The 115343-nt window shown below is 52.6% G+C and carries 100 protein-coding genes and 1 riboswitch (1 of these 101 only partly in view); of the genes, 65 read left to right on the top strand and 35 right to left on the bottom strand.

Translation table 11 applies throughout. From position 1 onward, the window contains the following. Positions 1 to 162, bottom strand: partial view of an Ig-like domain-containing protein gene (locus tag KVT34_RS04585; protein WP_217556936.1) — the start only. 1203 nt of this gene lie to the left of the window's left edge; only the first 162 of its 1365 coding nucleotides appear in the window; its start codon is at positions 160 to 162; its stop codon lies beyond the left edge, outside the window. 361 nt (positions 163 to 523) lie between these two features. Here KVT34_RS04585 and KVT34_RS04590 point away from each other — a divergent pair, with 361 nt between their 5' ends. The 3 genes from KVT34_RS04590 to KVT34_RS04600 all read left to right on the top strand — a co-directional run bounded on the left by KVT34_RS04590 (position 524) and on the right by KVT34_RS04600 (position 3581). Next, the gene (locus tag KVT34_RS04590; protein WP_217556939.1) at positions 524 to 2080 is read left to right on the top strand and encodes an ABC-F family ATP-binding cassette domain-containing protein; all 1557 of its coding nucleotides are present in this window, start codon (positions 524 to 526) and stop codon (positions 2078 to 2080) included. Positions 2081 to 2256: 176 nt separating this feature from the next. Then, a complete protein-coding gene (locus KVT34_RS04595) occupies positions 2257 to 3051 on the top strand; it encodes a helix-turn-helix transcriptional regulator (protein WP_217556941.1) in 795 nt (264 codons plus the stop codon). A gap of 110 nt (positions 3052 to 3161) precedes the next feature. After that, complete coding sequence (locus tag KVT34_RS04600; protein ID WP_217556943.1) at positions 3162 to 3581, top strand: VOC family protein; 420 nt, start codon at positions 3162 to 3164, stop codon at positions 3579 to 3581. Between the two features lie 151 nt (positions 3582 to 3732). Here KVT34_RS04600 and KVT34_RS04605 read toward each other — a convergent pair whose 3' ends face one another. Beyond that, entirely contained in the window at positions 3733 to 4551 is an 819-nt protein-coding gene (locus KVT34_RS04605; RefSeq protein ID WP_217556945.1) for an SPL family radical SAM protein, read from the bottom strand. 72 nt (positions 4552 to 4623) lie between these two features. After that, positions 4624 to 5223: a bifunctional transcriptional activator/DNA repair enzyme AdaA gene (locus tag KVT34_RS04610; RefSeq protein WP_217556947.1), complete on the bottom strand. Its 600-nt coding sequence runs from the start codon at positions 5221 to 5223 to the stop codon at positions 4624 to 4626. Positions 5224 to 5461: 238 nt separating this feature from the next. Between KVT34_RS04610 and KVT34_RS04615 the strand changes: the two genes are divergently transcribed. The 3 genes from KVT34_RS04615 to pdaA all read left to right on the top strand — a co-directional run bounded on the left by KVT34_RS04615 (position 5462) and on the right by pdaA (position 7868). Continuing rightward, the gene (locus KVT34_RS04615; RefSeq protein ID WP_217556949.1) at positions 5462 to 5878 is read left to right on the top strand and encodes a VOC family protein; all 417 of its coding nucleotides are present in this window, start codon (positions 5462 to 5464) and stop codon (positions 5876 to 5878) included. Between the two features lie 202 nt (positions 5879 to 6080). Then, entirely contained in the window at positions 6081 to 6917 is an 837-nt protein-coding gene (ypfJ, locus tag KVT34_RS04620; protein ID WP_217556951.1) for a KPN_02809 family neutral zinc metallopeptidase, read from the top strand. A 165-nt stretch (positions 6918 to 7082) separates the two neighbouring features. Further along, a complete protein-coding gene (pdaA, locus tag KVT34_RS04625; protein WP_217556954.1) occupies positions 7083 to 7868 on the top strand; it encodes a delta-lactam-biosynthetic de-N-acetylase in 786 nt (261 codons plus the stop codon). A 110-nt stretch (positions 7869 to 7978) separates the two neighbouring features. Here pdaA and KVT34_RS04630 read toward each other — a convergent pair whose 3' ends face one another. Continuing rightward, positions 7979 to 9022, bottom strand: coding sequence for a stalk domain-containing protein (locus tag KVT34_RS04630; RefSeq protein ID WP_254634613.1), 1044 nt, complete (start codon positions 9020 to 9022; stop codon positions 7979 to 7981). Positions 9023 to 9357: 335 nt separating this feature from the next. Between KVT34_RS04630 and KVT34_RS04635 the strand changes: the two genes are divergently transcribed. Next, positions 9358 to 10098, top strand: a complete 741-nt coding sequence (locus KVT34_RS04635; protein WP_217556959.1) for an SDR family NAD(P)-dependent oxidoreductase — start codon at positions 9358 to 9360, stop codon at positions 10096 to 10098. A gap of 54 nt (positions 10099 to 10152) precedes the next feature. On the opposite strand, the gene KVT34_RS04640 is transcribed toward KVT34_RS04635, so the two are convergent. From KVT34_RS04640 to KVT34_RS04655, 4 genes are all read right to left on the bottom strand, one after another. Continuing rightward, a complete protein-coding gene (locus tag KVT34_RS04640; protein WP_217556961.1) occupies positions 10153 to 11754 on the bottom strand; it encodes an oleate hydratase in 1602 nt (533 codons plus the stop codon). 105 nt (positions 11755 to 11859) lie between these two features. Next, positions 11860 to 13074, bottom strand: coding sequence for a staphylopine family metallophore export MFS transporter CntE (cntE, locus tag KVT34_RS04645; protein ID WP_217556963.1), 1215 nt, complete (start codon positions 13072 to 13074; stop codon positions 11860 to 11862). Then, entirely contained in the window at positions 13067 to 14167 is a 1101-nt protein-coding gene (locus KVT34_RS04650) for a PLP-dependent cysteine synthase family protein (RefSeq protein ID WP_217556965.1), read from the bottom strand. The genes cntE and KVT34_RS04650 overlap by 8 nt, the downstream gene beginning before the upstream one ends. Positions 14168 to 14194: 27 nt before the next feature. After that, positions 14195 to 14746 (bottom strand): PepSY-associated TM helix domain-containing protein, encoded by a 552-nt coding sequence (locus KVT34_RS04655; protein WP_217556967.1) that lies wholly within the window; start codon positions 14744 to 14746, stop codon positions 14195 to 14197. Positions 14747 to 14998: 252 nt separating this feature from the next. Here KVT34_RS04655 and KVT34_RS04660 point away from each other — a divergent pair, with 252 nt between their 5' ends. Both KVT34_RS04660 and KVT34_RS04665 read left to right on the top strand, forming a co-directional pair. Next, complete coding sequence (locus KVT34_RS04660) at positions 14999 to 16015, top strand: peptidyl-prolyl cis-trans isomerase (RefSeq protein ID WP_217556969.1); 1017 nt, start codon at positions 14999 to 15001, stop codon at positions 16013 to 16015. A gap of 107 nt (positions 16016 to 16122) precedes the next feature. Beyond that, positions 16123 to 18282, top strand: a complete 2160-nt coding sequence (locus tag KVT34_RS04665; RefSeq protein WP_217556971.1) for a CBM96 family carbohydrate-binding protein — start codon at positions 16123 to 16125, stop codon at positions 18280 to 18282. 131 nt (positions 18283 to 18413) lie between these two features. Here KVT34_RS04665 and KVT34_RS04670 read toward each other — a convergent pair whose 3' ends face one another. Together KVT34_RS04670 and KVT34_RS04675 are read right to left on the bottom strand one after the other, a co-directional pair. Beyond that, positions 18414 to 18950 carry a GNAT family N-acetyltransferase gene (locus KVT34_RS04670; RefSeq protein WP_217557286.1) on the bottom strand — a complete coding sequence of 179 codons (537 nt, stop codon included), beginning with the start codon at positions 18948 to 18950 and terminating at the stop codon, positions 18414 to 18416. A gap of 155 nt (positions 18951 to 19105) precedes the next feature. Further along, complete coding sequence (locus KVT34_RS04675) at positions 19106 to 19819, bottom strand: 2OG-Fe(II) oxygenase (protein ID WP_217556973.1); 714 nt, start codon at positions 19817 to 19819, stop codon at positions 19106 to 19108. A 494-nt stretch (positions 19820 to 20313) separates the two neighbouring features. Between KVT34_RS04675 and KVT34_RS04680 the strand changes: the two genes are divergently transcribed. The 11 genes from KVT34_RS04680 (at position 20314) to KVT34_RS04730 (ending at position 35735) form a co-directional block, all read left to right on the top strand. Further along, on the top strand, positions 20314 to 21351 hold the full coding sequence (locus KVT34_RS04680) for an EamA family transporter (protein ID WP_217556975.1): 1038 nt from the start codon (positions 20314 to 20316) through the stop codon (positions 21349 to 21351). Positions 21352 to 21538: 187 nt separating this feature from the next. Further along, positions 21539 to 23857, top strand: a complete 2319-nt coding sequence (locus tag KVT34_RS04685) for a helix-turn-helix domain-containing protein (protein WP_217556977.1) — start codon at positions 21539 to 21541, stop codon at positions 23855 to 23857. Between the two features lie 205 nt (positions 23858 to 24062). Beyond that, on the top strand, positions 24063 to 25688 hold the full coding sequence (locus KVT34_RS04690) for an extracellular solute-binding protein (protein WP_217556979.1): 1626 nt from the start codon (positions 24063 to 24065) through the stop codon (positions 25686 to 25688). Positions 25689 to 25784: 96 nt separating this feature from the next. Continuing rightward, positions 25785 to 26741 carry an ABC transporter permease gene (locus KVT34_RS04695; RefSeq protein WP_217556981.1) on the top strand — a complete coding sequence of 319 codons (957 nt, stop codon included), beginning with the start codon at positions 25785 to 25787 and terminating at the stop codon, positions 26739 to 26741. A gap of 18 nt (positions 26742 to 26759) precedes the next feature. Beyond that, a complete protein-coding gene (locus KVT34_RS04700) occupies positions 26760 to 27635 on the top strand; it encodes a carbohydrate ABC transporter permease (RefSeq protein ID WP_217556983.1) in 876 nt (291 codons plus the stop codon). A gap of 12 nt (positions 27636 to 27647) precedes the next feature. Beyond that, positions 27648 to 29909 carry a glycosyl hydrolase family 95 catalytic domain-containing protein gene (locus tag KVT34_RS04705; protein WP_217556985.1) on the top strand — a complete coding sequence of 754 codons (2262 nt, stop codon included), beginning with the start codon at positions 27648 to 27650 and terminating at the stop codon, positions 29907 to 29909. A gap of 2 nt (positions 29910 to 29911) precedes the next feature. Next, a complete protein-coding gene (locus KVT34_RS04710) occupies positions 29912 to 30562 on the top strand; it encodes an SGNH/GDSL hydrolase family protein (protein ID WP_217556988.1) in 651 nt (216 codons plus the stop codon). Positions 30563 to 30743: 181 nt separating this feature from the next. Continuing rightward, positions 30744 to 32624: a chondroitinase-B domain-containing protein gene (locus KVT34_RS04715; protein ID WP_254634528.1), complete on the top strand. Its 1881-nt coding sequence runs from the start codon at positions 30744 to 30746 to the stop codon at positions 32622 to 32624. A gap of 238 nt (positions 32625 to 32862) precedes the next feature. Beyond that, positions 32863 to 33459 carry a TetR/AcrR family transcriptional regulator gene (locus tag KVT34_RS04720; RefSeq protein ID WP_217556990.1) on the top strand — a complete coding sequence of 199 codons (597 nt, stop codon included), beginning with the start codon at positions 32863 to 32865 and terminating at the stop codon, positions 33457 to 33459. Between the two features lie 155 nt (positions 33460 to 33614). Next, positions 33615 to 34814, top strand: coding sequence for an MFS transporter (locus tag KVT34_RS04725; RefSeq protein WP_217556992.1), 1200 nt, complete (start codon positions 33615 to 33617; stop codon positions 34812 to 34814). A 54-nt stretch (positions 34815 to 34868) separates the two neighbouring features. Further along, entirely contained in the window at positions 34869 to 35735 is an 867-nt protein-coding gene (locus tag KVT34_RS04730; protein ID WP_217556994.1) for a proline iminopeptidase-family hydrolase, read from the top strand. A 73-nt stretch (positions 35736 to 35808) separates the two neighbouring features. On the opposite strand, the gene KVT34_RS04735 is transcribed toward KVT34_RS04730, so the two are convergent. After that, positions 35809 to 36573 carry an SDR family oxidoreductase gene (locus tag KVT34_RS04735; RefSeq protein ID WP_217556996.1) on the bottom strand — a complete coding sequence of 255 codons (765 nt, stop codon included), beginning with the start codon at positions 36571 to 36573 and terminating at the stop codon, positions 35809 to 35811. A gap of 138 nt (positions 36574 to 36711) precedes the next feature. On the opposite strand from KVT34_RS04735, the gene KVT34_RS04740 reads away from it, so the two are divergent. From KVT34_RS04740 to KVT34_RS04750, 3 genes are all read left to right on the top strand, one after another. Further along, on the top strand, positions 36712 to 37152 hold the full coding sequence (locus KVT34_RS04740) for an Lrp/AsnC family transcriptional regulator (RefSeq protein WP_217556998.1): 441 nt from the start codon (positions 36712 to 36714) through the stop codon (positions 37150 to 37152). Positions 37153 to 37307: 155 nt separating this feature from the next. Further along, positions 37308 to 38306 carry a helix-turn-helix transcriptional regulator gene (locus KVT34_RS04745; RefSeq protein ID WP_217557000.1) on the top strand — a complete coding sequence of 333 codons (999 nt, stop codon included), beginning with the start codon at positions 37308 to 37310 and terminating at the stop codon, positions 38304 to 38306. Between the two features lie 196 nt (positions 38307 to 38502). After that, on the top strand, positions 38503 to 39948 hold the full coding sequence (locus tag KVT34_RS04750) for an MFS transporter (RefSeq protein ID WP_309244062.1): 1446 nt from the start codon (positions 38503 to 38505) through the stop codon (positions 39946 to 39948). A gap of 96 nt (positions 39949 to 40044) precedes the next feature. Here the strand turns inward: KVT34_RS04750 and KVT34_RS04755 are convergent, their stop codons facing one another. From KVT34_RS04755 to KVT34_RS04775, 5 genes are all read right to left on the bottom strand, one after another. Then, positions 40045 to 41499 carry an esterase-like activity of phytase family protein gene (locus KVT34_RS04755; protein ID WP_217557001.1) on the bottom strand — a complete coding sequence of 485 codons (1455 nt, stop codon included), beginning with the start codon at positions 41497 to 41499 and terminating at the stop codon, positions 40045 to 40047. Between the two features lie 366 nt (positions 41500 to 41865). Next, positions 41866 to 43059 (bottom strand): MFS transporter, encoded by a 1194-nt coding sequence (locus tag KVT34_RS04760; protein ID WP_217557003.1) that lies wholly within the window; start codon positions 43057 to 43059, stop codon positions 41866 to 41868. A gap of 161 nt (positions 43060 to 43220) precedes the next feature. Next, complete coding sequence (locus KVT34_RS04765; RefSeq protein ID WP_217557006.1) at positions 43221 to 43487, bottom strand: ArsR/SmtB family transcription factor; 267 nt, start codon at positions 43485 to 43487, stop codon at positions 43221 to 43223. A gap of 210 nt (positions 43488 to 43697) precedes the next feature. After that, positions 43698 to 45260, bottom strand: a complete 1563-nt coding sequence (locus KVT34_RS04770; RefSeq protein ID WP_217557008.1) for a glycosyl hydrolase family 18 protein — start codon at positions 45258 to 45260, stop codon at positions 43698 to 43700. A 397-nt stretch (positions 45261 to 45657) separates the two neighbouring features. Next, positions 45658 to 46170, bottom strand: a complete 513-nt coding sequence (locus KVT34_RS04775; RefSeq protein ID WP_217557010.1) for a DUF3231 family protein — start codon at positions 46168 to 46170, stop codon at positions 45658 to 45660. A gap of 257 nt (positions 46171 to 46427) precedes the next feature. Here KVT34_RS04775 and KVT34_RS04780 point away from each other — a divergent pair, with 257 nt between their 5' ends. Then, positions 46428 to 47324, top strand: a complete 897-nt coding sequence (locus KVT34_RS04780; protein WP_254634530.1) for a CPBP family intramembrane glutamic endopeptidase — start codon at positions 46428 to 46430, stop codon at positions 47322 to 47324. A gap of 130 nt (positions 47325 to 47454) precedes the next feature. Here KVT34_RS04780 and KVT34_RS04785 read toward each other — a convergent pair whose 3' ends face one another. Then, a complete protein-coding gene (locus KVT34_RS04785; protein ID WP_217557012.1) occupies positions 47455 to 48030 on the bottom strand; it encodes an NAD(P)H oxidoreductase in 576 nt (191 codons plus the stop codon). Between the two features lie 390 nt (positions 48031 to 48420). On the opposite strand from KVT34_RS04785, the gene KVT34_RS04790 reads away from it, so the two are divergent. Next, positions 48421 to 48759, top strand: coding sequence for a winged helix-turn-helix transcriptional regulator (locus tag KVT34_RS04790; protein WP_217557014.1), 339 nt, complete (start codon positions 48421 to 48423; stop codon positions 48757 to 48759). Positions 48760 to 48868: 109 nt separating this feature from the next. Here KVT34_RS04790 and KVT34_RS04795 read toward each other — a convergent pair whose 3' ends face one another. Further along, on the bottom strand, positions 48869 to 53254 hold the full coding sequence (locus KVT34_RS04795; RefSeq protein ID WP_217557015.1) for a family 10 glycosylhydrolase: 4386 nt from the start codon (positions 53252 to 53254) through the stop codon (positions 48869 to 48871). A 235-nt stretch (positions 53255 to 53489) separates the two neighbouring features. Here KVT34_RS04795 and KVT34_RS04800 point away from each other — a divergent pair, with 235 nt between their 5' ends. Further along, the gene (locus tag KVT34_RS04800; RefSeq protein WP_217557016.1) at positions 53490 to 53903 is read left to right on the top strand and encodes a VOC family protein; all 414 of its coding nucleotides are present in this window, start codon (positions 53490 to 53492) and stop codon (positions 53901 to 53903) included. A gap of 287 nt (positions 53904 to 54190) precedes the next feature. Here the strand turns inward: KVT34_RS04800 and KVT34_RS04805 are convergent, their stop codons facing one another. The 3 genes from KVT34_RS04805 to KVT34_RS04815 all read right to left on the bottom strand — a co-directional run bounded on the left by KVT34_RS04805 (position 54191) and on the right by KVT34_RS04815 (position 56292). Further along, on the bottom strand, positions 54191 to 54715 hold the full coding sequence (locus KVT34_RS04805; RefSeq protein ID WP_217557018.1) for a GNAT family N-acetyltransferase: 525 nt from the start codon (positions 54713 to 54715) through the stop codon (positions 54191 to 54193). Between the two features lie 182 nt (positions 54716 to 54897). Then, the gene (locus tag KVT34_RS04810) at positions 54898 to 55770 is read right to left on the bottom strand and encodes an S-layer homology domain-containing protein (RefSeq protein ID WP_217557020.1); all 873 of its coding nucleotides are present in this window, start codon (positions 55768 to 55770) and stop codon (positions 54898 to 54900) included. An 84-nt stretch (positions 55771 to 55854) separates the two neighbouring features. Continuing rightward, complete coding sequence (locus KVT34_RS04815; protein ID WP_217557021.1) at positions 55855 to 56292, bottom strand: GreA/GreB family elongation factor; 438 nt, start codon at positions 56290 to 56292, stop codon at positions 55855 to 55857. Between the two features lie 222 nt (positions 56293 to 56514). Here KVT34_RS04815 and KVT34_RS04820 point away from each other — a divergent pair, with 222 nt between their 5' ends. The 21 genes from KVT34_RS04820 to KVT34_RS04920 all read left to right on the top strand — a co-directional run bounded on the left by KVT34_RS04820 (position 56515) and on the right by KVT34_RS04920 (position 78254). Continuing rightward, positions 56515 to 57864 carry a sensor histidine kinase gene (locus KVT34_RS04820; RefSeq protein WP_217557022.1) on the top strand — a complete coding sequence of 450 codons (1350 nt, stop codon included), beginning with the start codon at positions 56515 to 56517 and terminating at the stop codon, positions 57862 to 57864. Continuing rightward, a complete protein-coding gene (locus KVT34_RS04825) occupies positions 57851 to 58489 on the top strand; it encodes a response regulator transcription factor (protein ID WP_217557023.1) in 639 nt (212 codons plus the stop codon). Before KVT34_RS04820 ends, KVT34_RS04825 begins: the two co-directional genes overlap by 14 nt. Before the next feature lie 159 nt (positions 58490 to 58648). Continuing rightward, the gene (locus tag KVT34_RS04830) at positions 58649 to 59131 is read left to right on the top strand and encodes a thiol-disulfide oxidoreductase DCC family protein (protein ID WP_217557024.1); all 483 of its coding nucleotides are present in this window, start codon (positions 58649 to 58651) and stop codon (positions 59129 to 59131) included. A 3-nt stretch (positions 59132 to 59134) separates the two neighbouring features. Then, positions 59135 to 60091 carry a DoxX-like family protein gene (locus tag KVT34_RS04835; RefSeq protein ID WP_217557025.1) on the top strand — a complete coding sequence of 319 codons (957 nt, stop codon included), beginning with the start codon at positions 59135 to 59137 and terminating at the stop codon, positions 60089 to 60091. Continuing rightward, the gene (locus tag KVT34_RS04840) at positions 60064 to 60741 is read left to right on the top strand and encodes a DUF4166 domain-containing protein (RefSeq protein ID WP_217557026.1); all 678 of its coding nucleotides are present in this window, start codon (positions 60064 to 60066) and stop codon (positions 60739 to 60741) included. The genes KVT34_RS04835 and KVT34_RS04840 overlap by 28 nt, the downstream gene beginning before the upstream one ends. Before the next feature lie 291 nt (positions 60742 to 61032). Next, complete coding sequence (locus KVT34_RS04845; RefSeq protein WP_217557027.1) at positions 61033 to 61566, top strand: DoxX family membrane protein; 534 nt, start codon at positions 61033 to 61035, stop codon at positions 61564 to 61566. A gap of 396 nt (positions 61567 to 61962) precedes the next feature. Next, complete coding sequence (locus KVT34_RS04850) at positions 61963 to 62814, top strand: 2-oxo acid dehydrogenase subunit E2 (RefSeq protein WP_217557028.1); 852 nt, start codon at positions 61963 to 61965, stop codon at positions 62812 to 62814. Between the two features lie 156 nt (positions 62815 to 62970). Continuing rightward, the gene (locus tag KVT34_RS04855) at positions 62971 to 63591 is read left to right on the top strand and encodes a LuxR C-terminal-related transcriptional regulator (RefSeq protein WP_217557031.1); all 621 of its coding nucleotides are present in this window, start codon (positions 62971 to 62973) and stop codon (positions 63589 to 63591) included. Positions 63592 to 63848: 257 nt separating this feature from the next. Next, positions 63849 to 65408 carry an amino acid adenylation domain-containing protein gene (locus tag KVT34_RS04860; protein ID WP_217557033.1) on the top strand — a complete coding sequence of 520 codons (1560 nt, stop codon included), beginning with the start codon at positions 63849 to 63851 and terminating at the stop codon, positions 65406 to 65408. Positions 65409 to 65422: 14 nt separating this feature from the next. Then, the gene (locus KVT34_RS04865; protein WP_217557035.1) at positions 65423 to 65683 is read left to right on the top strand and encodes an acyl carrier protein; all 261 of its coding nucleotides are present in this window, start codon (positions 65423 to 65425) and stop codon (positions 65681 to 65683) included. A 13-nt stretch (positions 65684 to 65696) separates the two neighbouring features. Further along, entirely contained in the window at positions 65697 to 66863 is a 1167-nt protein-coding gene (locus KVT34_RS04870) for a cytochrome P450 (RefSeq protein ID WP_217557037.1), read from the top strand. A gap of 34 nt (positions 66864 to 66897) precedes the next feature. Continuing rightward, the gene (locus KVT34_RS04875; protein ID WP_217557039.1) at positions 66898 to 67818 is read left to right on the top strand and encodes a 3-oxoacyl-ACP synthase; all 921 of its coding nucleotides are present in this window, start codon (positions 66898 to 66900) and stop codon (positions 67816 to 67818) included. 13 nt (positions 67819 to 67831) lie between these two features. Beyond that, positions 67832 to 69013: an aminotransferase class III-fold pyridoxal phosphate-dependent enzyme gene (locus KVT34_RS04880; RefSeq protein WP_217557041.1), complete on the top strand. Its 1182-nt coding sequence runs from the start codon at positions 67832 to 67834 to the stop codon at positions 69011 to 69013. 21 nt (positions 69014 to 69034) lie between these two features. Continuing rightward, a complete protein-coding gene (locus KVT34_RS04885) occupies positions 69035 to 69721 on the top strand; it encodes an RraA family protein (RefSeq protein WP_217557043.1) in 687 nt (228 codons plus the stop codon). A gap of 62 nt (positions 69722 to 69783) precedes the next feature. Continuing rightward, the gene (locus tag KVT34_RS04890) at positions 69784 to 71544 is read left to right on the top strand and encodes a thiamine pyrophosphate-binding protein (protein WP_217557045.1); all 1761 of its coding nucleotides are present in this window, start codon (positions 69784 to 69786) and stop codon (positions 71542 to 71544) included. A 32-nt stretch (positions 71545 to 71576) separates the two neighbouring features. Beyond that, positions 71577 to 72395: a methyltransferase domain-containing protein gene (locus tag KVT34_RS04895; protein ID WP_217557047.1), complete on the top strand. Its 819-nt coding sequence runs from the start codon at positions 71577 to 71579 to the stop codon at positions 72393 to 72395. A gap of 81 nt (positions 72396 to 72476) precedes the next feature. Further along, positions 72477 to 74099, top strand: coding sequence for a citramalate synthase (gene cimA, locus KVT34_RS04900; RefSeq protein ID WP_217557050.1), 1623 nt, complete (start codon positions 72477 to 72479; stop codon positions 74097 to 74099). A gap of 35 nt (positions 74100 to 74134) precedes the next feature. Then, the gene (locus tag KVT34_RS04905; protein WP_217557052.1) at positions 74135 to 75394 is read left to right on the top strand and encodes an MFS transporter; all 1260 of its coding nucleotides are present in this window, start codon (positions 74135 to 74137) and stop codon (positions 75392 to 75394) included. 51 nt (positions 75395 to 75445) lie between these two features. Further along, the gene (locus tag KVT34_RS04910) at positions 75446 to 76867 is read left to right on the top strand and encodes an FAD-dependent oxidoreductase (RefSeq protein WP_217557054.1); all 1422 of its coding nucleotides are present in this window, start codon (positions 75446 to 75448) and stop codon (positions 76865 to 76867) included. Positions 76868 to 76927: 60 nt separating this feature from the next. Next, positions 76928 to 77230: a Dabb family protein gene (locus KVT34_RS04915; RefSeq protein WP_217557056.1), complete on the top strand. Its 303-nt coding sequence runs from the start codon at positions 76928 to 76930 to the stop codon at positions 77228 to 77230. Positions 77231 to 77489: 259 nt separating this feature from the next. Beyond that, complete coding sequence (locus KVT34_RS04920) at positions 77490 to 78254, top strand: hypothetical protein (RefSeq protein WP_217557057.1); 765 nt, start codon at positions 77490 to 77492, stop codon at positions 78252 to 78254. A 21-nt stretch (positions 78255 to 78275) separates the two neighbouring features. On the opposite strand, the gene KVT34_RS04925 is transcribed toward KVT34_RS04920, so the two are convergent. From KVT34_RS04925 to KVT34_RS04965, 9 genes are all read right to left on the bottom strand, one after another. Then, on the bottom strand, positions 78276 to 78884 hold the full coding sequence (locus KVT34_RS04925) for a flavin reductase family protein (protein WP_217557059.1): 609 nt from the start codon (positions 78882 to 78884) through the stop codon (positions 78276 to 78278). A gap of 78 nt (positions 78885 to 78962) precedes the next feature. Beyond that, entirely contained in the window at positions 78963 to 79655 is a 693-nt protein-coding gene (locus KVT34_RS04930; RefSeq protein WP_217557061.1) for an ArsR/SmtB family transcription factor, read from the bottom strand. Positions 79656 to 80033: 378 nt separating this feature from the next. Beyond that, positions 80034 to 80528: a GNAT family N-acetyltransferase gene (locus KVT34_RS04935; RefSeq protein ID WP_217557063.1), complete on the bottom strand. Its 495-nt coding sequence runs from the start codon at positions 80526 to 80528 to the stop codon at positions 80034 to 80036. 133 nt (positions 80529 to 80661) lie between these two features. Next, the gene (locus tag KVT34_RS04940) at positions 80662 to 81753 is read right to left on the bottom strand and encodes a GerAB/ArcD/ProY family transporter (RefSeq protein ID WP_217557065.1); all 1092 of its coding nucleotides are present in this window, start codon (positions 81751 to 81753) and stop codon (positions 80662 to 80664) included. 32 nt (positions 81754 to 81785) lie between these two features. After that, positions 81786 to 81977 (bottom strand): hypothetical protein, encoded by a 192-nt coding sequence (locus tag KVT34_RS04945; RefSeq protein WP_217557066.1) that lies wholly within the window; start codon positions 81975 to 81977, stop codon positions 81786 to 81788. 44 nt (positions 81978 to 82021) lie between these two features. Continuing rightward, complete coding sequence (locus tag KVT34_RS04950) at positions 82022 to 83170, bottom strand: Ger(x)C family spore germination protein (RefSeq protein ID WP_217557067.1); 1149 nt, start codon at positions 83168 to 83170, stop codon at positions 82022 to 82024. Between the two features lies 1 nt (position 83171). Next, a complete protein-coding gene (locus KVT34_RS04955) occupies positions 83172 to 84617 on the bottom strand; it encodes a spore germination protein (RefSeq protein ID WP_217557068.1) in 1446 nt (481 codons plus the stop codon). A 220-nt stretch (positions 84618 to 84837) separates the two neighbouring features. Continuing rightward, positions 84838 to 85281: a carboxymuconolactone decarboxylase family protein gene (locus KVT34_RS04960; RefSeq protein WP_217557069.1), complete on the bottom strand. Its 444-nt coding sequence runs from the start codon at positions 85279 to 85281 to the stop codon at positions 84838 to 84840. Between the two features lie 115 nt (positions 85282 to 85396). Beyond that, positions 85397 to 86263, bottom strand: coding sequence for an RNA polymerase sigma-70 factor (locus KVT34_RS04965; protein WP_217557070.1), 867 nt, complete (start codon positions 86261 to 86263; stop codon positions 85397 to 85399). Positions 86264 to 86499: 236 nt separating this feature from the next. Between KVT34_RS04965 and KVT34_RS04970 the strand changes: the two genes are divergently transcribed. Further along, positions 86500 to 88665, top strand: a complete 2166-nt coding sequence (locus KVT34_RS04970; RefSeq protein WP_217557071.1) for a heavy metal translocating P-type ATPase — start codon at positions 86500 to 86502, stop codon at positions 88663 to 88665. Between the two features lie 147 nt (positions 88666 to 88812). Next, the gene (locus KVT34_RS04975; RefSeq protein WP_217557075.1) at positions 88813 to 89178 is read left to right on the top strand and encodes an ArsR/SmtB family transcription factor; all 366 of its coding nucleotides are present in this window, start codon (positions 88813 to 88815) and stop codon (positions 89176 to 89178) included. A 12-nt stretch (positions 89179 to 89190) separates the two neighbouring features. Here KVT34_RS04975 and KVT34_RS04980 read toward each other — a convergent pair whose 3' ends face one another. After that, positions 89191 to 90348 (bottom strand): sensor histidine kinase, encoded by a 1158-nt coding sequence (locus tag KVT34_RS04980; RefSeq protein ID WP_254634531.1) that lies wholly within the window; start codon positions 90346 to 90348, stop codon positions 89191 to 89193. Between the two features lie 292 nt (positions 90349 to 90640). On the opposite strand from KVT34_RS04980, the gene KVT34_RS04985 reads away from it, so the two are divergent. From KVT34_RS04985 to KVT34_RS05005, 5 genes are all read left to right on the top strand, one after another. After that, positions 90641 to 91288 carry a hypothetical protein gene (locus tag KVT34_RS04985; RefSeq protein ID WP_309244063.1) on the top strand — a complete coding sequence of 216 codons (648 nt, stop codon included), beginning with the start codon at positions 90641 to 90643 and terminating at the stop codon, positions 91286 to 91288. Then, positions 91285 to 92070: an arylamine N-acetyltransferase family protein gene (locus tag KVT34_RS04990; protein WP_217557078.1), complete on the top strand. Its 786-nt coding sequence runs from the start codon at positions 91285 to 91287 to the stop codon at positions 92068 to 92070. Before KVT34_RS04985 ends, KVT34_RS04990 begins: the two co-directional genes overlap by 4 nt. 50 nt (positions 92071 to 92120) lie before the next feature. Then, a riboswitch (cobalamin riboswitch) is annotated at positions 92121 to 92314 on the top strand. 183 nt (positions 92315 to 92497) lie between these two features. Continuing rightward, complete coding sequence (gene metE, locus KVT34_RS04995; protein ID WP_217557080.1) at positions 92498 to 94795, top strand: 5-methyltetrahydropteroyltriglutamate--homocysteine S-methyltransferase; 2298 nt, start codon at positions 92498 to 92500, stop codon at positions 94793 to 94795. A 212-nt stretch (positions 94796 to 95007) separates the two neighbouring features. Next, positions 95008 to 95250 carry a YolD-like family protein gene (locus KVT34_RS05000; protein WP_009673767.1) on the top strand — a complete coding sequence of 81 codons (243 nt, stop codon included), beginning with the start codon at positions 95008 to 95010 and terminating at the stop codon, positions 95248 to 95250. A gap of 109 nt (positions 95251 to 95359) precedes the next feature. After that, the gene (locus KVT34_RS05005) at positions 95360 to 96907 is read left to right on the top strand and encodes an FAD-dependent oxidoreductase (protein ID WP_217557082.1); all 1548 of its coding nucleotides are present in this window, start codon (positions 95360 to 95362) and stop codon (positions 96905 to 96907) included. A 91-nt stretch (positions 96908 to 96998) separates the two neighbouring features. Here KVT34_RS05005 and KVT34_RS05010 read toward each other — a convergent pair whose 3' ends face one another. The 3 genes from KVT34_RS05010 to KVT34_RS05020 all read right to left on the bottom strand — a co-directional run bounded on the left by KVT34_RS05010 (position 96999) and on the right by KVT34_RS05020 (position 101051). Further along, positions 96999 to 98219: a GNAT family N-acetyltransferase gene (locus KVT34_RS05010; RefSeq protein ID WP_217557084.1), complete on the bottom strand. Its 1221-nt coding sequence runs from the start codon at positions 98217 to 98219 to the stop codon at positions 96999 to 97001. Between the two features lie 418 nt (positions 98220 to 98637). Then, positions 98638 to 100212, bottom strand: a complete 1575-nt coding sequence (locus KVT34_RS05015; protein ID WP_217557086.1) for an FAD-dependent oxidoreductase — start codon at positions 100210 to 100212, stop codon at positions 98638 to 98640. 5 nt (positions 100213 to 100217) lie between these two features. Next, positions 100218 to 101051 carry a sugar phosphate isomerase/epimerase family protein gene (locus KVT34_RS05020; RefSeq protein ID WP_217557089.1) on the bottom strand — a complete coding sequence of 278 codons (834 nt, stop codon included), beginning with the start codon at positions 101049 to 101051 and terminating at the stop codon, positions 100218 to 100220. A gap of 247 nt (positions 101052 to 101298) precedes the next feature. On the opposite strand from KVT34_RS05020, the gene KVT34_RS05025 reads away from it, so the two are divergent. The 11 genes from KVT34_RS05025 to KVT34_RS31695 all read left to right on the top strand — a co-directional run bounded on the left by KVT34_RS05025 (position 101299) and on the right by KVT34_RS31695 (position 114230). Beyond that, the gene (locus KVT34_RS05025) at positions 101299 to 101385 is read left to right on the top strand and encodes a YjcZ family sporulation protein (protein ID WP_129112568.1); all 87 of its coding nucleotides are present in this window, start codon (positions 101299 to 101301) and stop codon (positions 101383 to 101385) included. A gap of 204 nt (positions 101386 to 101589) precedes the next feature. After that, positions 101590 to 103719 (top strand): catalase, encoded by a 2130-nt coding sequence (locus tag KVT34_RS05030; protein ID WP_217557091.1) that lies wholly within the window; start codon positions 101590 to 101592, stop codon positions 103717 to 103719. A gap of 183 nt (positions 103720 to 103902) precedes the next feature. Then, positions 103903 to 104637 (top strand): MBL fold metallo-hydrolase, encoded by a 735-nt coding sequence (locus KVT34_RS05035; protein WP_217557095.1) that lies wholly within the window; start codon positions 103903 to 103905, stop codon positions 104635 to 104637. A gap of 1 nt (position 104638) precedes the next feature. Then, a complete protein-coding gene (locus KVT34_RS05040) occupies positions 104639 to 105241 on the top strand; it encodes a TetR/AcrR family transcriptional regulator (protein WP_217557097.1) in 603 nt (200 codons plus the stop codon). 303 nt (positions 105242 to 105544) lie between these two features. Then, complete coding sequence (locus tag KVT34_RS05045) at positions 105545 to 107959, top strand: glycosyl hydrolase family 18 protein (RefSeq protein WP_217557099.1); 2415 nt, start codon at positions 105545 to 105547, stop codon at positions 107957 to 107959. Between the two features lie 254 nt (positions 107960 to 108213). Next, the gene (locus tag KVT34_RS05050) at positions 108214 to 108945 is read left to right on the top strand and encodes a phosphonate ABC transporter ATP-binding protein (protein ID WP_217557102.1); all 732 of its coding nucleotides are present in this window, start codon (positions 108214 to 108216) and stop codon (positions 108943 to 108945) included. Positions 108946 to 109059: 114 nt separating this feature from the next. Then, the gene (gene ilvD / locus KVT34_RS05055; RefSeq protein WP_042225998.1) at positions 109060 to 110745 is read left to right on the top strand and encodes a dihydroxy-acid dehydratase; all 1686 of its coding nucleotides are present in this window, start codon (positions 109060 to 109062) and stop codon (positions 110743 to 110745) included. Between the two features lie 186 nt (positions 110746 to 110931). Further along, positions 110932 to 111516: an RNA polymerase sigma factor gene (locus KVT34_RS05060; RefSeq protein ID WP_217557104.1), complete on the top strand. Its 585-nt coding sequence runs from the start codon at positions 110932 to 110934 to the stop codon at positions 111514 to 111516. Beyond that, the gene (locus KVT34_RS05065) at positions 111485 to 113119 is read left to right on the top strand and encodes a DUF4179 domain-containing protein (protein WP_217557106.1); all 1635 of its coding nucleotides are present in this window, start codon (positions 111485 to 111487) and stop codon (positions 113117 to 113119) included. Before KVT34_RS05060 ends, KVT34_RS05065 begins: the two co-directional genes overlap by 32 nt. A 198-nt stretch (positions 113120 to 113317) precedes the next feature. Next, positions 113318 to 114049, top strand: coding sequence for an acetamidase/formamidase family protein (locus KVT34_RS05070; protein ID WP_254634532.1), 732 nt, complete (start codon positions 113318 to 113320; stop codon positions 114047 to 114049). A 37-nt stretch (positions 114050 to 114086) separates the two neighbouring features. Next, positions 114087 to 114230, top strand: coding sequence for a hypothetical protein (locus KVT34_RS31695; RefSeq protein ID WP_254634533.1), 144 nt, complete (start codon positions 114087 to 114089; stop codon positions 114228 to 114230). 114 nt (positions 114231 to 114344) lie between these two features. On the opposite strand, the gene KVT34_RS05075 is transcribed toward KVT34_RS31695, so the two are convergent. Continuing rightward, the gene (locus KVT34_RS05075; RefSeq protein ID WP_217557108.1) at positions 114345 to 115214 is read right to left on the bottom strand and encodes an AraC family transcriptional regulator; all 870 of its coding nucleotides are present in this window, start codon (positions 115212 to 115214) and stop codon (positions 114345 to 114347) included. Positions 115215 to 115343: the final 129 nt, after the last annotated feature.

A 115343-nucleotide genomic window follows, 5' to 3' on the forward strand; every position in this document is an offset into this window, starting at 1 on the left:
GCGCCGGGACTTGAAATCGGCCGGGGAGGTTAATTCACCTCCCTTTACGACAGGCGGCGCTGCCGCAGGCGGTACCGACGCGGACGCTTCCGCTTGTCCGGCAAGCCCGCTTAATAGGGCCGAGCCTGCGATAGCGAGTGACAAAAACCATTTTTTCAACATGTGTTTCTTCCTCACCTTCTCCATAAAATTACCGCGCAGGCGGTTATATGTAAGCGCAGAACGCTTCATATCGGAAGACTATATCAGTCGGGTATAAACTGCCGTGCAGCAATAACATCCGGAGAAAGGAAGAGGGAGAATGATAGAATCAAAATATGTGCCAATATTTACCAAGATTCTAGCACGCGTCATTTTTAACTGTCAATAAAATCCATCTCGTACTTTAGCCTTATTTTTAAAAATCCGCCGATACGTCAAACTTTGAAAGAAAACGGCTTTTTTTCAATCGTGCATTGAGTTGTCCACCCCGTAACGCTTATAATAAAGCGAGTAAAAAGTTTATAAGAAAAGGTGTCTATTCATGAGCATATTAAACGTAGAACGACTGAGCCACGGTTTTGGAGACCGCGCGATCTTTAACGACGTATCTTTCCGCCTCCTGAAAGGCGAACATATCGGACTCATCGGTGCCAACGGAGAAGGTAAGTCTACCTTCATGAACATTATTACGGGCAAGCTCCAGCCGGATGACGGCAAAGTGGAATGGTCGAAACGGATGCGGGTCGGGTATTTGGATCAGCATGCGGTTCTCAACAAAGGCATGACTATCCGCGATGTTCTTAAAGGAGCTTTTCAATATCTGTTCGACATGGAACAGGAAATGAACGGCATGTATGAGAAAATGGGGGATGTCACTCCGGAAGAGCTGGAGCAGCTGCTTGAAGACGTCGGCACGATCCAGGATACGCTAACCAATCAGGATTTTTATATGATCGACGCCAAAATCGAAGAAACCGCCCGCGGCCTCGGCCTTACGGATATCGGGCTTGACAAGGACGTCAACGACCTCAGCGGCGGTCAGCGGACGAAGGTTCTGCTGGCGAAGCTGCTTCTGGAGAAGCCGGATATCCTTCTCCTTGACGAGCCTACCAACTATCTGGATGAGCAGCATATCGAATGGCTGAAACGCTATTTGCAGGAGTACGAGAATGCCTTTATTCTGATTTCGCACGACATTCCGTTCCTGAACAGCGTCATTAACCTGATTTATCATATGGAAAACCAGGAGTTAAACCGCTACGTAGGCGACTATGATCACTTTAAGCAAGTCTATGAAATGAAAAAACAGCAGCTGGAATCGGCTTATAAGCGCCAGCAGCAGGAAATCGCGGACCTGAAAGACTTCGTGGCCCGTAACAAAGCGAGCGTCGCCACTCGGAATATGGCCATGTCCCGGCAAAAGAAACTCGACAAAATGGACGTAATCGAGCTGGCCAAAGAGAAACCGAAACCGCAGTTTAACTTTAAAGAGGGCCGAACGTCAGGTAAACTGATTTTCGAAACGAAAGACCTGGTCATCGGTTATGAAGAGCCGCTGTCCAGACCGCTCAATCTCCGCATGGAGCGCGGTCAGAAAATCGCTCTGGTCGGTGCCAACGGAATCGGTAAAACGACCCTGCTGCGCAGCATTCTCGGAGAAATACCCGCATTGTCAGGGTCCGTGCAGCTCGGCGAGAACCTCAGCATCGGGTACTTCGAACAGGAAATGAAAGAGGCCAACTACAACACGTGCATCGATGAAATATGGAAAGAGTTTCCTTCCTACACTCAGTTTGAAGTGCGTGCCGCTCTGGCGAAATGCGGTTTGACGACCAAGCATATCGAGAGCAAAATCACGGTGCTAAGCGGCGGAGAGAAAGCCAAAGTTCGTCTCTGCAAGCTGATCAACAACGAAACCAACCTGCTTGTATTCGACGAGCCGACCAACCACTTGGACGTGGATGCGAAGGAAGAATTAGCCCGCGCGCTCAAAGCTTACAAAGGCAGCATCCTGCTCATTTCCCACGAACCCGAATTTTATCGTGAAGTTGTTACGGAAACCTGGAACTGCGAATCCTGGACGACGAAAGTGTTCTAATCGTCCCGGCCAGGTTACATGTACTCAGAAAAGTCCTGCCAAGCAATTGCTGCGGCAGGCTTTTTTTGTGAAGAAAAAAAGGGGAACAAACATTCGATCTTAATGTTTTGTTCGCACAAAGCCCAGGAGGAATGTGGTAAAATGGGGGAGCAAAGAATACAAGGAAGGTGAATCGTTTGACTGACCGGTATTCCGAAATCGATGAGGTTATTTTGTACATTCAGAGAAACATTTACGAGCCTCTCTCGCTTAACCAACTGGCCGCTTACGCCGCCTACAGCCCTTACCACTTTACAAGACTTTTCAAAGAAAAAATCGGACTTACTCCTCAATACTACGTTTCTTCGCTTCGTCTTCAGAAAGCCAAAGACCTGCTGCTGCGCACGAATTTGAGCATCCGTGACATCGGCCTTGAAATCGGCCAGCAAAGTCTCGGTACCTTCACAACAAGATTTACCGAAAAAGTCGGGATGACCCCATCGGAATTCCGGAATTCCACATTTTTAGCGGACAGCCACTTTCACTCCCTTAAGAAGCTGGATGACTGGTCGATGCCCGAAACGGCCGCACTTCCTTTCGGAAATATCGAAGGGATTGTACAAGCCGCGATACCGTTCGAAGGCGTCGTTCTCATCGGACTGTTCGCCAAACCGATTCCGGAAGGGCTGCCGTTATACGGCACACTGCTCTCTTCACTCGGAAGTTTCCGCATTCCGGGCGTTAAGCCGGGCACCTATTACCTGATGGCAACCTCCGTTTCCTGGGGGACGAAGGCGGTTGATTTTCTTCTGCCGGAAGCGACGCTGCGTACCCGTTCGAGGGAACCGATCGTCGTTGAACCGGGAATTCCCGTACCGCAGCAGCTCGTTACCCTGCACGTTCCGCGTTATGACGATCCGCCGATTTTGATCTCACTGCCGGTTCTTATGAATAATTTCCTCACGCGAACCACTCCTCCAGGCAGCCGGTAATCGGACGGTGCTCCACCCGCAACACCGCAATTTATAAGAAATCCCCGGTTTCAATCGATGCTAAACTTGTTCATAGGAACTCCTACTAACTTTCGAGAGGATGTTGATGAATGGCTAAACATACGACTTATATTATTTCCGAGGATGCGCGGGCCCAAGCTGAATTTTACATACAGGCGCTGGGTGGAGAGATTACGTCCGTGACCACGTACGGAGAGGTGCCGGGCGCGAATGAAGAAGAGCTGAAAGACAAAGTCATCAACCTGAGCCTGGTCGCGGCCGGAGTTACTTTTCTGATGTCGGATTCGATGTTCGAATCGTTGAATCCGGGCAACGTCGTAAGTCTCTGTCTCGAATTCCCCACCGAAGAAGAAGCTCACACGGCTTTTGACAAGCTCTCGCAAGGCGGGATTGTAAAGCATCCGTTGGAGCCTGCTTTTTGGGGAGCTTTATTCGGACAGTTTGAGGATAAATACGGCATCTCTTGGATGATCACGTCCGACACATCGGCTTGCAGAGAATCCCAGTAAATCAAGCCTGCGCTAGCCGGTTACATAGCGACTTGCGATAGCAATTTTGCTGCCCCGATAAATCTCCCCTATGACAAAAAAAGCAAAAATCCGTATATCCGCGGATTTTTGCCTCCATTCATTGCCTGCATTCACTTAACGGGTACAGAACCTAAGGTTCGAAACCTTTCTGGCTTATAAAAATCTGATTCTCGGCAAACACTCTCTTCAAGCGTTCGACCATAAACCGATAAGCATGAGGATGATACCAATCTTCCATTCCTAACTCCTTATAGGGTGTTTCCAAGTTCAAACTCCGCGTACGTCTTCCGCCGCTGCCGTCCCCCATAAAATAATCGTCAACGCAAACCCGGTTCACAACCGATTTTAACAGCTCTGGAAATGCCTCACTGCTTGGCAGGAGAGGAGCAATGGCAGCTTGTGCGGGTATTCCGGCAGCTTTTAACGCTTTAAGAGTCTTTAAGCGTGCTTGTATAGGCGGCGCCGCCGGGGAGAACCGCTTTCTTATCTCGTCCAGGTCCGTTTCTACCGTCATGCTGACACGGACCCGGTTTTTCAATTGAAGCAGCAGATCCAAGTCCCGCTCTACCAAAGGGCTCCTTGTTTGGAGGAGCACGAAATCGGGTGGATCTTCCGTCATCACTTCGAGAAGCGACCGGGTGACTCTTTCTTTGTATTCAATCGGCTGATACGGATCCGTACTTGAGGACATAAAGATAGTGACGGGACCTTTGCTTTTCGCACGGCGAAGCTCTTTGCGGAAAAGTTCGGCCGCTTCTTTCTTGATATCCACCCAGGTTCCCCATTCGGCTCCGCGGAAAGTGGAGACAGGCATTTTTCTTACATAACAATAGGAACAGCCGAAGGAGCAGCCGGTGTAAGGATTTAATGAATGGGTATAACCGGCAAGAAACCCTGTTCCTTTATTCAGCAGTGTTTTAGGCATTGTATACCCGTATTCCAGTTTCATAGTCGCTCCGTTCTTCTATTGTGTCCGACTTGATTTAAAACGGGGTATTGCATCCGTTTTCGCCGAAGATACTCAGTGTTCGATCGTCCGGCTCAAGCTTCGGGACTGCCGATAGCCTGCGGGTGTATAACCGGTTTTCTTTTTAAACAGCGTAATGAAATAGGAGGTGTTCGGAATACCGACTTTGGAACCGATGTCGGACACCGAGAGATCCGAATTTCCGAGCAGACTCTTGGCATTCTCGATGCGAATGTGCTGAAGGTATTCCAGTGGAGTCATTCCTTTAATTCGCTTGAACGTACGCTGCAGATGATAAGGACTGCCATGGCAAATTTCCGAGAAAGTTCTGAGCGTCAACGGTTGTTTGTAGTGGTTGTCCGCGTAACGGGCGATTTGCTCGATCCAGTCGTCTTCGGGAAGGCGCTTTCCGGTCGGTTTACATCTTTTGCACGGACGGAATTGGGCCCGCAGGGCTTGTTCGGCATCTTGGAATATACAGGTGTTTTCCGGCTTGGGTGCTTTGGATTTGCAGGAGGGACGGCAAAAAATGCCGGTTGTTTTCACTCCGTAAAAAAAGACGCCGTCGTAAGAAGAATCATTGCTGATAATGGCCTGCCATTTATCGGCTGAGGGACTATCCCATTTCGCCGCTTTCCGAAACCGCTCTGACATAGCTGGAAACACCTCCTTTTACCTCCCCATTATACCTCTAAAGTGAACGTATGTGCGTATATAGGAATGAGACAGCAACATATCGCTAAACACATTTATTACGCAGAACCTGTTATACATAACTTTACTAACTAAAAGCGCAATTTAAGAGAAATGCTCCCGGGAAGCTCATGCTACAATAAAAGCAACCGGAAGACTTTTTCGGAAAACATAATAGATGACGTGGAGGTATTTCTAGATGGCAACTAAAGCGGATAAAATTTTTGTGAACTTACCGGTTAAAAATCTGGACAAATCGGTACAATTTTTCACGGCGCTCGGCTTTGAATTCAATGCCCAATTTACAGACGAGAAAGCAACCTGCATGGTTGTCAGCGATAGCATTTATGTGATGCTTCTGGTTGAAGATTTCTTCAAAACGTTTACGAATAAGGAGATTGCCGATACGGAAAAAAGTGCCGAAGTCATTATGGCCTTATCTGCGGACAGCAAAGAGCAGGTGGACGAGATTGTGAACAACGCGCTGCATGCAGGAGGAAGTCCTTTGAATGATAAGGTGGACCATGGCTTTATGTATACGTGGAGCTTCCGGGATATCGACGGACATCATTGGGAGTTTATCTATATGAATGAGAGTGCGGCTGCCCAGGGGTAAGGTGCCGATTCGGGAAATAAAGGAAATAGGGTTTCTAAAGAAAGAGCCGCGGTAAGCGCGGTTCTTTTTGTTTGGCTGGAAAGGGTTGGATTTTGAATCGCAAGCCAAACCTTCACAAAGTTTCTGACTTTACAAATCGGGTATATACCCATATAAAATGATTCATTCTAACTTGTTTGTATACACCAGGGGAGGACAAGCGATGAAGTGGCAGGGAAGAAGAGGAAGTTCAAACGTGGAAGACCGGAGGGGAGTCGGCGGTAAAACGCTCGTCGGAGGAGGGATCGGCGGGATCATTATCGTGCTCCTTATGACTCTGCTTGGCGGAAACCCCGGCGATTTGCTAAGTGATTTGACGGGAGCGGGCTCCGGATCAAACACGCCTTACGAGGAAACGCAGCAGGAGAAAGAGCTTTCGCAGTTTGTCTCGGTTGTCCTGGCTGACACGGAAGACGTATGGACCGCCCAGTTTAAGGAGCGGGGCCTGGTTTATGAGAAGCCGACGCTTGTTTTGTATACGGACCAGGTGCAATCCGCCTGCGGAACGGCGGGTTCGTCAACGGGACCGTTTTATTGTCCGGGCGATCGCAAGCTATACATCGATCTAAGCTTCTATAACGAGCTTAAGCAGGAGTTTAAAGCGCCGGGGGACTTTGCCATGGCCTACGTAATCGCTCATGAAGTCGGACATCATGTGCAGACACTGCTCGGGACATCCGACAAGATTATGCCGCTGCGCCAAAAGATGAGTGAAGCGGAATTCAATAAGTATCTGGTCCGATTTGAACTCCAGGCCGATTATTTTGCCGGCGTCTGGGCGCATCATGCCAAGGGGATGGATGTGCTTGAAGAAGGGGATCTGGAGGAAGCGTTAACGGCCGCCAGTGCGGTCGGGGATGATACGATTCAGAAAAGAGCGCGCGGCTACGTGGTCCCCGAAAGCTTTACGCACGGCACCTCCGAACAAAGAAAATCCTGGTTCAGCAAAGGCTATCACTCGGGAAGAATAGAGGACGGAGATACTTTTTCGAGCAAGTGAAATAAGAAAAATATCCACAATCAATCAAATAAAAGGAAATATCCGTCATCCGTCGGAACTTTTTATTTTTAAGATCCACAAAGTTCCAAAGAACGGAATCGCATGAATCCCTCCGATTAGAGACATATTACCAATGCATCAAAGATATGAAATCGGAGGCGAATCATGAAAAAGGTCACGATCGTTTTTGCTTTATTGACAATTCTCATCACGGTTTTTCCTTTAGATACCTTGGCGGCGGATGGAGGGAATAAGCCGTATCACTTCGGATTCAAAAAGAGCAAACAAGGTAAGCCTGCCTCCATTGATGAAGAAGGATTCAAGAGTATTTTGGAGAAACATGATGCGGTTTTTCTAGGGGATACCGGCAAAAAAGAACTTTATCTAACTTTCGATAACGGGTATGAAAACGGGTATACGCCCAAAATACTCGATGTATTAAAAGCGAAGCAAGTGCCCGCGGCTTTTTTCCTAACCGGTCATTATGTCGAGGATAAGCCCGAATTGGTTAAACGAATGACGGCAGAAGGTCATCTTATCGGAAACCATTCCTGGAGTCATCCGGACATGTCCCAAATCTCCGACGAGAAAATAAAGACCGAGCTGGACCGGGTCAAAAATGCCGTCGTCAATCTGACCGGGGTGCAGACGATGTCTTTTATGCGCCCGCCCCGCGGAATTTTCAGCGACCGGGTGTTAGAGGTCAGCAAACAACACGGCTACATCAACGTATTTTGGTCGATTGCTTATAAAGACTGGGACGTCAAAGATCAAAAGGGCTGGAAATATGCCTACGATAAAGTGGTTGCCCAGCTTCATCCGGGCGCGGTCATTCTGCTGCACTCCATTTCAAAGGACAATACGGATGCCTTGGACAAAATTATTGATGAAGCAAGAAAGCAGGGTTATGAGTTCAAGAGTCTGGACAGTTTAAACAAAAAAACGGAATGAAATCGTGAAATCGGAGGGTTCACTCAGTTGACGAAAAACCAGGCAGCGTTCCGCTGCCCGGTTTTTCGTTGTTCTGAAGCCGGAAGCAGGCCCTTAAAGGAGGCATATTCTTACGGATTCGTAATAACCACCGTTTGGGACGAAGGTTCCCACTTTACATCGGCACCGAGTGCTTCGCTGATGAACCGAACCGGAACCATCGTGTGTTCGTTCACGAGCTGCGCAGGCACTTCTAGTACTTTGCTCGCGCCGTTAACGGTGGCACTTTTAGTTCCGATTTTCAAATAGATCGTGGTGCCGCCTTTTTGGGCTGTAACGGATTGTTCTTTCTCGTTCCATATGATGTTTGCGCCGAACTTTTCAAAAATAGCTCTTAACGGCACCAACGTGTTGCCTTCTACGATTACCGGAGGCTGCTCGAACTGCTGTTTTTGACCGTCGATGGTTACCTGTATCTCATCAGGCCTCTTAGTAATCGATTCGAAGTCGAATACATCGGGAGTAATCTGCGGTGACACTTTTATAGCGCTAACGACGGTTTCAAAACCGCTTTCGGACGGTTTAGCCGCCCGTTCTTTAAGCAGCATGCCGGTTTCCGTATCAAACCATTGTTCTCTGGCCGGCGTAATTACCGGCGTAGATATCTCAGCACCCGCTTGATCGGTAAACTTGAGAACTGTTTTCTTGCTTTTACCGGAAAGGTGGTAAGCTTGTCGGCCTAAAATGGTTTCTTCTCCTTGATAAGCGGGATCTTCCGTATCCGTCAGGAGTGTTTCAAGGCGTATTTTAGAAAGTTTAGAGTAGCTGTTAAATTCCGTGCCATTCAGTTTGATCTTGCTTGTTTTGTTTCCTTCGGCCATATAAGAAAGACCGTCGTCTCCGTTAACGATCAGGGTGTTCAGCGTTTTTCCGGCCGCATCATAGCTGGTTTCCAGCCTGTACCGGGCATTCGGAGCATCCTCCCATGACTTGTACCAGACCATGCTGCTTTTTCCGCCATCGAAATTAGTGATTTCTTTCCATTCCACGTAAACGGGGCCCAGAGCCTTTTCCCTGATTTCTTTTGTCACTTGTTCCAGTGTTAGTGCGTGGGGAGCAGATTCTTTTGATGCTGCTCCCGCATTAAAGGGAAGTGCCGCGGCAAGGACCAACATCCCCAATCCGGCAGAAATCCATTTCCTGTTTTTTAACATAATCGTGTATCAATCCTTTCAATTTTATCTTCATAAACATAGTCGATCCGGAGGAGACTTGGGTTCAATTTATTTTCAGCTCACAAGTCGGTATTAAATGTAAACCGGTATCTGAGAGCGCTCGTAGCAGGAAAGCCTAGGCTGTAACCGGGCAGGCTGAACGACTGCATTCCCTGGATAGCAATCATACGGATTCATATAGAGACACTTCGTTCAGACAAAATGTCTTAGTTTATGTAGACAGCTTGAAGATGAGATTCTCTGATCCAAACAAGATGAAGAAGGAGAGAGCGCATATGAAAGGGAAAGTCGCTATTATAACAGGTTCCAGCCGGGGAATCGGTGCCGCAGCAGCGAAGCTGCTTGCCGGACGCGGAGCCAAAGTCATCGTCAATTACGCAAGCAATGCTTCGGCTGCGGAGAATGTCGTTGCTTCCATACGGGAAAACGGAGGAGAAGCTGCGGCTTTGCAAGCGGATGCCCGCAGTGCGGAGCAGATGAACGGGCTCGTGTCGGAAACGGCATCCCGCTTCGGGACGGTAGACATTCTGGTCCACAACGCCGGTATGAATTTTGTCCAGAAGTCCTTCGAAGATATGTCCTGGGAGGAGTTTATCCAGAAGACGAACGATGAGCTTCAAGCCGCTTTCGTCTCAACCAAAGCCGTACTGCCTTTTATGAAAAAGCAGAAGTCGGGGAAGCTCGTTTATGTGTCCAGTGGACTCGGCAATCATGCGGCTCCGCTGTTCATCTCGCACGGCACCTCCAAGGGAGCCTTAAACAGCTTTGTCCGGTATATTGCCCAAGAGTTCGGCGGCGCAGGCATCACCGCGAATATCGTCTCGCCCGGTATGGTGGATACGGATGCGACCGCGTCGATACCGGAAGCGTTCAAACAGCAGCAAGCGGGGCGTTTACCCCTCGGAAGGATCGGTCAGCCTGCGGATATCGCGCGGGCGATCGCATTTTACGTCAGCGAAGACAGCTCTTACTTGACAGGCACTTACCTGCCGGTCAGCGGGGGCGGAGAAATGTAGCGGCATCCCCCAAAAAAAGCCCCCGCCGGTTCGGCGGGAGCTTCTCGGAGCGGGCTATCTGACCATGGTCACCAACGAATCGAATAGCACCTTTGCATGATGGTTCCCGTGGTACATCCCGGGAATCTTTTTGTCGATGTCGAGCAGTTTATAGACAGCCGTTTGAGCCGTTCGGACGGAATATTCCACTGTGAACACGACATCATCCGGTATTTCGGTAAATTGGCCGATAAAAGCGAAATTTCCCGAGCCGTCCGGCACGACTTGCGGACGGTCCCCCGCTTCGCGCGGCATGAACTGGCTCGTGATGAACGGCATCATGCAGGGAATGCAAATGGAGCTTTCCAGCATTTCCGGCAGTTTTTCCGCCAGTTTCAGATGGGACAACAGCTCCGTTAAAATTTCCTCGCCCGTACATTCGGACATTTTCTTCGGTACGAAATCGCCCGGTTTGTCCGGGAAGAGGCCGTAACCCCAGAATACCTGCACATCTTCCGGCTGATTGCGGAAATGCGGTTGGTGCGCAAGCACGACGGACATCAGCCAGCTGGAGTCCTTGAAGGTCACAAGCGCGCCAGTACCCGCTTTGTTGCCGGAGAAGTTTTCCATGAAGTTGAAAAACATCGGGTTCTTACAGGTGACCGTAAAGGATGCCCATTTGGACTCGGGGATATGATCGTCGAAAGCGGATGGATTGCCGGAACCCGGCAGTTTTGCCGCAATCTTTTCCCACAGTCCGAACGAAGGTCCTTTTCCGCCAAGCTCCGGTGCGGAGGTCATCGAACCGAGATCCGAGCTTTCCGTCATGGAGCCGTTCGTAAAGAACACGAGATCGTCCGGGTTTATCTCAATCGAGCCGGTATTCCCGTCTTTAACGACCTGTATGCGGTCCGCCACCACTGAGCTTTTTCCCGTGGGGTCCGGCTTGAAATCCAGATCGGTTACGCGCGTATTGCTCTCGTACCGGACGCCCTGGCTTTCCAGCCACCGCTGGATCGGAAGCACGATCGAATCAAATTGATTATAGGGCGTGCGGGCGACACCGGCCAGGGTATGGATACGGGGAAACTCATGCATAAACCGGATCATGTATCTTTTGAACTCCACCAGGCTGTGCCAAGGCTGAAAAGCGAACATTGTTGCCCACATAAACCAGAAATTCGTTTCAAAAAATTCGGGTTCGAACCATTCGTTAATTTTTTGCCTGCCGAGATGCTCTTCCGATGTGACAAGCAGTTTACCGATATCCAGACGGTCTTTATTGGAAAAGAGCATATGCTCGACGTCGACGATATTCCGGTCTTTATCCACGAGGCGTGCCTGTGCATGGGTCGGATATTTCTCCGTAAAGGCGTAGATGTCGTCTTTGACGGACTTGCCGGGCGAATCGATCGAAGGAATGGAATCCAGAAGCTCCCACGTGCATTCGTAAGTCGGTTCGTTCAGCATCCGCCCTCCCCGGATCACATAGCCTTGCTGGCCGTCACCGCTTCCGTCCAAAGATCCGCCGTTTACCGGACGGTCTTCCAAGATATGAATCCGTTCGCCGGCCCAGCCGCCGTCCCGGATCAGAAATACGGCTCCAGCCAGGGAAGCGATGCCGCCTCCTATGAAATAAGCGTGGTTATTTGTCTTTTTATGCGTATTCACTCTCATCAGCTCCTCTCCCTAATTACTTGGACACAGGGCGGAGAGGAATAAACTAGACAATTTTCGGGTTTTGTCGTACGCGATAAGCCGGAGCCGGAATAACAGCAGAGTTTACAATCTGGCTGCCGTCTGGTTCTTTCCGTTTTCCGTGCGCCGCACGCGGAATCCTAAGCCCGCAAATCCTGCGAGCAAACAAAGCGCGCCTCCCGTTATAAACATGACCGGAAACGAGAAGGAAGAAGCGACAGGTCCCATGGCCAAAGCCCCCAGCGAAAATCCGAGATCGGCGGCCCCGATAAACAGACCGATCAGCAGCCCCCGCGCAAAATGCGGAACGGAGAAGGACACATAGGTCAACAGCGCCGGATACAGCAGAGCGAATGCGATGCCGTTAAAAACAGCCGCAGCCGCCAGCACGGCGGGTGACAGGCTGGTTCCCAGAATCAATGAGCCGAGGCTAGCCAAAGCGAGAGCAGGGAACAGAATCCGGCCGGGAAAGCTCCCGTCGGAAGGAATATACTTCCGGCCCGCAAACCGGGTCAGGACCAGCACAAGTGTCTGAATGAGAAAATAAAGCTCGGCAAATTTCAGGCCTTGTTTCTCCAGATACAAGGGAAGAAAGGTGAAAATGGCTCCGTTGGCGACCGAGGCAAGAAGCATAACAGCGGAAGAGAGAAGCAGCGTCCGGCTTTTCCATACGCCTTTCCGGGAAAGAGGACCCGCCGCTGCCGGATCATCCGGAATTTCTGCCGGGGGTGCAGCGGCTGACGGCTTCATTTGCCTGGAAAGTGACAGACCGAACAGGAATATGCCCAAACTCATCATAAACAACGAACCGAAAATCCAGATCATCGGCAGCCAGTCTTTCAGAAGCAGTGCGATGGTAGGCCCGAATGTCGAGGGGATCATGGTCGCGAGGGAATAAAGGGACAAGCCCTGTGCCCTCATTTTCTCGGAAAGCAGGTCCATCGTGATAATCTCCATGGCCGTGGAAAAGAAAGCCGCTACGATGCCTTGAACGGCTCGGACCAGCCCGAAAAGCCACAGGTTTGGAATGAAATAGCCCGCTAAAGAAACGGTAAAAAGAAGCAGCGCGAGCACAAATACTTTCCGGGTCCCGTAGCGGTCGATAACGGTTCCGGCAATGGGTCGGCAGATCATGGAGGCGAACATCGTCGTCCCCATGATAAGACCGATTTCCATTTCGCCGGCGCCGGCCGTGATGGCATAGAAGGGAAGAATCATCAGCACCATGTAGACAATGCAGTAAAACAGAATTGTAACCGCATACACTTGCAGAGACCGGAAGGAATACGGATTATCCATGCCGGAACAGCTCCCTTGAGATCAGTCGGCTGGGGGAATCGAGCTGTTCGGCCAGCTGGGGTTTGTAGTTGGCCGTTTCGGCGGGATTTCTGCTGTAGGGAGGCAGCTCGCGGACGCGTACCTTCATTTCCTGAAGTCCGATATCCGTCAAAATTCCGCGTTCCTGCAGCCAGTCGTCATTATAGATGGTCGGCAGGTAACGTTCTCCGTTGTCGGAGGCGACGCAAACGATCCGTTTTCCCCTTCCCATGAGCTGCGCCAGCTTCCAGGCGGCGACCATGCCGGCTCCCGTTGAACCGCCGCCCAATATTCCTTCGTGCTTGGCAAGCACGCGGCACATGAGGAACGCATCCTCGTCCGGAACTTTGTAAATTTCGTCGATGCGCCGCAAATCGTCCACATTGGTCGGTGTCCAGCTCAGTCCCATGCCGGGCAGAAGATAAGCGTGCGCCTTGCCGCCGAAAATGGTCGAACCGACCGCATCGACCGCAATCACTTTCACATGCGGGGCGTATTCCTTGATGTAACGCGAAAGGCCTCCGATCTGACCGCCTGTGCTGACAGTGACGATAACGGCATCAATCCCGTGACCGCTTTGATCCATTAGCTCTTTCGCCGTCTGAACATAATGAGCTTCCCCGTTCCACGGGTTGAAACACTGATCCGGCCGGAACGAGCCGGGAATTTCCCGGTGCAGCTTGTTGGCCAGCGCAATCCGCGTCTTGTGGTAGGACCCGCTGTCGTCCTGTTCGGTGACCACGATAACCTCCGCGCCGTACGCTTTCATCATGGCCAGATTGACGGGCGTCGTTTTCGGGTCAACCAGCACGATGACGCGATACCCTTTGGCCGCGCCGATCATGGCCAGCGAGATGCCGAAATTACCCGAAGACGATTCGATAAGCGTGCCGCCGGGACGGAGCCAGCCTCTTCTTTCCGCCTCCTCGATAATGTAAAGCGCGGGACGATCCTTGATACTTCCGCCGGGATTGGTACGCTCCATTTTCAAATAAATTTCCGAATCCGCCGACTCGACAAGACGGTTTAACCGTATAAGAGGGGAATTGCCGATCGTATCGAGAATCGTAGACATTATCTATACCTCCTCCAAAGTTGAGATCTAGCCTGCGGCTTCCGCCTTTTTACGTTTGTTTTTGCGTATCGACCCCGCTTTCAGAACACGAATGGAAAGGACAATGCCGGTGGCGGTCAGAAACATAATGGAAATGGCCGCGATATCGACGAACCACGTAATATCTTTGCCGTACAGCTCGCCGAAGTGGAGATCCCGGACGAAATTGTTGACATTGTTTACTTCCTTGCGAATCACATTCCCGTTTAGGTCGATGACAAAGAGGGTCTGATCGTCGTCGCGCAGCCGGACTTTGTAATCTCCCGCCGTTCCGTGATGACCGTCTCCCAGCGTATGGTTCATGACGAGCCGGGCCTGCGAGAGATCAAAAGCGCCGGATTGGCTCGCTTTCAAAACGGCTTCGGCCACATTCAATGGCTGCTGACCGGAGCTCGAAGCCGCGGGGGCTTCGTAGGTTTGTACCTGCTTGTTGAAACCCATGGAGCTTGTGTGGACCAGAAGAATGCCTGTTAGCGCTTCCACAAAAATAAATATTGACGCGATCAACCCTACCCACAAATGATATTTACGTGTTTTCATGAATGTTTTTCTTCCTCCTCTTTTGTATATGCGGAATTCCGTAAACCAATTATATCCATGAATGTGAAAATTAACATGACTCAACTGGGCTATATGGGAGTGGATATTTTGCCGAAATATCGGATTATGTGGAGAAAAAAGTCAAAATCATGCACGTTTTCGGATCAAAAAGTCAATGGAGTTCCTGGCAAACCGACTCCGTCTTTTTTAAGATAAGGAAAACAAAGCCGAACCTTGAATGGAGGGAGTCGGATGGGCACCAAAAGAAAGCAAGCGATGAAACGGGACGGGAAGAAAAACCGGTTCGCCCGAATCATCGTCGTGTCGGCGCTTATTGTAACGGCGGCAGCCGCAGCGGCAGGTTATACGCGTTATAAATCCTCATCCGTAACGGAATACACTGTCGTCGCATCTATCGGTAATGAGCCTATCCAATACGGCGAATTTACACTCGTCCGGGACATGCTGAGAAGCACGGTGAAGCCGGAAGAATTGAACGCGAAGACGCTTCAACGGGTGAAGGAGCTGAAGACCGAGCAGCTGTGGGCGAAGGAAAAAGGACTCACCGCGGGCGGACTCGATTTCGGTGAATTCGAGAAGCGCTGGCGGCAGGAGAATGCCAGACGGAAATCCGCTGCCGATCGCGGCGAGCCGGTTTACGGTCCGGTCGCTTACGATGCCGCCGGATATTACCGCTACGAGCAGTCGAACTTGCAGCTCCGGCTGAAAGAAGCGCTGGCCGGGCAAGATTTTGCCGCCGGCGACGCCGAACTGCAGGCCGCGTACGAACGCATGAAGGACGTCCGGTTCAAACGTCCGTCCAAAATCCGCCTGCAGCTCCTTTCGGCGGAAAACAGCGCAAGCGGTGCCGAGAAGCTGAGCAGGGCGGCGGACAGGCTGAAGGCGGGAGAAGCCTTCGAAAGCCTGGCCGGACAGACTGACAGCGGTCTCACGGCGGAAGCGCGCTGGTTCGAACCGGCGGACCGCAAAGCCGACGGGGAGAGGTATCCGGCGCTGCTGCAAGAGGCGGAGGGGCTTCAGATCGGCCAGTTGAGCGGCGTGATCGGGGAGGGAGAGCGGCTGTACATCGTCCGCTACGCGGAACGGGGAAAGGCGGAATACGAGCCGTTCGAAGACGTGAAAGAACGTGTCCGGATTCTTTATACGGATGAGCGATATGCCGCGGAACTGGCTTCGCGTCTGGCCCGGACGGAAATCATCGGCTTAAAGCCGCTGGAATCGGAAGGGACAGTCAACGTAACAGAGTAAAAAGGCTGCACAGGAAAGTCAAAATTTTGCCTATGGCGGGGGGAGGAATATTTTGTAAAGTAATGGAGCGAGGCTCTCGCACATTACGAAAAAGGAGGCAAGTCATCGTGCAGAAAATTTCCAGCAGAATCAGTGCCTGGACGGCAGCCGTTTTATTCCTATCGCTTTTTGTAAACGTTTTCTACGGTGTGGAGCCTGCTCACGCGGCCGGTACGGCTTACTACGTGGATTCAGCCGCCGGAAACGATGCCAACAGCGGCACCTCCCAGGCGCAGGCCTGGAAGACGTTAGCCAAAGTGAACGCGACGACATTTCAGCCGGGCGATCAGATTTTGTTCAAATCCGGCGGTGTCTGGAACGGCCAGCTTTGGCCCAAAGGTTCCGGTACGGACGGCAGTCCGATTGTTATCGACAAGTACGGAACCGGGAGCAAACCGGTTATAAACGGTGGCGGTAGCAATTTTAACCAGACCGTTTACAACAGTTCGAAAACGTACAATACCGGAACCGTGTTTCTCCGCAACCAGGAATATTGGGAAATCAACAATCTGGAAGTAACGAACGATGACAATTTTTCCATCGAGAACAATGACTCCGCGGCACTCCGGGCAGGGATTTTCGTCGTCATCGACGCCAACGAAAGCGACCGGGTTTACAATCACATTTACATCCGCAATAATGACGTTCACGATGTTGACGGAAGCAACAATGCGGGACAGAAGGAAAACGGCGGCATTATTACGGTTATTCAGGGAACGGCGGCTACGTCCACCCGCACCTACGCCAGATTCAACGATCTCCGGATCGAAAACAACTCCATCCGCAAAGTGGACCGCGTCGGAATCCGGGCGGCGGCCCACAGCAATTATGTGAACGACGACAGCTTCAGCACGACGAGCACACGCACGTATGGCAACTGGAATACGAACGTCTATATCGGCCACAACAATCTGGAGGATGTCGGCGGAGACAGCATCATTCTGCGGGATACGGACGGGGCTCTCGTCGAATATAACGTGGCCAACCGTTTCGGTACGCGTGTCGCCTCCACCAATGCGATTGCCGCCATCTGGCTGGCCGTCGCCAAAAACACCGTCCTGCAGTATAACGAGGCGTTCGGCGGACCGGCGTCCAATCAGGACGGATGCGCATGGGACTTCGATTTGTATCTGGAAAATACGACCTACCAGTACAATTACAGTCACGATAATCCGATGGGACATGTGCTGATGATGGGCACGAACAAGAACGATGTGATGCGCTATCATATCAGCCAGAATGAAGGCAATATCATCCGTCATTTCAATGCGAACGAGGCGACTCCGGCTTCGATCTACAACAATGTCTTCTACTATAACGGCGCTACGCACAAGGTAATCGGGGGCAACGATGCCACCAAAACCGGCTACCAGTTTACGAACAATATTTTCTACAACGCGAATCCGTCCGTCACGACCAATTGGGGAACCGCGGCCAACTGGGGCCAGACCACTTTCAGCAACAATATCTTCTATGAAGCCAGCGGAACCCATTCGGCGAATGAACCCGCCGACCCCGCCAAACGGACTGCCGACCCGACGTTTACGAATCCGGGAGGCGCAGGCACCGGCCTGGCAACGGCGGCAGCTTACCGCCTGAAAGCCGGTTCTCCGGCGCTAAACGCCGGCAAGCTTATCGCGAATAACGGCGGCAAAGATTATTTCGGCGGAGCCGTTTCCGCAACAGCCGCGCCGAATATCGGCGCTTACAACGGCGCCGGCGTTCCGGCAACGCCCCCGGCAGGTGTCAAAGCGCCGATAGCCGACGCATACGTGCTCGACGGTTCCGGCGCTGGGGTCAATTACGGGACAGCCCCGACGCTGTACGTCAAAGACGGTACGGCCGCGGGCTACACCCGGAAGGCTTACCTCAAGTTCGACGTCAGCGGTCTGACCGCCGTGAATTCCGCCAAGCTTCGCCTGTTCGGCGGCAACACGCAGGACGCTTCGAACGTCCAAGTCAAAGTGTCGGGAGCGGCGGCGGACGGCTGGACGGAGACGGGGCTCACCTGGAACAACGCGCCTGCCGCCGACACGGGTGCCTTATCCACCATCCAGGTCGGCTCGACGCTGACGTACTATGAACTGGATGTCACGTCTTTCGTCAAGGACCAGCTTTCCGACGGCATTGTCACGCTGATCGTGGAAGGAGTGTCCGACCAAGACCGTACGATCCAGTTCAACAGCCGGGAGAATCCCGCTAACAAGCCCGAACTGGTCGTGAATTAGCCGCAGGCTTACGGACCGAAGCTAATGTAGGCTGCCGGAATGCTTCAAGAAACGCGAGTAAGGCGAAAAACGTCAAAAAAGACTGCCGCGAATGTGCGGCAGTCTTTGCTGCGTGACCGGGCCGGAGCAAGTCAGTCTTCCCGGCTTCTCGTATACAGATTTAAAGGCGGTGAAGAAGGGCCGGAATCGGCGTCTTCCTCGCTGCTAAGCGTGCCTGCGAATGTAAAACGCAGCTTCTGCAAGACTTTAATCGAATTGACGTTTTCAGGCTCGACTTTAGCTTCGATGAGGTTCATTCCAAGTTCGCCGAACGCATAAGCAAGCAGGCATCCGATTGCCTCGGGCGCATAGCCTTTTCCCCAGAAAGCAGAGTCCAGGTCATAGCCGATTTCCGCTTTGCGCTGTCCGTAATCGAGTTCATTGAACCCGCAGGAACCTATGATGGCATTCGATTCCTTCTCGATGACCGCATAGCGGACAGCCTTGTTTTCCAGGGCCAGTCCGTTCAGAAAGGCGATCATATCCGCTGCCTGTTTAGCCTCCGTAAACGGGTCGATATTCATAAATTTCGTTACGTCGGGAGAAGACCAGATCTCAAAGAGACGGGGGGCATCCGCTTCCGTCAAGGTCCGCAGTAGGAGTCTTCCCGATTCCAGGTTGTCTTTCATCAATAACTCTACCTCCAGTTTTATTTATCTTCGGCGGGTTAAAGTATTGATATCTGCGCATAGTTCAGTCCTTCCTCTATGTAGATTTATCCAGTATACCTCAATGCTGGGCTTTCTGCACGTGTCGAACTTAAAGGCCCGGAATAGACAAACTGTTACTCGGCATCGTGAAAAACAAGTCCCAGACTGTAGCGTGTGCCTGTCGTTACTGTGCTTACGCCATGCCGGAGCGTAGTCTTGTAGTACCCCCTGGAGCCTAACACCGGACGATGGGTCGTCGGGAAAATCAGCCCCTCGCCGCGCTCCAGCGTAAGTACATGTCCTCTGCTCTGCGCACGAGGCCGCTGTTCCACCAGCAGAAATTCTCCGCCCGTGTAATCCTGCTCACGCTGATTCAGCGCAAACACGACCTGGAAGGGGAAGAACACGCTTCCGTATACATCCTGATGCAGGCAGTTGTAGCCTCCGGCTTCATACTTGAGGATGAGCGGGGTCGGGCGTGTTTGTTCCTCCCGGCGGCACTGTTCCAAAAACCCGGCTAGCGAGTCCGGATACGAGGTCTCTTTGTCCAGCCGCTTCAACCAGGAGTTTGCGATGTCCGCCAGCGGCGGATAAAACGCTTCGCGCATCTCCCGAATCACATCCGGAAGGGGCGCGCGATAGTATTTGTACTCGCCGAGCCCGAAACGGTACCGGGCCATGTTGATCGTGCTGCGGTAAAGCCGCTCTTCTCCGTAACCGCCGATAAGCTCTTCGCATTGCGAGGATTCGAGCATAGGAGGGAGCTTCGCATATCCGTGCTCGTCCAAAGACAGCCGGATCGAATCCCAGTCCAGACCGGCGATCCGACAGGCGATATTATCCGGCATGTTCGATCCCTCCTTCGGTGCAAAAGCCGTCGTTTCCGATTGCATCCCAATCTGAACGAAGGACGGTCCCTGTATATCCAGGCTTCAGGGGTGAATCGTGCAGCGAAACGGAAACTTCATTTCGTAATGGCCTAATTGCCCGGTAAAAGACTGAGCCGCTGGAATAGTTCATGGCGTAAAATCCTCTCTTTCGGTTATTAAAAGGGTCGGTAATCGGGCTTTCTGAACAAAGTATACCTCTGTCCAGTCATTTACGTACCCGTTCCCGAATGAAACCGCAAGATAACGAAATTCGGACACAGTGAGCGAATTGCTGCGGAAAACGACTTGGCATCCTGGGGAAATCAAATGCCGGTGTAACCCGGACGCAGCAGCGTGCAGAAAAAGCTTACGCGGAACCGGGTATACAGCCGGCGGTATTAAAGGCTATTATGACTATACAGATGATAGACATTACAAACATGACGGATTGCACGGAGCGGAGGAAACGAACGATGTGGTTTATGTATGCTTCACTTGCCGCGGTCTCTTTCGGACTGCGGGGTATTTTGTATCAATGGACTTCCCAGCGGCGCACCGACCGGAATGTGCTGTTATTCGGCGTTTATTTGTCCGGCGCTTTGATCTCGTTTGCCGTTAATTTGTTTGTTAACCAGGCATGGACTTTCGGCGTGTGGTTCGGGATTCCTATGGGGCTTTTCTCCTTTATTGCGAACGCGTCGATGTATAAAGGCTATTCGGTCGGGCGAGCCTCTCTGATCGCACTGTTTACGGGTCTGCCGCCGGTGGTCGTGGCGACTCTTGCGTATTTCCTGTGGGGAGAAGCACTTGGCATCATGCAGCTGGCCGGTTTTTGCATCGTCATTCTCGGCCTGCTCGTCATCCGGTATTCGCATGATCTGAAGCTGGGGCAGCTGCAGGGAATCCAGTGGGGCCTGCTGACGATGCTGTTCTTCGGCTTTACGGATTTATCATCCAAACAGGCGACCTTATCGGCTGCAAATACGCTGCCTGTATTAACCGTCATGTACGGTACAGGCACGATCCTATTCGCATGCATGTATCTGCTGTCCAGGCTGAAGGTTCCGGCGGAGACGGGTCAAAAAATCGTGGCTTCCGAGACGGCGAGCGTCAGCATGAACGACCGGGAGCCCGGCTGCGGGCCCGACGTGCAGCACGCTCAGATTTCACGGCACTCCGAAGGGGACAAGGCTCTTCACGGAAGCGAAGACGATGTCCGGACGCACCCTGTTACGGGCGGCACGGACAATCCGGCATCCCCTCAGTGGTCGATGAAACGGACCGTACTCTGGGGGATGACCGTCGGCATCACGAACCTGGCCGGGATGCTGTTCATCATCCCCGCATTCCGGGGAGGCGTGACGGGGATCGTATCCGCCATCAGCGCGATGAGCGTCGTGCTGGTTCTGCTGTACGCGCAGTTCTACCTCAAAGAAAAAATTTCCGGGAGGGAAGCATGCGGCATGCTTCTGGCTTTGGCCGGTGTTCTCGTGGTAAGGCTGGCGTCATGACGCGGCACTGCCGCACGTAAACGAAACGGAGATAGCATGCAGCCAGTCTGTTCCGCCGAGAACACTGGCTTTTTTTATGCACCTTTACAAAAAAATCATAAAAGAAGCATGACCCGCGTTCATGTTCCCGGTTCTCCTTTTCGGTATAATATTCAATAAAGCGTTTACATCACGAGATGATGGGGGAGTGTACAGCCTGAAGAGAATATCATTTAACCGGCGCAGCGTTATTGTAACCTGGCTCATTTCCTACATAACCGTGCTGCTTGTTCCCGTTCTGATCAACGGTGTGATTTATATGGTGACGTGGAATGTGGTCGAAACGGAAGTCAACCGGTCCAATGAGGCCGTGATCAAGCAGATGGAGCAGGCGATCGACAATCATTTGAAAGGCATCGAAAGGCTTAGCGTCGAAATGGCGCTTAACAAGCGGCTTGCGGGGTTTATCCATGCGGGCAGCCCTCTGACGGACGACGACCACTATGAGCTGATCGGCATTGCGGGTGATCTGGGCGTATATAAGGTAGCCAACGATTTTATCGATCAGATTTATATCTATTACAAAAATAGCGATACGGTCATATCATCCCGCGAGCGCACGGATAGCCGTGCCTTGTATGAGACTTTACGCGAAAACGAAAACACGGACTACGACGAATGGAAATCTTTTTTCGATAAAAGATTTATCCAGGAGTATGCGCCGGTGACGCTTACGGAGAACGGCAGCAAAACCGGCGCCGTCCTGTACGCCAAATCGGTTATTTTGGACAATCCGGATCTTCCCGGCGGTGTCATTCTTTTTGTGATCAAGGAATCTAAGCTTCTGGCGAATCTCGCGCCGGTCCATAATGCCTCCGTAGCCGTGCTGGACGAGAAAAACCGGCTGCTGGCTTCCTCCGGCACCGCCCAAAAGACCGATTATCCGGCCTACGGGGAGCTCTCCGGCAAGAGCGGGCTCGTTTACAAAAAATCGGCCGGAAGGAATCTGGCCGTCTCCTACACCACATCCGAACAGACCGGCTGGAAGTACGTGTCGATGATGCCGGCGGAGATTTTTGACGAGAAGATGGAGCATATGTCGGTTCTTATTTTTGTGAATTTGTTTTTGAGCCTCTTGATCGGGGGGATTTTGACGTTCCTTTTCCTAAAAAAGAATTACAGCCCCATTCATGGTCTGATCCGTAATCTCTCTACCAAGTCGGGTCTGGCGTTCGAAGAAGGGTCCAATGAATACGGCTTCGTCCAGAAGGCGTTAAACAACGCTTTTGCCGAGAAGGAGAACGTCAGCCGGCGGTTGATGCAGCATCGGGATGCGATCCGGTCCCACTTTCTGCAGGGGCTTCTCAAAGGCAGGCTCGATCCCAATGTGCCGGTTCATGAATCCTTGGCCGCTCACGATATCGGATTTCCGTATGAGCACTATGCCGTCCTGCTCTTCCGGATCGATCAATTCGGAAAGTGGGACGAGCCCGGCAGTGGCGACGCCCAAAAAATCCGGCAGATTCATTTCCTTCTGATGAACGTGGCGGAAGAAGCGGCGGTAGCCGGAAGATGCAGTGCGGTCGCTACCGGGATAGACGACATGCAGGCCTGCATACTGAATATCAGTCCGGAAGCCGACGAAGGAGAGATCCGGCGGCTCGCTCAGCAGGTGCAAGCGTTTCTGCTGGACCATTTTCAGGTCCGGTTGACGATCGCGATCAGCGGCGTTCATGCGGGTCTCGCGACCGTTCCCCTCGCTTATCAAGAAGCGCTGACCGCGATGGAATACCGCATCGTTATGGGCAGCGGTGAAGTGATCGCCTACGGGGATCTTCCCGGGGGAGACGAATTCGGGGAGGCGGCTTTCTATTCCTTTCCGATGCATGTGGAGCAGCAGTTGATCAACTTCGTGAAAGCGGGGGATTTCGGGCAGGCGAATGCGCTCGTGGAACAAGTTATTGAGCACAATGTGGTACAGAAGACGCTTTCCGTGCCTCTCAGCCGCTGTCTGCTGTTCGATCTGGTCGGGACCCTGCTCAAAGCGCTCGATGAAATCGGACTGCCGGGCAAACGGGAGCTGATCCGCGAACTGAATCCGGCCGAACGGCTGGCGGGCTCGGAGACGCTTCAGGAAATGACGGCCGGTATGCGGGAGGTGCTGTCGCGCGTATGCGGATTTATCCAGGAAAGCCGAAAACCGGAGCACGATCAGCTCAGCCGGCAGGTAGCGGAGTATGTGCGGCAGAATTACAGCTCGGAAAACCTGAATATTAGCATGATCGGAGAAGCGTTCGGTCTCACGCCTTCTTATTTGTCCAAGCAGTTTAAAGCTCAGACGGGTGAAGCGCTGCTGGACGTGATCCAGAAGGTCCGACTTGCGGAAGCTAAGAAACTTCTGTCGCAATCGAGTGACCCGATCATTGAAATTGCCCGGAAAGTCGGCTATTCCGATATCAATACCTTCAACCGGATTTTCAAAAAATTCGAAGGCGTCACACCGGGTAAGTACAAAGAAATCCTGTAAAAGCCGCTGCGTGCGGTTTTTACGCTTTTGTATGTTTTTTACAGACGGATTGCGGTTTTTACAGGCTTCCGGACACCCCGGATTTCGGCAAATTGATGGGCCATTCCGGTTTTTGAAGATATCTTTTGGAGGCAGCGGCAGGTCATACTGACACTGAGATGTGCGACGCAGCCGTGCATCCGTGATTTTGAAGAGGAGGGTTTGCATGGTCAGACATGCGGGAAGAAAAAACAGCCGTTCGGGCGTCATCGTCGTTTTGGCAGCTTCGGTTATGCTCGCGGCTTGTTCGGCCGGTGGAAGAGGAGGGAAGGAAGAGAAAGAATCGGCGGTGGCTTCGGAACCCGGCAAATACCCGGTTCGTGCGGAAGAAACGCTAACTTCGTGGGAACCGATGGACACGAACCTTTCCGCGTTCGTAACGAATCTGGCGGACTCGCCGTTCGGCAAACAGCTGGAGAAAGAAACGGGCATCAAAGTGAAATACACGCACCCGGCGGACGGTCAGTCCAAAGACCAGTTCAATCTCTTGATCGCGTCCAACAATTTGCCCGATGTGATCGAGTACAACTGGAGCGGCGGAAACGGGTCGTACCCGGGCGGACCGGAGAAAGCCATCGCCGATAAGGTGATCATTCCGCTCAATCCGTATATCGACAAGTACGCGCCCAACTTGAAAAAGCTGCTCGAACAGGACAAAGAACTGGACAAAATGATCAAAACGGACAGCGGTAATTATTACGTATTTCCGATGATCCGCCCGGAGAACGGACTCGTGTTCCGGGGACCCATGATCCGTAAGGACTGGCTGGACGAATTAAAATTGGACGTTCCGGTAACGATCGACGACTGGTACACCGTTTTGAAAGCGTTTAAAGAGCGCAAAGGGGCGACCTCGCCGTTTTCCGCCTTATACCAGAACGAGTTTAACATCCAGGACGCTTTTATCGGCGCCTACAAAACGGCAAACCGGTACTATATCGACGATGGGGGAAAAGTCAGATACGGGCCGATCGATCCTCAATTCAAAGAGGCGCTGACGCTTCTGCGCAAGTGGTATGCGGAGGGGCTGATCGATAAAGATTTCGCCCTCAATACGGATTCCAAATCACTGGATACGAAAATGCTGAACGACAGCACGGGTGCCACGGTTCATCTCCTGAGCGGCGGAATGGGGAGATGGATGGATACGGGAAAGAAGAAGAACCCGAATTTTCAGCTCGTCGCCGCTCCTTATCCGACGCTGACCAAAGGCGAGCGCCCGTTCATCGGCCAGCGGGATTTCAAGTATAATCCGGCTGCCAGCAAAGCGGTTTCGGATGCCTCCAAAAATCCGGAACTGGCCGTGAGGTGGCTGGATTACGCGTACGGCGAGAAGGGCAGTCTGCTTTTTAACTTCGGGACGGAAGGCGACAGCTATACCCTGAACAACGGCACGCCCGCATTTACCGATAAAATCGCAAAAGACGGGAAATACACCCTTCAGCAAATGATTTCCCAATATACGAAACCGAACGGTCCTTACCTCGGGGACAGCCGGAAAAACTTCAATACATTCAAGCAGCAGGACGAAGCCCTGAAAATATGGGCCGAGACCGATGCGGCGAAGCATGTGATGCCGCAGTTTATTACGCCGTCCGTAGAGGAGAGCAAAGAAATCGCCAAGCTGAACACGGCAATTACGAGTTACAAGGAAGAAATGTTTATCAAATTCGTGATGGGAAAAGAGCCTTTGGATAAATTCGACGACTACGTAAAGCGGATCAAGGAGATGGGGATCGATAAAGTGACGAAGATTTACCAGGATGCCTTCGACCGCTACAACAAGCGCTGATAACATGCTTTGCGGCAGCCCGGCAATCGGATTTTACGGTGTGAACAAGGACGCCTCACGGCCCGGAGCTGCCGATACGAACGGAGGAATTGTGTTATGGCTGCCTTAAATCAGGAAGCTCTGCCGTACCCGGCCGCAAAAAAACGGACCCGGACCGGCCTTCTGCTCGATATCCGCAAAAACAAACTTTTGTATGTGATGCTGCTGCCCGTACTGCTTTACTATGTCGTCTTTCACTATGCTCCCATGTACGGCGCGATTATCGCTTTTAAAGATTTCTCGCCGAGGCTGGGCATCTGGGGAAGCGAATGGGTCGGATTCGCCCATTTCGAGACCTTTTTCTCCGGCGCTTATTTCTGGAGAACGATCAAGAATACGATTCTGATCAGCTTGAACGAACTTGTCTTCGGGTTTCCGGCGCCGATCATTTTAGCCCTGCTGCTGAACGAAGTGCGGAACTCGGTCTTTAAACGGACGGTTCAGACCGTGACTTACATGCCTTATTTTATTTCCCTCGTCGTGATCTGCGGCATCATCAAAGATTTTACGGCGAGCAGCGGCGTAATTAACGATATCATCGCTTTCTTCGGCGGCGAGCGCTTGACGCTTCTGCTGGAACCGGAGTGGTTTCGTACCATCTACGTGTCCTCGGGCATCTGGCAGCATATCGGATGGGGGACCATCATCTATTTGGCCGCCTTAACCGGCATTGATCAGGAACAATACGAAGCGGCCAAAATGGATGGCGCGGGGCGCTGGAAGCAGATGCTGAACGTTACGCTGCCCGGGCTGATGCCGACCATCATTATCCTGCTGATTCTGGAGCTGGGCCGTATGATGAACGTCGGTTTCGAAAAGATCATCCTGCTCTACAATCCGAGTACGTTCGATACCGCAGACGTCGTGTCTTCCTATGTGTATCGTGTGGGGCTGCAGGAGTTTAATTACAGCTTCAGCTCCGCGGTCGGTCTATTCAACTCCGCCGTGAACTTCACGCTGCTTCTCGGTTCCAACTGGATCAGCCGGAAGCTGAACAGCACGAGTCTCTGGTAGGAAAGGAAGGAATCCCTAGTGAACAAACGGAGTTTCTCCGAACGGGCGTTTGACGGTTTTAATCTGCTTGTACTTACGCTGCTCATGATCGTAACGATCTATCCCCTCGTGTACGTTGTGTTCGCCTCGCTCAGCGATGCGGGAGGTCTTCTTTCGCACAAAGGGTTTTTGTGGAAGCCGGTCGGTTTCTCGCTGGACGCCTACGCGAACGTTTTCCGCAATCCCATGATTCTGAAAGGCTACGGCAACACGTTTTTCGTGGTCGTCGTGGGACTTGCGTTCAACATTTTGCTGACTTCGCTCGGCGCTTATGCACTGTCCCGTAAAAGTCTCGCTTACCGCAAACGGATTATGCTGTTCGTCGTGTTCACGATGTTTTTCAGCGGCGGGCTTATCCCTTTTTATTTGACGGTCAAAGGGGTGGGGCTTGCGAACACGCTGTGGGCGCTTATTATTCCGACGGCGGTTAACACGTTTAATCTGATTCTGATGAAAACGGCTTTCGAGGGCATCCCGGATGCTCTGGAGGAATCGGCCAAAATCGACGGGGCGAATGATTTCGTCATTTTGTTCCGGATTGTCCTGCCGCTCTCACTTCCGGTTCTTGCCGTCATGCTGCTCTATTATGGCGTCGGCCATTGGAACTCGTGGTTTAACGCCCTTATCTTCCTGCAGGAAAGATCCATGTTTCCTTTGCAGCTCATTTTACGGGAAATTCTTCTTCAGGGGGAAGCAAACGCCAATTTGGGCGCATCCGAAGGCGATGTGGCTATGCTTACCGTCACGCTAAAATACGCAACCATTATCGTCGCAACGGTGCCGATTCTGCTTGTTTATCCGTTTTTGCAGAAATATTTCGTTAAAGGGGCTCTGATCGGCGCGATAAAAGGATAGGAGGAAAGCTTCATGAAGCCATCCGCAACGGACAGCCTGAGGCTGGATCTCGATTGGCAGGCATTTATGGCGGAGCATGATATGGAATGGGTCGTGAAACCGACGAGTTGGAATGAAGGCGCTTACATCGGAAATGGAACGATCGGAGCGATGGTCTACGGGGCGGAACCTGCGAAAAAACGGCGGACGCTCCGGTTTGTTATGGGCCGCACGGATGTGACGGCAACCCTTCCGGATCGGGGAGATTTTAAACCCCGTGTGCCGATCGGCGAAATGAACCTGGGGCTGGCGGGTCTGATTTATAATCCCACACGGCTGAGGGTGGATTTGTGGAACGCCGAGCTTCGGGGCTTGCTGACCACGACATGCGGTGAAGTGCGTATCCGGGCGCTTGTGCATGCCGAAGAACCGGTCATGGCGATAGAACTGGAAGCTTCGGAGGAGGAAAGGGAGGCACGCCTGGAATGGGTGCCTCACTCCGAAGTGGACGATGTGCTCAAGTTTGCCGACGGAATCAACGTGAATCAGTACATCCCGCTGGCCGTACACGAGACGTCCCGGGAAGATGGAGTGAATTTTGCTATCCAGCGTTTCGCGGAAGGGGAAAAATGCGGGGAAGGGTGCGTCACCGCCTGGAAAGTCACGGAATTGCCTGAAGGACGGAGAGTCGCCTTCGTCTCCGTCCAGAATAGCTGCACCGAAGAGGCGCGAAAGAACGCGGGGGAAGCCGTCCGGAAAGCGGCGTCCGCCGATTTCGGCGAATGGGTGTCCGCTCACCGCAGGTGGTGGCACGGCTACTACCGCCAAAGCTTTCTTTCCATCCCCGACCGGCGCCTGGAAAGTTTCTACTGGATTCAGATGTATAAACTGGCTTCGGCGGCAAGGGCGGACAGCGTCCTGCTGGATAATCAGGGTCCCTGGCTTGCGCCGACTCCCTGGGCCGGCAACTGGTTCAACATGAACGTCCAAATGAGTTATTCCCCGGTGTACGCTTCCAACCGTCTCGCGATTGGAGAGTCGATGGTCCAGGCGGTAGCGGACAACAGAGAGCACCTGAGGGAAAATGTTCCGCAGCCGTACCGCCATGATTCGGCGGGCCTTGGAAGAAGCGGCAGCTTTGACCTCCGCAGCGAGACAGGCGAGGAAATCGGGAATCTGACCTGGCTCTGCCACTGTCTGTGGCGGCAGTACCGGTATTCCATGGACGACGGGCTGCTGCGGGATGTCCTGTATCCCGTGCTGCGCGAAAGCGTTAATTACTACTTGCATCTGCTTCACGCGGGCGAGGACGGGAAGCTGCATCTGCCTCCGTCGATCTCGCCGGAATACGGCTCGTTCAAACGGCTGACCGTCAGCGACTGCCATTACGACCTCGCGCTCCTCCGGTGGGGATGCGAGACGCTGCTTGCCGCAGACGCACGGCTCGATAGCGGCGATCCCCTTGCCGGAAGGTGGCGGGAAGTGCTGGACAATCTGACGCCGCTGCCGGTGGACGAGAGCGGCTATATGGTCGGCCGAGGAGTCCCTCTTGCCTTCGGACACAGGCACTTCAGCCATCTGCTGGCGGTTTTTCCGCTGCACCTGGTCAGCCCGGACCGGGAAGAGGATCGGGAATTGATCGCCCGTTCCCTCCGGCACTGGCTGGACAGCGAAGGCGACCTGCGCGGCTTCAGCTTTACGGGGGCGGCTTCGATCGCCGCCACGCTCGGTTGGGGGGACGCGGCCCTGCGCCTGCTTCATACGCTTCTCGGCCTTATCAAGCCGAATACGATGTACAAAGAAGCCGGGCCCGTCATCGAGACCCCTCTTGCCGGGGCCGAATCGCTGCACGATATGCTGCTGCAAAGCTGGGGCGGCACGATCCGGATCTTCCCCGCGGTGCCGGAAGAGTGGCGGGAAGCCGCCTTCCACGACCTGCGGGCCGAGGGCGCCTTCCTCATCAGCGCCGTCCGCCGCGCCGGAGCCACGTCTTTCGTGAGGGTCAAGAGCCTGGCGGGCGAGCCTTGCGAAATCCGGACGGGCTGGACCGGCGCGATTCACTGGCGGCTGGCCGGTGAGGCCGCGTGTCATGTCGTGCAGGTGGCGGACAGCCGGGAGTCAATCACGCTTCCGCTGAATGCGGGCGATGAAGCGATTCTTTATCCGGCGGGGGAAGAACCCGAGCTGCGGATCGGGTCCGCTTCGGGGAAAACAGGACCCGTCCGGTATTTCGGAGGTTCGAAGCCTTGGCGGCTGCACGGATTTCCGTTCCGCAATCTGTTAGAGGAGGATTGAACATGAAGGAGCACAAGGATAGGATGATCGGAAAGGGAGAACTTCTTCTTTTTCAAGGAGACAGCATTACGGATACCGGCAGAAACCGCGAAAATCATGCGGACCTGGGGAAAGGGTATGTTCAGATGCTAGCAGGTTGGTTCGGCGCCTCTTGTCCCGGAAGCGGGGTGACTTTTCTCAACAAGGGGATAAGCGGAAACCGCGTCAAAGATTTGCAAAACCGCTGGGAGCAGGACTGCATTGCTTTGAAGCCGGATTGGGTCACCATTTGTATCGGGATCAACGATTGCTGGAGAAGGTATGACCGCAATGACCCCACGTCCCTGGAGACGTTTGAAGAGGGATACCGGCAGCTTCTGACGCGCACGACGGAAGAGACGGAAGCCCGGATCGTGCTGATGGAGCCCTTCGTCCTTCCCGTACGAGAAGACCGCAAAACGTGGCGGGAAGACCTCGATCCGAAAATCCATGCCGTACGGGAGCTGGCCCGGGAGTTCGGAGCCCTTCTGGTTCCCCTCGACGGCTTGTTTGCCCGCGCTTCCACGGAAGCGCCGGCGACCTACTGGGCTCCGGATGGGGTACACCCGTCGGCTGCCGGCCACGGACTGATAGCCAGGGCGTGGCTGGACACGATAAAGGTACAGTTTGTTTAGGTTTGTTTAGAGAAGAAAGCCGATATTCGGGATTTTGAGGAGTCTTTTCGCGATTTGAAGATAGCTTTTACGGAGCAAGTACGGTATACAGGAAGTAGAGTGCGCACTCTGCAACCCGTTTCATGTAAAGGAGAAAGGAACTGCAAGCAGGCGCTGAAAAATACGTTCAAAAGGATGTGCTATGATGATCGCCGGTAATCGTACCTTCTCGCTCATTTTGTCTCTATGTCTGCTTCTTATGCTAATTCCCTCTCAGGGCTATGCGGCGAATGCTAAATTTTCCGTACCCGCTTCCGCCGTAACGGCGAGTAAACATGACGGCAACTTGCCGGCTAACACGGTGGACGGCAACCTGTCGACCCGCTGGTCCGCAAACGGTGACGGCGAGTGGATCCGCTTCGATCTCGGGTCACTCCGCAAAATCGCTTATATCAAAGCTGCTTTCCTGAACGGCGACACGAGAACATCGACTTTCGATATTCAGACTTCGGCGGACGACGTTACGTATACGAATGTGAAAACAAATGTGACGAGCAGCCTGAGCGCACAGCTTCAGACATTTGATTTCGCGGACGTATCCTCGGTGCGTTACGTGAAGCTTGTCGGGCACGGTAACTCCGTCAATTTGTGGAACAGCTACACGGAAGTCGAAATTTATGGGGAAGACGGCAGCCAAGGGGAAATCCCCGTGTCCACTTCGGAAGGACTGGCAGCGGCTCTGAAAACCGCAAGCGCCGGACAGACGATTGTGCTGGCGGACGGCAATTACACGGTTAGCGGGAATAATTCGTCGATTTTAATTGAAAATAGAAACGGAACAGAGGCAAACCCCATTACGATCAAAGCCGCAAACCGGGGAAAGGCGGTCATTACAGGCCCGACCACTTTCGAAGTTAAAAAATCCTCTTACGTTACAATCGAGGGCTTGAAGTTTGCCAATTCGGCCGACAAGGGCGTCTTATTGAACGGCTCCCATCATATCCGGCTGACGCGGAACCAGTTTGCCTTACCTGCACGGGGCGTGGACACTATTTGGCTTCAGGTAAGCGGGGCGAACAGCCATCATAACCAGATCGACCGCAACGATTTCGGCAACAAAACGGACACTAATCCTCTCATCGCTTATGAAGGGGACGGCCAGGGGAACATTTCCCAGTATGATGTGATCGAACACAATTATTTTCACGATGTAGGTCCATGGGTCGACAACGGCAAAGAAACGATCCGGCTGGGCTTGTCCAAAATTTCGCTTTCCGACGGATTCAACAAAATCCAGTATAATCTGTTTGAAAATACAGACGGCGAACCGGAAATCGTTTCCGTGAAAAGCAGCAACAATACCGTTCGCTACAATACGTTCAAAACGTCCAAGGGCGGACTCACTTCGAGACATGGCCATAACAACAGTTTCTACGGGAACTTCTTTCTCGGCGACGGAGTAAAATCGGAACAGGCGGGCATCCGCATTTACGGGAACGACCATAAGATTTATAACAATTACATGGAAAATCTGACGGAAAGCGCGATTATTCTCGACAACGGCAAATACGACGGCGGAACGGGCGGTTATCCTTCGAATCCGAGTGAAGACGATCTGAAGGCTCAATGGAGAATTTACCGAGCCCAGGTCGTCAACAACACGATCGTCAACAGCACGACCGGTATTGTAGTCGGTTCGGGCAAAGCGTTCACTCCGGTAGACAGCAGAGTAGCCAATAATATCGTGAAAAACAGCTCGGGCATTCTCTATAACGAGGCGGCGGCGACCAATACGGTATTCGAAGGCAACATCGGCTTCGGAGGGACCGTGACAAACAAAGGCAGAACGTCCGCCGAGATCTGGAATAAAAATCCGCTGCTGACGGTCGTGCAGGGGCTGCAGAAATTATCGGCTTCCAGCCCGGCGATCAATTATGCGAAAGGCTCTTATCCTTTTGTCCAGGAGGATATGGACGGGGAAACCCGCTCGGTTAACGATGCCGGGGCCGATGAGCGTTCGAACGCGTCAAGCTTTACGAATCATCCGCTGACTCAAGCGGAAGTAGGTCCGGATGCTCCCTGACTTTTAAGGGAAAAAGAAGGCTTCGCTATCCGCATTTGCTAAGGTGTATAACGGAGGAGCCGGCACGGATTGTGCCGGTTTTTTCTATGGATTGAAACGAAAGCGAAGAATAAAAAATTTGCCTTAATCGGCTGTTTTTGATAAGATACAGAACGAACGTTCAGTATTATTGTCCTGTGAACACGACCGGCAGGTACGGATGCCGTCAGACCATCCACGAAGGAGTGAAGCGGAGCGGATGAATAAAAAGCAGATGCAAAGCGAACAGACAAAAAAACGGGTTGCGGATGCTGCCAAGACCTTGTTCGTCCAGAAGGGATACAAATCCACTTCTATCGAAGATATCGTGGAGGCCACGGGCAGCAGCAAAGGAAACATTTATTATCATTTCAAAAGCAAAGAAGGCTTATTTCTTTATCTGGTCGACGAATGGGAACGCGAATGGGAAGAAAAGTGGATGGAAAAAGAATCGCTTTACAAAACAACGACCGAGAAGCTCTTAGGGATGGCGGAACAGATGGTTATCGAAGATTTGAACCATCCCCTGACCAAAGCGGCTGACGAGTTTTTTAATAACGAAGAGAAAACGAACGACGTGGAAGATCGGATTGCGGAGCTGATGAACCGGCATTTAAAGTTCAACCAAGTACTGATTCAGCAGGGGATCGACAGCGGTGAATTCAAAGGCGCCGATGTGGAGCCTCTTGCGGTGATACTGGAAAGTCTGATTATGGGACTGAGCCAGATGTCGCGGAAATTGTCCACGACGGAAGCATTGAAGCTGTACCGGCTGGCTTTCGGCGTCTTCCTGCACGGAGTAGCACAACCGAGCTGATAGGGCGGACAGCCGGTGACAGATGAAGAAATTTTCGATTTGGCGCTTTAGCGTCTTTTATCTTACGCCCTCATACTGAACGAACGTTCGGTATATGAAATGAAGGGGGACCCCGGATAGACTAAATAGACAGATTTACGGAGGAGGGGATGGAAGTGGAGTTGCTTCTTAAAAACCGAGGAGCCGTACTGCTTCTCATGCTTAATATTTTTCTCGTGTTCACGGGGATCGGACTCGTTATTCCGATCATGCCGACTTACATGGATGAACTTCATTTAAACGGCAGCATTATGGGCTTCCTCGTGGCCGCGTTTTCGCTGACCCAGCTTATTTTCTCGCCGCTCGCGGGCAGGCTTTCCGACTCGCTGGGCCGGAAGAAAATGATCGTAGCCGGTATGGTGATCTTCACCGTATCCGAGCTGCTGTTCGGCGTCGTGAGTTCGCCCGTTCTGCTTTTCGCTTCCAGAATGCTCGGAGGGATAGGTGCGGCGCTGATCATGCCTTCGATTATGGCTTACATAGCCGATGTCACCACGACCGCGGAACGGGCCAAAGGAATGGGATTTATCAACGCCGCGATCACGACAGGCTTCATCATCGGCCCGGGCATCGGCGGCTATATCGCGGAATTCGGCATACGTGCGCCTTTCTACGCGGCTGCGGCCGTCGGCGCTGTCGCCGCGGTTGTCACGCTGTTTATTCTGCCCGAATCGAAGCCGGTGGAACCGCCCGTCAAAGCCGAAGCGGCTCCCGCGCAGAAGCAGAGCTTTATGGCTCAGATGCTGAGTTCGTTCCGGGAACCGTATTTTATCAGCCTGATCATCGTATTCGTGATGTCTTTCGGCCTGGCGAATTACGAGACGATTTTCGGACTTTTCGTGGATCATAAATTCGGATTTACACCTAAAGATATCGCGTTTATCATTACGTTCGGCTCTATTTCCGGAGCTGTCGTGCAGGTCACGATATTCGGCTGGATTTTGAATCGTTTCGGGGAAAGAACCGTCATATCGGTCTGTCTCGCTATGGCCGGTCTGTTCGTTTTGCTGACTCTGTTCGTCCATCAGTACTGGATGATTGTCGTCGTGACGTTTATCGTATTTTTGTCGATCGATATTTTGCGTCCGGCGATCGGAACTCAAATGTCTAAAATGGCGAACGAGCACCAGGGATATGTAGCGGGCCTGAATTCGGCTTATACCAGTCTCGGAAATATTACGGGTCCGATCGTGGCCGGCGTTCTTTTCGACCGGAACTTGAATTATCCGTATGTGTCGGCGGCTCTGGTCTTGTTTCTATGCTTCGCCTTGTCTTTGCGGGCGGGCAGAAGAGGATCGGAACCCGGCATTTCGTAAAGCGGCGGAAACCTTTATACTGTAAAGATGAAAAGAAAGCGGGAGGCATGCACGATGCGGCATACAGAAGGTTATATCGAGGTACCCGGCGGTAAAGTGTGGTACAGCTCGGCGGGAGAAGGCGGCGGGACGCCCCTGCTCGTTCTTCACGGCGGACCCGGCAATACGCACGACCCGCTCAAAGCGGCTCTCCATGTGCTGGGAGACCAGCGGCCGGTTATTTTCTACGATCAGCTCGGCGGAGGGAAGTCGGACAGACCCGAAGATGCCTCCTTATGGCGCACGGAACGGTTTATCGAAGAACTGGCCTGTGTGAGAGAAGCTCTCGGCCTGAATGAAGTTCATATACTCGGGCATTCCTGGGGCACGATGCTCGCGGCCTCCTATTTGATCGAGCGCAAGCCAACCGGCGTGAGAAGCGTCATTTTCTCCAGTCCCTGCCTGAGTGCGGCACGCTGGAAAGAAGACGCGGAGCGGTTCCTGGCCGAATTGCCGGATGAAGTCCAAGCGGTCATCGCGCGCAGCGAGGAGCAGGGCACAACGAATTCGGATGAGTATCGGAATGCGATGAAGGAATATTACAAACGGCATGTATGCCGGATCGATCCGCTGCCTGCGGTTATGCTGGAAAGCCGGGGCAAGGCTAATAAGGACATTTACATGTCCATGTGGGGGCCTTCCGAGTTTTGCCCGACCGGCAGTCTGAAAACATACGACGTGACACCGCGGCTTCATGAAATTAACGTGCCGTCGCTGTTCCTATGCGGCCGGTATGACGAAGCGGCTCCGGAGTCTACGTTTTACTATCACTCGCTTGTCCCGCAGTCGGATTTTCAAGTGCTGGAAAACAGCTCCCATGTGGGATATCTGGAAGAGCCGGATGAGTATGTCCGTATCGTACGCGGCTTTTTAACTTCATAAGCAGACTGGAAAAAAGACAGACTTTCTTAAAAAGGAAGTCTGTCTTTTTAGCGGATAAGCCGCTGTCCGGTTCTTAGAGGCGGATTCCGCCGGATACATCGAGAATCTGGGCGGTGACCCACCGGCTATCCTCCGATGCCAGGAAGGCCGCCGCATCCGCGATATCGCCGACTTGTCCGAGCCGGCCCAGGGCCGTCATGCCGACCGCGTATTCCCGGACCGACGGATCGCTCAGGATCTCCGCATTAATATCAGTTTCCGTGTAACCGGGCAGGATGGTGTTCACGGTAATACCTCTTTCACCGAGCTGCTTCGCCAGCGGCAGAGTCATGGTGTTTAAAGCGCCTTTGGTCAGTCCGTAGGCAATGGAAGCAGGGAACGCGATGCGGGTTTCGGCGGAGGAAATATTCACGATCCGTCCTCCGGTGCGCAGCCGGGGCAGTGCTTTCTGAATAATGAAAAACGGGGCCTTGATGTTGACCGCGATCAGCTCGTCAAACTGTTTCTCGGTCGTTGTTTCGATGGATCCTTGTGTGCCGATTCCGGCATTGTTGACGAGAATATCGAGGGATGTGCTGCCCGTATGCTTGATAGAGAGCGTGTCCAACTGCTCGAATAACCGTTCCACGCCCTGCATGGAGCCCAGATCGGCCTGCACGCTAAAAGCTCTTCCGCCGGATTCCGTAATTTCGGCAACGGTCTGCTCCGCCGCCTTCTTGTCCCGGCCGTAATGAACGGCTACCCAAGCACCGTCATGGGCCAATCTCTTGGCGATCGCCTTTCCGATTCCGCGGCTCGCTCCGGTGACGAGAGCCGTTTTTTCGCGCAAATTTTGCATGCCAATCATCCTTTCCGGTTCTATACCATTAATTATATGGAAATCCGGGAGTGGAGACAGGTATAATTAAAGGGGTTCATGCCGAATCACTTTCTGTTTTATAAGCAAAACCGCTAAAACGCTTTAGGAGGATTGTGGATGAGAGAAACGGCAAAGCCCGACGATACCGACCGCAAAATCATGAACTTACTGCATACGAACGCGCGCATGCCGGTTGCCGAAATCGGCCGCCACATCTCCATGACCCAGCCCGCCGTGAGAGAACGCATCCACAAGCTCGAAGAGCAGGGGATTATTACCGCCTACAAAGCCAAATTCGATCCCGGTAAATTAGACCGGGGCATACAGGCATTTATGCTGTTTAAAACCGTCAAATGCCGGGAGTTTGTTCGTTATTGCGAATCTTCCCCGGAGGTTGCCGAGCTGTACCGGATAAGCGGGGAGTTCAATTATATGCTGAAAACGAGGAGTGAATCGATGGAATCGCTTGCCGAGTTCCAGGACGCGATGATGGTTTTCGGAGTATCGAATACGCTGATGATCATGCACGCTCACGTGGAGGATAAAAGTCCGTTTTGACCGGAGATACGAGCTTTCGAAAAGCGAAACGGCAAAAGCGGCGGCAAGAGCTGCCGGACAGGCTGTGGCGACTGGCTTTATTCGTTCAGTTAAGTGCTGCCCGATAGAATAGAATGCAGCTATTTTCCAGATTAATTAGGCAAGAAGGTGTCGAATTGACTTTAGATATCGTTAATAGCGAGGTACACAGCCTTTTCGATCAATTTACGGATCTGATTCAAGGACAATCCCGGCACCGGGCATGGGAGCAGCATATTACGATTCCGCACGGGATTGGACAAGGAAACATCCTCAGGACGCGAATCCGTCCCGGCATGGAAATCGTGATCACAGACGTGACTTATGCGCAGGATATGAAGCTGCGTATTCAGGAGGCTTGTCCGTTGTTTGAGCTAAGTTACTGCCTGAGCGGCGATATTTATTGCGCGTGGGGCGGGAAGGAAAGCTATACGAATCATTGGACGGGCAACGTGCTGTTTTTCGAGAATGAATTGGTATATGAAGAGAAGAAGGCGGGTGTCCGCAATCAGTTGGTGGAAATCCGCTTATCTCCGCAGGAACTGTTTCATTATGCGGCTGATTTTACCGAGAAACAGAGGATGGAATCCTGGCTGCAGCGCTATAAGGGCAACATCGATAAATACCCGAATACGCCGGAAATCCATCGCTGTGTGTCGGATATGCTGAACGGCTCTTACGATGGAGCGATGAAAAGGCTGTATATGGAGAGTAAAGCGATGGAATTGGTTGCTTTGTTCGGGGAAGTAGAAGGTTATGAAGTAGAGGTTAGAAAACCGTTTTTGAACCGTGACGATCTGGCGAAGCTGGATCAAGTCAGGGAACTCGTGATTCGTCATTTCGAACAGCCGTTATCGATCCGTGAGCTGGCGAGAAAGGTCGGACTCAACGAATTCAAGCTGAAGAAAGGTTTTCGGGAACGTTTTGGCATGACTGTATTTGAACTGGTACGCAAGCAGAGGATGGAAAAGGCGCTTTATTGTATGGAAGTGCGGAGGATGAACGTCGGGGAAACGGCGGTATCCGTTGGCTACAGCAATTTCAGCAATTTCGCGGCAGCCTTCCACAAAATGTATGGATATAATCCGAGTGAATATCTTAAGATGTTATCCCATCGGGATGCAGAAACAGAATAGATCAGTTTAACCGTTTAAAAAGGATTTCGGACATAGTGATCATGTTCGATATCCTTTTTTTGTTCCTCAAACTCCCTTTGTAGGGCGAGAAAATACCTTTACAGGTAGAACACCGTTTCATTTATCGCTGATAATAAGGATCAATTGACCATGCGGGTTCGCTTCATTTGTTGCTGGTGGAAAGGAGGGATGAACCGTGAAAGATCTAACAACTGACTGTACAAGGGAATCCGGTGGGGCACCGCATGCCGATCCGCGACGTTGGATGGCTTTAGTCCTGATTTTGCTGCCGACGCTTCTTATTTCGCTGAACAATTACATGATGCAGGTAGCGCTTCCGATGATACAGACGAGCGTCCATGCCGGCTTTGCCGAAGCGCAGCTTATTTTTTCGGGATATTCGTTAGGGCTTGCCGTTGCTTTGATTTTAGGCGGAAAACTGGGTGACTTATATGGCCGAAAACGAATGTTACGGATCGGGGTTTCGGGGTTTACTTGTATGTGCCTGTTCGGCGGTTTGGTATCGGACCCGACTTTACTCATTGTCATTCGCATCCTCCAGGGTTTATCGGCAGCGATGATCCAACCGCAGGTTTTGTCCATTATGCAAAGCATCTTCCTCCCGAGAGAAAAAGGGCTGGTTTTTGCCATCTATGGGGCCGTCATCGGCATAGGGTTTACCCTTGGCCTGATTTTGGGCGGTTTTTTGGTGGACGGGAACCTGTTCGGCCTTAGCTGGAGGATTGTTTTTCTGGTTAATGTGCCTTTTGGGCTGCTTGTGATGATAGGGCTGCCGGTCGTTCCCGAATCACGCGGACATTCCGAACCGAGTATCGACTGGATAGGCATTGTTCTTGTTATGTCCGGATTGTTTTTGCTCATTTATCCGTTAACGATCGGGCAAAAACAAGGATGGCCGGTATGGATCTGGGGATGCTTGCTTGTATCGTTGGTGCTTCTGCTCCTATTCGTGCTTCTGCAGAAACGAAGAGAAGAGACGGGACGCGTGCCGTTGATGAAGCTTTCCATGTTCAAAATAGGTTCATTCCGGATCGGAATCATCACGGAGGTAGTTGTCTATCTCAGTATGTTCTCTTTTTTCTTCGTATTAAATTACTATTTGCAGGCGGGACTACAATTCGATCTTAAATCGACCAGCCTGGTTTTTTTGCCGATTGGCACGGGATGTTTCGCCACTTCTTTAATGTCGGCGTGGTTGGTGAAAAGATGGGGAGTTGCGGTGTTAAAAACAGGGATGCTCACGATGGGAGCAAGTTTATTTATGCTGATTGGGTCTCTGCAAGCCGATGCCGTGCATTTCTTTCATTTTCAAAACGTATTGATTCTGTCGGTATACGGCCTGGGTCTGGGTATGGCCACCACACCGCTTGCCAATACGATCTTGAATCGCGTGCCGGCGGCATCGGCCGGAACCGGCTCGGGGCTGTTTACGACCTTTATGTATTTGGCGAACGCTTTGGGTGTAGCAGGGATCGGCATTTTGTTTTCCTCTGTCCTGAATGTGCCCCTTGGCGAAGCCGGCCTGGAAGATTACATCAGAGCTTTTTCCGTTACAACCGCAGCGAGCGGAGTACTGGCTTTTGCCGCTTGTGCATGCATCAGTATGTTAAAAAAGGAGTGATATGACTGACGGGAGTAACATGCTTGAAGGTTACCGATTATAAACATAAAACCCGGCGGACCGAGGTCCTGACCGGGTTTGCTGTTTTTGCGCGTTTTACTTAATGGTATAAGGAAGCTTGAATGTCCAGAGCTCGGTGCCGTTTTCCGGAGAGCTGCTGTCGACGCCGAAATCGTTGTCGTTCACGATAACAAGCGTATTGCCGTTCACGAGAGAAACGCCTTCGACTTTCTCATACGGGTATTTGAAAGGAACCAGATCGAGCAGTGTCCGTTTGGTAGGAGGAAGGATCTTTTGGTCCTTCAGCTCGGCCGGGGACATTTGCTCCAGTGTTTTACCGGCTGTTTTGGTATCGTCGTATTTGCCGAGAATGTTTGTCGCGTTGGACAGGTCGATGGAATAGATGCGCTTAAGCTGCGCTTTGTCTCCCGCATTTTTATCGCGCTCGTCAATAAGCAGCGTATTTTCATCCACGACCACGAGGTCGGAAATGACGATGTCCGCTTGCTTCAAGCCTTTAAAAGCTTTAGCGTCTTCCGCGAGATAAGCGAATTCGGCTACCGGCTCCAGCGTTTGCAGATTAAATTTGATGATACGCAGTTGACGCGAATTGTCGGATTCCTTGTTCGGGCTGCGCAGCGGGCTCTGCATTGCCATGAACATGTAACGGCCGTCCGGTGTGATGCCTACCGCTTCGGCACCGCGGTTTTGGCGGAGCTTGTTGTAGACGGCCGGCAGTGTTTCACGGGCCGGCACAAGCGGTGTGGAAACTTGAGCGGCCCAGCCTTTGGGCACAATGCGCTCGATCAGGGTGCCGTCCCGTTTTACATGCACGAGGGAAGGGCCGTACTCGTCCGATATCCAGAACGTATCGTCTTTAGGGTTGTAGGCCAGTCCTTCAACGTCGAGACCGTACGGATCGTAAGCGAGTTCTTTCTCGGCTTTGGCGTCGAAAGGCGCTTCGTCCCGGCCTTTGATGTTCGGCAAACCGCTGATGTTGGCTTTGCCCGTTGCCGGATTGATACCGCTCAATTTAAGCGGGAATTGGTCGAGAATGTTGATTTGACCGTCTTTAATTTCGATTTTGTAAATGGTCGGGGTATAATCGGCGAGCGGGAACGTGCGGACCATGGTTCCTTTTACTTCAACTTCTCCGTTCGGACCGCGGTCCGCCGTTGTATAGAATACATTGTCGGGATCGCCCGGCAGGTGGGTCAGCGAGGAGCCGATGCCCATTTTGACGCCTTCTGCAAGATCCGGAGCATTCAGTTTGTATTTGCCTGTCAGTGTAGGCTTGTCCGTCAGAGAGACACGGCTGCGGAACTCGTCCCAATCGACGTATTTGCCGGTCGCTTCGCTGATTGCGCGAAAAGGCAAATACAGGCTGCCGTCGATGTTTACGGCCGGAACGGACGGGGCAACGGTTTCCCCGTTGTTGGTGTAGGTGACCGAGTCCGCCGTAGAGCCTTTCAGATCCGCGGCAAAAGCGGAGCCGGTTCCGGATACGAGCGTAAGTGCTGCCGATGCGGCGATAAGCCAATTCTTTTTCATTTTTGCAGATCCCCTTCATAGGTCGGATAGTATGTATGCGTTACTAAACCTGACTATAACAGGCGATTGTTAACGTTAAGTAAGTCTATATTTGAGATTTTGTAAAGGCGAAGCAGGCGGCAGGATAAAGCAGCATATTCTCATGGGAAAAGTAGGCGGGGAAGAAAGCTTGCGGCCGTTCGGACCCAGTGCCCAAGATGCGAGGACGAGTACGGGAATCATAGGCCGGAGGGTGGTTATTGCAGGGCACCGCACATGAATGATTGGCACATAAAAAAAAGCTACCCCGGCCGGGATAGCTTCTCGCTTGTATTCCGCACCGCGCGAAGCTCCCAGCGCGCGGTGCTCGGCGTCACATGACGGTGGTCAGGCATTCAGGCTTGCCGGATGCTCTCTCTCCGGTTTGTGTCTTTCGGCAGCGGAAAGCTTGAAAGAGACGAAGTTAATGGCGAGTGCCGCCGCGACCCCGGCCGCTCCGATCCATGTCACGGCATTCAGGGAGATGCTTCCGACGATAATACCGCCGATTCCGGCACCGGCCGCCATGGCAAGCTGCATCACGGAACTGTTCAGGCTGAGCATAATTCCGGATGATTGAGGTGCCATCGTGACGAGATTGTACTGTTGGGTTGGGCCGGAAGACCAGGCGGCAAACGACCACAAAATCAGCACGGCAAATACGACGACAGGGGAGTGGGCGGCCAGCGTCAGCAGAAGAAGAGTGATGACGTGCAGTGTCATGCCGGACATAAGCGTGCGGTACACTCCCCATTTATCCGCGCTGTAGCCGCCAAATTTGGAACCGGCGAGGCTGGCGATGCCGAATGCGAGCAGTGCGGCGCTCAGCATTTTTTCGTTCATGCCGGTAATGGTCAGCAGATAAGGGGAGATATAGGTGTACGCGATGGAATAGCCCCCCAGCCAAAAGAAACTTACCGATAAAGCCAGAAGGATTCTGGGTTGTTTAAGAAGAGCCATCTGCTCGCGCAAAGGAACGGGAGCGTCACCTTCCGTTTTCGGAATGGTGACGGACAAGATGAACATCGCCAGCAGGCCGAGCGCGCCGATTCCGGCGAAAATCGTTTTCCAGTCGTATGTCGCCGCAACAAGCCTTCCAAGCGGAACGCCCACGATGAGAGAAGCGGTAAAGCCCGTAATGACGGTCGCAATCGCGCTCGCCTGCTTACCGGAGGGCGCAATTTTGGCTGCTACGGTCAAAGAGGTTACGACAACCACCCCCGCGCCGAGCGCCATCAGAACACGGGCGCCTACAAAAGCGGCAAAACCCGGCAGGATAAATGCGAGCACGTTCGCGACGACAAAAAGTCCGAGTGAATAGATCAGTAATTTGCGCCGTTCCCAGCGTGCGGTCCAAGCGACCAGAAAGGGCGTCCCCAGTCCGTAAACGAGCGAAAAAACGGTAATGAGCTGTCCTGCGGCAACCAGGGAGATGTCGAGACTGGCAGAGATTTTATCCAGAATTCCGGCAATGATGTACTCGGACGTTCCCACCAGAAAGCCGATCAGGGCAAGCATGTAGATTTTCCATGTTTTAAACATGTTGTCATCCTCTTTTCTTGATAGTATTCTATTTCTAGAAATATAGAAATAAAAAGGGCAGCGGCGTTAAAAGCTGTTTAGGCAAGTAAGCGTTTCATACGGAACTTTAAAAGTACGTATTTTTGATATTTCTAGTTATATCGAAATATAGAGCAAAAAAATTATTCGATCAAATAAGGCGCAAATTTTTTGACCGTTTCTTCATTTAAGCTGTAATAAATGTAGGTCCCTTTTTTCTGGGAATGAAGCAATCCGCAGTCTGATAATTGTTTCAAATGGTGAGACAACGTGGAAAGAGCGATGGATTCCAAGCGGCTCTCGAGATCCGCGGGACAGAGATTGCTTTCCTTGGTCAAAATTTGAACGATTTTATAGCGGGTATGCTCACCCAGTGCCCTGTGTACTTTAACCGCTTGATTGGTTTCCATACTTTCTACACCCTTTTTCTTCCGGCCTTATACGCTGCCTGCCGCTATTCTTATTTCTAAACTTTTCGAAATAACTATACCATGCCTTCATTCAAAAGTAAACGCCTTATGATCCAATTATTGAACGATTTTGAACAACAAAAATAAAAAGCTGCCCGCGTCCAAGAAGGACGCCGGGACAGCTTTTCTATTCCGGAGCGGAACAAAGGTTTATTTCAATGCCGTATAGATGGCATCCAGAAGGTCTCCGCCCAGGTTTTGACCATATTCCCAGAACATGATGCCGCCCAGGTTGTTGCTTTTGAGATAGTTGACTTTCTGAGTCAGAGACTCCGCGTCATCGTAGCTCAGCATGCTGCTGCCCTTAGTAAGGTAAGGAGCTTTGGCAACGTCGTCCCATTGGCGAGTCCAGCCGTTTTTGTTGATGTAGCTGGCTTTGAGCTCGTCATACGTGTAATCTCCGGCACCGTGGGAGTAGAAAGCTCCGCCGATTACGATTTTTTCGGATGGAACGCCGCGTCCCTTGTAAAGCTTCACCGCATTGTCCACGCTGTAGCTGGAGTTCAGAGAAGACGTGTACAGGTTCGTGTGGTGGGTGTTGGCGCCGACCTGCATGTCGTAGGTCATAATGTTGATGAAGGTAAAGTAAGGGTGTACGCTTCCGAGGTCAATTCCTTGCACACCGTACTCGGAAGCGCCCATAGCCGCTGTAATTTCATACTTTTTGTTACCGGTACGGCCGTCGGCCGCGCTGCCGGCATCGAGAACTTCACGAAGCTTTTTCAGGAAAAGGGTGTAGTTTTGTTTGTCCGCCGTTGTCGGATACTCCCAGTCCAGATCGATTCCGTCGAGTTTGTTGGCACGGATATACTGCAGGGCGCTGTTAGCGAAAGCCGTACGGTTCGCATCCGTGGAAGCCGCGCTCGTGAAACCGTCGGAACGGCCCCAGCCGCCTACGGAAATCAGAACCTTCAAATCGGGATTTTTTTGTTTCAGCGTGACCAGTTGAGCGATTTGCGAAGTATCTCCGCCGCTGACGCCGTTATTGGCGACATCCGCAAATGCATAGAAGATGTGCGTCAATTTGTTGGCGGGAACCGTGTTCACGGCCGGGAAGTGCCAGGAAGCAACGTAAGCGCCGTTGATTTTGGACAGCGGCGTCGTACCGCCTCCGTCCGAAGACGTAGTCACCGCAAGAACATTGCTGGCTGCGGACAAGTTGCCGGCTGCATCTTTCGCTTTAACGCTGAAAGAGTATGCCGTATTGGCTGCCAGGCCGGTTACCGTAGCGGTTGTGCCGGTTACCGAGACAGATAGCGCGGAACCGTTGTAAACGTTGTAGCCGGTTACGCCGACATTATCCGTGGAAGCATTCCACGAAAGGGTAACGCTTGTGGAAGTTTTGCTGGTCAAGGCCAGTCCGGAAGGAGCAGTCGGAGCCGTTGTATCCGGCGTGCCGCCGCCCGTGCAGTCGCTGATGTATTTCCAGCTGCCCCATGTATTTGTCTGGGAAGGCGTTTCGCCCTGTGTCCACCATTTCGCTTCGAATACTTTCCCGTTGTAGGAAACTTTTTGTCCACCCGTATAGACTTTGGTAGAATCCCAGGCCGCATCCGTACAAGCGGCAGCCGCAGCCGAGACATTTGCAGCCGCGGAAGCATGCCCGGTATTCAACCCAAGGAAAGGTAGCAGAGAAACTAGCAGGGATACGATCAGCAGAACACGGAAAAGAACCTGCTTGGGAGATTGAGAGCGGATAGATTGCCAATTCATTACATATAGCCTCCTTTAATGATTAAATTTGATACCGCTTACATTATTTCTTTTCGCGTCTTCACCTCCCTTTGTTAAGACTCCCGGCCCTTGTTTCAAGCAAATAAAAGGCTAGCCCGACTTCAAGAATCCGCGAAAAACGAATGTGTATCCCGTCATGCGGAAGCGGGAGTCATCTATTCTTGTAAAGTTTGCTGCTGCAAGTCTATGAATCCGCTTGCTCTCCTATTATCGTTTAAACTTTTTACCAGAAAAAGGGGTATTTTTTTATTATCAGGGAGAAATTTTCTCTTTTTTGACATTTTTCGCCTGTGATAAGGAAAGAGAGTGTAGGAGTAACATAACGTGGAGAAACAAAAAAATCCTGCCGGGAGGCAGGACAGATAGCAATTCGAGCTTATTCGGATTCGGGACGTTTCAGTTGCAGCGGGGGAGGGACGAGCCATCCCTTTTCCTTGTTGAGCTCCAAAATTCGGGTTCCCAAGGCGGCTTTGGTCAGATGATATTTGGCGAACAAAGCGCCGATATCTTCCCGGATAGCTTGTCCCATAACCTGGCTGCAAGCAACCAGACCGATTGAAGTATCCGCGGCCAGCTTGGCGGCAATTTCCGGATCCGTGAAACGGGCACCCGGCGGGATTTCTTCCAGTTTAACGGAAGGCCGTTCCGGCAGAGCGGGAGCAGGAGGGATTCCGTTATCGGTTAGTAATGTATCACATTCTTTGATCTCAAGCTTTGCCTGATCGATTAGATCGTCCAGTATGTTTTTGAGGTCCTTATCGCCGGCATGATTTAAATACGCCTGGTAACAGGAGACGGAACCTTTAGCTGCCATGGAAAACTGCCACACACTGTTAATTTCTCCGAAGTGCATCGGTTCTTCTTTCGGATTGCCGCTTAAAATACCCATACGTTTCGCTCCTTATTTGCATATTTTTACTAATCTAATATACCCATTAGCGGCGCAATCATGTAAGGAATGACAAACCGGAGAAAAGCAGATGTGCATAGAGGAGTCAAAGAAACGGGAAAGTCGGCTATTTTCGGTGGAATGTCGAATAAATGGGTATTTTTCGATCACATAATTCTTTTCATCCTACTATATATAGAAGGTCTGGAGCGAAAGGTAGAAAGACATCGAGCCAAGTTAAGAGAGGAGAATGTGTTATGAATCCTTCACTAGAAACGCGGCGACACAGCCGCGCATCCGCGGGCTTTATCCGGGATACGAAAGGAAGAATTCACTTGGTCTGGCGCATCTTGCTCGGCTGGCTGTCGTTCGTCGTCGCATTGGGAGTAGCCGTCGCCGTAACCTTAGCCGCGCAAAACTACGGATTCCCGGTTTTGGCCCAACAAATTATTCTTGCGGTCGTGACTACGGGGATTGCCGTGCCGCTCATTTACTTGTTGAGACGCTATGCCGACAACCGGCCTTGGAGCGGATTGGGATTGAGCCCTCTTCCGTCGGGATTCCGGTATTTGCTGCTGGGCGCAGGCTTTCTAATCGCGCTGATGGGCATTGCTCTGCTCGCGGGAACGCTGGCGGGCTGGATCCGGGTGGTAGATGTTCACTTGCCTGTGGAGACCTTGCTCGTCATTTTGATTAACATTCCGATCGCTTTTTTCTACGAAGCGTTTCCGGAAGAAGTAACGTTCCGTGGCTATCTATACGGCAACCTGAGCGAGCGATTCAACAGATGGCTGGCACTGCTGTTTCAGCTTATTCTCTTTGTGCTTGCTCCTGTCGCTCTGACAGCCGCCCTGGTTGCCACCGGAGTAGGTACCTGGGATCTGATTACGATCGACTATGTCGTTAGTTTGCTTGCCTTCGGTACCGCGCTTCAATTGTGCCGGATCTTTACAGGAAATTTGTGGATGTGTATCGGATTTCATCTGGCTTGGCTGGAAATGGTCCGTTTTGTGATTGTTCCTTCGGACAATGCCCTTATTGAAGTGGAGTATTTGTCGCCTTACGGAAGTTACCTGGTATCGCTCGGTTCTGTAACGATCGGTATTCTTGTGCTGCTGTACTGGACGTACCGGAACAGAAACCGTCTGAAGTAGATTCGAAAATAGGCTTGCCCCCTTTTGTTGAGGCGGAAGTAAGCGGGACGGAAGGAATTGGAAAAAGCGGCGCATACACCCCGTAAGAGGGAATGTGCCGCTTTTTTTTGCCGGGAAAAAATCCCCACCCTTATTCGCGCCCGTAATGAAGTCCGTGTTCGTAAGCCTGCTGAAGCAAGTCCTGAATATGGTCCGGATTGGAGCTTAACGTATCATACAGAAATTCAACTTTGGAAGTTGGAATTCCAACATATTCCGCCAAGCCGACATTGAGCTGATGGTTGATCATCTGGTCGTAGTCTCTTTTTGCCAATTGCTCGGGCGTAGCGGCAGCAAGGCTTAGCCACAATACTTTCCGATGATGCAGCTTTTGGGGTCCATAGGCGAATCCGTGGTTCCATACGCGTTCGATGTATCCTTTCAGCATGGCCGGCAAGCCGTACCACCAGAGCGGGAAAATGTAAGCCAGCCCGTCGTGTCGTTTCATGCGTTCTATTTCGTCCATCACTTCAGCGGAATACTGTTTGCCGCTGTCCGTCCAGTCCGGCTCATCCGGTTCGTTTAGGACGGGATTGAACCCGATGCGGTAAAGATCCAGCACTTCCGTTTCATGGCCTGCATCCTGAAGGCCGCGTGTGAAGCGGTCGGTAACCGCCATGGTCAAGGAATCGGTTCTCGGATGGGCAACAACCGTCAATACTTTCATTTCTTTCCCTCCTCAGTAAGAAATAGGCGTACGCCGAATGGTTTGAAAGGATTCCGGGCATTCCGTTCAAGGAGACCGCCCGTACCGCTTGTCATCCATATTTTCAAAGGTATGTAGTATTCTTTCCTTTTATCGGGTACAAGGGAATTATGCATCGTGAGATAGGGAATGGGAAGTACGCACTTTTTCGTCACATTGCTACCAAAAAGTATCTTAGGCACCAATAGGTGCGTGTAAATTCGCTTCGCAGCCGGGCTTTTTACGGGCTTTGGGCCTTAGCGGAGCCGGGTTCACATTTTAGACAAATACTGGTTAATATCAACGAGGTAGGTTAAAATGGGCGTAAGAACCGAACGATAGAATCGGACAAATAAGGATGTGCAGCAACCGATGCCCGCAAAACCCAAAAATAAAAGCATGTACAATATTCCGGTGGAAGCGACCTTGGATGTGATCGGAGGAAAGTGGAAAACCGTTATTTTGTACTGCTTGATCGAAGGCCCCAAAAGAACGAGCGAGTTGAAAAAAGATATACCGGACATCACCCAGAAAATGTTGACCCAGCAGCTTAAAGAGCTGGTGGAAGACGAAATTATCACCAGGACCGTATATAATCAGGTTCCGCCTAAAGTGGTGTACGAACTTAGTCCGCTTGGCCGGTCGTTAGAATCGATTCTGGATCTAATGTGCGACTGGGGTGACCAGTATATCAAGGGGTATATCAAGTAAGACAAGCGGTACAAGAAAAACGCAGTTATACCATAGATCATAAAACAAGCTGGCCCGGTCTTAACCGGTGCCAGCTTGTTTTGTCGTGAACACGGATGCGAAGAGCCGTTTATTTCAAAAGGTTGTAAACCGCTTGTGCGCTTTCCGCACGGGTAAGGACGGCTTGAGGCGCGAATTTGTTTCCTTCGCGTCCGTTCAGCAGTCCGGCGGCAACAGCTTTCGCGACATCGCCTTTGGCCCATTCACGGATGCTTCCGGCATCCGTGAAAGAGACAGGGGGCGATTCGGCGGACAGCTTTCCGTGCTTCGCTTCGTAAGCGCGGATCAACATCGCCGCCATCTGCTCGCGGGTAACCGTTCCGCCGGGCTCAAACAGCGAATCCGTCATGCCGGTTACGATTCCCGCATCAAATGCTGCGGCGACTTCTCCGGCAAACCAGTCTCCTGCTTTTACGTCAGAAAAGGGGGAGGCTGCTTTTGCAGGCAGTCCCAGAGAGCGAACCAGCAGGGCGGCGAATTCGGCCCGGGTCACCTGACGCTGGGGACTGAAGAGGTCCTCGGTAACACCGGTTACAATCAACTTGCGGCTCAGCTCGCTGATTGCCGGATACGCCCAATGACCGGCATTTGCATCCTGGAACGATTTGCTCACCTCAAGCAGGCCGTAAGTACTGAAATGGCCGATACTCGCCATGATCGTTCCGCTGCCGGACGGTTTCTGATCGGCGATATACTGGAGCGTTCCGTCTCCGGCTAAGTGGTAGAGCCCCGTGCGGCTCAGGTCGCTTCCTCCCGCTGAATGAAACGAGATCTCAAGCGGAGCGGAGAAGCGGTCCATCACCGCTGCAGTCTTGCCTCCGGCCCGGACTTCCATCCGGAAGTCGTACAATCCCCGGGGGCGGATTTCAGCGCCCAGCTTATTTTTAGCGGCTTGAACCAAAGCTTGCAGTTGACCTCCTTCGACCGGCTCCGCTTTGAAAACGAGCTTCGCACCTGTATCGGCGCTCAAATTCTGCCACTGCCGGATCACCGGATTCGGTATCGTTATGCTCACATTGGCAAACCGAAGAAGCAGCGGGCGGCTATTGCCAATTATCGTGCCGGTGTCAGCAGGCAGATGAACTTCGCGGATGCCGGCTGGAACGGATACGGTAACTTTGCCGTCCGTTTCCTTAAAATCCGTGGGTTCTATGGCTTGAACCCCGTCACCCGGTGTTGGCGTAGGCGTGGGCACGGACGGATTTGTCGGTCCTGATCCGCCAACCGGTCCGGTACCGCCGGAGCCGGAACCGTCGGAGCCCGTAGAAGTCTGTGCGGTTGCCGAAAGGGTCGTACCACGGCTTTCCAAGCTGCTTCCGCGTTCGAGAGCCGTTATGACATACGTGTAAGTCGTACCGGCCTTAACGGTATTGTCAACCACAGTTTGAACCCCTGCCGGTCCGGCTTTTACCTGTTTCCAGATATGAACAGGATTCGACGTGTCGGGTGCGCCAGAGCCGGCAGATCTGTAAATCACATAGGTGCCCGCCGTGCTGCCCGCCTCGTTTTGAATATTCAGCTTGATGCCGCTTCCTTCGGCAGCGGCCGTTACGTCCGGGGCGGCCGGAAGCGACTTGGAAAGCCAGCTCATTTCCGGCATGAGGGAAGGGTATTTATACAAATCGGTTTTTAAGCGGTCCTGAAAACCGAGTTTATTTTCCAGAACCTGCACGGCGGAGAAGAACATACTTCCTTTAACGTCCGCGAAGTTCCGGTTGAATAAGATTTGGTTCGGCAGCTGGTCCGGATCCAGCCAGTTCGGATCGTCGGCTCCGATCTTATGAACGCCGTGGCCGGCATAGAGCAGGACATGTTTCCCCTCTACCTGCCGTTTCCACCAGTCGATAAGCTTATCGTAGGCAGCGGGACTGTAATTGATGTTCCAATAAAGCTGCGGCGTGATGTAGTCGATCCATTGCTCATCCACCCATTTCTTGCTGTTCGCATAGATCGCCGAGTAGCTTTCCAATCCGTTCGTTTCTGAACCTGCCGGATCGTTCGCTTTGTTTCTCCAGATCCCGAACGGGCTAATCCCGAACTGGACATAAGATTTGGATTTCTTGATCTCGGCGGAGAGCTGCCGGATCAGGGAGTCTACGTTGCTGCGGCGCCAATCCTCAATGCTCATGCCTGACCCGTAGGCCGCATATTCCGCGGCATCGGGATAATCCACGCCGGTTACAGGATACGGGTAGAAATAGTCGTCAAAATGTACCGCATCGATATCGTAGTTGTTCACCACTTCCATGATGCTGTCGATAATATACCGCTTGACTTCCGGATTGCCCGGATTATAGCCGAGCTTGCCTCCGTAAGACACGACCCAGTCGGGGTGCCTTACCGCGGGATTCGACTCAGCCAGTTTGCTTTTATCCGTATCGTTGCTGATGCGGTAAGGGTTGAACCAGGCATGAAGCTCCATATTCCGTTTATGAGCTTCCTGTATGGCGAAGGCAAGAGGATCGTAACCCGGGTCTTTGCCTTGAGTTCCCGTCAGCCAGGCTGACCATGGATTTAATGCGGAACGATAGAACGCGTCCGAAGTGGGACGAACCTGATAAATCACCGTATTGATTCCGGTGGCTTCGAGCTCGTCAAGCAAATGGATCAGCTGACGCTTCTGCTGCTCGGCATCGTAGGTTCCTTTAACGGGCCAGTCGATATTTTCGACGGTCGCAATCCAGGCTGCTCTCATTTCATGTTTGGGAGCGCCGGTTTCTTTGTTAACGACCAGTGAGTAAGTGTCCGTTTTGCCGTGTAGCGAGGCACTGATGGTCGTGACACCTATCGATTTGGCCGTGAGTGTTCCGCCTGCGTCGATCTCGGCTACAGCGGGATTGCTGCTTGTATAAGTCACGCCGCTTGTCACTGCAGCCGGTGGCTGGGGAACGTCAAGCAGCGTATAAGTGGCAAGTACTTTAGCTTGTCGCACGGCTCCGATATTCATTGATTTCATATCGGTTAGCCGGATTTTAGTCAGAACCGGAACGGGGTCGATAACCGTTACGGGAATTACCGCCTGCCGGCCTGCGAAAGTAACGGTCACCGAAGCGGAACCGGGTGCTTTTGCCACAATCTTCCCATCAACCGATATTTCGGCTACAGCAGGGTTGGAACATACAAACCGGGTTTCTTTCGTGACTTCGAGAGAATCGGCGCTATTGGCATAAACTGCGAAAACTTTGGGAGTGCCGGTCCGGCCGGCTTCCAACAGATCCGGTGCGAATGCCTGGATGCCCAGCACCTGCGGTTCGTCAACCGTGACGTTCACTTCAAATGCGGCAGGCTGGCTATCGGAATAGAGGGCGGCGATAACCGCATTTCCGGCTTTCAGCGCGCTTACCCGGCCACTGCCGTCAACGACGGCCACATCCGGATTGCTGCTGTAAAAACGAACTCCGCTTTCAACTTTTTGAGGCGAAGTGCTGTTGGCTTTGGTCATATAGACCTCTGCGGTTTTGCTCTGACCTGTTTTCATCGGAGTCAGTCCGGTCAGGTCGAGTCCCGTTATCTCGGTGTCGGAATAAATGGCGCTCAACCGGTCGTAATAAAGAACACCGGCGTTTTTGTTCGTATCTTTCGTTTCGACCAGATAAAGGTCCATAAATTTGAAAGGACCTGGCTGTGAGGAAGGAATCTCTGCGGTTACGTAACGCCATCCTTTCCAGTTAAAACCGGTGCTGCTAGTAAAATCTACGGTAAAAGAAACGCCGGCCTGATTTCTGAGCCTGGCGCGCAGCCAATGACTGCTTTCGTCCCCGTAAACCCAGACGCCTATTTTCTTAGGTGTGCCTTCGATCGGTTTGTCGAGAGCTCCCGTATCGGGATTGCGGAGACTGACGAATGCGGCGGATGTGCCCGCGGTTCCTCTCATATCATAAGCAAATTTAAGGGAGCGGCTGCCGTAAAGCACGGGTTCGGGCCTTTCCGCCAAACTGATGGAACTTTTCGTTCCCGCCGCACCCGCGGTTCCCGCGCTCAACAGCGCTTTACCGTTATTAACGGTTTCAAAATCCTCAATTACGGCTGTCGCTTTACTTCCGACCATTACGAGCGCTTGGGTGCTTAACCCGCCGTAAGTGGCAGTTACGTAACCGGCCTTGAATCCGCCGCCGCCCGCCGCTGCCGTCAGCACGCCGTTCGAATCAATTGTGCCGATGGCGCTGTCGGCGGACCAACTGACATCGCTCGCCTGCAGAGGAACTGCACTTCCGTTGGCATCGTAGGCATATACGGCAAACTGCTGCAAGGAGGAAGGAGTAACGGTTACGGGATTGGGAGTCAGGGCCAATGAATGATAGACACCGTTGGTGACGCTGGTTGCTGAACCGGCAGGGAGAGAAGAAGACGGAGTAGAGTAAGCGCTTGCAGAAATAGAAGGAAATAAGCCGAGCAAGAGTGCGAAGGCCAGAAATAATGAGAGAATGGGACGATAGCCCCTAAATGTGCGATCCAATAAAATATCACTCCTTCTCTGATTTTAAAAGGGTCAGCTTTTGGAAATGCTCAATCTGTACGAGCATTCAGAATGTAGGACGAGACCTCCTTCCTGCTTTGGCAATCAGCTCTATTATAGAAAAACATATTTGGAGAATCAATCCATTTTATTTTTCTTGTGTGATGATTCTGTATAGTTAGTTCGATGAAGATGGAAGGAAGCCGTATAATAACTATCCCAAGGAGTGGTTGGAATGAGTCAAGTCAAGCCGTCAGCGGTAACACCTTTCCTGACCTTTACAGGGCAGGCGGAAGAAGCTATGAACCTGTACACTTCGGTATTCGAAAACTCCGAAATCATCCGGATTACGCGGTATGGCCCGGGTGAACACGGAGAGGAGGGAAGCGTCATGCAGGCGTCGTTTTCCTTAAACGGGCAAGCCTTCATGTGCATAGACAGTAGTGTGAAACACGATTGGACGTTTACCCCCGCTATTTCGTTACACTCTTTTTTCGAGACAGAGGAAGAAATTCGGCGGGTATACGAAGAGCTGTCCAGGGAAGGACAAATTTTAATGCCTTTGGCTTCTTATCCGTTCAGTAAAATGTTCGGCTGGATTAGCGATCGTTACGGAGTCACTTGGCAGCTGCAGTTGGCCGGCAGTTGAGAAAGGAAGGAAACTGTCGCTGCTATCCTCATTAAACGCAGCGAATTAAGCCGAAAGCGGCTGGAATCCGGTTATTTCCAAGGCCCGTAGAAAGCCTTGGAAGAACCGCAGATTACGGAGCGCTTCAAAAAGTCGAAGCGAAAATCAGGGGAGTCCCGAGATACCGAATGGAATCCATGCACCGATGTTTATGTGAACTAGGAATCCATTATTCGAGGTTTACGGAAGTATGTATGGGGAAAACGGAGAGAGGATAGGAAGCAAATATACACAATAAGTTCTCCTGACTATCCGGGAAATTCAAGTCTCCATTCATTCGACTTCATCCAGGAACCTTTGGGAAATTCCACTTCCGTTTCTCCCGCGAGAGAGAATCCGAGCTTCCTGCAAATGGCGTTCGAGGGGAAGTTGGACACACCGGGGAACGCATAAACGATCGCGTTGGGCACATCGTCTCGCAGGATGTCCAGCATAGCCGAAGTTGCGGTCATGGCAATACCGTGTCCTTGAAACTCGGGCAGTACGCCCCAACCCACTTCAAAAACGTCCTGGTCTCTCCATTGCTGCGCCCAGTAGCCTACGTTGCCTACAGCTTCGTCTCCGAATAGAATCGTAAACATGCGTACCCTGCCCGGTACGGCTTTCATGTATCTCTGATGCCTGGAAGCTACAGCTTCTTCCGATTCGGGGCCTCCGAGATGGGCCCACATTTCTGCCGTATTCATCCGCTTGAGCAGAGTAAGGTCGTTTTCGGACCAGGGACGGACCGAAACTTCCAAGCTCGCCGGTTTGCCGGAATGGGGTGCGTTCATGATTAGCGATACCTCCGTTATTTACTAGTATCTCCATTTTAGAACAAATGTTCTTGTTTTTCAAGCGTTATTTATTTTCAAACCTTGCAATAAACGCTTGCCATATAGGGCTGAGAGACTTATTGCCAAATGCGGGTAAGAAAAAAGCGCCGCTTCCCTTAACCGGAGGCGGCGCCTGTTTGTCAATTCGCTTGGATTTCCACTTTATAGTTGCTCGAAAGATAGGTTTCCGTTTTCGATGTCCATAGGACTTGAGGATACATTTTACCCGGTTCCGGAGAAGTCAGCTTGTAATGGATTTTCGCGTGTCCGCTGTCGTTCATCTCGATGTTCGTAATCGCGATGCCGTATCCGGGACTGGGCTGTTCTCTGCGGGTGAGTATGATTTTGTTGATGTCCGCGTTTACCTTTTCGATCGTAAAGCTTACTTCTTGATTTTCTTGATTGTCCGTCTGTTCCTTATGACGGTCGGTAAATTCAATCGCTTTGGCGATCATGCCAGCCGCTTCCATCCGAGTAATGCGGTCCTGCGGATGGAACAAGTTTTTGTCGTCGAGCGTGGCAACCTTCATAAGCAGCAGGTTCTGAATGCTGCCTTGATACAAAGGGGTCATCTGGTCTTCGTCCGCGACCGGGATATACATTTTGATCAGCGGATAGTCTCCGGTCGCCCGGATTCCCTTGTAGAGAAGCTGTGCAAACTGTTCCCGGGTCAGCTCGGCCGACGGGTCTGCCGCAAGGTTGACGGGGAGTCCGTTTTTTGCGGCGATTTCAAGCGATTCGGCATACCAGGGCGCGTTCGGGTTTTGCAAAGTTCCGTCCGCTGCTTTTAACTGGAGTGCCTTGACGATCAAATGTACGCCCTGGACGGACGTCAGTTTGCCCTGGGGCGCAAATTTGTCCTCCGACACGCCCTGAATCACTCCTTTGCTCTGCAAAGACGTGACAACGGCGGCATCCGCGCCTTGAACGTCGGAGAATGCCGAAGCGGAAGAAGCAGCCAGCAGGGAACATCCTAGTGTCAGTGCTGCAATCATGTTCTTTTTATTTTTCATCGTGTAGTTCACCTCAGCCTTACTGACGGAAAAAATTTCTAGAAGGTTGCTTGTTTCAAACCGCTGATACGAAATGTATACCGTTTAAACGTCTCCGGCGTTCATATACCGGATATCTTCAATCCGCACACTGCATTCTCCGGACGGTGTCTGGATTGTAAACGTCTGTTCCCGCGTTCCCAGCAGAAGATGGCTTCCGATAGGGGATAAGAAAGAAATCCGGTTGCTGGAAGGGTCCGTTTTGGAAGGGAAAACGATCGAATACGTATCCGACTCGTTATCATCCAAGTAGCGGATCTGAACCTTGCTGCCGATAAGCACCTTGGAATGCAGAAGCTCCTCGCTAAATTCGCTGATCAGATCGGTGAGAGCTTCGGAATATTCCTGAAGCCGCTCTTCGGTATAGGTTCGCGATTTAGTCGGGGAGGGGAAATATAGCTCCAGGAACTGATGCAGTTCCTCGTCGAAATAGACGAGCTGGTTGATAAGCTGATGCCGGGAACCCGTCAGACTAAGGTTCATAGTAGATTCCTCCTTCCATCCCCAAATCCGCGCCGGTAATGCCGGTCAGCCTTTCTTTCCAGTTTGTCGTCATAGGGGTGTGCCTCCTTATGTAAAAATAAGACTCCCGGTAGGAGCCCTTCCTTCTATACTATCAGAATTTTCCGTAAAAGCTATCCATGATCGGATTTCCTTGGGGGAATATGGTAGGATAAACGTAACTGCTTCCATAAAGGTGATCCTATGCTTTATTATTTTCTGGCTCTCTCGCTGGCATCGCTTATTCTCCTCATTCCACATCTTCATAAGGAGACGAACCGGTGGGCGGCGTTTTTTCTTTTCAGCGCTTCCATAGGCGGATTGACCGGGTCGCTCCGGCAAAAAGGCTTAACGGAACTCGCTTACGCATCGGAATTTATCAATCATACCCTGACGCCTTACGGTGTGCTTGTCTTTAGTCTCGTTTACTCCGGTGTTTTGGAAAACAGGCCGCGGTCCCTGCGGACGGCCAAAGGACTGCTGCTTCTGCCTGCTGCGGCCATGCTGATCTACACAGTCTCGCGGGACGCGTTTGCCATCCATTACGGTCCGCTGCTTTTATGGACGGCTCCTTATTATTTGGGCGCCTGTTCGCTGCTCGTCCTTTCTCTCCGCAGAGAAGGGAATCCCGTCCGCAAAAGAAACCGGCTTATCACTACGCTGATCATCGTACCCACCCTGCTTGGCGTACTGCTGTTTATTAACGTGGCGCGGGTGTTCTCGCCGGAATTCGACTTTTTCAGCTATGTTTCCGTCTTTATGATTTATTCGTTCGCGGTGGCGCTGCTCTGCGTTTTTGTATACGGCGTATTGGGCATCCGGCTCCGGTTTGAAAGGGACTCCCTTGACACGACCATGCAGGCGGTCACATCCGGTACGACGCTGCTCAACCATTCGATCAAAAACGAGCTCGGCAAAATAGCGCTCAGCACGGTGAATTTGCAGGGAAGTCTGAACGAAAAAGACGAGGAAGCGAAGGAACATCTGCGGATTATCGCAGCCGCCTCCGATCACATGCTCGAAATGGTAGGCCGCATTCATAACCGGACGAAGGAGATTGCGCTTAAGGAACAGCCGGTCCCTTTCGATGAACTGGCTGTGGAAGTTGTCCGCCGGCACGGACAGTTGTTTACGCGGCAGGGGATTGCGGTTCAAACCGTCTTCGACTGGCGTCCGGTTGTCCGGTTCGATCCTGTGCATCTGACGGAGGTCATCGGCAATTTGCTCGGCAATGCGGCCGAGGCGATGCCGGATGGCGGAACGCTTACCGTGACGCTTGCGTCGGCCCGTCATGGCGCGGTGCTGAGCGTCGCCGATACGGGAGCCGGAATTCCTTCCGACCGGCTGTCGCGCGTGTTTGAGCCGTTTTATACGACTAAGAAAAAAGCGGCCAATTACGGACTCGGTTTGTCGTACGTGTACAACGTGATGCAGAAATCCGGAGGCTCGGTGGAGATTTCCAGCAAACCGGGAGCCGGAACGTGCGTGCGTCTTTATTTTCCGCGCAACAAAATTGTTCAACTAAACGGAGAGAAGCCCGATGGAACTAATTAAAGTGTTGCTGGTGGAGGATGATCCCGATTGGATCAAAGCGATGACTTCCTATTTAAATAAGGAAGACGATCTTCTCGTCGTCGGCGCGGCCGTTCATCCCGATGAGGCGGTCAGTATGGCGGCGAAACTTGATTTCGACGTAGTTCTGATGGATATTCAGTTGACCGACCGCGGACTTGACGGCATCTATACCGCCGTGGAAATACTGGAGCTGCGCCCGGCCAAAATCATTATGCTGACTTCCATGTCGGACGAGCATGTGATGACGGAAGCTTTTACTGCGGGGGCCGTCAATTATATTGAAAAAACGAGGTTCCGTGAAGTGCCGCACGCCATACGAAGCGCCTATCGCCATCCCGCCGCCATGGATGCTCTGCTGAAGGAGTTTTCCCGGTTGAAAAGGGAGGAGCAGCTCAAAAAGCTGACGACCGCGGAACGGGAAGTATATGAGCTGATCGAAGAAGGCTACACGCAGTCCCAGATCGAGAAAAAGCTCGTGAAGGCGGAGAGCACGCTGAAAAACCAGGTGAACAAAATGCTTAAAAAGCTGGGAGTCAAAAGCAGCAAAGAAGCCGTGGAAAAAGTACGTCGCCGGGGGATTTCGCGGCATAAACAGTCGGACTGAGCACATCGACCGAAGCGAAGGAAGATAAGAGGTTCTATGATTTGTAGAACCTCTTTTTGCCGCGTTCTAAATAAGTTAGAACTGAGCAAAAACGCAGTTCTGCCCTATACTGGCGTTAAGGCAGCGAAAAATAGAAAACAGATGCCGGGGAGAGGGATTATGGAGAGACGAAAGAAGGCCTGTCAAAAAGATTCCGTCATCCTCCTGATCGACGGATCCTGTATCTTGTGTCACGGGATCACCCGGTTCGTAATCCGCAGGGACCCCTCGCGACGGTTCCGGTTCGCCGCCATCCAGTCGGAGGCAGGCAGCCGCCTCCTGAAAACGCAGGGGCTCGCGGCCGGCGACCCGGATACGTTCGTGCTGATCCAGGACGGCCGGGCTTATACGAAGTCCGCGGCGGCTCTGCGTGTGTTCCGCTCTATGCCGGGGTTCTGGCCGGTTCTGGGCTTGGCCGCGATCGTACCCGTTTCGGTAAGAGACCGGGTTTACGCTTGGATTGCGCGGGGCCGCTACCGGTGGTTCGGACGGAGGGAGAACTGCCTTCTTCCCGATTTGGACATCCGGAAGAGATTTATAGACGAAGGGCGGGAAACGGACGGGCTGGAATCGGAAGACCGTCCGGACGCGAAGGAGGAGTAAAGAATGGCGGCCAAACCGATCTATGTGGAGCTAGACATTCAAACGGACATGGAAACGCTGTGGAAAGCGACTCAGACTCCGGAACTGCATCAGCAGTGGGATCTGCGCTTTACGGAGATCACCTACCTGCCCCGAAGCGGGGATAGAGAACCGCAGCGGTTTCATTACCGGACAAGAATCGGCTTCGGCATGAATATCGCGGGAACGGGCGAGACGAAAGCCAAAACGAATTTGCTGACCGGGGAACGCATTTCGGGCTTGAAGTTCGGCTCCCCCCAGCGGATCTCGCTGATCCGCAGCGGGAGCGGATACTGGAAGTATGCGCCCAAAGGCGGCAGTGTGACGTTCGCGACACGCTATACGTACGACACACGCTTCGGAGCGGCGGGACGCTTGTTCGACCGGTGCTTGTTCCGCCCGCTTTTCGGCTATGCGACTGCTTGGAGTTTTGATATGCTCCGCATCTGGCTGGAAAAAGGAATTCCGCCTTCGGTCAGCATCCAGCGCGCCCTGATGCACTATTTCAGTGCGGGACTACTCGCACTGCTGTGGGTGTATCAGGGACTGGTGCCGAAGCTCCTTTTCCCCGGGGGAGGCGAGCTGGCCGTCCTTCAGGCGGTCGGGTGGTTCCCCGGAGGCGAAAAGCCTGCACTCGCCCTGCTTGGCGCGGGCGAGATCGGCATCGGCCTGCTTGCGGCGGCGGCACACAGACAGGCGGGCGCATACATCGTGCAGGCGGCGCTGCTGCTGTTGCTGCCCGCAATCGCCCTCGCCCGGAGCCCCCAGCTCCTGCAGGCGCCGTTTAATCCGCTGACCCTTAGCGGAGCGATGGCCGGCTTGTGCCTGCTGGCGTTCTGGTCGAGGCGGGAATTGCCGCGAGCGGGAAGATGCTTGCGCAAGCCGCGCGGCGGCGGGAAGGAGGAGGCGCCGAAATGGCATCCATATACGAGCGGGCGCTAGGGGAGGAATTCGGCAGGCTGCATCCCCGTATCCGGGAGAGGTTCGGCTTCGGCAGCGAAGACGGCGTTGCTTCCATTGGCGAAGGCGTGATGCACCGCATCTGGGCAAGCAAATGGACGACTCTTCCGCTGCTGATCGGCACCTCGCGGCACATCATGTTTCCGGAGAGCGGCACGGAAATTCCTTTCACCATCGAAAATTACGCCTACCGGGACGGCTACGGCCGGGAGACGGTAACCTGGAACCGGCACTTCACGTTCAGGTCCAAGGTCCGGCATTTCGACGCCACGATGATCTACAGCGGTCGGCGCCGGCGTATCGTCGATTACTTGGGAAACAAGCAGCATCTCGCTGTAGATCTGGAACTTGAGGCGGCTCCCAATGGAGGTATCCGCATTCGGTCGGGGGATCAGCGGTTTTATGAAGGCTGGCTCCAGTTTCCTTTTCCCGCAAGCTTAACGGGGACGGCCGAAGTATGCGAGTGGTTCGATGACGCCGAAGACGCTTATAAAATTTCCGTACATGTGAGCAATCCCCTCTTCGGTTCGGTCTTCGGCTATCAAGGAACGTTCCGGGCGCAGCTTGTCCCTTGCGGAAGAACCGATATTCCGGATCATGCAAAACCTCTGCGGGAAGAGCTTCGGGAGTGAGGACAGTTTCATTAAATTTCCCCCGGCTGATGCGGGGCTTTTTTTTATTTCATCCTGAATTGACGGGATTTGTGCTTCACACTCCATGTAAAATTCTAAAAAATCCATTAGTTAATGGCAAAAAATAAATTGATAGCGTTTTAAAAATCAAGTACAATAAAGGCGTCATTTACCATTACATGGAAAGGAGGGTATCTATATCCAGTATTGATCGGTTGGAAGGAGATTTTCGCCAAAATTCAGCTCTGACATGTTCATGCAGGGCCATACCAAAAGGAGATGATTGTTTTGATGAATTGGTTAAGAAATAATGGTTACGCTTCGGGTGTGCTGCTGTTGCTTCGTCTGTATATAGGGTGGAAGTGGGCAAGTGCGGGGTGGGGCAAAATTACGGGAGGCTTCGATGCAAGCGGTTTTATGAAGGGTGCCATCGCGAAACCGGTGACGGATAAAGCGACTAATGAGCTTCTGTATCCGACCTACCACGCTTTTCTGGAAAATGTGGCGCTGCCGGGAGTCAAAGCGTTTAACATGCTGGTTCCATGGGGAGAATTCCTGGTCGGTCTCGGCCTGATACTTGGCGGTCTGACGGCCGTAGCGGCCACGTTCGGATTGCTGATGAACTTTATGTACATGTTTGCGGGAACGGTGAGCTCGAATCCGTGGATGATCCTGCTCGGGTTTTTCGTAGCTGCCGCAGGGGCAAACGCAGGAAGATTCGGTCTTGACTATTATCTGCTTCCGTATTTAGCTTCTAAGGCGGGCCGGAAGAGAAAAGCGGTTGTTTTCGACAAGGATAACAAGCCGGCTTTTGAACACGGTTAAATCTTTACGTTTTATGCAAGTTTACAAACGGGTCTATTAGCCTTGCCTTTGTGGCAGGGCTCTTTTTTTCTGTCTAGGATCGGAATGGCCCACCTTAGAATGTGCGTCCTGTAACAAGAATAGGACTTATTTAATACTTATTCCTATATTGTATCATATATTCTCCGAATTACCAGTTGTATCCAATTGAATCGCTGCCTAGATAGATGTTTTCTTTTATCGGGAGAAAATTGGCGGTTTTTGTCGGATATATGGAGACTTTGTGGATGCTTGCGAATCAATTGACAGGCTGTAAACGTGTGGGGTACAATTTTTAAACAATAAAAGGCATTCGTAACCATTAATGGAAGGATAGGTATGCGGTTACTACAAAAAAGAAAGGCGGCTGTCCCGGTTATGAGTTTGGAAAAGGAGCGGGAGCAAATGGAGAAAGGCGAGACAAGCCATACGGAATCGAAAGAAAAGCCTGTTCACGTTAGAAGCACCGGCATCCATCTGTCGGACAATCCTCCGACCCCGTTTGGTCAAGCGGAAGCGGAGACAGTCGGCGAGGCGGAGGATTTTATCAAAGTCACGCCCGTCCGTCACACGATAGCCATGCGCACGCTGCAAAGCGTCCGGGAAATTCCCCACGCCTTGACGTCGATCGAGACGGATGTAACGGATCTGGTTAAGCTCCGGACGAAGCTTAAAGATGAATTTATGCGCCGGGAAGGCGTTAATTTAACTTATCTGGCTTTTTTTATTCAAGCGGTCGTATCGGCCATCAAGGATTATCCCGTCATGAACTCCGTGTGGGCCGTCGATAAAATCATCATGAAGCGAAATGTTCACATTTCCCTGCTTATAGGGACGGAAGATTCCGTCCTTGCCCCCGTTATCAAATTCGCGGACCAGAAGAGCGTTTCGGGGATCGCTCTGGAAATCGCAAGCCTCACGCAGAAAGCGCGGACGGGCCGCCTCACTCTGGACGATATGCAGGACGGAACGTTCACGATCAACAACACGGGCGCATTCGGTTCCATCCTTTCCTCTCCGACCATCAATTATCCCCAGGCAGCCATTCTGACGATCGAATCGATTGTAAAAAGACCCCGGGTCGTCGACGAAATGATTGCCGTCCGTTCCATGGCAAATCTCTGCCTCTCCAGCGATAACCGGATCCTCGAAGGCCGTGTGACCGGCCAATTCCTGCATAGAGTTAAGGAAAATCTGGAGGCTTTCCATCCGGAGAGCCAAATCTATTGAGACTCTTGTCTTCCTGTCCGTATGCTCACTACACTCCCGGATCATGCCGTCCACGATACTCCACAAGACAAGGAGTTGATCCGCTATGTCCTTAGACGGATGCAGAACAAGAGGATGGAACGGTTTAAAAATAAGAATCAAAACGGAGAATGTGTGATGAGAGAGAAAAACAAGCCAATTCATGTCTTCATTGTGGACAACAGTTGCGGGAAAAATCCCGCGATTGCGGACTATCTCAGCCAGTCCGATCAGTTTCAGATTGCCGGAATCGACATGGAAATGAAATCGGCGTCTTTTACTCACTTGGGCGTGCTGCCCGAACCGTTCGTTGTCGTTATGCTTATGAGCGATTCGCCGCATTGTGATATTTTATGGATCAAGAAAATGAAAAAAACTTACGCGGATCTGCGGATCATCGTACTTTCCGAATACAATTACGTCCTGTTTTTCCATACGCTTATGGAAGCGGGAGTCAACAATATTCTGAATATGGATACGAAACCGGAACAGGTGGCACAAGTGATCGAGTGCACGCTGGACGGGCATTTCTTCCTGCCGTATTCTTTCTATCATTTGTTAAATCATATCTCGTCGGTATTCACGGAAGTGGAAATCCAGACGCTGGAGCTCATTGCCCTCGACTATACCAACGCCCAGATGGCCAAGGAACTGAACGTGACGATACGGACGGTAGAGAGCCGGCTGACCAAAATATACGACAAGCTGGAAGTGTCTTCGCGCAGAGGCGCCGTAAAGAAAATTATGCAAATGAAGTGAGCGAAAAGGTTCCCCGCCGGGCTTATCCGGTGCAGGGAGCCTTTTTTTGACGGGAACAAAACCACATTTTTTATGTGGGTGACCACATTTTAATTTCGGTAGGGGTAGTGATACTTTAAGGACAGCAATCCCTCTGAATACCCCGACTAAACGCGCAAAGGATGTGACGGGACAACGGCAAAAAGCCATGCGAAAACTTATCGCTTTCGTTCAGCTGATGAATAGGCACACGAACTTGACGCTAAGTGGAGGTCTGTATGTATCGTTCTGACGAACCTAAATTTCTGCATGATTATTTCTTGAAATTTGCCGAGAAAACCCCGGAATCCTTAGCTATTATTCACCATTCCGAGAAGTGGACGTACGCCACTCTGGCCGATAAATCCCGTGCTTATGCGGAACGGCTGAAAATTGCCGGTCTGCATACCGGAGACCGGGTCGTACTCGAACTCGACCCGTCTGCGGAAGCGATTGCCGTAATGATTGCGTGCTCGATCCGGGGATTCGTGTTCATTCCCTTGAATCCGGACACTCCTCAGGAGCGGCTCGAATCCATCCTAACGCGCACGGGTGCCAGGCTGCATATTCAAAAAGGCCGCACCCGGAAGCTTTCGCCGCAAGTGGAAGCAAGGCAGGCTTACCTCGATGAAGGTCATCTGCTTGTGCCGGAAGTAAGCGAAGCTGCGGACAATGTTTCAACCGATTCCAAACTGCTGGATACGAATCTCGTTTATCTTATTTTTACCTCGGGCACGACGGGGCAGCCGAAGGGCATCATGATGACGCACCGGGCGGTGGTGTCTTATTTCGACGGGATGAACGCCCAGTGCGCGCTGCCGCAGAACACGCGGGTCGGATCGGTGTCGTCCCTGCAGTTCGATTTCAGCCTGGTGGATATGGGGCTGGCATTCGGCACCGGGGGAACCCTCGTCATCGTTCCTCGTTCGCTCATTTTCCAGCCCAGACGGTTTCTGGAGCACCTGCATCAGCAGCGGGTGGACCTAATGAGCGGCGTTCCTTCCATCTGGAAAAATGTCCTCGCACATGAGCGGCAGCCTGTCGAAGACATTCATCTTCATTCAATCCTCTATGGAGGCGAGTACTGCTCGGCGCGAGATCTTCGCAAACTGCAGTCTCTATTCGGCTTGAAGCGGATTATTAACTGTTTCGGGCAATCGGAATCCATTGCGTGCTCGTTTAAGGATTTATCCCTTCCGCTCCCTGACACCGAAGCGATCTCCGTCGGCTCGGGGATGCACAACACCGAAATGCTGCTCGTCGATGAATCGGGCAAAATCATTCGCGAGCCGGGAATTACCGGTGAAATTTACCTGCGTGGAGCTTGTCTTTTCTCAGGCTACTGGCTGGAGGAAGAATTGACGAGCAGCCGGCTGGTCCCTCATCCGGAAACGCCCTGCACGGGAGAGAAAGTGTTCAAAACCGGCGACCTGGCGTACATGGACGAGAACGGCGAATTTTATTATGTCAGCCGGACCGATAACCAGGTCAAAATTATGGGCTACCGGGTCGAATTGGAGGAGGTAGAGAGAAGACTTCTTTCCCATCCGAAGGTCGACGGCGTATGCCTGATTGTAAACGAGGGGAACAAAACGGAGCTTCACGCTTTTATGGTCCTGACAGATCAGGAAAACACCCAAACCGCACAGCAGCAGCTGCGGGCTTATTGCGCGGAAATGCTGCCGTCCTACATGATTCCTTCGCGTTTCAGCTTCCTCAAAGAATTCCCTCTCAATACAAACGGCAAAGTCGACCGGAAGGCGCTAAAAGGAATGCAGATTCCAACCCTAACCCGTTAAGGAGATGATGGATAGTGACTAAAGAAGACGTGTATGCAAAATTTGTGGAGCATATCCAAAAAACGAATCAGGCGGAAGACCTGCAGATCGACGAGAACGATAATCTGCTGGAGCACGGTTATATCGACTCCTTGTCGATGGTGGATATGATTGTGTTTTTGGAGGAACAGGTCGGACGCGAAATCGTGATCGAAGATTATGATATCCGCAAATTTTATACGCTGAAATCGATTTACGAAACCTTCTTCCAAGATCACCTGGTTTCCTCCAATTGAGGATGGTGATCCTATGAGAAGCGAAGCGACTCCTCTCGTCATTGATTACATGTCCACCGAGTTCCGGCAGGATCCCTGGCCGCTGTATACCGCTTTAAGACAGGAGGAGCCGATTCACTGGTCGGAAAAACAGCAGTGCTACTTTCTCAGCAGGTTCAAACATATCAAGCAGATCCTGCTCGATACGGAAAACTTTACCGTCGAGCATCCGTTCCGTACGACCCGCCATCTGTTCGGCTCCACGATCATTGATATGGACGGCAAGAAGCACAGCGAAAGACGTCCGATCATGAGCAACCAGTTCAAGCCCAGCGCGATGCAAAAAGGGATGGAAGACGCCGTGAGGCAAGTCATCAAGCGGATTGTGGACGGAATTCCTTCGGGCCGGGAGGTCGATTTCATCCAAGATGTGGCGATTCCCATTCCGATGACCATCATCATGGAGGCAATCGGTCTGCCGGCTGAGGATGCCATGTGGGTCTATCACAAGATGCGGCCGATTATTCTCCATTTGGATAATCCCAAAAGCCACTTTCAGGCTGCCCTTGAAGCGAGCGATGAATTGTACGCTTACATCGAGAATTTCGTGCGTGGCGGTACTTCCCGGGGCATGATCGCCCATTTCCGGGCGGCTGTGGAGAAGGGGCAGTGGACCCAGGAAGATATGAACCGGCACATTCTGCTTCTGCTGTCCGCCGGTTCCGAGACGACGGCCTGCTCCATCGCCAATATCATGGCCATTCTGCTGGACAAACCGGAAGAGCTGGCGCGCGTGATGGAGGATAGCGAGTATCTGAAGTCCGCCGTTCAGGAGAGCCTGCGCTGGCAGCCTCCTCTTCATACGACGACCCGGATATGCAAAAAAGATTATGAGCTGGACGGGGTTGTTATCCCGAAAGGGAAGTTTGTTATCCTTCTTCTGGCCAGCGCCAACCGGGACGAAGAGATGTACGAGAATCCGGGGCAGTGGATTCCTTCCCGCAAGGAAAAAGCGAATTTATCGTTCTCGATGGGCTCTCACAATTGTCTCGGGTTTAACTTGGCGAAGCTGGAGCTTGAGGAAACGTTCCTGCAGCTGTTCAACCGGTTCAGCGGAATAAAGCTTGCCCAAAGCGAGCGCCCTGTCATTCAAGGACAAACTTTCCGTATACCGCAGAAGCTTCTGCTTACCTTTTCGTAAAGCGGAATGCGATAGAGAAGAAACGAGGTTAGCTATGGTCGGAATCAGTCATGTGCATTATGTGTTAGGCGATTACAAACCTTTGACGGAAATCCCGGAGATGGATACCTCCAAAGAAAATTTAGCCAAATTCCGGATCAACGGGATCCGTCAATACTGCGGGTCCGATAAGACCATGTACCAGCTCGCGCTGGAGACGGCCACGGCTACTCTGGAAAAAAGCGGATTGGACAAAAGTTCGATCGGCGCCGTTTTCTTCGCTACCGGCAATCATCACTGCAAGGAGCTGCACGAGGAGGATTTCGCCGGGCGGCTTCTAGACGAGCTGGGACTTGGCAGCGCGTTTTTTTACGGGGTATTCATGCAGTATTGCGCGAGCGTTGCGGCAGCCCTTCAACTGGCCGCGCAGTTTGCGGAAGCGAACGGCACGAACGTCCTGCTCGTGAGCGCGGATAAAATCCTCGATTACGGACCTATCGTGCGCATCATCCCCGGCGTGATCGGCCTGCACAGCGACGGTGCCGTTTCCTGCATCGTGACGGACCGGAATCCTCAGTTTACGATGACTCCTTTTCAGACGCTTCAGGATTCTTCTTCATGGCGGCTGATGTACGGACAGGAGAAGAAAGGGCTGCAGGACAGTTTTCTTACGAATTCACGTCTTGTCATCTCACGGGTTCTCGAAGCGAACAACCTGTCGAAAGAGAGCATTCATCATGTGGTGACGAACAATTTTAATTTCACGATTTCCAAAAACCTTTCGGTGTATTGGGAAATTCCGTACGAGAAATTTTTCAGCCTGAACATCCCGAGAACGGCTCATTGTCCGGCCGGAGACGTGTTTATTAATCTTCTGGATATGAAGACGGCTGGAATTATTTCCAAGGGAGATTCCATCCTGACGTTCTTTCCGGCTCCCCATTCGTGGATGGGAACGCTTTTGACTAAAAATTGAAGGAGCTGAGCCTATGACGTTGAGCGTTTTTGATGAAAAGTCAATTTATGGTGCGGATTATTATCTGGCCGGTTCCAAGAACGAATTTCTGATCCTGGAAGACCGCGAAGGAAGACGGAAGCATTATATCGACTGCATGAGCGCCTACGCATCGGTGAATTTCGGTCACTGCAACCCGGATATCGCTCCGTTCCGCGAGCTGCGCTCGGATATTGCGGCCTGCTTTTATCCGAAAGAAGCGGAGCAGTATGCACAGTGGCTTCTCGGCAAACTCAAGGCTCCCGGCTACGAGCTCCTGTTTCAGGTCGGCGGCAGCATGGCCGTGTCAACGGCTCTTTCCATTGGACAACGCGTGAGAGAAGGCAAAATCGCTTATCTCAAAGGCTCTTTCCACGGACTGGGCCTTGATGCGCTTGCCGTTACGAATGTGCACAAAAATTTTGCCTTGCAGCAAACGTCCCTGTTAGGCGAGCTTGAAAAACACTGCATCGAAATCGAGCCGGGACAGACGGATATACCGTGGGAGACGATTTCGACCTTTATTTACGAGCCGGTACAGGGAGCCAACGGCTACATCCCCCTTCCCGAGAAGTGGCTGACCGATACGGCCGCCGAAGCCAGACGGCATGGCGTGGTCGTCGTTTCCGATGAGATCCAGTGCGGCTTTTACCGTCATGGCCACCTCAGCGTGTCCTGCCATCTCGGAATAGAAGCGGACGTTTACCTGTTCAGCAAGTCGATGACCAACGGGCTGTATCCGTTCTCCGCCGTCGTATATCGGGGCTCGTTGAAGGAATCGATCCCGGGCTCGCTGTTTCTCGCGCATACGTTCCAGACTTCGTCGCTGGGCTGCTTCGCGGCCATGGCGGTCGCCGAATATATCGACGCCAGCCGTCCGGAAGAGCTGTGCGGCGAGATCGAAGCTCTGATCCGCGAGCATTTCCCGTTCGAACTTCCGCTGCTGCGGGACGTTCATCTGACGGGTCCGACCCTTTCCTTCGAAGTCGACGGAGTTTCCGGGAAGTCCATCGTCCAGCAGTGCCTCGAACGCGGAATTCTGATTTTCACAGGCGGCCCTGCCGGACAGCGAATCCGTTTCGCCCCGCCTCTGACGATTGAGAAGACGAATCTGGTGTACGCCATCAAGCAGCTTGCCGATGTGCTGACGCACGCAGGCGCGGTTCATACCCTATAACCCTGAAGGAGAGTGCTGAACATGCTTACGGAAGAGAAGGGCATCGACTTATCTACGATCGAGCAGGTCAGGCGCCAGTTTGCCAACATCGGCTGCGCTCAGCTTAACGATGCTTCCCAGAAGTATACCGTTCCGTTTCCGACGACATTTCAGAACCGGACGCGTCATCTTAAGCTCTGTGGGCCTGTGTATACGGTCAACACGGACAACGACATGCTGCCGGGTTTGGAGGCGCTCAACAAGGCGCCGCAGGGATTCGTCCTGTTTTTGAATAATGTGAACGAACGTTCCGAAGCGCTTGCGGGAGATATCTATGTGCTGGAAGCGGTCCGCCGTAAGCTGGGCGGTCTTGTCATCAACGGCGCCGTCCGGGATATCGACGATATCAACAAGCTGGACTTTCCCGTCTTTTCCACGGAAGTCACTTACGTATCGGCCAAAACGGCGATTACGCCTGCGACGAAAGTACCGGACACGGTTCGTGTCGGAAATATCGTCATCGAGCCGCAGGACTGGATTTTCGGAGATAACGACGGGCTGCTGCTCATTAAGCGCAAATACTTAAACGCGGTTCTTCAGGGAGCCCTTTATGTCGAACAGAGAGAAGAAGAATTGAAGAAAGAAATTTTAAGCGGCAAAAGCATGGCATCCCTCACGGGGCTGGACGATTATCTCGCCGGCAAGGGACCGCTGAAATTTGATGTCTAGGGCGGGATTTCGCATCCGTCCGGCTATTCTTCCATTTCCGTTAGAAAAAGGGGAATAAAACGATGTATATCAAGGAAATTGTTGCGCTCTGGTTAAAACGGATGGGCATCCATACGGTCTTCGGAATCCCCGGAAGCTATGTGCTTCCGATGATCGACGAAATTTCACGCAAGGAAATCCGATTTGTGCTTTCTCAGCACGAGTACGGCGCGGCTCTGATGGCGGACGGTTTTGCCAAAGCCTGCGGAGCACCCGCCTGCGTGATCACGACGACGGGAATAGGAGCCACGAACGCGCTCAGCGGCATTGTGAACTCTTTCACAGATTCGCAGCCCGTTATACTTCTGACCGGCCAGGTTCCCATATCGACTTACGGGAAAGGCGCTCTCCAGGAGTGTGTCGGCGAGGGGCGCACGTTCGATCTGGAAGCTTTGATGTCTAAGGTGACCAAGTATTCCAAGCTGGTCGAGTCTGCAGATCATCTGCTCGATACGCTGAAGGAAGCGGAGATGCATCTGTGGTCGGGGCGCAAAGGGCCCGTACATATTTGCATACCGATTGACGTTCAGTTCACGGAAATACATTTTGAAGGGTTTGAGCCGTTCACCTTCCCGAAACCGACGGAAATCGTTGATGCGGCCGGAGAAGAAGTGAGCCGGCTCGGAGATCTGCTGAAAGAATCGCAGAAGCCTTTGCTGCTGCTCGGAGCCGGGGCAAACTACAGCCACAACGAAGAAGTTGTCGAGCAGATTGCCGACCTGGGCATTCCCGTAGCTACGACGCTAAGAGGCAAGGGAATTATTAGCGAGAATCATCCGCATGCGCTTGGTTGTACGGGTCTGCACGGGAAATCGGCGGCCAATTATTATTTGTACCGGGAAGCGGATCTCGTCATCGCGGTCGGCGTGTCCATGAGCGAGTTTACGACGCAGGGCTGGGACTCCATCTTCGACAAAGCACCGCTCGTGCAGGTCGATATCGATCCGAAGCAGATCGGCAAAAACTACGAGGTGCGCATAGGCATCGCCGCGGACTCGGAGACTTTCCTGCTTGCGTTGTACGGCCTGCTGGAGGATGCGACGTGGGAGAAAGCGACGGCGGCGCTGCGGCAGTCTAAGCATAAATTTGCCGACGCCGACCGCGAGAAAGATTTGACCTACGTCTCCGCCGTCCAAGGCAAGCTTCACCCCGTGCAGGTCATCGAAACGCTGCAAAAACTGCTGCCGCAGGGCAAAACGATCTGGGTTACGGACCCGGTTTCGTGGACCGAAACTCATTTGCTCTCGAAAGGCGCGGGCACGTATATCGAAGGCTTGAACGGGGCGGCTATCGGGTATGCGCCTCCGGCCGCAATCGGCGCCAAATGCGCCAAACCCGATTCGTATGTCGTCTCCATCTTCGGTGACGGCGGCTTCCGCCAGACGGCGTTGGAGATGGCGACGGCCACGTCCCACGAAATACCGGTGCTCTGGCTCAATCTGAACAACGAGAAGTTCGAATCCATCAACAATGCCCAGAAATCGTACTACAAAGGCAACGTGGTAGGAACGTCGTATAAGCCGATCGATTATGTGGCCTTTGGCGAGTCGATGCAGATCGATACGATCCGTGTGACAACGGTTGAAGAGCTTCAGGAGGCGGCAAAATCGTTTCTTCATAAAGAGCGTCCGCTGCTTTTGGACATTCAAATCGTGGGCTCGGTCGTATCCGCGCCTAAATTCAGACAGCTCGCCAGGTACAAAACGTGGAAGCTTACGACAAGCCGGAAGTCTTCTGAGGATATGAAAGAAATCGTCAGTTATTTTCTGAAAAACCGGTACTAAAAAGCGGGGGATACACGAGAGGAGACGCGCTTATGAGCGGTGGAATAACGGAGAACAGAGCTAGACTGGACAGTTCCGCAGCCAGTGTGCGGAGCGTGTTCGACGCAAGGACGGTGGGATCCTCGCACCGGAGACTGGCTGAGCTTCTTGAGCCGGGACAGTCGGTACTCGATGCCGGCTGCGGGACCGGTGCCATTACGAAAGGCATTGCGGAGGCGGTCGGTCAGGAAGGCCGTGTCGTCGGAATCGACAATAACGAAGGACTGATCTCTTATGCCCGGGAGACCTTCGGCGGGCAGGAGGCGCTTGCCTTCGAAACGGCGGACATCCACTATTTGCCGTACCGAAACGAATTCGACATCGTGACGACGGCCCGCGTGCTTCAATGGCTGGCCGATCCCCGGCAGGCGCTCGGCCAGCTCATCGAAGCCGCAAAACCGGGCGGCCGTGTGATCGTGCTGGACTATAATCACGACAAGATCAGCTGGCAGCCGGAGCCGCCCCCAAGCATGAAAGCCTTCTATGCAGCCTTTCTGAAATGGCGTTCCGATGCGGGAATGCGCAACGGGATAGCCGACGAGCTTCCCGGCGTTTTCGCGGACCTCGGACTCACGGATATCCGAAGCAGCGAACAGCACGAAATCGTGACGCGTGAAGACGGGAACTTCCTCCAGCAAGCCGGAATCTGGGCGGACGTTGCGGCAACCCGCGGTGTCCAGATGGTTGCGGACGGTTACTTGTCCGAGCAGGAACGGGCGGCCGCCGAAACCGAGTATCGGCAGTGGGTGCAGACGGAAGCGGTCTCTCAGACGATGTATATGCTTGCCGTCGAGGGAGTTAAACCGGAATAATCCCAGCCGAAACAGGCCGGGGGCCGTCAGGCAGGTGGTCTCCGGCGGCAGTCGGCGCAGATTTTCAAGCGGGAGGGAGATATGGACAATCGGATTACGATCTTGGACACGACTTTGCGGGACGGTACGCAAGGAGAAGGCGTCAGCCTGACAGTCGAGGATAAGCTGAAAATCGCCAAACGGCTGGATATGCTGGGTATTTCTTTCATTGAAGGAGGCTGGCCGGGCAGCAATCACAAGGATGCGGAATTTTTTATCCGCGCCAGAGAATTGAATCTGCAGCAGGCCAAAATTACGGCGTTCGGCTCGACGAGGCGCAAGAACATTCCGGCCGAGCATGACGCCAATCTCCGGCAGCTGCTGGATATCAGGGTAGGCACGGCGGCGATTTTCGGTAAATCGTGGGACTTTCAGGTCCAAACGGCGATCCGGACGACGCTTTTCGAAAATTTGAACATGATCGAGGACACAGTCCGATTTCTTACTCGCAGCGGAATCGGTGTGATCTACGATGCGGAGCATTTTTTCGACGGCTACAAGAGCAACCGCGCTTACGCCATGTCGACCATCCGCAAGGCTTACGAAGCCGGGGCGGACTGGATCGTTCTCTGCGATACGAACGGAGGAACTCTTCCGCACGAGATCGCGGCGATAGTTGCATCCGTGAAAGAGCAATTGGACTGTCCGCTCGGCATTCACGCTCATAACGACTGCGAACTCGCCGTTGCGAATACGATTGCCGCCGTCATGGCGGGCGCTGCACACGTGCAGGGAACGATCAACGGTTATGGAGAAAGATGCGGCAATGCCAATCTCATTTCGGTTATTCCGAACCTTCAGCTTAAGCTTGGCCTGCCGGTTATAACCGCCGAGCAGCTTGCCGGACTTACAAGTACGGCGCGTTATGTGAGCGAGATTGCGAACATGCATATGCCCGTTAATCAGCCTTTTGCCGGACATGCGGCCTTTGCTCACAAGGGCGGTGTCCATGTCTCGGCTATTTTGCGCGATTCGAGCACGTATGAGCACATAGCGCCCGGACTGGTGGGGAACAGGCAGCGGGTTCTGGTTTCCGAACTTTCCGGACAGAGCAACCTTGTTTTCAAGGCTCAGGAGCTCGGTCTGGAGCTGGAAGCGAACGACCCGAATACGAAGATCCTCATCGAACGTGTGAAAGAGCTTGAGCACCAGGGTTACCAGTTCGACGGAGCCGACGCTTCGCTGGAGCTTCTGATCCGGAGCGTCCACGGAAATCTGGAAGAAATCCTGACCCTGGAGTCATTTAAAATAACCGTCGTCAAATCCGTCGATCAGGCGATTTTGTCCGAAGCGGTTGTGAAGGTCAAGGTACACGGAGAGTCGGTGTACAACGCCGCCGAGGGCAACGGGCCGATCAATGCGCTGGATAATGCGCTGCGCAAATGTCTGATGCAGCACTATCCGAGTCTTCAGACGATGCACCTGTCGGACTATAAAGTCCGCGTGCTCGACGACAAAGACGGTACCGCCACAAAAGTCAGGGTTCTGATCGAATTCTCGGATCGCGAAGAAACCTGGAGCACGGTCGGCGTCTCCGAAAACATTATCGAAGCCAGCTGGCAGGCTTTGTGCGACAGCATCCGCTATGCGCTGCTGGATGTCAAGCCTGCGCAGAACAAGCGGGCCGGGGGAGTTAAAGAAGCCGTCGGTCTCGTTAATCACTGACAAACTAGTCAAACGGATAGAGAGAGGTGTGCACCATGTCTACGAAACAAATCAAAGAAGGGGAAGCGGCTCAAGCTTCCGGTGCCGGGATTCAAGGATCCGAACGGACCCGGATGCCGCTGGCCGTATATTTCCTGGCTGTGAGTATTTTCATTATTTGTACCGCCGAGCTTCTGCCGATGGGGCTGCTGCCGCAGATTGCCCGGGATTTCAATATGAACGTGTCGAGCGCGGGACTGCTTATTACGGTTTACGCACTCGGCGTCGCGATCGGCGGCCCCCTGATTACGGCCGCGACGGGCAGAGTCGAGAAGAAGAAGCTGTTGATCGGACTGCTACTCCTGTTCGTTGCCGGATCTTTGATCAGCGCGGTTACGACCAGCTATTATCTGCTGATGGTAGGCCGACTGTTCTGCTCGTTTTCCCACGGGACGCTTGTCGGTGTGGCCATCGTGGTGGTCCAGCGGCTTGCGCCTCCGGGCAAAGAAGGCAGTGCCATTTCCTATTTAACCGTAGGTTTGACGGTAGCGACCATATTGGGCGTTCCGGTAGGAACCTTTATCGGCAACAGCTACGGCTGGCGGATGTCTTTCTATGCCTTGACGATTGCGGCTGCCATCTGTGTGATCGGAATGGCATGGCTCGTACCGACGATCAAGTCCGGCAAAGCCGTCGGAATGGCAAAGCAAACCCGTGAAATTTTCCGTGCCAAACCCCTTGTCGCTTTGATGACGACGGTTTTCAGCTCCGGCGGTTTGTTTGCCGGTTATACGTATATCGCGCCTTACCTTGAAGAAATTACAGGCTTCACCCCGACGGCGGTTTCTCCCATTATGCTCGCGTTCGGGATCGGTTCCGCCATCGGCAACATCGCCAGCGGAAAGTTGGCCGATAAGGGACTGATGAAAACATTGCTCGGTTCGCTGGCAGCCATGATCATTACGATGACGGCCTTCGCCTTGTTGGGACAGGTGCCTATCCTGGCGGTGATTTTCTCCTTCCTCTGGGGATTGACCGGTTTCGCTATCGTAACACCGCTGAATATGCTTGTTCTGCGGAAAGCCGGAGACGCTGCGGATCTGGCGGCTTCTCTCAATATTTCCGCCTTTAATGTGGGCAGTGCCATCGGAGCCGCTGTCGGCGGAGTTGCCATTAATACCGCGCTGGGACTCCGGGGAGCGCCGCTGTCCGGCGTAGCCATCGGCTTGATCGGCGTCCTGTTCGCCGTTACGCTCATCTGGATGGACCGCAAATCAGCCTGGCAGCAAAAGACCGTATCCAAAAGCAGCACCTGAACGAACGATGGATCAGTTGGGGACTTTTAGACGGGAAGGAAGTGTGGCGGGATGAATGATTTCATGAAGGAGCAGGGCAATCCGCGCAAAGCAATCGTCATCGGCAACAGCATGGCCGGAAAGCTGGCTGCCCGGGTTCTGTCCGATTACTTCGATACAGTGACGATTATCGAGCAGGACCCTCAGCCGGAGGGGCCTTACCCTCGTAAAGGCACACCGCAGAGCTATCACACCCACGGGCTTTTAAAAAGCGGCGAAAATACGCTCGACAAGTTTTTTCCCGGTATAATGCAGGAGCTGGAGGGACACGGCGGAGAAAGGCTCGATTTTATCCGGGACATTTCCTGGGTGTACCAGAACTTTCACTTTGTCCGGTTCGACAGCGGGTTCGAGGTTGTTTCCCAAAGCAGGCCCCTGCTGGAATGGCGGGTTCACCAGCGGCTGCTGCAGCGTCCCAACATCGAATTCGCTTATTCCCACAGAGTCGTTCAGTATATCAGCAGCCCCGGCGAGAACCGCTTTACGGGCGTCGAGACGGAGAATCTGGTTACCAGGCAATCCGAGCGTCTGGAGGCGGACCTGATCGTTGATGCGGCGGGTTCGGCGACTAAAACGCCCGATCAGCTTCTTAAACACGGTTTTGACTCCCTTTCGCAATCCGAAGTGCATATCAATCTGGCTTATGCCACACGGATGTACGAGCGCGATCCTTCCGTAAGTCATGATTACAAGTCCGTGATCGTTTTTCCGAATCCGCCGGAAGTGTCCAAAGGAGGCCTGACATTCCCGATTGAAGGCAACCGCTGGTCCGTTACCCTCGTCGGATACGGAGACGGAAATCATCCTCCGCGCGATGACCAGGGATTCCTGAATTTCGCCAAGTCCCTTACACATCCGCATTTGTACGACCATATCAAATCGCTTAAGCCGGCTGGCGATATTCATGTGTACCGGTTTCCGAGCCAAGTGCGCCGGCATTACGAAAAACTCGAACGTTTCCCGTCAGGACTTGTCGTCATGGGGGATGCCTTCTGCCGGTTTAACCCGGTTTTCGGGCAGGGCGTCAGCATCGCTTGCCTGGAAGCGCTGGAACTGCAGAAAGTTCTGCAGGAAGTACGTGCGGGCAAGATCAAGGCCGAAGGGATTCCGACCGCTTTCCACAAACAGTTGTCGGCACTAGTTGAACCTACGTGGATGACGGCGACCTCCGATGCGTTTTTGTATCCGAATACGAAAGGAAAGAAACCCGCGGGCCTCGGTTTTATGCAGTGGTACGTCCGGAGACTGTACCGTCTGTCGGAGTATGACCAGGACGTGTACGGGAAGTTTATCCGCATCCTGCACATGGTAGAAAAACCGACCGAATTGTTTAAGCCGGCGATGATTTATAAAGTCATGAAGGCCAAAATGCCCAAGCCCGATAAAAGAGCGCCCGGAAGTCCCGTAAACCGGGATCGCGAACAAACCTTATAATCCGTAATCATCGTTTTAACTATAAACGGACGACTAAACCGAATGAACGGAGGAACTTAAATGAGCACCATTCGTCATCTCGTTTTATTCAACTTGAAGCACGAGGAGGGTTCGGCCGAAGCGGAAAAGTTTCTGAGCGACGGAAGAGAACTGCTCGCCTCCATACCGCAGGTACAAAAGCTTCAAGTTTTACGGCAGATCAGCCTGGAAAACGACTATCAGTACGCGTTCTCGATGGAGTTTTCCAGCCAGAGCGACTATGACGAGTATTCAGCCGTTCCGCGGCATATCGAGTTTGTGGAGCAGAGGTGGCTGCCGGAAGTGGTACGTTCCTTTGAAGCGGATTTCGAAGTGCACAGCTAGATTCCGGCTGGAAGCGAAGCCCGATTTTTACGGAATTTTAAAAGGAGCACCTTTCATGACGGTCGTAAGAAGAGCCGGATTGAAGAGGTGCTTCTTTTTGCTGCCGGGAGGACCTACAAAAGTTAGAACTGTTTGACCTGCGGGTCTTTTGGTATTCTCGGCATGAGGAACACGTGAGGAAACGCTGCTTCGAGGCGAAAAGTTTCCGATTAACAACGAAGACGATGATTTTGCCGTTTGCAAAAAGGGGGAGGCACACATGAAAGATGGAGAGGGTATGGGGAGAAAACAAGTCTGGAGCTTTATTCTTTCCAAGCTGGCCGCGGCCGGTACCTTGTTCACCGTTTTTGTAATCATCATCATCAAAACCAAGGCGGGTTTATACCAAATTTCGGAAGCGGCAAGGTTACCCTATCTTTGGTGGCTTGTTTACGGATATGCCGTTATTTATTCCATTCTTACCGAGCTGATCCTATTCAAATTTTTTCCGAAGGCAAAGGTTTGGATACGGATGGTCGTATACGGTGCCGGAGGATTTGCTCCGTTTGTCGTGCTTATTTTCGATCCCGTTTATATAGCGATTTCGGGTCTGATCGGATCGGTCTGCGCGCTTTTTTTCTATGCGGCGGATTGTTTATACGGCAGAACGAAGATAATGTCGGCGGTGGCAGCACTATGTATACCGGCTGTTCTGCTCGTATTTGCCTGGGGTGATTTCACGGAGACGAGACAGTGGCGGGAGGTTCGGACCGATTCGTCTTACGAGGTAAGCTTTGCTTATTTCAACGGAGAAAAAGCCGTTCCGATTCCCATAAAAAAGGGAGAAACAGCTCTGCTAACCTATTCATGGACGATGAAAAACGGCGGATACGGAGTCCGGTTTACGGATGTGAAGCAGGTACCCGGAGATCTGCCTGAAAAGAACAAGATTCGTATCCGTGTCCCCGAATCCGGTGTTGCTTCTCTTGTTCTTACGGGAGATCATGCGGAAGGAACGTTCCGTATGGAATGGAACGCAGAATAAGAAATGTCCCTGCAAGCCGGTTCAGGTTTCGGACTTGAAGGACTTGCCTTTCTCCGCATCCAAGCCAAAGTAATGCCGGAAGCTGTAAATGAGCGGATTCCATGCGGCCGGATTCACATAGTGTTCCCCCAGCACGATCCGTTCTTCGGCGTGAACGGCGCGGGATTCGGTTTCCACGATGCAAAAGCCGTCGCTAGGGTGCACCTGAACGAGAGAGGCTTCGATTTGCAGGGGGCATTCCCGAATTCTCAGGGGCTTCACGCATGCGGACGGAAGAGGGGTGAAGCCGGCGGCCGCAAACTTGTCCCCCTCGAACCGGTATAACTCGCGTTTATTGTCCGGAACGGGGGATTTGCCGGTCAGCGGGGCCAGCTTCTCGACTTGTTCCCACAGCGAGCTGTCCGGAAGGTTGATTACGCATTCACCCGTTCGTGACAAATTTTCCAGTCCTTTTCCGCCGTTACCGATGCCGAGTATAATCCGGCTGCCGAGCGCCCAGGCGGACGACAACGGAGAGATATTCGTGCTTCCGTCCTCGCTCAAAGTGGTAAGTAGAACGACCGGCGTTCCGAAATAAAGAATCGAAGGCCGGATCGTCCGAAACGTATCCTGTACGTCTTGTTTGATCATTAGTATCACCTCGCAAGAAGTATACATGATGTATGATTCGGCCCCCGTCGAATTGTTCATGTAAATCTCGGCGCGTTCTCACAGCAGGTTCAGGTCTACCCCTAAATGCCTCAGTCCGTCATGCCCTGTATCCGTGATCCGGACAGCCCGCCCCCCGGGGATCCGCTCGATCCATTCCCGCCGGAACAACTGCTCCGTCAAGGCGGCGCCCAGGCTTCCGGCGATGTGGTACCTGCGTTCGCTCCAGTCCAGGCAGCACTTGGCGAATTGTCTCCGGCTTCTGCGAAGCTCCGCGCAGTTTATGCCAAAGGCGCGGAGAAAGATTTCACCTTTCTCCGTGACCGTAAAGTCGCGGCCGGACTGGCCGATGATGCCCGTCTCAAGCAGGCGGTCCGCCAGCGCGACCCCCGCTTCTCCCGCGAGATGGTCGTAGCAGGTGCGGGCGAAGCGCAGATGATTGAGCCGGTCGTACTCCCGCAGCGACTTGACCGGCTTTGGCCGCGCCAGTGTATTCAGCGCTTCAAGCGCATCGGCGACTTCCGGACCCGCAAGCTTGTAGTACCGGTGGCGCCCCGAGAGCTCGACCGTGAGCAGGCCGCCTTCCACCAGCTTGGCCAGGTGCGAGCTGGCCGTCTGGGGAGTGATGCGGGCGGCTCCGGCAAGTTCGCTGGCCGGCATGCATTTGCCGCTCAGAAGCTCCAGCAGCATCTGCATCCTCGACGGTTCTCCGATTAAGCCTGCCAAGGTTATCGTATCGGGTGAAGCTTTCATGTTCGCATTCCTCCCAAGCAGTTGCATTTCCTACTTCTACAATAGCACATCCACTATTCGATCCGGATCGAAATTTAACCATGTCGCGTAATCGGGCTTGAAATCTCACGGACAGGCGATGCAGGTAAAAGAAAAAAGAGCCTAGAGGGGCTCTTTTAATAATTAACCTTATTATGTGATTTCGATAGTTAACGATATTAATCAATATCATAATTAATGTCATTAATTAAATTATGTAATTAATGGGGTTAATTATAATCGATCAGACGCTCAAAATTTTTTTCACTCCAACCACACGGATTTCATGTGCAGGCCGCTCTACGCCACCGTTGTCCTTTCAAAACAGGCACAGCCGCCAGATACCGCATCTGTCCCGAATTATAGCGGCAGGGTAAGAACGTGCTGAGGACCCAGCGGGCCGATTTTGGTCCGTCCGTGATCTTCGAACCCGCATTTTAAATACAAATTCCGTGCCGGAATATTTTTCATATTGACCCCGAGTCCAACAATTCGAGCCAAAGGAAAATGCTTTCTCACAAAATCGGGGAGAAGGAGCAGTCCCTGCTTGGCGTAGCCTTTTCCCTGTTCCGCATGGTTCACTGAGAAAGCTCTCAGTACGATAGTCTGCGGGTCGTCCGAATACAGGGCGATTTCTTCGCCGTCGTACAAAACAAAAAAACCGACCGGCTTGGAACCGGCCAAAATAACAACCGGATAGCGGTGGGAATCTTGTTCCGCCGTCTTCAGCACTTCATGAGGCAGGGCGCTGAACTGCAGCTGCTTGTCCGGCAAATAATAGGAACGGAGCCCGTCTTCGTACTCGTTTGTGTAAAAATTCAAGAGAACAGTTGATTTTGCCGCAGATGTTGACATGATATCCTCCAGTTTACATAGGGAATGAGCGCCATAACCGAAGACAGCGCTCCTACAGAATATCACAGCGCAAAGCGATTTTGTATGGAGAGGTTAGTTGAAATGAAGAAATACATCTACTTTATTTACTGATCTACAAAAAGTTTTTGCCGAATTTAATTCTCATATAAGCAATAATCGCGTAAAGAACCGGCATGGCGTCCACCAGCACAAAAAATACGATAATGGGAAGGGAGTTCGTATCGGACAGAAAGCGGGTCGTGTCCCGGGAATATTGAAGCGCCACGACAACTGCGGTCCCGCCCAGGAGAGGAAGGATCGCTTTTCTCGTTTGAAATTTAAACAGTTCTGCCGCGCATTTGGTCCCTATATACAGGATAAACGAATCATGAATGAACATGGATGTCGTCCACAAGCCGATTAGCAGGGGATCCGCATTGCCGAGTAATCCGCTTAACGTTGAACTTCGAATCAATTCGAGCAGGGGATACTGAACACGGCTTCCGAAGTAAGGGCCGAAAGTAAACAAGGTCAGCATCCATTGCATGAAGACGACAAACGTCACGAGCAGACTGGCCGAAAGCAGGTTGCGAAGCGTTTTGGGGCCGAATTTCAGATGAGGCACGATAAATAAAAAAACAAACCATTCGCCAAACCAGGATACGGCGGTTAAGGTATCCCGAAAGGCCAAGCCCATTTTGTGATGGGTCCATAAGGCGGGGAACATTTGAAAATCGGCATTCCTCGAAAACAAGCCCATAATGATGACGATCCCGATCATCGTAATGAGGAAAAGTCCGTCTGCCAAATAGACAATCGAGACAAATCCCCAGCGCGCCGTAATCAAGATAACCAGCCCGATGATAAGCTGCAGAAACCATTGAGGTGTTTCTCTCATATAAGTCGATCCGTAGAACAGCGTAAAGCTTTCGAGATCAATCGAAACGTAATAGATACACCAATACAGAACAATGAACAAAAAGAAGCGGTGCGGCCATTTTCCGATAATTTGTTCACCGAACTGAACCCAAGGCACGTTTGGGTTTAAGCGACCGACATAGACCGTGCAGCAGAGTAATAAAATACTGACCAGCCCCCCCAGAAACAAAGAGATCCAGCCTTGATAGCCGGAGGTAGTAATCAGAGGGGAAATAAGAAAAGCGATCGGCTGAGAAATCATGTAAATCGTTGCAAACCGGAACGTCTGCCAGGACGTCGAGCGCATGCGATCACCTCCTTCAATCGGAAATAAGAAGCTTACTCCAGCCAGCCAAGCAGCAGATGCGTGAGCTGATTGGGCTGGGGCCACCACGTAAAGACGGAGGCGAGAACGCTCCAACAGCCCAGCACCGAGAAAAGCACCCAGAATTTGACCGCGTTGCCGGGAGGTTTGGGGTTGGTTCTAATCCATTCCAGCAAGCCGAAAGCGAAGAAAGCGAGAGCAATCATAGCGAATTTTCCTTCCCATAGAATGACGGACACGATTGGAATCGTTAAGATTGGATTCCGACCTGTTTCACATTTATCTCGACTTTGAATTCGATATCGAGGTCGTTCTTATAATAGTCGGTCCAGTTGTCCCGCTTTTCCTCCCAAAACTTGGGGTACTTCCAGTCAAGCAGCATGCCCAACTGCAGGACATCCGACTTGGCTTTCTGTGTTTTGCTAAATGCGCTTTTTAACTGTTTTTCGATTTTTTCACGCAGTTTCTGTTCAATGATAGCGTTCATTTCTTTCTCGTTACGGTTCATGATATCCCTTTTGTGGATCAAATCTCCGTCGCCTTTAAGGGCCAGTGTAAACCGGGGACCCTCGGGTCCCATCCGGACCGATTTTTTGCTCATTAATTGATTAAAAAGGATGTCCGCCATACTTTGGCCGTCGTCCCAGGTTAGGGTGTAGACTTGCCTGCCCGATCTGCCCAAAGCCCAGGCTAAGGTTCTGCCTTCCTCACTCGGAAGTACCCCCGTGAGCTTATCGTTGTTATATAAGGCTACTCCTTGAATGCCCGCCCATTGTCTGGTTTCTCCGTTCTCACTAGGCATTCTCATTACGCCCATCGACAAGTAATTGGTTGCGACCCCCTGACCGGAAGCTTCCGCTATCAAGCACTGCTTGGCGCTCGTATCCAGCATCGCTCTTTGCTGGGCCATTTTAAGCAACACTTCCGACGGCATATGTTCGTAAACGGGCGTAAGTTCCGCTATCTCTCTTGCCTTGCCCGGTGCGGTATTCACAATTGTGCTGATATGAAAAGTAGGTTCCCTTTGCATCCAGTCCAGCATATCTTTGATTCCGCTCTCCGCGTATGGCCTGCCGATAGTAACCATGCGTGTGTGCCCGAAGTGAATCTTTCGGGTCAGATCTCTCTGAATAAGCATGAGGGCTTGCTGAATCGAAGTGCCTTGTTTGGTGATCATGGCGTACGGTTTTCCGTTTGAAGTGCCGCTGCCTGCTTGTTGACCGGACATAAGGCGGTTCGGCAGCGGGCTGCTGATCGTGACTTCTACCTTATCGGGGGTGTCCCCCTGATCGATGTACATGGCAAAAATAAAAGTTAGTTCGTCGATTTCGACCTTCGACCAGCAGCCTGTCATCAGCATAAGCGGCAGCAGGGCAATGAAAAGTCTTATCCGGCTCATGTTATTTCTGCCTCCTGAAGTTCCGGTCGATGTATGCTTTGGAACGCTTGGTCATAAGAGACGAGGGCACGCGCATAAAGATGTCTTTCCAGTCCCGGAGAACCAGCGGCGCCAGCGGGCTCAGGTAAGGAGCGCCGAACGATCTCTGGCTCGTGAGATGCCCGTACACAATAAAGCTGGCGATGAAAACGCCGATCAGACCTGTCGTACCGCCAATCAGCAGGAGCGGGAAACGCAGCAGACGTAAAGCCAGTCCCAGCTCGAAATGGGGAATGATGTAGGACGCGATCCCCGTGATGGATACGACGATGACCATGGGAGCGGATACGATCCCCGCTTGCACAGCCGCCTGTCCGATCACGATGGCGCCGATGATGGAGATCGTCTGGCCGACCGGCTTCGGAATACGCGTCCCGGCCTCGCGCAGCCCTTCGAAGGTCATCTCCATGACGAGAGCCTCCGTCAGAGCGGAGAACGGAATATTCTCCCGGGCTGCCGAAATCGTTAGCAGCAGATCCGACGGGATGATCTCCGGCTGAAACGTAGTGATCGCCACGTATAACGAAGGCAGGAGCATCGAAATCAAGGCAAAGAAGATCCGCACCAGCCGTATCCAGCTTGCCGATAAATAGCTCTGGTAGTAATCCTCGGAAGACTGGAGCAGGGATAAGAGCGTCACGGGCACGAGAAGCGCGGACGGTGTCCCGTCCTGCATGAGACCGACGCGGCCTTCCAGTAAGGAAGCGGCGACGGAGTCCGGCCGTTCCGTATACTGGAATTGAGGGAAGGGCGTTTTGTTCCCTTTCTTCATCTGCTCCGAAAGATAGCTGATTCCAAGTATCCCGTCGATGGAAATTTCTCGGATTCCTTTATCGAGTTCTTTTAAAATTTCCGGCTTGCAGAGTCCTTCGATATAAATCATATAGACAGTCGTCTGCGTGTACGTGCCTACGGTATATTTAACGGTTTTCAAATCCGGGTGCTTGATTTTGTGCCGGAGCAAGGACAAGTTACTGACGATATCTTCGATAAACGCTTCTTGGGGCCCGATAACGACAAGCTCGTTCTGGGACTCGGAAACGGCTCTTTTCTGATACTTGACGACATCGAACACATAAGCGCATCCCAGTCCTTCGATGCAGAGCGCCGCTTTTCCGTGCACGATTTCCCGGACGGCATCCTGGGAGGCATACACCAGCTTCGCGGGCAGCGGGAATAAAGTCCCTTCGTCCAGCAGCTGAATGAATTCCTCCCACTCATGGTTGCCCTGGGCTTCGGCAATGAGAGCGGAAGCGACCTTCTCTTGAAGTGTCTTCACATCGACGATCGATTGGATATAAATGAGCACGCAGGAACGTTCATATAAGAGAAAAGGCTGATAAACCGTATCCTCACTTCCCGCAAGTATTTGTTGTATATTTTCATACATCAAACCTTTCATTTCCACGCGTACTCCTCCTTTTATCCGTCCGGCGTCCTTTTTCTTTAGAATGCGGAAATATCTGCAAGTTATGCAGCAAAGCCGGACATCCTAAAGAAGGGGATACTGACAAGAGGTTTGAATAACCTGCTGCCCGAGACGCCTGCGCAAAGCAAAGACTCCCTTGCCATAGAGACAAGGGAGTCTGGTCTGCTGACTTCAAGGAGGCCGGGACCGGGGCTGGGGATCAGTCCGCGGCCGGCATCTTCCTGGCCGATACGGCCAACCGGTTCCAGGCGTTTATGACGACGATGGCCATAATAATCTCGGCAGTCTGAACTTCGTCGAAATAAAGCCGGACTTCGTCGTATACGTCGTCGGGGACATGGGTTTCGGCAACGAGCGTAACGGCTTCCGTCAATGCGAGCACCGCGCGTTCTTCCGGCGTGAAGAACGGTGTTTCGCGCCAGGCGTTCAAGGCGTAAATGCGCTGCTCGGTTTCTCCGTGTTTACGTGCGTCTTTCGTGTGCATGTCGATGCAGAAGGCGCAACCATTTATCTGGGAGGCGCGTATTTTGATCAATTCTTTCAGTGATTTGTCCAGGCTGGTGGAACCCAAATACTGCTCCAGCCCCACCATGGCGGCATAACCTTTCGGAATCAGCTGATCCATTTGAAGACGGGTTTTCATCGTATATTCCTCCTCCTATTTGCGTTCAGATCTATAACAGATCAGGAGGCCGTTTTGTGACAGAAAAAAAGAAGGAAGCAAAAAAAGTTTATCGCTTCCTTCCCCAGGGGTAACTCTATAGACGGATTCCGTGAAGCTTATCCGGATTGCTGACGATGAACATGCGGTCTACCCGGCTCTGCTCCCAGTCCCACGTCATGCTGACCGCAAGAGCCGGACGCTCGTCGCGGACGAGGACGAAGCCCTGCTCGCCGTTGATCCGGACCGGGAGAAGGGAGCCGCTGAAATAACCGCGCGGCCATATCCCTTCGAACAGCGCCCGGATCCGGTGAGAGCCGTAAATGGGACGAAGCGCGCAGCGGACTTTACCGCCGCCGTCCGTAACCAGAACGGCGTCCGCCGTCATCTGTGCGATAAAGTCTGCGAAATCGCCGGTTTTGGCCGCCTCAAGGAACAGTTTCACGAATTGTTCCTCCACTTCGCTTTTTTGAAGGGGCTCGGCCTCTTTCCGGAGAAGCTTCCCTTTGACACGGCTATAAATCTTGCGGCAGTTCTCCTCGGACTTGTGCAAGGTATCTCCGATCTCCCGGTAACTGTATTGAAGCGCTTCGCGCAGGATGAACACCGCACGCTCGACCGGATTAAGCCGCTCCATCATGACGAGCAGCGCATAGGAGACGGTTTCATCCTCAATTATCCGTTCGGCGGGGTCAAGATCAGGTCGAACGGATACAGGCTCCGGAAGCCATTCGCCGGTATAGATTTCTCTGCGGCTTCGCGCGGATTGGAGAAAGTTGATACAGCGGTTGGTTACCGCTTTACATAAATAAGCTTTCATATTCCCGATACGGACCAGATCCTGCTGCTGGATCTCCAGATAAACATCCTGGATGATATCTTCAGCATCGTTCAGAGTTCCGAGCATCCGGTAAGCGATGGAGTAAAGAAGAGAATGGTACTGCTTGTACAAGGCTTCCGTCATGGAACATAACCCTCCGTTTTTTTCAGAACCTGTTCTTTTCTTATCCTACCATCTCTGCGGATTTCAGTCTCTACGTAAGACATGACCGCAGCAATCGATATACGGGCTCGGCAGCTTTTTTTATCCCACGAACTTCCAGCATCTTGACATTACGTTTCCAAAAATTTATTATATGAACACATACTCATACTTTGCATACATTATAAAAAACGTTTGTTTGGAAGGAAGGAATGGAGATGGAGGAGCACCGCGTAAAAGGTTTATCCTGCGGCAACTGTACACGCGAGATGGAAGAACAGATTCAGAAGCTGGAACACGGGGCGAATGCCAGACTCAGTTATAACAGCGGCAAGCTGACTGTGGACAGCCGTATATCCATGCCTGCCGTCGAGAAAATCCTGGGTAGTGACGGGGCTTATCTGGTCAAAACCCAGCCTGCGGGCGGGCATACGCACGAAGGGCATGGGCACAGCCATCACGGCCACTCTCATGGTCACGATCATGGACACGATCATGGACACGATCATGATCACGGAGGGCAATCCAACCGGGCGATTACCCGGAATCTTATCATTTCGGCTGTGCTTTTCGCAATCGCATTTTTCTCAGACGGACGGGTGCCGGGTTATGTATCCATCCCGTTGTATCTGATCATTATGGCACTGAGCGGCTACATGACGTTCATCAAAGGCGCCAAAAACTTGTTCCGCCTGAAATTCAATATCGATACGCTGATGACCATCGCGCTCGTGGGAGCCATCGTGATCGGCGAGTGGAAAGAGGCGACGCTTGTCGCTATTCTGTTCGGACTGAACGAGCTTCTGGAAGGAATGGGCATGGAGAAAGCGCGCCGGTCCATGGAAACGCTGCTTCAAGTAGCTCCGAAAGAAGCGGTGCTGCTGACGGACGGCCAAGAAACGGTTGTCCCGATCGCATCCCTCAAGATCGGAGATCTCGTTCAGGTTCGCTCCGGGCAGAAAATTCCTTCCGACGGCACCGTGGAAGAAGGCAAAAGCTCGGTCAATGAAGCCGCGATAACCGGGGAATCCCTGCCGGTGGAAAAAGCGCCCGGCGAGAAAGTTTTCGGCGGCAGCATCAACAACGAAGGCCTGCTTAAAATACGCATCGAAAAGGCGTATCAGGATTCGTCCTTGGCGAAAATCCTTCATCTGGTCGAGGAAGCCCAGGAGACGAAAACGCCGACGGAGCTGTTCATCAACCGCTTCGCCAAGTATTACACGCCGCTCATCATGATCATCTCGCTGCTCGTAATCGTCATCCCTCCGCTTTTCCTGGGCGGAAGTTGGTCGACATGGTTTTATCAGGGGCTGGCCGTTCTGATCGTCGGATGTCCGTGCGCCCTGATTTTGTCCTCGCCGATCGCCATCGTATCGGGCATTACACGCAACGCCCGCCACGGCATTCTGATCAAAGGCGGCGTGTTCCTGGAGCAGCTGGGCAAAATCGATACGCTCGCGTTCGACAAAACCGGCACGCTGACCAAAGGAGAGCCCCACGTGGAGAAGTCCGTGGTGCTGGATGAGCACAAGTTTTACCCCGCTGCCGCGGCTATCGAGAAATCTTCCTCGCATCCTCTCGCCAAAGCGATCATGAAGGAGATCGAGGCTAAGGGCATCCGTGCCGAAGAAGCCGACTCCATCGAGACGGTATCCGGTAGAGGAGTCGTGGCAAGTTTCAAGGGAGAGCGGTACTGGCTCGGTAACGAGAAAAGCATGGAACATCTGCGGATACCGGCGGATATCCAGGAACAAATCGACTCGTTGAAGGAAGAAGGACTTACTTTAGTTATAGTCGCCGATCAAGAAAATGTGCTTGGCATGTTCGGAATATCCGACGAGATCCGGGAGGAAAGCCGCGAAGTGATCGCCGCCCTGCATAAAGCGGGCATTCATAAAACGGTCATGCTGACCGGAGACCACCGGAAAACCGCCGAGAAAGTCGCCAAAGCTGTCGGTGTAAGCCAATATTACGGCAATCTTCTCCCCGAACAGAAAGTCGACAAAATCAAGGAGCTCGCCGCCAAGGGTACGGTTGCCATGATCGGGGACGGTATCAACGACGCTCCGGCACTCGCTTCCGCCCAGCTTGGCATTGCGATGGGCAAAGGAACCGACAGCGCGGTGGAAACCGCCGACATTGTGCTGATGCAGGATCACCTCGGCAAACTGCCCGAAGCTATCTCCGTGGCGCGTCAAGTGAACCGGGTGATCAAGATGAACATCAGCCTGGCGCTCGGGTTGAAAGCCATCGCGCTGCTGCTGACGATTCCCGGTCTGCTGACCTTGTGGATCGCCATATTGTCGGACATGGGAGCCACTATTTTCGTCACGCTGATCAGCTTGACCGTTCTTATCGAGAAGAAGCCCTCTTCTTTATCTTAATCCATAGAAAAAAGTAGAAAAAGGTAGGAAAAAGTGCTCCGCACCGGGTGCGGGGCACTTTCTTAATGCGCAGCGGAGAAGGGACTCCCTTAACCGTAATGTTTTTGATATAATAAGCCGTATGGAAACGAAGGCGGTGAATGTATCATGCAAAAACCAATCGAAGACCTCTGCGACGAAACCTGCGCGGGGACGGAAACGGACGGGACTGCTCTGGAGCATGCGAAGATGAACGAATCGATGGCCGTCAACCTGGCGGATATGTTCAAAGCTCTCGGAGATCCTACGCGCGTCAAAATCATTTATGCGCTTTCTCAGCAGGAATTGTGCGTTCACGATCTGAGTGTCGTGCTTGAAATGGGACAATCCGCCGTCTCCCATCAGCTTCGGTATTTACGGAATGTCCGGATCGTTAAGCGGCGCAAAAGCGGCAAGACCGTCTTTTACTCACTTGACGACGATCACGTGAAAGAAATTTTCCGCCAAACCCTCCAGCATCTCGCGCATGTATAAAAAACAGAGTATCTATTCTTCGGAAATAGATACTCTGTTTTTTGTCGTCAGGGGGAAGGTTATCATGACCTCCGATCCGGTGCCGACTTCGCTGGAGAACCTCATTTTGCCGCGCATGGCATCGATCAGGCGGGTCGTGACCATCAGGCCGAGCCCGGTTCCCTTGCTTTTCGTCGTATAGAAGGGAGCCCCCAGTCTTTCGATTTCTTCCTTGGTCATACCGCTGCCGTTATCGGTGATAGTAATGATGGCTTTGTATTTCCGGACATAACCGCGTATACGGATCAGACCGTCCGTTTGGGTGGATTCGATTCCGTTTTTGATCAGATTGACGAACGCTTGCTTTAGCTTGGAAGAGTCTCCCTCGATAAAAATAGGGTCCTCGCAGGAAAGCTCGATTACGGCTCCCGACATGCTGGCATAAGGTTCAAGCATCGTCACGGCCTGCTGAAGCGAATCGCCGATATTAATAAGGCCCGTTTCCGTCAACTCGGGTTTGGCGAAGAGCAGAAACTCCGAGATAATCTTCTCGGCCTGATCGAGTTCTCCGATGGCGATGTTTAAATAACGGCCGATCTTCTCGTCGGCTTCCTTCTGGGAAATCTGGATATACCCGCGCGTAACTTGAAGCGGATTCCGGATCTCGTGAGCGACACTGGCGGCCAGATCGCTGAGATGCTGCAGCTTCTCCGCTTTCTGGATTTCGATACTCATCTGGTCATGCCGGAGCATGTGCTGAAACCATAGGATGAGCAGCACCGGCAGCAGAAGCTGTGCGGTCACGAGAATACTTACTTGCGGCAGCAGATCCTTCCATACAAAACCGTGATGCGTGACGATATAAGACATCCAGATAAGCAGCGTCGCAGCGCCCATGCTTGAGTACAAGAGGGAGAGGGCGATTTTCTTGCGCGAAGGATACTGGTAGAAGTCACGGGCCCTGAACAGGATGGGCAGAAAACCTGCCGCATAGAGGATGACGTCCGAAACTCCGAAAGACGGGAACATAATCCCATGGAAGATCAGCATCATACCGAGCGCCGTAAACCCTCCGTAATAGCCTCCGTATATAAAAGCGAGCAGAAGAGGCACGCCTCTCAGATCCCAATAAAAATCAGGAACGAGATACATAACCGGATAGCTTATGCTGAAAAGGCCGGAAAACCCCATGAGGATTCCCATTAGAAAACGGTTTCGTTTTTTTTCTCTTTTGTAAAAACGCGTAAGCATAAAAATCTGGTAAATATGAGGAGGAAATGTCATGATGAATAAATGAACAAGGATATCTTTCACGGGCCGCACTCTCTTTCTAAAAGAAAAAAGAACTCAGATTCCTATTATGGAGTTCTCTGGCAGATAATGCAATAAATAATGATGCCAATTGAGCGAAAACTTATCAAAAGCTGGTGAACATGGAGGAATATTTCACCAAGTTGTTGAAATCTTTAAGGATAAGCCGGAGGTGGTGAGATTGAAAATTCTCGTCAGCCAGCCTATGCTGGAGCGGAATCTGGAACAATTGCAAGCGGAACTGGAGAGATATCCCGACGTGGCAGCGGCTGTTTTCCCCGAAGGATATTTGCATACGAATTTGTCCCGGGCGTGTGAGCTTGCGGCCTGTACGCGTACGCTGCTGATAAGCGGTTCGAAGAATCCGAAAGACCGGGCCGTGATCATTAACCGGCAAGGGGAAGTCGTGATAGACCGGGCCAAATATAGCGGATATGAAACCGCGCTTGAAGAAGGACTGGTCATTACCCCGATTTTGTGTGACGAATTGGTTCTGAATGAGGTGGAGAAGGCGAGCAGCCCCCGAACCGATTTGTACGTTCAGCCGATCGGCGTTGGCATGTTCAGTGAAGAGCAGTTCGATGAATGGGTTGCAAAAGCGAAAGAAATCGCCTCCCGGCATCATGCCATGGTTATCGGGACGAGTCATGCGGACGGATCCTTCCGCGGCAGCGAAGTTTCGCTGCCTATCGCGTATTGGATAGACCGGGACGGCAAGCCGCTGTTCATTTCCAAATGCGATGTGCGCAGCCGTATTTTGGATCTCTGTACCAAAGAAATTACGGTCTGTGAACCTGCCGCAAAGGAGCGTGTCCTGTGAGGACGGATAGAGAAGATTTGAAACCGGAAGTGGAGGCTTACCTCAACCGAATCGGTTACGAAGGACCGCTGGACGGCAGTTATGAGGCGCTGGCTTTGCTGCAGGAGCAGCATCTGCATACTGTTCCGTATGAAAATCTGGACATCCTGAACGGGGTTCCGCTGTCTCTGGACATAAAGCGTCTGCGTCATAAAATCGTCGAGCGGCGGCGGGGCGGCTACTGCTTCGAGCTGAACGCCCTGTTCGGCTGGCTGCTGCGCCAGCTCGGCTATCCCGTGACCGACTATGTCGCCCGGTTCTGGAGAGACGAGACGGAGCTGCCGCCAAAGCGCCGCCATCATGTGCTGAAAGTGGAAGCGGAAGGAGTCAGCTACTTATGCGACGTAGGTGTCGGGGGCATCGTGCCCCGGAGACCGGTCCGTCTTGCCGAGAAGCTGGAGCAGCCGCAGGGCGAGGAGCTTTACGCCATGGAGCGGGACTCCTTATACGGCTGGGTGCTCAGCGAGAAGCATCACGGCAGTTGGAGGCGCATATACTCGTTTACCGAAGAGCCGCAGCTGCCCAAAGATTTTGTCATGGCCAGCTTCTGGTGCGAGCACAGTCAGGACTCCATTTTCAGGAAGGATGCGATGGTAGCCATTCGGACCCGGGAGGGACGAAATTCGGTCTCCGGCAAGGAGTTTAAGCTGTTCACGCCCGAAGGCGTGCGCACGTTCGTGCCTGAAAACGACGAGGCCTACAAGGAAGCTCTGCTTAAACATTTCGGCATTCCGTCAGAATAAAGCTTGCATAAACATGCCGCGTTGTGTATAGTCATTTCTAAGTTAACCAATTGAATATGTTGGGAATAGGTGCCCAGCCCCTTGGGGGAACTGGAGCTTAAAAGGGAAGTCCGGTGAAAAACCGGCGCGGTCCCGCCACTGTAACAGAGGAGTCAAGGCGAACACGCCACTGGTCTTAGACCGGGAAGGCAGCCGACGATGATGATTCTGGAGCCAGGAGACCTGCCTGTTCTGACAGCACTGCTTTACCTACGGGAGATAGGGAGGTGTTAAAGTACGGGCCACTGTATATACAAACAGAGGGCGTCTTTATCCTTGTCTGCTTCGGGGATATTGACGTCCTTTTTTATTTTCTTGTACAAATAAGCAATGAAGCAGGGAACTCATGCAAACATCCAATTCAAGCGACTATCAGGAGGTCAAGATCATGAACGCATTGACAAGCAGCAGTTTGGGATACCCGAGAATCGGAGCGGGACGTGAATGGAAGAAGGCGCTGGAGTCTTTCTGGGCCGGCAAAATCGGCGAAGAGGAGCTGACGGACAAGCTGGCCGAAGTCCGTTTGGGAAATCTTCGCATTCAGCGGGAGAAGGGCATTGAGCTTATCGCGGTCAACGATTTTTCGGGATACGACCACGTGCTGGATACTTCCGCCATGTTCGGGATCGTACCGGCACGGTTTCAATACGAGGGCGGCGAAGTATCTCCGGGCACCTACTATGCGATGGCAAGAGGCGAAGAGGGGGCTACCGCATGCGAAATGACGAAATGGTTTAACACCAACTATCATTATATCGTGCCGGAACTCCAGGGCGCCAAGCCGGAGCTGGTCGAGAACAAACCACTCAAAGCTTACCGCGAAGCCAAAGAAGCGCTCGGAATCCAGGGCAAGCCTGTGCTGCTCGGACTGTTTACGTTTCTGAAATTGTCCAAGGGGTACGCCGAGACGGAAACCGATGCCTGGATCGACCGGCTGCTTCCGCTGTACGGCCAAGTGCTGCGCGAGCTGGAAAAGGAAGGCGTCGAATGGGTGCAGGTGGACGAACCGTTGCTTTCGACAAACGTAACCGCAGAGGATATGAACCGGATCGAAGCGATCTACAAAACGCTGTCAGAGGCGGCGCCGGGATTGAAAATTATGCTCCAGACCTACTTCGAAGCCGTGGAACATTACGACAGAATCGTAAAGCTGCCCGTGAGCGGGATCGGGCTTGATTTCGTACACGGCGGCGAGAAGACGCTGAAGCTTTTGAAGAGCGAAGGATTTCCCGAAGGCAAAATTTTGGGAGCGGGTCTCGTGGACGGCCGGAATATTTGGCGCTCCGATCTGAAGGAGAAGCTGGATACGCTTCGCGACATTTTGGCCGTGGTTCCCGGGGAGCGGGTCATTGTCCAGACATCTTGCAGCCTTCTGCATGTGCCGGTGTCCACCGTTCACGAAGATAAGCTCGATCCGGTGCTGAGAGACGCTCTTGCCTTCGCCGACGAGAAGCTGGACGAAATCGTCCTGCTGTCCAAGGCGGCGGTATCCCAAACGGGGGAAACGGCCGAAGCGCTTCAGCGGAACGAAAAAGCGCTTGCCGCCCTCCGGTCTTCCGAAGCTCGAGGCAACAAAGCCGTCCAGGCGGCCGCTTTGCAGCTTCAAAAGGTGCCGGCGGCACGCGGCGAGGGCTTCGGCGAGCGACGGACCCTTCAGCGCGAGAAGTGGAAGCTGTCGTTTCTCCCGACGACGACGATCGGAAGCTTCCCGCAGACAGCGGAAGTCAGACAGGCGCGGTCCAAATGGAGAAAGGCGGAATGGACGGACGAGCAGTATAAAGCGTTTATCCGCAGCGAGATCGATAAGTGGATCAAGCTTCAGGAGGAGCTGGATCTGGACGTTCTCGTTCACGGGGAATTCGAACGGACGGACATGGTGGAATTTTTCGGCGAAAAATTGGACGGCTTCGCCTTCACGCGCAACGGCTGGGTGCAGTCCTACGGCTCACGCTGCGTGAAACCGCCGGTCATTTACGGCGATGTGGCATTTACACAGCCGATGACCGTCGAGGAAACCGTCTACGCGCAGTCGCTCACGACACGTCCCGTCAAAGGGATGCTGACCGGACCGGTTACGATTCTCAACTGGTCATTCGTCCGGGACGATCTGTCCAGAGACGTGGTCGCCTATCAAATTTCGCTTGCGCTGGATAAAGAAGTGCAAGCGCTCGAAGAGGCGGGAATCGAAATGATCCAAATCGACGAGCCTGCTGTCCGGGAAGGCCTTCCTCTTAAGAAAGATGAGCACGGGGCTTATCTCGATTGGGCGGTCAACGCTTTCCGCAGCACAACGGCGAACGTGCGGGCCACGACACAAATTCATACCCACATGTGCTACTGCGAATTCCACGACATGATCGGGTCTATCCGCGATATGGATGCCGACGTCATCTCTATCGAAACTTCCCGCAGCCACGGCGAGCTGATTCAAAGCTTCGAACAGCACACGTACGAGAAGGGAATCGGACTCGGAGTCTATGACATTCACAGTCCGAGGGTCCCTTCCGTCGAAGAGATGGTAAGCATGATTGAGCGGGCGCTGCGCGTACTCGACCCGCAGCTTTTCTGGATCAATCCCGATTGCGGACTCAAAACGAGAGGCAGCGAGGAAACCGTAGCAGCCCTGCGCAACATGGTTTCAGCCGCCAAACAGTGCCGGGAAACAATGGCCGTTTCTCAGGCTTAACCGAGCAGTTCAAGGTTGGCTGCAGATGCTTACGGACCGATAAACAACCGACAATTCGAGCTTTTGCCCGGTGCAAACCGGGCAGAGCTTTTTTTATAGGAGTGCGAGAAGAAAATAGGAACGTGAGTTTCCAAACCGTTGGAAGAAACCCATAAACATGGTAAGATAGAAAGATAAACGGCAGAAGGTAAGACCGTCATTCAGGAGGTATAATGGCAAAGGCAAAAGTAAAACGTCCGACCCGGGATGAGTTCGAGCTGGAAGAACTCGGTAACCGGCTGGTGGAAGCGAAGGACGAGGATTCTTTAATTCTTCTTACGGTATGGGGCTGGGAGGAGCAGGTCTACGGCAGAATTACGGTCATGGATCCCCGGACGAGACTCGTACACGTTCAGGACGGCGAACAGCTGACGAAAGTTCCTTTTATGGACATTATGCAGGTGGATAACGCCTGATTAGCCTTAAAAGCATCCGGAAGGGTGCTTTTTTACTTTGCGCCCGAACGAATAGAATAAGGCCACTCTGGAGAAGTTAGGAGAATATTGGTAAAAGGAGCTAATCCACGTGAACGAAACGAACTCGAAATCAGCCGCCGCTTTCCCCCAGTTTCCGGAATCGTATTGGCTGGCTTCCGCCCAAATTCCCGCTTATTCCAGGCTGAACGAAAATATCCGGGTAGACGCCGCTATCGTCGGAGCTGGAATAACCGGTCTAACGACGGCCTACCTGCTGGCTATGAAAGGCTTAAAGGTCGCGGTTCTGAACGCGGGTCGCATTTTACACGGGACGACCGGATATACGACCGCCAAAATTACGGCCCAGCACGATTTGATCTACGATCAGTATATGACCGACTTCGGCGAAGAAAAAGCACGGCTGTACTACGAGGCCAACCTAGACGCACTCCAGTTCGTCCGTCATCTGGTCAAGGAGCATCACATTCAATGCCAATTCGAAGAACAGGATGCCTTCGTGTACACCGATACGGATTCTTCACTGCACAAAGTTTTCAAAGAATACGAAGCTTACGAGAAATTGCGAATCCCCGGCAGCTATGTAGAAAAAACCGACCTCCCTTTCGAAACGAAAGGGGCGGTTGTGATGAAAAATCAGGCCCAATACAACCCGGTCCCGTTTCTGATTCATCTGGCACAAGAGATCGTCCGCAAAGGCGGGCGGATTTTCGAGGAAACCACCGTAACCGGCTACGAGCCGGGAAGTCCGTCCGTTCTTAAGACAAGCGGCGGGTTTACCGTCAGCAGCTCGCATGTCGTATCCGCTTCCCACTTTCCTTTTAACAACCTGCACGGGATGTATTTCGCGCGTCTTTACGCGGAACGTTCTTACGTGCTCGCCGTCAAAACGGATAAGCGCTACCCCGGAGGCATGTACATCAGTGCCGACAAGCCGAAGCGCTCCCTGAGGTCCGTGCTGATTAACGGCGAGCCGATGGTGATCGTAGGCGGAGAAGGCCACAAGACGGGCCAGGGCATCTGCACGTTCCAGTATTACGAGGCGCTCGAGAAATTCGCGAGGGAAACCTTCGGGGTAAAAGAAATCGCGTACCGCTGGTCGGCTCAAGACTTGTACACGCTGGATACGATCCCGTACATCGGCCAGGAGCTGGATGACGTTCCGAACCTGTACGTCGCCACCGGCTACAAGAAGTGGGGCATGAGCACGGGCATTGCCGCCGCCCAATTGAACGCGAAGCTCATTCTCGGGGAAGACAGCCCCTACAGGGACTTGTTCTCGCCCTCCAGGTTTCACGCGAACCCGTCGATTAAAACCTTCGTGGTGCAAAATGCGAACGTCGCCAAAGAGCTTATCGCGGGTAAGCTCGAATTTCCCACGAGAGAAGCGGACGAACTCCGCGAAGATGAAGGAGCCGTGGTACAGGTCCGTGGGAAAAGAGCGGGAGCCTACCGCGACCGCGAAGGAAGCCTGCACGTGGTCGACACGACCTGTACGCATTTGGGATGCGAAGTGGACTGGAACGAGTCCGAACGGACATGGGATTGTCCCTGTCACGGCTCCCGTTTCGCTTACACGGGTGAAGTCATCGAGGGTCCGGCTTTGAAGCCGCTGGCGAAAGTGGAACTGGATGATTAGAAGGTGGGACACACCAAAAAAACCGCTCCGGCAAGGAACGGCTTTTTTTGGTGTTTTTTTTCATAGAAGCTTGCGGCGGAAACTGTGACACTTAGAAGTAATCCGAGAAATAAGGCTGCTCATTCGCAATCAGCCTCTCCAGCAGCTGAACCGACTCTCTGTCTGCGTGAAACCGGCGTATCCGCTGCAGGTATGAAGGCCGCTTGTAGCTCATCAGCATCGTGGTCAGCGTCTGGATATCGAAGGAAGCGGAAGGAGTTCCGCCCCCGTCGGTCAGCCGGCCTTGGCCATCCTTGTCCACTGTCAAAGTGAACGTTCCCTGATTCCACTCCAGCATTGGATCATGCAGGTTGAAGGTTAACTTGCATTCTTGCCCCTGCGCTTGGAACGGGTACTGCTCAACGAACTGGCTTACATCCACGATCCGCGCCATGAAATAAGGCGCAATCGTTTCTTTGATATCCCCGTCCTCCAAGAGGAAGGACATCGGTTCGTCCTTGTAGGTATGGCCTTTTACATAGGTGACCATGGAGAAATGAGCACTAATGAAATTCCACAGGCCAGTCCGGGCTTCCTCATCGAGAAAAACCATTTCCTTCATATGAAAAATTTCGCCCGCGATCCAGTACAGCAAAAATCCGGAAGGTTCATGATCCGCATCGTAATAAATGGCCACGGTCATGTCGTCGAGATCCCAGCGCAAATATTCTTCCCAGGCCAAATTATTTCGCAGCATGGCGGCGTGGTTCTGTAAAGCGAAGCGTTGGTACACGGTTTGGATGTCCGGGTGTTCAATCGTCACCCGTTCCACGTTGCCGGGGACCGTTTTCAGCTTCGGCAGCTGCGTATCTTTGACTTCGAACGAAATTTTATCGGAAATAATTTCCCAGCCTTTGCGGCGGTAGTACGGGATGGAGTAAGGGTACAAATACGAGATCGACTGCCTGCGTCCCCGCATGTTCGTAAGAGCCTGCCGCATCAATTGGTTCATCAGCCCCATATTGGCGTATTCGGGATAAGTGCCGACGCCCGTCAAACCGCCCATATCGTAGATGCGGCCGAAAATATTCACTTGAAACGGGTACACGGCCAGCTGTGAAATCAGCTTGTCTTCATCGAACCAGCCCAGCACATCGGCCTGCTTCAGCACCGGAAGCTTCGCCTGGGCGATTTCGCGGTCTTCCCAGCCGAACGTTTGTAAATCATGGTTCGTCACCTGAAACACATAGCGGAGCAAATGGTTGAACTGTTCTCCGTGTTGGGGTTCCACGTTTTTCATTTTGAGTCTCTCTTGCAGTTTCCGGCGGCTCATGGTCGTACCTCCGTATCGGGCATTCCGTTATAGGGAGCACATGAGGGGGCATGGACTCCCAATTGTCAGCTTGCCCTTTTCATCCGGGATGTAATCAGCATAGAAAACGCGAGCGCACAGAAAAAAAGAGGCCGTGAATAATTAAAATTCAAGGTAGGAAACGACAACCGAGGCGGCAAAACCGAGTACGGACGCAATAAAAAAGACGGAGCGGAAAGCGTGCAGGAGGGTTTTTTGTTTTCCGATTATAGCAAAAAAACGTGAGTTCGGTGCTTTATCTTACCAAAAAAAGCCTCCAGAATGATCTGAAGGCTTAACGAATTTGGCGGATCGACTGGTCTCCCGAGCTCTTATATCCTATAACGCGAGCGGGAGATCGCGCCTATCCGATCAGGCTGAGCAGGACTCGCCGGGGAAATCAGACCGGCCTGAGGGCAGGCCATTCCAGCTCGATGCCGGCTTTGGCCAGGTGCGACTGGAATTTGGCCAGCTCGTCAGGATTGCCGCGAAGCTCACTCGGCGTCATGCCGTTGTCGATGCAGTAGGCGGCGCAGTATCCGGCCGCTTCGCCGATATTCCACTCGACGGGATGAAGCCGGTAGCAGCCGTTCGTGATATGCGTGACGCCGATGTTTTTGCCCGCGGCCAGCAGGTTGCGGACGCGCACCGGAATGAGGCTGCCGAGCGGGATCTGAAACGGCAGGGACGAGACGTCGATATACGGACGGTTCTCCGTGCTCGGATGCAGGTCGATGCGGTAGCAGCCGATTCCTACGCTGTCCGCGAACGCTTCGGCCCGGCCGTCGGGTCTGCAGGCGGTAGCGACGTGCTGCTCCAGCACGGTAAACTCCGCTTTGATCCGCCGCGACTCGCGGATGTAAGGATACATCGCCAGGCCGTCCTCCGTGCCGACGACATCTTTGCGCAGACGCAGGCCCGGGTAGCCTGTTCCGCCGTCCGGACGGGGCGCTTCCGTCTGCAGCCAGTACAGGAGAGAGAGCGATAACTGCTTGGCCTGGTACAGGTGTTTCTGCTTCTCTTCTTCGGGGACGTCGATAATGGAACCGAGCCAGTAATCGTTCTGCGGCCAGTTGACGAGCGAAATGTTGCTGCGGTAGGTTCCTTCACGAAAGTGCTCCATGTCCGCGATCTGCCGGTACCGGAAGAGGGAGAAGTGTTCCGTTCCCGGAAAAATTTCATACTTGACCGGCTCGTTCGTGGCAGGCTTGACACCCATCAGGCTGAGCAGGCGATCCGGCCAGAAATCCGCTTTGTAGGCTTTCCAGAAATCGTACATCTCGGGCTTTTCGATGACATGATTTTCGCCTTCCAGATGATCCACTGCGAAGCAGTATGTGAAACCCTGCATATCGCCGGGCAGAGGATCGCCGACTACCGCGTTCGGTTCCCTGGTTTCCGCGTACGACTCCGCGCCGGTCACATACTCCGCTTTCGCGAGCGGCAGCAGATCCCCGCATTCCGTTGCATCCAGGAAGTAGGGGGCCTTCAGGATGGTCAGCGCACCGCTGTCCAGGCTTTTTACCATAACCGATGTAATCGCGTCGCCGTCCGTTTCCGCACTTACCGGAATGTGCCTAAGCAGGATGGTCACCTGACCGCTGTGAACGTAAGGTGCCAGCATTTGCTGGAGAACGGCCAGTGCCGTTCTCGGTTCATGGCACAACCGGCTTACGGAGCCGCTGCCCGGATTAAGCTCCGTTATCGCTTTGGCCTCGGGCTTCATCGGGAAATAATCCCGGTAATAATTGCGCACACCTTCGCGGAATTGACGGTATGTACGGGTGCAGCCGAATTTTTCTATCCACGGGTGTTCGTCGGGGGGGACCGCCTGACTGGTGAGCTGTCCGCCGATCCACACGGTTTCTTCGGTCAGGATAACGCTTTTACCCGACTCGGCTGACGCAAGCGCTGCGGCGAAACCGCCGGTTCCTCCGCCTATAATAACGACATCAGCTAGTTGAATGGGTGTCATGGGGTTTAATCTCCTTTGGTTTGGACAAGATGGTTGAAATTTTGATAGCTTTTGCGGATTCCTTCGGCCTCGTCTCCGATTCCTTCGTATTCGAGGACATAGGCGCCGTTATATCCGGCTTCCTTCAGTCTGCTGACGATAATGTCCAGCTCGACATCCCCTTCACCGGCGAAGACGCCTTCATAGGTTTTGCCGCTCAGCGCTGCGTATCTTCCGGCAGGTGTTTCGGTAAAATCTTTAATATGTACATGTCCGATGTGAGGAAGAAGAACATCCAGCGCATGGAGCGGCTTCTCATCTACGAGCAGAAAGTTTCCCGTATCGAAGGTCGATTTCAGAGCCGGCGAGCCGACTCGTCTTAAAATCTCCAGGACCTGATCTCCTTTACCGGCCAGCTTGCCGTGATTTTCCAGGCATAGGGTGATGCCCGCTTGTTCAGCTAACACCGCCGCTTCTCCAAGGCCGGATACGATCCACTCAAGAGCGGAATCGAACGTATAGGCGTCGGACATATTTCCCGAGAAAACGCGGACAACCGACGCGCCCAGCCTGCCTGCCGTCTCGATCCCGTCTTTTACAACGCGCAGCGCTTCGGCTCTTTCGCCGGGTGTCCCTTTGACGAAATCATTGCCGACGGCATAGCTGGACAAGGTTATTCCGTTTTGTTTCAAAAAGGAAAGGACGGCGGGAATCTCGGCTTCTTTGTCTTTCCAGAAAACATCCAGAAGTTCGACACGGTCGATTCCTTCCTGCCGGCAAAAAGTGAGAAAATCCAGGACGGTTCCCTGATTTTCACGGGTCGTTCGGTGCATGCTCCACATGCTTAAAGACAGCTTCATCAAGTTGTAACCTCCAGGTTGAGGGGCCCGCTGCGGGGCGAATTTATTTTATTGTAAAAGGAGAGCCTCCCTCTTAGTAGGTCAATGTCATGACCATTTCTGGTAGTTTGATGCCGACCTGGCCGCACTGCCGATCCCGGCTTGCCAAGTTCCCGCGGAATTTTTCGGGAAACGGGAGAGGAGTCCAAAACAAAAGCTCCTTGCTGCATAAGATATCCTATCCCAAACAAAGAAAGGGTGTTTGCGAATGGGTTACGGTATCGGCACAAGCACAGCGGTCATTCTGGTTCTCTTCATTCTGCTGGTTATAGTCTCCCGTACTTTCTTGTACTAGACTAGACTCAGTGAACGAACGGAATCCCTGCCGGCCAAGCAGGGATTTTTTTGTTATGCGGTTTTAGGCGAAGGTTTCCTGCAGCAAGGTTTGATATGGAAGTTTCTGTGAAAATTTCTCGTCGGGATTTCGGTTTGGCTTTATCTGAAACAGGTTACTAAGTAGAAGAGTTTATTTCCTAACCAAATCAAAGGAGGTTGTCCGATGAAAAAAGACGATCAGCGCGAGCCTGTAAACGAACAAAGCAAAGACAAACAGCTTGAGCCATATAGGGTGGACGACACAGGGCAGAAGTTGACGACCAACCAGGGACTGCGCGTCAGCGAGGATGAGCATTCCTTGAAGGCCGGGGTGCGCGGGCCGACTTTGATGGAAGATTTTCATTTCCGGGAAAAAATGACTCATTTCGACCACGAGCGTATTCCCGAACGCATCGTACACGCAAGAGGATTTGGAGCACACGGTTATTTCCAGGTATACGAACCTATGACGGAGTATACAAAAGCGAAATTTCTGCAGGATCCTTCCGTAAAAACGCCCGTTTTTGTCCGTTTCTCGACGGTTGCCGGATCGCGCGGATCATCCGATACCGTCCGGGACGTCCGCGGCTTTGCCACGAAATTTTACACGGAAGAAGGCAATTACGATCTCGTCGGAAACAACATGCCCGTCTTCTTTATTCAGGACGCCATGAAGTTCCCGGACTTTGTCCACGCCGTCAAACCGGAGCCTCATAACGAAATTCCGCAGGCCCAATCCGCACACGATACATTCTGGGACTTCGTGACTTCCAATACCGAGACGGCTCACATGGTGATGTGGGCGATGTCGGACCGATCGCTACCGCGCAGTTTCCGGATGATGGAGGGCTTCGGAGTACATACGTTCCGGTTCGTAAACGAACAGGGCAAAGGGCATTTCGTCAAATTCCACTGGAAACCGCTGCTGGGCGTACATTCCCTGGTGTGGGACGAAGTGCAGAAGCTGGCGGGCAAAGATCCCGATTTCAACCGCCGGGATTTGTGGGATGCCATTGAGACGGGCAACTATCCGGAATTCGAATTCGGTGTTCAGATGATTAAAGAAGAAGACGAATTCATGTTTGACTTCGATATCCTGGACCCGACCAAGATCTGGCCGGAGGAACAGGTTCCGGTGAAAATCATCGGTAAAATGACGCTGAACCGGAATACCGACAATTTCTTCGCGGAAACCGAGCAAATCGCTTTCCATCCGGGACATGTCGTGCCGGGGATTGATTTTACGAACGATCCTCTGCTACAGGGTAGACTGTTTTCTTATACGGATACTCAGCTTTCCCGCTTGGGCGGGCCGAACTTCCACGAAATCCCGATCAACCGGTCGGTTGCTCCCGTGCATAACAACCAGCGCGACGGCATGCACCGGATGACGATCAACCGCGGTCCGGTCAGCTATCATAAAAACTCGCTGGCAGGCAATTCTCCGGAGCCCGCATCGGAAAAAGAAGGCGGCTACGCTCACTACGCGGAGAAGGTGGAAGGCCGCAAGATCCAAGCGCGCAGCGACAGCTTCAAGGACCATTTCAGCCAGGCGACCTTGTTCTGGAACAGTATGTCCGCGGTTGAAAAGCAGCATATCGTGAACGCGTTCCGGTTTGAGCTCGGCAAAGTGAAAACCAAAGAAATCCGTCAGCGGGCCGTCGATATGTTCAGTCAAGTGAGTGCGGATCTGGCGAAGCGGATTGCCGCAGGAATCGGTGCCAAAGCGCCGGAAAATACCTCCGACTCCGGCGTGACGCTGTCCTCTCCGGCACTCAGCCAGATGAACACCGTGAAAACGCCGCTGACCCGCAAAGTGGCCGTACTGGCCGGCAACGGCTTCCGCGGCAAAGAAGTGAGCGGCATGCTCCAATCGTTGAAGGCGGCCGGTCTCGTGCCGGAAGTGGTCAGCGTGCAGCTCGGCACGATCGTATGCGACGGCGGAAATCCGCTGGAAGTGGATCATTCCCTTCTCACCGCCGATTCCGTGCTGTTTGACGCCGTCTATATAGCGGGGGGACGTCAAAGCGCCGATGAGCTTCTGGCGGATTCCAAAACGGCGGACTTCGTCAAAGAAGCCTTCCAGCACTACAAGACCATCGGTGCTGTAGGTGAAGGCGTGGAGATTCTCGCCGCAGCGGGAATCGCCGGATCGGCTGCCGGCAGTCCGCCGCCTACGGCCACGCCGGAAATTCAGCCGGGCGTGTTGGCAGCGGATCGAGCGGACGAGGCGGCAGGCTTCAGCCGTGATTTTGCGGCTGCCGTCGCCCAGCACCGGCATTGGGACCGCAGCCTGCAATCGCAGGCGAGGTAAGGCGAAGGAAGCTCAGCTTCGGCAAGGATTCGCTTGCCATGCATGACCCCTGATAATTCAGGGGTCTTTGTGCTTTTACGGATCACGAGAATAAGGAAATTAAACTTTTAGCTTGCAAAAACTAATGACATTAGTTATTATAAAACTAACAAGATTAGTTTTCAGAAGCGGAGGAACATTTCAATGAAAATAACTCGTGAAGGCGATCTTTACCAACTAGCTTTTTTACCCCGGATGTTTCCGGTAAACTGTTACCTGGTGGAAGAAAAGGACGGATTAACGCTCATAGACGCGGCGATGCCTTTCAGTGCCAAAGGCATTATGAAAGCGGCCGGCGGAATCGGCAAACCGATTAAGCGGATCGTCCTGACACATGCACATGACGATCATGTCGGCGCTCTCGACGAACTCAAGCGGCTGCTGCCTCAAGCGGAGGTGTTTATCTCCGCCCGAGACGCGCGCCTGCTTAAGGGGGACGCGACTCTAGATCCCGATGAGCCTCAGACGCCGGTGCGCGGGGCGGTTCCGAAGAAAGTGACGACCGTTCCCGACGTGCTGCTGAAGGAAGGAGACCGGATCGGTTCCCTGCTCGCGCTGTCCACACCGGGTCATACGCCGGGTTCCATGAGCTTCCTCGATGTCCGCAGCAATGCTGTCATTGCGGGCGATGCCCTGCAGCTCAGAGCGGGGATAGCCGTTGCGGGTCAAGTTAAACTGCTTTTCCCGTTTCCGGCGCTGGCTACCTGGAACAAATCCGAAGCGCTGGACAGCGTCAAGAAGCTACGGGATTATTCCCCGTCTCTGCTTGCGGTCGGGCATGGTACGATGCTGCAAAATCCCGCCTCCCAACTGGATGTGGCCATAGCCGCTGCCGAACGCAATCTCGCCGCCTCGCTAAACGGAAGGAGTTCACATTAACATGTCGCCAAGAATCGGTCTCGATGAACAAACGCTTCTCAAAGCGGCTGCGGAGCTGGCCGACGAGCATGGTTTTGAAGCCGTTACCTTGGCTTCACTGGCACAGAAGCTCCATGTGCGTTCGCCGTCTTTGTACAATCATATCGAAGGACTCGGGGCCTTGAGAGCCAAGCTTGCTCTCCATAGTCTGTCGATCCTTCACAGCGACTTGGCCGCTGCAGTCGAAGGATTGGCAGGCGATGAGGCCGTTTTTGCTCTCGGGGAAGCTTATGCGGCCTTTGCCCGCAGACATCCCGGCCTTTATGAAGCCACACTCCGCGCACCCGACCGTAATAACAGCGAGCTGGAGCGTATTTCAGCCGAGATTGTCGGCCTGATCGTCGGAGTACTCGGCTACTACGGACTTGAAGGGGATGCGGCTATCCACGCGACAAGAGGGATTCGCAGCATTTTGCACGGCTTTTCGTCCATCGAGCGTTCCGGAGGTTTCGGGATCGCGCTTTCGGTGGAGGAGAGCCAGAAGCTGCTGATCTCGGCTTTTCTCGCCGGTATTCATGTGATGAAACAAGAGGAAACCGGGCAGCCGAGTCCCCGCAGTCGATAGAAAGTTCTTGCTAATGCGGCAGAAGCCGATCCGTAGTTTCGCTTTATTAAAAGGAGCCTTCCGGGCTTCTTTTTATTTTCCAGTAAAATGGATATAATTCTCCCTCCATCATGCGAATGTCCCCCTTGTGGAAAACGCTTCCATATTTAAAAATAGGATCATGGCTTCTGCGCCCACACCGGTATAAGCTCCTTACATTCCGGGAGTTTTTATACAATTTACAGGAAAGGGGACGAAGAATCTTTACGCCTGCCAGGGAAGGCAAGGACCGCACAAAATTTAAATAGTGAAAGGAGTTATTTTATGCACGCAACGCAAGCGTACGGTAAGAAATTACTCCCATTGCTGCTGCTGGTCACGTTATTGCTCAGTTTACTTCCCATTTATCCCTCGACATCATCGGGAGCGGCCGCCCAATGGGCGCCGAACACGGCTTACAAAGCGAAAGATCTTGTATCCTACAACGGTGTTACGTATGAATGCCTGCAGCCTCACACTTCCTTGAACGGTTGGGAACCCCCGAACGTAGCTTCGCTGTGGAAAAAAGCGGAGGACCCTGCACCGACTCCCAGCCCTAGCACAAGTCCCAATCCGAGTCCTAGCCCTAACCCTAGTCCAAGTCCAAGCCCCAATCCAAGCCCGACTCCAAGTCCTAGCCCAGGTACGGGAGCACCCGCCTGGCAGGCCGGAACCGCTTATAAAGTAGGCGATCTCGTGTCTTACAACGGCAAGACGTATAAAGCCCTTGCCGCCCATACCGCGCTTGTGGGCTGGGAACCGGCTACGACGCCGACGCTCTGGAAGCTCGATTCGTCCGATCCGACCAAGCCTGAACCGACGACGCCTTTCTGCGCGCCGGATTGGAGCGCTTCGAAAATTTACGCGAAAGGCAAAATTGTCGGGTATAAAGGAAAGGCTTACAGAGCCATTTCCGACGTACACGGCATTGCGCCGGACGACACCACTTATAACATGTGGGAAGTAGCCGGCAAAATCAGCAACGATCTTTGTCCGGTGTCCATCCCGAACAACATAGATTACGGCACGGCGAACCCGGGAACCGGCAATACCAACGCCGGCAAAATTAACCCGACGGGCGCAATCAGCGCCGGACATCCCGTCTCCGGCACGGGAACGGGCGGCACTAAAGGCGGCATCGATCCCGCCACGGATCCCGGCGGCAACCATCCCGGCTTTGACGCCGATACGGGCGGACGTGTCGCCAAGCTTCCATCGGGCACACTGCCGCTGCAGCACAACACCTACGAGATGAGCGCCGGCCAGGAAGTCGTCGAGTACCTCGGTGACTGGGCCATCTACGGCCGCCGGTTCGATTTCAGCAAGCTTCCGGTGAAGAACGTGAACCGGCTTGTCTACGGCTTCGCGGGAGTCTGCTTCCCGGCTGCCCAGAACACGCAGGACCCGGGCTTCCCGACCACGGCCCCGGCATCGGTCAACCGGACGTGCAAGCAGAGCAACCTGCCTGACGGAGCGATGGCTATCGCGGATTTTGAAGCCGCTTTCTTGCGGACCCTTCCCGGTCAGACGGGTGGCAAAATCACGGGAACCGAGAGCATGTACGATCTCGATCCGAACGATGTCGCAGGCGTCTTCGGCGCCCTCTACCAGCTCCGCAAAACGAACCCGAACCTGAAGCTGGATCTCTCCGTAGGCGGCTGGACGCTGAGCGAAGGCTTCCCGTGGATGGCTTCCGACACGACCCGCCGCAAAGCGTTCGTCGATTCCGTCGTCCGTTTCCTGGAACAGTTCGGCTTTGACGGCGTCGACATCGACTGGGAATATCCCGCTTCCGACGGTGCCGTCATAGGGATGGCACGCAAGGACGATCCCGAGAACTACATCAAGCTTCTGAAAGAACTGCGGGCCGGCCTCGACTGGCTCACCAAGAAAACCGGCAAGGAATACCGCTTGTCGAGCGCGATTCCGGCTACGGAAGAAAAACTGGCCAAGATCGACTGGGCCGAAGCGAGCAAATACCTCAACCGTCTTTATGCGATGACCTATGACTTGAGCGGCGCTTGGGAACGCGAGCTTGGCCATCACACGCCGCTGTATCCCAACCCGAATGCCAAGGACCCCGCAACGGGCAAGCATGTGGATCTTTCCCTGGATACAACCGTCAAGCTGCTTAAAGGATACGGCGTTCCGGCCAATAAAATCATGATCGGCATCGCCAACTATCACCGCTCCAAAGCGATGAAAAACGGAGACATTACGGAATACACGAACGGTCTGATCGGTAAATCGACGTTCGGGGACCCGGCCTGGAAAGCCAAAAGCCTGATTCTCGGCATCGCCGGCGTAGGCTCTTGGGAAGCCGGAGTCGTCGAAGGTTACGACCTTTATCAGAATTACCTGGATAAAGATCTGAAGCCTAAGAACGGCTATAAGCTTTATACCGATAAAGCGGCCAATGCCGATTACCTCGTGAATCCGATCGGCTCGTTCATCACCGTAGAAACGCCGCGCACCGTCGCGCTTAAGACGCAATATGCCAAGGATAACGGGCTTGCCGGTATTTTCGGATGGCAGCTTGAGCAGGATAACGGCTACAACCTCAACGCGCTGAACCATATTCTCGGCAATAAGCTGGTCAGCGATGTTTCGGACGGCAAGCCGAAGGATCAAATTGCGGTATGCGGCCAGAACGTGACCGCCGCCGAATGCGATCAGCTTAACGCAAGTTTGAAAAAGTAAAAGAAGGAGTACGGCTCTCGTGACATTCCGGCGATCCGGCCGGTTAATCCGGAAAGCTAAATTTTCATAAGCGGTAGCTGCGGACCCTCCTGCGGATGTCATCTTTCGGACACCGGCGGGAGGGTTTCGTACGTCCGCCTGACGAAACGATTCCTCATCGACCGTGTTTTTGCTATAATAGGTGAAACTAGCAAAGGCTGACGCACGCGGTTGTAAGCGTGTGCACCTAACGGAGACGAGGGAGCATACGGCTGATGTTGACGATACGCAATTTGACCAAGAAGCTGACCACGGGACAGGAGATCCTTTCCAAAATATCGCTACAAATCGACGAAGGCGAGCTGATCGGGCTTGTCGGCGCAAGCGGGAGCGGAAAAACGACCCTGCTGAAGTGCATCGCTTTGAAAGAAAAATGGGACGACGGCCAGTTCATTTATAACGACAGGGATATTACGTCGCTCGGGATCGCCGAGAAATTCAAGCTGAAGCGGGATTGGGCGTTTATCGAAGAAAGCCCGGCACTGGACCGGAAGCAGACGGCCGTCAAGAACGTGCTGAAAGGGCGGTTCTACGAAAAGTCCGTCATGCGCGTATTAACCGGCACGAATGCCCGGGACGAGCATGTGCTTGCCATGGACTACCTGGAGAAAGTCGGCCTGCTCGATAAAGCCGAGAAGAAGGTCGAGGATTTGAGCGGGGGAGAGCGGCAGAGAGTTTCGATCGCGCGGGCGCTCGTACAGGGAGCGAAAATCGTCATTGCGGACGAGCCGGTATCCGGTCTTGATCCCGAAGCCGCCAACAGCGTGCTGAAAGATTTACGCGAGCTGTGCAAGCGGGAGAAGGTAACGGTCGTCTGCTCCCTGCACAACGTGGAGTTCGCGGAGCGGTATGCCAGCCGCATCTGGGGCCTCGCCGGAGGGAAGATCGTCCTGGACATCCCGGGCCGTAAACTCTCCTCCATGGAGCGCTCGAAAATTTTCGATTGATATTTTTCGACATTGCTTTGCAAAAAAGATAGGCAAAAAAGGATTATCCGTGATACAATTCCTTTTAATGCAGTAAAACGGCAACGCACTTGATAGAAGCGGGAGGAATCATAGATGGCTAAACAAGGCATGAGAAGCGATATGATCAAGAAGGGGTTCGACCGGGCGCCGCACCGCAGCCTGCTGCGCGCGGCCGGAGTCAAGGAAGAGGATTTCGGCAAACCGTTTATCGCGGTGTGCAACTCTTATATTGATATCGTACCGGGTCACGTTCATCTGCAAGAATTCGGTAAAATCGTGAAAGACGCGATCCGCGAAGCGGGCGGCGTGCCATTTGAATTCAACACGATCGGCGTGGACGACGGCATCGCCATGGGCCACATCGGCATGCGTTACTCCCTTCCGAGCCGCGAAATTATCGCGGACTCTCTGGAGACGGTCGTTTCCGCACACTGGTTCGACGGTATGGTATGTATCCCGAACTGTGACAAAATCACTCCGGGCATGATGATGGGCGCCCTTCGCGTCAACATTCCGACCGTATTCGTAAGCGGCGGCCCGATGAAAGCGGGTAAAGACAGCAAAGGCCGTTCGATCTCCCTGACTTCCGTATTCGAAGGCGTCGGTGCTTACCAGGTCGGTAAAATCGACGATAAAGCTCTGCTTGAGCTTGAACAATACGGCTGTCCGACCTGCGGTTCCTGTTCCGGCATGTTTACGGCGAACTCCATGAACTGCCTGTGTGAAGCGCTTGGTCTGGCTATGCCGGGCAACGGCACGATTCTCGCGGTATCTCCGGAACGCAGAGAGTTCGTGAAACAATCCGCGAAACAGCTTATGGAGCTGATCAAGCTCGATCTGAAGCCGCGCGACATTGTCACGAAAGAAGCCATCGACAACGCGTTCGCGCTGGATATGGCAATGGGCGGATCTACGAATACCGTTCTTCATACACTTGCTCTCGCTCATGAAGCGGGATTCGAATACCCGATCGAGCGCATCAACGAAGTGGCGAACCGTGTGCCGCATCTGTCCAAAGTCGCTCCGGCATCGGACTGGCACATCGAGGATATCCACGAAGCCGGCGGCGTAAGCGCGGTTATCAACGAGCTTCTCAAGAAGCCGGACGCTATCCACGGCGACTGCATCACCGTAACCGGCAAGACGCTTGCCGAGAACGTGGCCGGCGCGGAGATTTTGAACAAGGAGGTTATCCACACGCTGGATAACCCGCATTCCGAGCGTGGCGGCCTGGCCGTCTTGTTCGGTAACCTGGCTCCGAACGGCAGCATCATCAAGGTCGGCGCGGTAGACCCTTCCGTAGGCGGACGCCATGTCGGACCGGCTATCTGCTTTGACTCCCAGGACGATGCGCTGTACGGCATCGCCAACGGCAAAGTCAAAGAAGGCCACGTGGTGGTCATCCGCTACGAAGGCCCTAAAGGCGGCCCCGGCATGCCGGAAATGCTCGCTCCGACTTCCCAGATCGTCGGCATGGGCCTCGGCGCCAAAGTCGGCCTGATCACGGACGGCCGTTTCTCCGGCGCATCCCGGGGAATCAGCATTGGCCACATTTCGCCGGAAGCGGCCGAAGGCGGACCGATCGCTTTCGTCCAGGACGGCGACATCATCGAGCTGGATCTGATCGAGCGCAAAATCGAGCTGAAAATCAGCGACGAAGAAATGGAAGAGCGCCGCAAAGGCTGGAAAGGGTTCGAACCGAAGGTGAAAACCGGCTACCTGGCCCGCTATTCCAAGCTTGTTACGAACGCCAGCACCGGCGGCGTCATGAAGATCTAATCCGAACTTATCCCGTCCATAAGCTTTTATGCTAAACTGGACATGAAAGAGCCCCGTAGCTAAACGGGGCTCTTTTTTTAACAAAAATTATTTTCGACTCGTAAGGATCTTTCGCTAAACTCTGTGAGAGATTGGAGCATAAGCGACCGTCAATAGAGTATGGAAAGATAAGGGGGGGGGCAGGTAGTGGAAGCAGGCGAAGATTTATGCAGAATCGAGAAGCTGTATATCGAAGGTGTGTTGAGAGGAAATAAAAACGATTTTGCTTACTTGGTCGACAGGTACAAAAACAAAGTATACATGTTGCTGCGTGGGATGGGTGCCGAACCTCAGGATGCTCAAGACTTGACACAAGATGCCTTCATTAAGGCTTACCGGAAACTCGACCAGCACGATCCGGACAAAAGCTTTGCGGCCTGGTTATACACAATTGCCGCAAACATATTCAAGGATTCGAAAAAGCGGAAAAAGATTCCGACGGAGCTGCTGGCAGAACAGGATCAGACTCCAGAAAAAGGGCCTGAAGAGATTTTATTGCTTTCGGAAAAGCAGAAAGAGATGCAGTATAGAATTTCGAAGCTCCCGGTCAATTACCGGCTTGTCCTGCTGCTTAGATATACGAACGATCTTAATTACGCTGAGATAAGCGAGATCATGGGCTGCCATGTAAGCAAGGTCCAGAATGATCTGTACCGGGCAAGACTGAAATTAAAAAAAATGATACTTGGGGAGGTGATTGATGATGAAATGTTGGAAGCCAGAAGACTTTGAACAAAAAAGTTTAAACGGTACTGACTTTAGTTCAACGGAAATGAAGCATCATTTAGCTGGTTGTGAATTTTGCCGGAACACTTATGCTGAGTGGATGGAAGAACAAGAAAACTTGATGCAGTTGCTTTATCCGGATATGCTTCCTGCTTCTTTTACTGAAGGAGTAATGCAATCGATCAGTTCTGAAGTAGAAATTTTCAAAGATTCAATCGTAACCGCGAATGAAACTAAGTTGCACCAAGCAAGACGATTCCAAAAACGCTGGAAGCTTGCAGCCGTTATAGCAGTGCTTATAGTGTTTATCAGTACGGCAACTTTTTTTTCAGTCCCCACACTTGCAGACATGGTTCGCTCCTTTTTTGCCGGGAACAACGCGGATATCGGTTTGCTGAAAGCGCAAGAACTTGGATTGGTGCAACATCCTAATATTAAAGTGACAGACAAAGGATACATACTGAAAATCGATGAAGCTGTCGCAGATTCCACTAGAGTCGTAGTAGCACTCCAACTATTTGGACCGGATGGAAAACATGACAGGAATAACATCACCTTTGATGATAAAAATTACATTTTTATTAAAGATGAAAAAGGAAATAAAGTAGGCGAAATGTACGATTATGGATCAACGGCAGATTTTTATTACATGATAGCTTTTTTTTCCGAGCCCATAAAAACGGATCGTCTTACAATTGAAGGGAAAATACAAGAACTCGGAAAATCAGGAACCCATATACCCACTGTACCTGGAAATTGGGATTTTAAATTTGATGTTGATTTAAAAGAAGCCAATAAACTGACACATATCATTCCACTGCAAGGGGAATACACAAGCCCCGATGGGTTAACTGTTCATTTAAAAAGATTGACGCGAATGGTGCAGGGAGTTCGTCTGGAATTTGACACACAGCTTAGTGAAGAAGCATTAAAGCGATCGCCTGAAGAGCTCTGGAAGGAGCAGAAGCTGGCATTTCATTTTGAAGATCTTGAAGGAAATGAAATTCACAGTGTCAACTCGAGGAAAATGCCAAGAACGGATAGTGTAATGACAAGTTCAAAAATAGCGGGTAACATTCCTGGTTTGATGCATTGGAGCTATACTTTTAAGTATTTGCCAACAGATTCGCCATATATGTTTATTTTAGACGGATATTCCATTGCGGAAATCGATGGAACTTCTGTTGAGTTTAACCCCCTGAAGCTTAAAGAAAAACCGATCAAGCTCGAATGGCAGAAAGATCAGCTAGAGTTGAAAGATTTTACAGTTGAAAATCCTCCAGATACTAATGGAGATGCACCTGAAAGCAGTCTTCAAATAACTGGGGAATTGTGGAATGAATTCGGCTTCGATAAATGGGCATTAAGAACACTTGACAACAGTGAATTCATTTCCCAGCCTAGAGGAGGTATGAGTATTGGCGGAAATACGTGGAAAGATGGGAAAATGGTTATGGAAGGCGGCGTGCAAACAAAACCATTCGAATTTCGTTTTCCGGCTCTAAATCCGATCCCGGATAAATTGACACTTGTTAGGACAGTCATCGGGAAGCGATACACCAATACGGACTGGAGATTGGAGTTGTTCGAGAAAAAAAACGGGCAGTAAAATTGAACGAATGTTCCTTACATGAAAGTTTGATCCAAAGCCGATCTTCGCAAATGTCCATCACGATTGGGTTCGCCTTCGCCTTCAACGATTGCACGCTGTTAACGGTTGCGCTTATACTGAAAATACCGAAATTACCGATGCTCTGAAGCAATGTGAAAGCCAAGGAAAATTCCTCGATCTCAAGGAGGCGAAACGATGGCTGTACACCACTTTCAACCCAAGCATTACCATAGCACCATGGGGGCGCACGAGCCCGTACTCAAAATTGCCGATGGCGATTCCGTCATGACATCCACAGTAGACGCCAGAGGCTGGGACTACAGAGGGGAAAGCGTGGCCGGGCGCGGCAATCCGATGACGGGACCCTTCTATGTGGAAGGGGCGCAGCCAGGCGATACGCTTGCCGTACGGCTTGAGTCGATGGTGCCGAGCCGGGATTGGGGCTGGACGTGCAATATACTGGCGCCGAACGTCGTCGATCCGATAGCTGCCGCAGCTTTGCCGCCGATCGACATTGTGCGTTGGTCTGTGGACGCTGAGCAAGGTTCGGTTGTTTTGGAAAAGCCGACGTCCGGTTTGGCCGGATTGAAGCTGGAAGCGCGCCCGTTTCTGGGCTGCTTTGGCGTTGCCCCTCCGAAAGATCAGGTGATTTCAACGGCAACGAGCGGGGAATACGGCGGGAATATGGACAATAAAGGTCTTGTAGCCGGTGTTACCGTCTATTTTCCGGTTTTTGCGGAGGGGGCGCTCTTCTATCTGGGGGGACGGGCATGCTGCTCAAGGCTGCGGGGAAATTGTGGGCACCGGTGTGGAAATTTCGCTCGACGTCCATTTCACTGTTCAGGTATGGAAGGGGAAAACGATCGGCTGGCCGCGAGGCGAATCGGACACGCACTGGTTTTGCATCGGCAACGCGAGGCCGCTTGATCAAGCGCTTCAGCATGCAACGACGGAAATGCTGGCTATGCTGACGAAAGACTATGGCCTGACTGCCTCGGAAGCAAGCCTGCTCCTGGGCCAAACAGTGGAATACGAGGTAGCCAATGTGTTCAACCCCGCCTACACCGTCGTATGTAAAGTACCCAAAGCCGTGCTGTCCATGCTATAAAAGAACGGTTTATCTGACAAAATGGCGATCGCTCTACGGTATAAAACCGGAAGCGATCGCCATTTTACTCTGGTATAGCCGGGCAATTATATCGATTCTCGTATCGAATTAAACTTACTTTTCCTTCACTGGGATCCATATTTCGCTTCTGTAGGTCGGGGAACTGGTGTCTTTGCTTTCGTTCCATAGCAGCTCCGGTCCCTCCGTACTTTCATAACCGGACGATGGAAACCACTCGGCATAAATACGGCCCCAAATATTTTGAAGTGTCTGGGGGAAAGGTCCGACCGCTTCGAATACCGCCCAGGTGGAAGCTTTAACTTCCAACTGAGCCAAGTGATCCGGGCAGTCCGCAGTAGTTGCCGCGCCGATATAATGATCAAGTTCCCCGTGCTCCAAACGTCCTTCCGAGAAGTTCACGGATGCGCTGATCAGCCCGGAAGGCTCCACGTTTGACAATGATTTCAGCAGTGTGATCGTTTCCATATTCAAACTTTGCCACATAGCGGCCACCTCCGGGTTAACCCCATTATAGATCAGGGGCACTCTCTTTTTTAACCCGACGATCCGGAATGCATCCTTCTCTACCAAACGATAATTCATTTCATTTCCTCCTTGTATCGTTAATTGGAAGGTCATGCGCGGGTAAGCTTTCAATGAATGTCCGCGAGTACGTGCTTCGGACGGATTAATCCCATGTAGACTAAGAAATGCCCTCGCAAAAGAATCCGAAGAGCTGTAGCCGTACTTAACGGCCACATCCAGCAGCCTGAGGTCCGTGCCGGCCAGCTCGAAGGCTGCAAGCGTAAGACGTCTGCGGCGGATATACTCCGAGAGCGTGACACCCGCAAGGGTTGAAAACATCCGTTTGAAATGATACTCCGAGCATACCGCGAGTCTGGCGACTTCTTTGAAATCAATGTCATTCGTAAGATTTGCTTCGATGTAAGCAAGGGCGCTGTTCATCTTTTCCAGCCCATTCATACGCATGACCTCCTTTCAACTTAACAATAGCAGGATCCGATTTTTCGCATCCGACAATTCGTGCACCGTTTTGCAGGGGTTGCAAAAAGCCGGCCTTCCTTGAAAGGACCGACCGGCTGTCACTCATCC

This window comes from Paenibacillus sp. GbtcB18 (genome assembly GCF_019091125.1).
GTDB lineage: Bacteria > Bacillota > Bacilli > Paenibacillales > NBRC-103111 > Paenibacillus_F > Paenibacillus_F chitinolyticus.

Bases quoted from the DNA above. Each gene is read 5' to 3' on its own strand.
- KVT34_RS04850 (WP_217557028.1), top strand. From the start codon at position 61,963: ATGAGTTTGGAAAAGGAGCGGGAGCAAATGGAGAAAGGCGAGACAAGC.
- KVT34_RS04810 (WP_217557020.1), bottom strand. From the start codon at position 55,770: ATGAAAAATAAAAAGAACATGATTGCAGCACTGACACTAGGATGTTCC.
- KVT34_RS04790 (WP_217557014.1), top strand. From the start codon at position 48,421: ATGCCCGCAAAACCCAAAAATAAAAGCATGTACAATATTCCGGTGGAA.
- KVT34_RS04775 (WP_217557010.1), bottom strand. From the start codon at position 46,170: ATGGGTATTTTAAGCGGCAATCCGAAAGAAGAACCGATGCACTTCGGA.
- KVT34_RS04715 (WP_254634528.1), top strand. From the start codon at position 30,744: ATGATGATCGCCGGTAATCGTACCTTCTCGCTCATTTTGTCTCTATGT.
- KVT34_RS04600 (WP_217556943.1), top strand. From the start codon at position 3,162: ATGGCTAAACATACGACTTATATTATTTCCGAGGATGCGCGGGCCCAA.
- KVT34_RS04930 (WP_217557061.1), bottom strand. From the start codon at position 79,655: ATGAAAGCTTCACCCGATACGATAACCTTGGCAGGCTTAATCGGAGAA.
- KVT34_RS04880 (WP_217557041.1), top strand. From the start codon at position 67,832: ATGACGTTGAGCGTTTTTGATGAAAAGTCAATTTATGGTGCGGATTAT.
- KVT34_RS04855 (WP_217557031.1), top strand. From the start codon at position 62,971: ATGAGAGAGAAAAACAAGCCAATTCATGTCTTCATTGTGGACAACAGT.
- KVT34_RS04630 (WP_254634613.1), bottom strand. From the start codon at position 9,022: ATGTTGGTCCTTGCCGCGGCACTTCCCTTTAATGCGGGAGCAGCATCA.
- KVT34_RS05015 (WP_217557086.1), bottom strand. From the start codon at position 100,212: ATGACACCCATTCAACTAGCTGATGTCGTTATTATAGGCGGAGGAACC.
- KVT34_RS05040 (WP_217557097.1), top strand. From the start codon at position 104,639: ATGTCGCCAAGAATCGGTCTCGATGAACAAACGCTTCTCAAAGCGGCT.
- KVT34_RS04640 (WP_217556961.1), bottom strand. From the start codon at position 11,754: ATGAGAGTGAATACGCATAAAAAGACAAATAACCACGCTTATTTCATA.
- KVT34_RS04970 (WP_217557071.1), top strand. From the start codon at position 86,500: ATGGAGGAGCACCGCGTAAAAGGTTTATCCTGCGGCAACTGTACACGC.
- KVT34_RS04945 (WP_217557066.1), bottom strand. From the start codon at position 81,977: ATGATTGCTCTCGCTTTCTTCGCTTTCGGCTTGCTGGAATGGATTAGA.
- KVT34_RS04875 (WP_217557039.1), top strand. From the start codon at position 66,898: ATGGTCGGAATCAGTCATGTGCATTATGTGTTAGGCGATTACAAACCT.
- KVT34_RS04610 (WP_217556947.1), bottom strand. From the start codon at position 5,223: ATGTCAGAGCGGTTTCGGAAAGCGGCGAAATGGGATAGTCCCTCAGCC.
- KVT34_RS04830 (WP_217557024.1), top strand. From the start codon at position 58,649: ATGGAGAGACGAAAGAAGGCCTGTCAAAAAGATTCCGTCATCCTCCTG.
- cntE (WP_217556963.1), bottom strand. From the start codon at position 13,074: ATGGATAATCCGTATTCCTTCCGGTCTCTGCAAGTGTATGCGGTTACA.
- KVT34_RS04895 (WP_217557047.1), top strand. From the start codon at position 71,577: ATGAGCGGTGGAATAACGGAGAACAGAGCTAGACTGGACAGTTCCGCA.
- KVT34_RS04960 (WP_217557069.1), bottom strand. From the start codon at position 85,281: ATGAAAACCCGTCTTCAAATGGATCAGCTGATTCCGAAAGGTTATGCC.
- KVT34_RS04820 (WP_217557022.1), top strand. From the start codon at position 56,515: ATGCTTTATTATTTTCTGGCTCTCTCGCTGGCATCGCTTATTCTCCTC.
- cimA (WP_217557050.1), top strand. From the start codon at position 72,477: ATGGACAATCGGATTACGATCTTGGACACGACTTTGCGGGACGGTACG.
- KVT34_RS05035 (WP_217557095.1), top strand. From the start codon at position 103,903: ATGAAAATAACTCGTGAAGGCGATCTTTACCAACTAGCTTTTTTACCC.
- KVT34_RS05045 (WP_217557099.1), top strand. From the start codon at position 105,545: ATGCACGCAACGCAAGCGTACGGTAAGAAATTACTCCCATTGCTGCTG.
- KVT34_RS05075 (WP_217557108.1), bottom strand. From the start codon at position 115,214: ATGAATGGGCTGGAAAAGATGAACAGCGCCCTTGCTTACATCGAAGCA.
- KVT34_RS04870 (WP_217557037.1), top strand. From the start codon at position 65,697: ATGAGAAGCGAAGCGACTCCTCTCGTCATTGATTACATGTCCACCGAG.
- KVT34_RS04915 (WP_217557056.1), top strand. From the start codon at position 76,928: ATGAGCACCATTCGTCATCTCGTTTTATTCAACTTGAAGCACGAGGAG.
- KVT34_RS04785 (WP_217557012.1), bottom strand. From the start codon at position 48,030: ATGAAAGTATTGACGGTTGTTGCCCATCCGAGAACCGATTCCTTGACC.
- KVT34_RS04890 (WP_217557045.1), top strand. From the start codon at position 69,784: ATGTATATCAAGGAAATTGTTGCGCTCTGGTTAAAACGGATGGGCATC.
- KVT34_RS04885 (WP_217557043.1), top strand. From the start codon at position 69,035: ATGCTTACGGAAGAGAAGGGCATCGACTTATCTACGATCGAGCAGGTC.
- KVT34_RS04825 (WP_217557023.1), top strand. From the start codon at position 57,851: ATGGAACTAATTAAAGTGTTGCTGGTGGAGGATGATCCCGATTGGATC.
- KVT34_RS04975 (WP_217557075.1), top strand. From the start codon at position 88,813: ATGCAAAAACCAATCGAAGACCTCTGCGACGAAACCTGCGCGGGGACG.
- metE (WP_217557080.1), top strand. From the start codon at position 92,498: ATGAACGCATTGACAAGCAGCAGTTTGGGATACCCGAGAATCGGAGCG.
- KVT34_RS04650 (WP_217556965.1), bottom strand. From the start codon at position 14,167: ATGTCTACGATTCTCGATACGATCGGCAATTCCCCTCTTATACGGTTA.
- KVT34_RS04950 (WP_217557067.1), bottom strand. From the start codon at position 83,170: ATGAGCCGGATAAGACTTTTCATTGCCCTGCTGCCGCTTATGCTGATG.
- KVT34_RS04705 (WP_217556985.1), top strand. From the start codon at position 27,648: ATGAAGCCATCCGCAACGGACAGCCTGAGGCTGGATCTCGATTGGCAG.
- KVT34_RS05050 (WP_217557102.1), top strand. From the start codon at position 108,214: ATGTTGACGATACGCAATTTGACCAAGAAGCTGACCACGGGACAGGAG.
- KVT34_RS04845 (WP_217557027.1), top strand. From the start codon at position 61,033: ATGAATTGGTTAAGAAATAATGGTTACGCTTCGGGTGTGCTGCTGTTG.
- KVT34_RS04695 (WP_217556981.1), top strand. From the start codon at position 25,785: ATGGCTGCCTTAAATCAGGAAGCTCTGCCGTACCCGGCCGCAAAAAAA.
- KVT34_RS04615 (WP_217556949.1), top strand. From the start codon at position 5,462: ATGGCAACTAAAGCGGATAAAATTTTTGTGAACTTACCGGTTAAAAAT.
- KVT34_RS04635 (WP_217556959.1), top strand. From the start codon at position 9,358: ATGAAAGGGAAAGTCGCTATTATAACAGGTTCCAGCCGGGGAATCGGT.
- KVT34_RS04735 (WP_217556996.1), bottom strand. From the start codon at position 36,573: ATGCAAAATTTGCGCGAAAAAACGGCTCTCGTCACCGGAGCGAGCCGC.
- KVT34_RS05000 (WP_009673767.1), top strand. From the start codon at position 95,008: ATGGCAAAGGCAAAAGTAAAACGTCCGACCCGGGATGAGTTCGAGCTG.
- KVT34_RS04910 (WP_217557054.1), top strand. From the start codon at position 75,446: ATGAATGATTTCATGAAGGAGCAGGGCAATCCGCGCAAAGCAATCGTC.
- KVT34_RS04800 (WP_217557016.1), top strand. From the start codon at position 53,490: ATGAGTCAAGTCAAGCCGTCAGCGGTAACACCTTTCCTGACCTTTACA.
- KVT34_RS04940 (WP_217557065.1), bottom strand. From the start codon at position 81,753: ATGCGCTCGACGTCCTGGCAGACGTTCCGGTTTGCAACGATTTACATG.
- KVT34_RS04860 (WP_217557033.1), top strand. From the start codon at position 63,849: ATGTATCGTTCTGACGAACCTAAATTTCTGCATGATTATTTCTTGAAA.
- KVT34_RS04815 (WP_217557021.1), bottom strand. From the start codon at position 56,292: ATGAACCTTAGTCTGACGGGTTCCCGGCATCAGCTTATCAACCAGCTC.
- KVT34_RS04660 (WP_217556969.1), top strand. From the start codon at position 14,999: ATGGGCACCAAAAGAAAGCAAGCGATGAAACGGGACGGGAAGAAAAAC.
- KVT34_RS04905 (WP_217557052.1), top strand. From the start codon at position 74,135: ATGTCTACGAAACAAATCAAAGAAGGGGAAGCGGCTCAAGCTTCCGGT.
- KVT34_RS04605 (WP_217556945.1), bottom strand. From the start codon at position 4,551: ATGAAACTGGAATACGGGTATACAATGCCTAAAACACTGCTGAATAAA.
- KVT34_RS04680 (WP_217556975.1), top strand. From the start codon at position 20,314: ATGTGGTTTATGTATGCTTCACTTGCCGCGGTCTCTTTCGGACTGCGG.
- KVT34_RS04925 (WP_217557059.1), bottom strand. From the start codon at position 78,884: ATGATCAAACAAGACGTACAGGATACGTTTCGGACGATCCGGCCTTCG.
- KVT34_RS05020 (WP_217557089.1), bottom strand. From the start codon at position 101,051: ATGAAGCTGTCTTTAAGCATGTGGAGCATGCACCGAACGACCCGTGAA.
- KVT34_RS05070 (WP_254634532.1), top strand. From the start codon at position 113,318: ATGGCTGTACACCACTTTCAACCCAAGCATTACCATAGCACCATGGGG.
- KVT34_RS04840 (WP_217557026.1), top strand. From the start codon at position 60,064: ATGGCATCCATATACGAGCGGGCGCTAGGGGAGGAATTCGGCAGGCTG.
- KVT34_RS04675 (WP_217556973.1), bottom strand. From the start codon at position 19,819: ATGCCGGATAATATCGCCTGTCGGATCGCCGGTCTGGACTGGGATTCG.
- KVT34_RS05025 (WP_129112568.1), top strand. From the start codon at position 101,299: ATGGGTTACGGTATCGGCACAAGCACAGCGGTCATTCTGGTTCTCTTC.
- KVT34_RS04710 (WP_217556988.1), top strand. From the start codon at position 29,912: ATGAAGGAGCACAAGGATAGGATGATCGGAAAGGGAGAACTTCTTCTT.
- KVT34_RS05030 (WP_217557091.1), top strand. From the start codon at position 101,590: ATGAAAAAAGACGATCAGCGCGAGCCTGTAAACGAACAAAGCAAAGAC.
- KVT34_RS04590 (WP_217556939.1), top strand. From the start codon at position 524: ATGAGCATATTAAACGTAGAACGACTGAGCCACGGTTTTGGAGACCGC.
- KVT34_RS04765 (WP_217557006.1), bottom strand. From the start codon at position 43,487: ATGGAAACCAATCAAGCGGTTAAAGTACACAGGGCACTGGGTGAGCAT.
- KVT34_RS04935 (WP_217557063.1), bottom strand. From the start codon at position 80,528: ATGTCAACATCTGCGGCAAAATCAACTGTTCTCTTGAATTTTTACACA.
- KVT34_RS04755 (WP_217557001.1), bottom strand. From the start codon at position 41,499: ATGAAAAAGAATTGGCTTATCGCCGCATCGGCAGCACTTACGCTCGTA.
- KVT34_RS04980 (WP_254634531.1), bottom strand. From the start codon at position 90,348: ATGGGGTTTTCCGGCCTTTTCAGCATAAGCTATCCGGTTATGTATCTC.
- pdaA (WP_217556954.1), top strand. From the start codon at position 7,083: ATGAAAAAGGTCACGATCGTTTTTGCTTTATTGACAATTCTCATCACG.
- KVT34_RS04965 (WP_217557070.1), bottom strand. From the start codon at position 86,263: ATGACGGAAGCCTTGTACAAGCAGTACCATTCTCTTCTTTACTCCATC.
- KVT34_RS04920 (WP_217557057.1), top strand. From the start codon at position 77,490: ATGAAAGATGGAGAGGGTATGGGGAGAAAACAAGTCTGGAGCTTTATT.
- KVT34_RS04760 (WP_217557003.1), bottom strand. From the start codon at position 43,059: ATGTTTAAAACATGGAAAATCTACATGCTTGCCCTGATCGGCTTTCTG.
- KVT34_RS05065 (WP_217557106.1), top strand. From the start codon at position 111,485: ATGATGAAATGTTGGAAGCCAGAAGACTTTGAACAAAAAAGTTTAAAC.
- KVT34_RS04770 (WP_217557008.1), bottom strand. From the start codon at position 45,260: ATGAATTGGCAATCTATCCGCTCTCAATCTCCCAAGCAGGTTCTTTTC.
- ilvD (WP_042225998.1), top strand. From the start codon at position 109,060: ATGGCTAAACAAGGCATGAGAAGCGATATGATCAAGAAGGGGTTCGAC.
- KVT34_RS04780 (WP_254634530.1), top strand. From the start codon at position 46,428: ATGAATCCTTCACTAGAAACGCGGCGACACAGCCGCGCATCCGCGGGC.
- KVT34_RS04730 (WP_217556994.1), top strand. From the start codon at position 34,869: ATGCGGCATACAGAAGGTTATATCGAGGTACCCGGCGGTAAAGTGTGG.
- KVT34_RS04835 (WP_217557025.1), top strand. From the start codon at position 59,135: ATGGCGGCCAAACCGATCTATGTGGAGCTAGACATTCAAACGGACATG.
- KVT34_RS04690 (WP_217556979.1), top strand. From the start codon at position 24,063: ATGGTCAGACATGCGGGAAGAAAAAACAGCCGTTCGGGCGTCATCGTC.
- KVT34_RS04805 (WP_217557018.1), bottom strand. From the start codon at position 54,715: ATGAACGCACCCCATTCCGGCAAACCGGCGAGCTTGGAAGTTTCGGTC.
- KVT34_RS04670 (WP_217557286.1), bottom strand. From the start codon at position 18,950: ATGAAAGACAACCTGGAATCGGGAAGACTCCTACTGCGGACCTTGACG.
- KVT34_RS31695 (WP_254634533.1), top strand. From the start codon at position 114,087: ATGCTGACGAAAGACTATGGCCTGACTGCCTCGGAAGCAAGCCTGCTC.
- KVT34_RS04740 (WP_217556998.1), top strand. From the start codon at position 36,712: ATGAGAGAAACGGCAAAGCCCGACGATACCGACCGCAAAATCATGAAC.
- KVT34_RS05010 (WP_217557084.1), bottom strand. From the start codon at position 98,219: ATGAGCCGCCGGAAACTGCAAGAGAGACTCAAAATGAAAAACGTGGAA.
- ypfJ (WP_217556951.1), top strand. From the start codon at position 6,081: ATGAAGTGGCAGGGAAGAAGAGGAAGTTCAAACGTGGAAGACCGGAGG.
- KVT34_RS04720 (WP_217556990.1), top strand. From the start codon at position 32,863: ATGAATAAAAAGCAGATGCAAAGCGAACAGACAAAAAAACGGGTTGCG.
- KVT34_RS04655 (WP_217556967.1), bottom strand. From the start codon at position 14,746: ATGAAAACACGTAAATATCATTTGTGGGTAGGGTTGATCGCGTCAATA.